The 111,155-nt window shown below is 63.1% G+C and carries 108 protein-coding genes (2 of these 108 running past the window's edge); 42 read left to right on the forward strand and 66 right to left on the reverse strand.

Annotation, left to right across the window (positions count from 1 at the left end; translation table 11 throughout):
• The 4 genes in view from AC5O5R_RS25515 to pilM are tightly spaced (at most 11 nt apart) and all read right to left on the reverse strand, a layout consistent with a single transcriptional unit that may run on beyond the window.
• On the reverse strand, positions 1-1,217 hold the 5' portion of the coding sequence (locus AC5O5R_RS25515) for a type IV pilus secretin PilQ (RefSeq protein ID WP_172228887.1). Its footprint begins 52 nt before the window's first position; only the first 1,217 of its 1,269 coding nucleotides appear in the window; the start codon lies at positions 1,215-1,217; its stop codon lies off the left edge, out of view.
• Entirely contained in the window at positions 1,147-2,142 is a 996-nt protein-coding gene (locus tag AC5O5R_RS25520) for a pilus assembly protein PilP (RefSeq protein WP_172228895.1), read from the reverse strand. The genes AC5O5R_RS25515 and AC5O5R_RS25520 overlap by 71 nt, the downstream gene beginning before the upstream one ends.
• 11 nt (positions 2,143-2,153) lie before the next feature.
• Positions 2,154-2,690, reverse strand: a complete 537-nt coding sequence (locus AC5O5R_RS25525; protein ID WP_172228885.1) for a PilN domain-containing protein — start codon at positions 2,688-2,690, stop codon at positions 2,154-2,156.
• Entirely contained in the window at positions 2,687-3,568 is an 882-nt protein-coding gene (gene pilM, locus AC5O5R_RS25530) for a type IV pilus biogenesis protein PilM (RefSeq protein ID WP_494514819.1), read from the reverse strand. The genes AC5O5R_RS25525 and pilM overlap by 4 nt, the downstream gene beginning before the upstream one ends.
• Positions 3,569-3,749: 181 nt before the next feature.
• Between pilM and AC5O5R_RS25535 the strand changes: the two genes are divergently transcribed.
• The gene (locus AC5O5R_RS25535) at positions 3,750-6,200 is read left to right on the forward strand and encodes a penicillin-binding protein 1A (protein ID WP_494512792.1); all 2,451 of its coding nucleotides are present in this window, start codon (positions 3,750-3,752) and stop codon (positions 6,198-6,200) included.
• Between the two features lie 195 nt (positions 6,201-6,395).
• On the opposite strand, the gene AC5O5R_RS25540 is transcribed toward AC5O5R_RS25535, so the two are convergent.
• From AC5O5R_RS25540 to rpmE, 3 genes are all read right to left on the reverse strand, one after another.
• Positions 6,396-7,664, reverse strand: a complete 1,269-nt coding sequence (locus AC5O5R_RS25540; protein ID WP_172226107.1) for a malic enzyme-like NAD(P)-binding protein — start codon at positions 7,662-7,664, stop codon at positions 6,396-6,398.
• 178 nt (positions 7,665-7,842) lie between these two features.
• Positions 7,843-8,664, reverse strand: a complete 822-nt coding sequence (locus tag AC5O5R_RS25545) for a thermonuclease family protein (RefSeq protein WP_494511795.1) — start codon at positions 8,662-8,664, stop codon at positions 7,843-7,845.
• Positions 8,665-8,666: 2 nt separating this feature from the next.
• The gene (gene rpmE / locus AC5O5R_RS25550) at positions 8,667-8,882 is read right to left on the reverse strand and encodes a 50S ribosomal protein L31 (protein WP_172226101.1); all 216 of its coding nucleotides are present in this window, start codon (positions 8,880-8,882) and stop codon (positions 8,667-8,669) included.
• 166 nt (positions 8,883-9,048) lie between these two features.
• Between rpmE and AC5O5R_RS25555 the strand changes: the two genes are divergently transcribed.
• From AC5O5R_RS25555 to AC5O5R_RS25565, 3 genes are all read left to right on the forward strand, one after another.
• Entirely contained in the window at positions 9,049-11,268 is a 2,220-nt protein-coding gene (locus AC5O5R_RS25555; RefSeq protein WP_172226098.1) for a primosomal protein N', read from the forward strand.
• 114 nt (positions 11,269-11,382) lie between these two features.
• On the forward strand, positions 11,383-13,119 hold the full coding sequence (gene argS, locus AC5O5R_RS25560) for an arginine--tRNA ligase (RefSeq protein WP_494511796.1): 1,737 nt from the start codon (positions 11,383-11,385) through the stop codon (positions 13,117-13,119).
• 1 nt (position 13,120) lies between these two features.
• Positions 13,121-13,819 carry an SPOR domain-containing protein gene (locus AC5O5R_RS25565; RefSeq protein WP_172226092.1) on the forward strand — a complete coding sequence of 233 codons (699 nt, stop codon included), beginning with the start codon at positions 13,121-13,123 and terminating at the stop codon, positions 13,817-13,819.
• Positions 13,820-13,866: 47 nt separating this feature from the next.
• Here AC5O5R_RS25565 and AC5O5R_RS25570 read toward each other — a convergent pair whose 3' ends face one another.
• A complete protein-coding gene (locus AC5O5R_RS25570) occupies positions 13,867-14,286 on the reverse strand; it encodes an NINE protein (RefSeq protein ID WP_172288272.1) in 420 nt (139 codons plus the stop codon).
• Positions 14,287-14,452: 166 nt separating this feature from the next.
• On the opposite strand from AC5O5R_RS25570, the gene AC5O5R_RS25575 reads away from it, so the two are divergent.
• Positions 14,453-15,082 (forward strand): C40 family peptidase, encoded by a 630-nt coding sequence (locus tag AC5O5R_RS25575; protein WP_172226039.1) that lies wholly within the window; start codon positions 14,453-14,455, stop codon positions 15,080-15,082.
• A gap of 49 nt (positions 15,083-15,131) precedes the next feature.
• Here the strand turns inward: AC5O5R_RS25575 and AC5O5R_RS25580 are convergent, their stop codons facing one another.
• Positions 15,132-16,130: a type IV pilus twitching motility protein PilT gene (locus AC5O5R_RS25580; RefSeq protein ID WP_494514820.1), complete on the reverse strand. Its 999-nt coding sequence runs from the start codon at positions 16,128-16,130 to the stop codon at positions 15,132-15,134.
• A gap of 65 nt (positions 16,131-16,195) precedes the next feature.
• Between AC5O5R_RS25580 and AC5O5R_RS25585 the strand changes: the two genes are divergently transcribed.
• The 9 genes from AC5O5R_RS25585 (at position 16,196) to AC5O5R_RS25625 (ending at position 22,767) form a co-directional block, all read left to right on the forward strand.
• Complete coding sequence (locus tag AC5O5R_RS25585) at positions 16,196-16,885, forward strand: YggS family pyridoxal phosphate-dependent enzyme (protein ID WP_494514821.1); 690 nt, start codon at positions 16,196-16,198, stop codon at positions 16,883-16,885.
• A gap of 38 nt (positions 16,886-16,923) precedes the next feature.
• Entirely contained in the window at positions 16,924-17,742 is an 819-nt protein-coding gene (gene proC / locus AC5O5R_RS25590; protein WP_172226030.1) for a pyrroline-5-carboxylate reductase, read from the forward strand.
• A gap of 10 nt (positions 17,743-17,752) precedes the next feature.
• Positions 17,753-18,343: a YggT family protein gene (locus AC5O5R_RS25595; protein WP_172226027.1), complete on the forward strand. Its 591-nt coding sequence runs from the start codon at positions 17,753-17,755 to the stop codon at positions 18,341-18,343.
• Between the two features lie 98 nt (positions 18,344-18,441).
• Positions 18,442-19,581, forward strand: coding sequence for a homoserine O-succinyltransferase MetX (gene metX / locus AC5O5R_RS25600; RefSeq protein ID WP_172226024.1), 1,140 nt, complete (start codon positions 18,442-18,444; stop codon positions 19,579-19,581).
• 7 nt (positions 19,582-19,588) lie between these two features.
• Positions 19,589-20,209 carry a methionine biosynthesis protein MetW gene (gene metW / locus AC5O5R_RS25605; protein ID WP_494511800.1) on the forward strand — a complete coding sequence of 207 codons (621 nt, stop codon included), beginning with the start codon at positions 19,589-19,591 and terminating at the stop codon, positions 20,207-20,209.
• Between the two features lie 22 nt (positions 20,210-20,231).
• On the forward strand, positions 20,232-20,666 hold the full coding sequence (locus AC5O5R_RS25610; protein ID WP_172228376.1) for a DUF4426 domain-containing protein: 435 nt from the start codon (positions 20,232-20,234) through the stop codon (positions 20,664-20,666).
• Positions 20,663-21,259, forward strand: a complete 597-nt coding sequence (gene rdgB, locus AC5O5R_RS25615) for an RdgB/HAM1 family non-canonical purine NTP pyrophosphatase (protein ID WP_172228374.1) — start codon at positions 20,663-20,665, stop codon at positions 21,257-21,259. Before AC5O5R_RS25610 ends, rdgB begins: the two co-directional genes overlap by 4 nt.
• On the forward strand, positions 21,256-22,431 hold the full coding sequence (gene hemW, locus AC5O5R_RS25620; RefSeq protein ID WP_494514822.1) for a radical SAM family heme chaperone HemW: 1,176 nt from the start codon (positions 21,256-21,258) through the stop codon (positions 22,429-22,431). The genes rdgB and hemW overlap by 4 nt, the downstream gene beginning before the upstream one ends.
• A 9-nt stretch (positions 22,432-22,440) precedes the next feature.
• A complete protein-coding gene (locus tag AC5O5R_RS25625) occupies positions 22,441-22,767 on the forward strand; it encodes a DUF3392 domain-containing protein (protein WP_172228370.1) in 327 nt (108 codons plus the stop codon).
• A gap of 243 nt (positions 22,768-23,010) precedes the next feature.
• Here AC5O5R_RS25625 and trmB read toward each other — a convergent pair whose 3' ends face one another.
• From trmB to AC5O5R_RS25645, 4 genes are all read right to left on the reverse strand, one after another.
• Positions 23,011-23,733 (reverse strand): tRNA (guanosine(46)-N7)-methyltransferase TrmB, encoded by a 723-nt coding sequence (gene trmB / locus AC5O5R_RS25630; protein ID WP_172287393.1) that lies wholly within the window; start codon positions 23,731-23,733, stop codon positions 23,011-23,013.
• A gap of 9 nt (positions 23,734-23,742) precedes the next feature.
• Positions 23,743-24,555, reverse strand: coding sequence for a thiazole synthase (locus tag AC5O5R_RS25635; protein ID WP_028698437.1), 813 nt, complete (start codon positions 24,553-24,555; stop codon positions 23,743-23,745).
• Positions 24,556-24,609: 54 nt separating this feature from the next.
• Entirely contained in the window at positions 24,610-24,810 is a 201-nt protein-coding gene (gene thiS / locus AC5O5R_RS25640; protein WP_172228366.1) for a sulfur carrier protein ThiS, read from the reverse strand.
• 102 nt (positions 24,811-24,912) lie between these two features.
• Positions 24,913-25,284, reverse strand: a complete 372-nt coding sequence (locus tag AC5O5R_RS25645; RefSeq protein ID WP_172228364.1) for a DUF423 domain-containing protein — start codon at positions 25,282-25,284, stop codon at positions 24,913-24,915.
• Between the two features lie 64 nt (positions 25,285-25,348).
• Here AC5O5R_RS25645 and mtgA point away from each other — a divergent pair, with 64 nt between their 5' ends.
• The gene (gene mtgA, locus AC5O5R_RS25650; RefSeq protein ID WP_172228362.1) at positions 25,349-26,059 is read left to right on the forward strand and encodes a monofunctional biosynthetic peptidoglycan transglycosylase; all 711 of its coding nucleotides are present in this window, start codon (positions 25,349-25,351) and stop codon (positions 26,057-26,059) included.
• A gap of 104 nt (positions 26,060-26,163) precedes the next feature.
• Here the strand turns inward: mtgA and rpoH are convergent, their stop codons facing one another.
• From rpoH to ftsY, 4 genes are all read right to left on the reverse strand, one after another.
• Entirely contained in the window at positions 26,164-27,018 is an 855-nt protein-coding gene (rpoH, locus tag AC5O5R_RS25655; protein WP_015272155.1) for an RNA polymerase sigma factor RpoH, read from the reverse strand.
• A gap of 111 nt (positions 27,019-27,129) precedes the next feature.
• On the reverse strand, positions 27,130-28,155 hold the full coding sequence (gene ftsX / locus AC5O5R_RS25660; RefSeq protein ID WP_172287394.1) for a permease-like cell division protein FtsX: 1,026 nt from the start codon (positions 28,153-28,155) through the stop codon (positions 27,130-27,132).
• Positions 28,152-28,823, reverse strand: coding sequence for a cell division ATP-binding protein FtsE (gene ftsE, locus AC5O5R_RS25665; RefSeq protein ID WP_172287395.1), 672 nt, complete (start codon positions 28,821-28,823; stop codon positions 28,152-28,154). Before ftsE ends, ftsX begins: the two co-directional genes overlap by 4 nt.
• A 2-nt stretch (positions 28,824-28,825) precedes the next feature.
• On the reverse strand, positions 28,826-30,343 hold the full coding sequence (gene ftsY / locus AC5O5R_RS25670; protein WP_172228356.1) for a signal recognition particle-docking protein FtsY: 1,518 nt from the start codon (positions 30,341-30,343) through the stop codon (positions 28,826-28,828).
• A gap of 231 nt (positions 30,344-30,574) precedes the next feature.
• Between ftsY and AC5O5R_RS25675 the strand changes: the two genes are divergently transcribed.
• The 6 genes from AC5O5R_RS25675 (at position 30,575) to AC5O5R_RS25700 (ending at position 37,874) form a co-directional block, all read left to right on the forward strand.
• Positions 30,575-31,930 (forward strand): M16 family metallopeptidase, encoded by a 1,356-nt coding sequence (locus AC5O5R_RS25675; protein WP_172233070.1) that lies wholly within the window; start codon positions 30,575-30,577, stop codon positions 31,928-31,930.
• Positions 31,923-33,413: a M16 family metallopeptidase gene (locus AC5O5R_RS25680; protein ID WP_494514823.1), complete on the forward strand. Its 1,491-nt coding sequence runs from the start codon at positions 31,923-31,925 to the stop codon at positions 33,411-33,413. The genes AC5O5R_RS25675 and AC5O5R_RS25680 overlap by 8 nt, the downstream gene beginning before the upstream one ends.
• The gene (rsmD, locus tag AC5O5R_RS25685) at positions 33,413-34,015 is read left to right on the forward strand and encodes a 16S rRNA (guanine(966)-N(2))-methyltransferase RsmD (RefSeq protein WP_172227235.1); all 603 of its coding nucleotides are present in this window, start codon (positions 33,413-33,415) and stop codon (positions 34,013-34,015) included. Before AC5O5R_RS25680 ends, rsmD begins: the two co-directional genes overlap by 1 nt.
• 71 nt (positions 34,016-34,086) lie before the next feature.
• Positions 34,087-35,424 (forward strand): M16 family metallopeptidase, encoded by a 1,338-nt coding sequence (locus tag AC5O5R_RS25690; protein ID WP_494514824.1) that lies wholly within the window; start codon positions 34,087-34,089, stop codon positions 35,422-35,424.
• Positions 35,421-36,821, forward strand: coding sequence for a M16 family metallopeptidase (locus AC5O5R_RS25695; RefSeq protein WP_494514825.1), 1,401 nt, complete (start codon positions 35,421-35,423; stop codon positions 36,819-36,821). Before AC5O5R_RS25690 ends, AC5O5R_RS25695 begins: the two co-directional genes overlap by 4 nt.
• Positions 36,822-36,881: 60 nt before the next feature.
• Entirely contained in the window at positions 36,882-37,874 is a 993-nt protein-coding gene (locus AC5O5R_RS25700; protein ID WP_172227229.1) for a hydrolase, read from the forward strand.
• Between the two features lie 83 nt (positions 37,875-37,957).
• On the opposite strand, the gene AC5O5R_RS25705 is transcribed toward AC5O5R_RS25700, so the two are convergent.
• Together AC5O5R_RS25705 and AC5O5R_RS25710 are read right to left on the reverse strand one after the other, a co-directional pair.
• Positions 37,958-38,812 carry a sulfurtransferase gene (locus tag AC5O5R_RS25705; RefSeq protein WP_494514826.1) on the reverse strand — a complete coding sequence of 285 codons (855 nt, stop codon included), beginning with the start codon at positions 38,810-38,812 and terminating at the stop codon, positions 37,958-37,960.
• A 35-nt stretch (positions 38,813-38,847) separates the two neighbouring features.
• Positions 38,848-39,513, reverse strand: coding sequence for a TetR/AcrR family transcriptional regulator (locus AC5O5R_RS25710; protein WP_172286543.1), 666 nt, complete (start codon positions 39,511-39,513; stop codon positions 38,848-38,850).
• Positions 39,514-39,664: 151 nt separating this feature from the next.
• Here AC5O5R_RS25710 and AC5O5R_RS25715 point away from each other — a divergent pair, with 151 nt between their 5' ends.
• The 3 genes from AC5O5R_RS25715 (at position 39,665) to AC5O5R_RS25725 (ending at position 42,161) form a co-directional block, all read left to right on the forward strand.
• Positions 39,665-41,095 carry a coniferyl aldehyde dehydrogenase gene (locus AC5O5R_RS25715; protein ID WP_494514827.1) on the forward strand — a complete coding sequence of 477 codons (1,431 nt, stop codon included), beginning with the start codon at positions 39,665-39,667 and terminating at the stop codon, positions 41,093-41,095.
• Between the two features lie 227 nt (positions 41,096-41,322).
• The gene (gene coaD / locus AC5O5R_RS25720; protein ID WP_172227222.1) at positions 41,323-41,808 is read left to right on the forward strand and encodes a pantetheine-phosphate adenylyltransferase; all 486 of its coding nucleotides are present in this window, start codon (positions 41,323-41,325) and stop codon (positions 41,806-41,808) included.
• A 101-nt stretch (positions 41,809-41,909) separates the two neighbouring features.
• Positions 41,910-42,161: a YfhL family 4Fe-4S dicluster ferredoxin gene (locus tag AC5O5R_RS25725; protein WP_172227220.1), complete on the forward strand. Its 252-nt coding sequence runs from the start codon at positions 41,910-41,912 to the stop codon at positions 42,159-42,161.
• 111 nt (positions 42,162-42,272) lie between these two features.
• Here AC5O5R_RS25725 and mutM read toward each other — a convergent pair whose 3' ends face one another.
• Entirely contained in the window at positions 42,273-43,085 is an 813-nt protein-coding gene (mutM, locus tag AC5O5R_RS25730) for a bifunctional DNA-formamidopyrimidine glycosylase/DNA-(apurinic or apyrimidinic site) lyase (RefSeq protein ID WP_172227218.1), read from the reverse strand.
• A gap of 3 nt (positions 43,086-43,088) precedes the next feature.
• Positions 43,089-43,907 carry an HDOD domain-containing protein gene (locus tag AC5O5R_RS25735; protein WP_172227239.1) on the reverse strand — a complete coding sequence of 273 codons (819 nt, stop codon included), beginning with the start codon at positions 43,905-43,907 and terminating at the stop codon, positions 43,089-43,091.
• A 194-nt stretch (positions 43,908-44,101) separates the two neighbouring features.
• Between AC5O5R_RS25735 and AC5O5R_RS25740 the strand changes: the two genes are divergently transcribed.
• The gene (locus AC5O5R_RS25740) at positions 44,102-45,298 is read left to right on the forward strand and encodes a class I SAM-dependent rRNA methyltransferase (protein ID WP_172227216.1); all 1,197 of its coding nucleotides are present in this window, start codon (positions 44,102-44,104) and stop codon (positions 45,296-45,298) included.
• A 44-nt stretch (positions 45,299-45,342) separates the two neighbouring features.
• Here AC5O5R_RS25740 and AC5O5R_RS25745 read toward each other — a convergent pair whose 3' ends face one another.
• Positions 45,343-45,603, reverse strand: a complete 261-nt coding sequence (locus AC5O5R_RS25745; RefSeq protein ID WP_256676330.1) for a hypothetical protein — start codon at positions 45,601-45,603, stop codon at positions 45,343-45,345.
• Between the two features lie 161 nt (positions 45,604-45,764).
• Here AC5O5R_RS25745 and ilvD point away from each other — a divergent pair, with 161 nt between their 5' ends.
• The gene (ilvD, locus tag AC5O5R_RS25750) at positions 45,765-47,606 is read left to right on the forward strand and encodes a dihydroxy-acid dehydratase (protein ID WP_172286541.1); all 1,842 of its coding nucleotides are present in this window, start codon (positions 45,765-45,767) and stop codon (positions 47,604-47,606) included.
• Between the two features lie 175 nt (positions 47,607-47,781).
• On the opposite strand, the gene AC5O5R_RS25755 is transcribed toward ilvD, so the two are convergent.
• Positions 47,782-48,837, reverse strand: coding sequence for an HAD family hydrolase (locus AC5O5R_RS25755; RefSeq protein WP_172286540.1), 1,056 nt, complete (start codon positions 48,835-48,837; stop codon positions 47,782-47,784).
• 244 nt (positions 48,838-49,081) lie between these two features.
• Here AC5O5R_RS25755 and AC5O5R_RS25760 point away from each other — a divergent pair, with 244 nt between their 5' ends.
• Positions 49,082-50,473 (forward strand): L-cystine transporter, encoded by a 1,392-nt coding sequence (locus tag AC5O5R_RS25760; RefSeq protein WP_172286539.1) that lies wholly within the window; start codon positions 49,082-49,084, stop codon positions 50,471-50,473.
• A 148-nt stretch (positions 50,474-50,621) separates the two neighbouring features.
• Positions 50,622-50,828, forward strand: a complete 207-nt coding sequence (locus AC5O5R_RS25765) for a hypothetical protein (protein WP_172286550.1) — start codon at positions 50,622-50,624, stop codon at positions 50,826-50,828.
• Positions 50,829-50,900: 72 nt separating this feature from the next.
• On the opposite strand, the gene AC5O5R_RS25770 is transcribed toward AC5O5R_RS25765, so the two are convergent.
• Positions 50,901-51,416: a dihydrofolate reductase gene (locus AC5O5R_RS25770; RefSeq protein WP_172230738.1), complete on the reverse strand. Its 516-nt coding sequence runs from the start codon at positions 51,414-51,416 to the stop codon at positions 50,901-50,903.
• Positions 51,417-51,470: 54 nt separating this feature from the next.
• On the opposite strand from AC5O5R_RS25770, the gene AC5O5R_RS25775 reads away from it, so the two are divergent.
• Together AC5O5R_RS25775 and AC5O5R_RS25780 are read left to right on the forward strand one after the other, a co-directional pair.
• Positions 51,471-52,862 (forward strand): DUF2868 domain-containing protein, encoded by a 1,392-nt coding sequence (locus AC5O5R_RS25775; RefSeq protein WP_494514828.1) that lies wholly within the window; start codon positions 51,471-51,473, stop codon positions 52,860-52,862.
• Positions 52,855-54,219 carry a GTPase/DUF3482 domain-containing protein gene (locus tag AC5O5R_RS25780; RefSeq protein ID WP_172230744.1) on the forward strand — a complete coding sequence of 455 codons (1,365 nt, stop codon included), beginning with the start codon at positions 52,855-52,857 and terminating at the stop codon, positions 54,217-54,219. The genes AC5O5R_RS25775 and AC5O5R_RS25780 overlap by 8 nt, the downstream gene beginning before the upstream one ends.
• 108 nt (positions 54,220-54,327) lie before the next feature.
• Here the strand turns inward: AC5O5R_RS25780 and AC5O5R_RS25785 are convergent, their stop codons facing one another.
• From AC5O5R_RS25785 to AC5O5R_RS25805, 5 genes are all read right to left on the reverse strand, one after another.
• A complete protein-coding gene (locus tag AC5O5R_RS25785) occupies positions 54,328-55,353 on the reverse strand; it encodes a putative 2-aminoethylphosphonate ABC transporter substrate-binding protein (protein ID WP_494514829.1) in 1,026 nt (341 codons plus the stop codon).
• 18 nt (positions 55,354-55,371) lie between these two features.
• Positions 55,372-57,096, reverse strand: a complete 1,725-nt coding sequence (locus AC5O5R_RS25790) for a putative 2-aminoethylphosphonate ABC transporter permease subunit (protein ID WP_494514830.1) — start codon at positions 57,094-57,096, stop codon at positions 55,372-55,374.
• 1 nt (position 57,097) lies between these two features.
• Complete coding sequence (locus AC5O5R_RS25795; protein ID WP_172287164.1) at positions 57,098-58,156, reverse strand: putative 2-aminoethylphosphonate ABC transporter ATP-binding protein; 1,059 nt, start codon at positions 58,154-58,156, stop codon at positions 57,098-57,100.
• 120 nt (positions 58,157-58,276) lie between these two features.
• Positions 58,277-59,146 carry a LysR family transcriptional regulator gene (locus tag AC5O5R_RS25800; RefSeq protein ID WP_494514831.1) on the reverse strand — a complete coding sequence of 290 codons (870 nt, stop codon included), beginning with the start codon at positions 59,144-59,146 and terminating at the stop codon, positions 58,277-58,279.
• Positions 59,147-59,155: 9 nt separating this feature from the next.
• Positions 59,156-61,369: a heavy metal translocating P-type ATPase gene (locus AC5O5R_RS25805; RefSeq protein ID WP_494514832.1), complete on the reverse strand. Its 2,214-nt coding sequence runs from the start codon at positions 61,367-61,369 to the stop codon at positions 59,156-59,158.
• An 83-nt stretch (positions 61,370-61,452) separates the two neighbouring features.
• Here AC5O5R_RS25805 and cadR point away from each other — a divergent pair, with 83 nt between their 5' ends.
• Positions 61,453-61,896, forward strand: coding sequence for a cadmium resistance transcriptional regulator CadR (gene cadR, locus AC5O5R_RS25810; RefSeq protein WP_172287150.1), 444 nt, complete (start codon positions 61,453-61,455; stop codon positions 61,894-61,896).
• A gap of 105 nt (positions 61,897-62,001) precedes the next feature.
• Here the strand turns inward: cadR and AC5O5R_RS25815 are convergent, their stop codons facing one another.
• Genes AC5O5R_RS25815 through AC5O5R_RS25825 form a run of 3 tightly spaced genes read right to left on the reverse strand, consistent with a single transcriptional unit; the run spans position 62,002 to position 64,630 of the window.
• On the reverse strand, positions 62,002-62,973 hold the full coding sequence (locus tag AC5O5R_RS25815) for a thymidylate synthase (RefSeq protein ID WP_494514833.1): 972 nt from the start codon (positions 62,971-62,973) through the stop codon (positions 62,002-62,004).
• Positions 62,974-63,021: 48 nt separating this feature from the next.
• Entirely contained in the window at positions 63,022-63,831 is an 810-nt protein-coding gene (gene lgt, locus AC5O5R_RS25820; protein ID WP_172230059.1) for a prolipoprotein diacylglyceryl transferase, read from the reverse strand.
• Positions 63,832-63,847: 16 nt separating this feature from the next.
• On the reverse strand, positions 63,848-64,630 hold the full coding sequence (locus tag AC5O5R_RS25825; protein WP_494511814.1) for a sulfite exporter TauE/SafE family protein: 783 nt from the start codon (positions 64,628-64,630) through the stop codon (positions 63,848-63,850).
• Positions 64,631-64,759: 129 nt separating this feature from the next.
• On the opposite strand from AC5O5R_RS25825, the gene AC5O5R_RS25830 reads away from it, so the two are divergent.
• On the forward strand, positions 64,760-65,506 hold the full coding sequence (locus tag AC5O5R_RS25830) for an NRDE family protein (protein ID WP_494514834.1): 747 nt from the start codon (positions 64,760-64,762) through the stop codon (positions 65,504-65,506).
• 134 nt (positions 65,507-65,640) lie between these two features.
• Here the strand turns inward: AC5O5R_RS25830 and ptsP are convergent, their stop codons facing one another.
• On the reverse strand, positions 65,641-67,920 hold the full coding sequence (gene ptsP, locus AC5O5R_RS25835; RefSeq protein WP_494514835.1) for a phosphoenolpyruvate--protein phosphotransferase: 2,280 nt from the start codon (positions 67,918-67,920) through the stop codon (positions 65,641-65,643).
• A 22-nt stretch (positions 67,921-67,942) separates the two neighbouring features.
• Positions 67,943-68,422 carry an RNA pyrophosphohydrolase gene (locus tag AC5O5R_RS25840; RefSeq protein WP_003249017.1) on the reverse strand — a complete coding sequence of 160 codons (480 nt, stop codon included), beginning with the start codon at positions 68,420-68,422 and terminating at the stop codon, positions 67,943-67,945.
• Positions 68,423-68,563: 141 nt separating this feature from the next.
• Between AC5O5R_RS25840 and AC5O5R_RS25845 the strand changes: the two genes are divergently transcribed.
• Entirely contained in the window at positions 68,564-69,220 is a 657-nt protein-coding gene (locus AC5O5R_RS25845) for a histidinol-phosphatase (RefSeq protein WP_172229472.1), read from the forward strand.
• Between the two features lie 129 nt (positions 69,221-69,349).
• Here AC5O5R_RS25845 and AC5O5R_RS25850 read toward each other — a convergent pair whose 3' ends face one another.
• Together AC5O5R_RS25850 and ilvA are read right to left on the reverse strand one after the other, a co-directional pair.
• Positions 69,350-69,775 (reverse strand): DUF2269 domain-containing protein, encoded by a 426-nt coding sequence (locus AC5O5R_RS25850; RefSeq protein ID WP_494514836.1) that lies wholly within the window; start codon positions 69,773-69,775, stop codon positions 69,350-69,352.
• A 148-nt stretch (positions 69,776-69,923) separates the two neighbouring features.
• Complete coding sequence (ilvA, locus tag AC5O5R_RS25855) at positions 69,924-71,438, reverse strand: threonine ammonia-lyase, biosynthetic (protein ID WP_172286935.1); 1,515 nt, start codon at positions 71,436-71,438, stop codon at positions 69,924-69,926.
• A 134-nt stretch (positions 71,439-71,572) separates the two neighbouring features.
• Between ilvA and rpiA the strand changes: the two genes are divergently transcribed.
• Positions 71,573-72,247 carry a ribose-5-phosphate isomerase RpiA gene (rpiA, locus tag AC5O5R_RS25860; RefSeq protein ID WP_172229478.1) on the forward strand — a complete coding sequence of 225 codons (675 nt, stop codon included), beginning with the start codon at positions 71,573-71,575 and terminating at the stop codon, positions 72,245-72,247.
• Positions 72,248-72,380: 133 nt separating this feature from the next.
• On the opposite strand, the gene AC5O5R_RS25865 is transcribed toward rpiA, so the two are convergent.
• From AC5O5R_RS25865 to AC5O5R_RS25880, 4 genes are all read right to left on the reverse strand, one after another.
• Positions 72,381-73,283, reverse strand: a complete 903-nt coding sequence (locus AC5O5R_RS25865) for an SdiA-regulated domain-containing protein (protein ID WP_494514837.1) — start codon at positions 73,281-73,283, stop codon at positions 72,381-72,383.
• 89 nt (positions 73,284-73,372) lie between these two features.
• Positions 73,373-74,293 (reverse strand): SdiA-regulated domain-containing protein, encoded by a 921-nt coding sequence (locus AC5O5R_RS25870; RefSeq protein WP_494514838.1) that lies wholly within the window; start codon positions 74,291-74,293, stop codon positions 73,373-73,375.
• Between the two features lie 174 nt (positions 74,294-74,467).
• Entirely contained in the window at positions 74,468-75,133 is a 666-nt protein-coding gene (locus tag AC5O5R_RS25875; protein WP_172231549.1) for a fumarylacetoacetate hydrolase family protein, read from the reverse strand.
• A gap of 26 nt (positions 75,134-75,159) precedes the next feature.
• On the reverse strand, positions 75,160-76,557 hold the full coding sequence (locus AC5O5R_RS25880) for an FAD-binding oxidoreductase (RefSeq protein WP_172286932.1): 1,398 nt from the start codon (positions 76,555-76,557) through the stop codon (positions 75,160-75,162).
• Between the two features lie 171 nt (positions 76,558-76,728).
• On the opposite strand from AC5O5R_RS25880, the gene serA reads away from it, so the two are divergent.
• Positions 76,729-77,958, forward strand: coding sequence for a phosphoglycerate dehydrogenase (gene serA, locus AC5O5R_RS25885; RefSeq protein ID WP_172286931.1), 1,230 nt, complete (start codon positions 76,729-76,731; stop codon positions 77,956-77,958).
• A 47-nt stretch (positions 77,959-78,005) separates the two neighbouring features.
• Here serA and AC5O5R_RS25890 read toward each other — a convergent pair whose 3' ends face one another.
• Positions 78,006-78,482, reverse strand: a complete 477-nt coding sequence (locus AC5O5R_RS25890; RefSeq protein WP_172233421.1) for a DUF4399 domain-containing protein — start codon at positions 78,480-78,482, stop codon at positions 78,006-78,008.
• Positions 78,483-78,680: 198 nt separating this feature from the next.
• Between AC5O5R_RS25890 and AC5O5R_RS25895 the strand changes: the two genes are divergently transcribed.
• On the forward strand, positions 78,681-79,166 hold the full coding sequence (locus AC5O5R_RS25895; RefSeq protein WP_494511816.1) for a transporter substrate-binding domain-containing protein: 486 nt from the start codon (positions 78,681-78,683) through the stop codon (positions 79,164-79,166).
• 121 nt (positions 79,167-79,287) lie between these two features.
• On the opposite strand, the gene AC5O5R_RS25900 is transcribed toward AC5O5R_RS25895, so the two are convergent.
• Complete coding sequence (locus tag AC5O5R_RS25900; protein ID WP_494514839.1) at positions 79,288-79,779, reverse strand: 2-thiouracil desulfurase family protein; 492 nt, start codon at positions 79,777-79,779, stop codon at positions 79,288-79,290.
• A complete protein-coding gene (locus tag AC5O5R_RS25905; protein WP_172231787.1) occupies positions 79,766-80,398 on the reverse strand; it encodes a 2OG-Fe(II) oxygenase in 633 nt (210 codons plus the stop codon). The genes AC5O5R_RS25900 and AC5O5R_RS25905 overlap by 14 nt, the downstream gene beginning before the upstream one ends.
• 113 nt (positions 80,399-80,511) lie before the next feature.
• Here AC5O5R_RS25905 and AC5O5R_RS25910 point away from each other — a divergent pair, with 113 nt between their 5' ends.
• Positions 80,512-81,264 carry a DUF2059 domain-containing protein gene (locus AC5O5R_RS25910; protein ID WP_172231775.1) on the forward strand — a complete coding sequence of 251 codons (753 nt, stop codon included), beginning with the start codon at positions 80,512-80,514 and terminating at the stop codon, positions 81,262-81,264.
• Here the strand turns inward: AC5O5R_RS25910 and bipL are convergent, their stop codons facing one another.
• Positions 81,265-82,191: a phospholipase BipL gene (gene bipL, locus AC5O5R_RS25915; protein WP_494514840.1), complete on the reverse strand. Its 927-nt coding sequence runs from the start codon at positions 82,189-82,191 to the stop codon at positions 81,265-81,267.
• Positions 82,192-82,409: 218 nt separating this feature from the next.
• Between bipL and AC5O5R_RS25920 the strand changes: the two genes are divergently transcribed.
• The 3 genes from AC5O5R_RS25920 to AC5O5R_RS25930 all read left to right on the forward strand — a co-directional run bounded on the left by AC5O5R_RS25920 (position 82,410) and on the right by AC5O5R_RS25930 (position 85,523).
• The gene (locus AC5O5R_RS25920) at positions 82,410-82,973 is read left to right on the forward strand and encodes a DUF6436 domain-containing protein (RefSeq protein WP_172231781.1); all 564 of its coding nucleotides are present in this window, start codon (positions 82,410-82,412) and stop codon (positions 82,971-82,973) included.
• Positions 82,974-83,058: 85 nt separating this feature from the next.
• Positions 83,059-85,251, forward strand: coding sequence for a pyocin-S2/colicin E7-DNase domain-containing protein (locus tag AC5O5R_RS25925; RefSeq protein ID WP_494514841.1), 2,193 nt, complete (start codon positions 83,059-83,061; stop codon positions 85,249-85,251).
• The gene (locus tag AC5O5R_RS25930) at positions 85,248-85,523 is read left to right on the forward strand and encodes a bacteriocin immunity protein (protein WP_494514842.1); all 276 of its coding nucleotides are present in this window, start codon (positions 85,248-85,250) and stop codon (positions 85,521-85,523) included. The genes AC5O5R_RS25925 and AC5O5R_RS25930 overlap by 4 nt, the downstream gene beginning before the upstream one ends.
• A gap of 39 nt (positions 85,524-85,562) precedes the next feature.
• Here AC5O5R_RS25930 and AC5O5R_RS25935 read toward each other — a convergent pair whose 3' ends face one another.
• Positions 85,563-86,114 carry a sugar O-acetyltransferase gene (locus AC5O5R_RS25935; protein ID WP_172285314.1) on the reverse strand — a complete coding sequence of 184 codons (552 nt, stop codon included), beginning with the start codon at positions 86,112-86,114 and terminating at the stop codon, positions 85,563-85,565.
• Positions 86,115-86,200: 86 nt separating this feature from the next.
• Here AC5O5R_RS25935 and AC5O5R_RS25940 point away from each other — a divergent pair, with 86 nt between their 5' ends.
• Positions 86,201-88,564 (forward strand): penicillin acylase family protein, encoded by a 2,364-nt coding sequence (locus AC5O5R_RS25940; protein ID WP_494514843.1) that lies wholly within the window; start codon positions 86,201-86,203, stop codon positions 88,562-88,564.
• A gap of 259 nt (positions 88,565-88,823) precedes the next feature.
• Here the strand turns inward: AC5O5R_RS25940 and AC5O5R_RS25945 are convergent, their stop codons facing one another.
• The 15 genes from AC5O5R_RS25945 to AC5O5R_RS26015 form a co-directional block, all read right to left on the reverse strand.
• Positions 88,824-89,609, reverse strand: coding sequence for a MetQ/NlpA family ABC transporter substrate-binding protein (locus AC5O5R_RS25945; RefSeq protein WP_172230256.1), 786 nt, complete (start codon positions 89,607-89,609; stop codon positions 88,824-88,826).
• A gap of 175 nt (positions 89,610-89,784) precedes the next feature.
• Positions 89,785-90,615 (reverse strand): sigma 54-interacting transcriptional regulator, encoded by an 831-nt coding sequence (locus AC5O5R_RS25950; protein WP_172285312.1) that lies wholly within the window; start codon positions 90,613-90,615, stop codon positions 89,785-89,787.
• Between the two features lie 64 nt (positions 90,616-90,679).
• A complete protein-coding gene (locus AC5O5R_RS25955) occupies positions 90,680-91,261 on the reverse strand; it encodes an alpha/beta hydrolase (RefSeq protein ID WP_172230262.1) in 582 nt (193 codons plus the stop codon).
• A 249-nt stretch (positions 91,262-91,510) separates the two neighbouring features.
• Complete coding sequence (locus AC5O5R_RS25960; protein WP_172230265.1) at positions 91,511-91,912, reverse strand: ExbD/TolR family protein; 402 nt, start codon at positions 91,910-91,912, stop codon at positions 91,511-91,513.
• 1 nt (position 91,913) lies between these two features.
• Positions 91,914-92,633, reverse strand: a complete 720-nt coding sequence (locus AC5O5R_RS25965; protein ID WP_494511818.1) for a MotA/TolQ/ExbB proton channel family protein — start codon at positions 92,631-92,633, stop codon at positions 91,914-91,916.
• Between the two features lie 27 nt (positions 92,634-92,660).
• Complete coding sequence (locus tag AC5O5R_RS25970; protein ID WP_172285309.1) at positions 92,661-93,458, reverse strand: energy transducer TonB; 798 nt, start codon at positions 93,456-93,458, stop codon at positions 92,661-92,663.
• A 382-nt stretch (positions 93,459-93,840) separates the two neighbouring features.
• The gene (locus AC5O5R_RS25975) at positions 93,841-94,830 is read right to left on the reverse strand and encodes a sulfate/molybdate ABC transporter ATP-binding protein (protein ID WP_172285308.1); all 990 of its coding nucleotides are present in this window, start codon (positions 94,828-94,830) and stop codon (positions 93,841-93,843) included.
• Between the two features lie 3 nt (positions 94,831-94,833).
• Entirely contained in the window at positions 94,834-95,706 is an 873-nt protein-coding gene (cysW, locus tag AC5O5R_RS25980) for a sulfate ABC transporter permease subunit CysW (protein ID WP_172285307.1), read from the reverse strand.
• Between the two features lie 11 nt (positions 95,707-95,717).
• Complete coding sequence (cysT, locus tag AC5O5R_RS25985; RefSeq protein WP_172230435.1) at positions 95,718-96,536, reverse strand: sulfate ABC transporter permease subunit CysT; 819 nt, start codon at positions 96,534-96,536, stop codon at positions 95,718-95,720.
• Between the two features lie 196 nt (positions 96,537-96,732).
• Positions 96,733-97,740, reverse strand: a complete 1,008-nt coding sequence (locus tag AC5O5R_RS25990; RefSeq protein WP_172285305.1) for a sulfate ABC transporter substrate-binding protein — start codon at positions 97,738-97,740, stop codon at positions 96,733-96,735.
• A gap of 49 nt (positions 97,741-97,789) precedes the next feature.
• A complete protein-coding gene (gene oscA / locus AC5O5R_RS25995; RefSeq protein WP_007975618.1) occupies positions 97,790-97,972 on the reverse strand; it encodes a sulfur starvation response protein OscA in 183 nt (60 codons plus the stop codon).
• Positions 97,973-98,219: 247 nt separating this feature from the next.
• Positions 98,220-101,273, reverse strand: a complete 3,054-nt coding sequence (locus tag AC5O5R_RS26000) for an efflux RND transporter permease subunit (protein ID WP_494514844.1) — start codon at positions 101,271-101,273, stop codon at positions 98,220-98,222.
• Positions 101,270-102,337, reverse strand: a complete 1,068-nt coding sequence (locus tag AC5O5R_RS26005; RefSeq protein ID WP_494511821.1) for an efflux RND transporter periplasmic adaptor subunit — start codon at positions 102,335-102,337, stop codon at positions 101,270-101,272. The genes AC5O5R_RS26000 and AC5O5R_RS26005 overlap by 4 nt, the downstream gene beginning before the upstream one ends.
• Positions 102,334-103,422, reverse strand: coding sequence for an efflux RND transporter periplasmic adaptor subunit (locus AC5O5R_RS26010; RefSeq protein ID WP_172219441.1), 1,089 nt, complete (start codon positions 103,420-103,422; stop codon positions 102,334-102,336). The genes AC5O5R_RS26005 and AC5O5R_RS26010 overlap by 4 nt, the downstream gene beginning before the upstream one ends.
• A 211-nt stretch (positions 103,423-103,633) precedes the next feature.
• Entirely contained in the window at positions 103,634-103,906 is a 273-nt protein-coding gene (locus AC5O5R_RS26015; protein ID WP_494514845.1) for a DUF3077 domain-containing protein, read from the reverse strand.
• Between the two features lie 523 nt (positions 103,907-104,429).
• On the opposite strand from AC5O5R_RS26015, the gene AC5O5R_RS26020 reads away from it, so the two are divergent.
• Positions 104,430-104,822 carry an REP-associated tyrosine transposase gene (locus tag AC5O5R_RS26020; protein ID WP_494515482.1) on the forward strand — a complete coding sequence of 131 codons (393 nt, stop codon included), beginning with the start codon at positions 104,430-104,432 and terminating at the stop codon, positions 104,820-104,822.
• A gap of 105 nt (positions 104,823-104,927) precedes the next feature.
• On the opposite strand, the gene AC5O5R_RS26025 is transcribed toward AC5O5R_RS26020, so the two are convergent.
• The 6 genes from AC5O5R_RS26025 to AC5O5R_RS26050 form a co-directional block, all read right to left on the reverse strand.
• Positions 104,928-105,821, reverse strand: coding sequence for an ABC transporter permease subunit (locus AC5O5R_RS26025; RefSeq protein ID WP_172219447.1), 894 nt, complete (start codon positions 105,819-105,821; stop codon positions 104,928-104,930).
• Positions 105,818-106,738: an ABC transporter permease subunit gene (locus AC5O5R_RS26030; protein WP_172219449.1), complete on the reverse strand. Its 921-nt coding sequence runs from the start codon at positions 106,736-106,738 to the stop codon at positions 105,818-105,820. The genes AC5O5R_RS26025 and AC5O5R_RS26030 overlap by 4 nt, the downstream gene beginning before the upstream one ends.
• Positions 106,735-107,877, reverse strand: a complete 1,143-nt coding sequence (gene potA, locus AC5O5R_RS26035) for a polyamine ABC transporter ATP-binding protein (protein WP_172219451.1) — start codon at positions 107,875-107,877, stop codon at positions 106,735-106,737. The genes AC5O5R_RS26030 and potA overlap by 4 nt, the downstream gene beginning before the upstream one ends.
• Before the next feature lie 71 nt (positions 107,878-107,948).
• Complete coding sequence (locus AC5O5R_RS26040) at positions 107,949-109,043, reverse strand: polyamine ABC transporter substrate-binding protein (protein WP_494514846.1); 1,095 nt, start codon at positions 109,041-109,043, stop codon at positions 107,949-107,951.
• Positions 109,044-109,201: 158 nt separating this feature from the next.
• A complete protein-coding gene (locus AC5O5R_RS26045; protein ID WP_172219455.1) occupies positions 109,202-110,299 on the reverse strand; it encodes a polyamine ABC transporter substrate-binding protein in 1,098 nt (365 codons plus the stop codon).
• A gap of 168 nt (positions 110,300-110,467) precedes the next feature.
• A protein-coding gene (locus AC5O5R_RS26050; protein ID WP_172285302.1) for an aspartate aminotransferase family protein crosses the window boundary here: on the reverse strand, positions 110,468-111,155 show its 3' portion. It continues 674 nt past the right edge of the window; 688 of the gene's 1,362 nt are visible here — the last part of the coding sequence; its start codon lies beyond the right edge, outside the window; its stop codon occupies positions 110,468-110,470.

Here is a 111,155-nt window from a genome sequence, read left to right on the forward strand (position 1 = left end):
ACCAGCAGCTCGGATTTTTTCTCTTGTAATGCATCGCGTCGAAACAGCCGCCCAACATACGGCAGATCACCGAAAAATGGCACCTTGTCGACCACATTGTTTTGCGAAGTCGAATACACCCCGCCAATAACGATCGTCTCGCCGTCGGCCACACGAACCTTGGCGTTGACCTCGTTCTTGCGGATCGGCGGAACGTTGTTCAAGGCATTGACGTAATCCGGCTCGTCCTTGGTCACCCTCACGGTCATGATCACCTTGTTGTCCGGGGTGATCTGCGGGGTGACCTCCAGCGACAGTGAAGCTTCGCGAAACGTCACCGACGTAGCGCCGCTATGGGTGGTCTCCTGGTACGGCACTTCGGTGCCCTTGATGATCCTGGCCGTTTCCTTGTCGGCCGTGACCACCTTGGGCTGCGAAATGATTTCGCCGTTGCCGCTTTTTTCCATGGCACTGAGCTCAAGGTCGAGCAGCACGCCCCCGCGCAGCAGGCCCAGGCCAATGCTGCTGCCGGCGCGTTCTACTCCGAGGTCGACGAACAGCTCCTTGCCCGGCCGGATATTTTCCCCGTACAACGGCCCGCCCCAGCGCACTCCCAGGCTCTTCTCATAATCGACGCTGGCCTCGACGATACGCGCCTCGATCGCCACCTGACGGACCGGCACGTCCAGCTGCTGCACCAACTGCCGTATCTCGGCAAGGCGGTCGGCTGGCTGGTGCGCAACCAGGGTATTGGTGCGCTCATCGACACTCAGGCTGCCACGCCCCGCAAGAATGCCGTCATCCGCAAGGCTCGCCATCAGCAAATCGGCCAGTTCAGCGGCCTTGGCGTGATAGATGGGCAGCAGTTCTCGGCGCAGCGGCTGCACTTGCGCATCCAATGACTGCCCCACACGGCTATCTGACGATTGGCCGGCAAACTCCCCCACAGGCGCGACCAACAGCACATTGCCGTCCTGGCGCCGGGCGAGGCCTTTGCTGCGCAGCACCAGGTCAAGGGCCTGGTCCCATGGCACATCCTGCAAACGCAGGGTGACACTGCCCTGCACCGAATCGCTGGCAACCAGGTTGACGCCGGCGTAGTCGGCCAGCACCTGCAGCACCGCACGCACTTCCACGTCCTGGAAGTTCAACGACATCGGCTCACCCTTATAAGGCGTCGCCGACACCAGCGGGATAGGCAGCAACGCCGCCAGTGCCCATTTCTTCACTATTTTCATCCTGATCCGGGGCCTCCTTGCCCAGGCGCCTTGCGAGGCTGACGAACGCTGTGCGCTCGTGCCACAGCCCTGCCAGGAACAGCCGTTCACGTACTTCGACATGACGCGGGTCGACCTGCGTCACCACCCCCAGGTCGCGCCCGAGGCGATCTCCCTGGCGCACGCGATAAAGCCTGCCAGCCGCCATCAGCAGCGCTTCGTGCGCGGCCCCACGTGACAGGCTGCCGACCATTTCCAGTTGCCCAAGGGGCACGCTGGCCAGCCCACTGCTAGCCATTTGCATAGCCTTGGGCGCAAATGGGTCAAGCGCAGGCGCTGGCGATGCGGCCACGGCAGGCAACTGCGCAAGTAGGCCAACAGCGGGCATAGGTGCCGATGCGTGATAGGCATCGACCTGTAACCGAAGCCGCAACAACCCAGGCTGATCATCGGCAGCCTCCAGGCGCATGTCACCGCTGCGCAGTATGCGCGTCTGGCTCAACCAGTCGTCCAGCCACACTCGCAAAGCGGCATAACGCCCCACCACCTGCAACTCCAGCGGCACTCTGCGAAAACCAGCCTGCTGCTGGTCTTCATGCACCTCAAGTCGCTCGATGAGCAAGCCCTGCGCACGGCCCGACGCCGCCAGGCGGTCCAGCAGATCGCTCATGCTCTCGCCTGCGGCCAAGTGCCAGTGCGCCTCACGCAGCCGCCGCTCGGCATCTGCCACAGCAGCCTGGAGGTGCTCCAGTTCCGCCAGCTGCGCGCTGCTGGCAGCCTGTTGCTGGTCCAGTGCGGCGTACCTGGCATGCTCCCGAGCCTGTTGCTGCAAAAGCGACGGCAGGCGGATCGCGCAACCCAGACTGAACAGCAGCACGGCCACCAGCACGGGTGCCAGCCGCCTGAGCCGGCGGGAGCCCTGTGCAACCGCCAGCCAGGCGAGCATCCGTGCTGCGGTCACGACCAGAACGCCGAAACACGCGCAGACAGCAGAAATTCATCGCCCCCCGCCAGGCTCTTGATGCGCTTGAGTTCCAGATCGATCAATACACTCGAGCGGCCAAGATCGCGCATGAACTGTGCGACAACGGCAGCGGACGGGGCCAGGCCGGTCATGTGCAGGCGGCCGTTTTCCAGGCTCAGATCGAGCAGTTGCACCCCCACTGGCAGCGCTCCCTCGAGGTCGACAAACACGCTGGCCAGGAGCCCCTGACCGCTGCGCAAGCCCTCCAGCTTGGCCACGCTGACGAGCAGCGCCGCATGTTGCGCACGGATATCGGCCAGCGGCTGCAACTGCTCGCCCAACATCCCGAGGCCTGCCTGGTGGTGTGTATTGACCAGCGCCTGTTGCTGCCCTCGCACACGGGCAAGCTGGTCGACCAGCATCACGGCGCACAAGCCCAATAGTGCAGCAGCGACCAGCTGCCTGCGAAAACGCCGCAACGCCGCCTGGCGTTGCCGCTCGCGCCAGGGCAGAAGGTTCAGCCGCATCATGGCTGCCACCCTCCAACCGAGAGGGCGCCAGCCAGCAGCATCGAGCCATCAACTTGCTCAAGACCCGCCAGACCGGGCAGCTGCCGACATGGCAGCTCAAGCTGCTCGCTCAGGCCCTGCAGCCAACCGGGATCGATCAGTGCGCTGCTGGCAACCCAAAGCCGCGCAGGCAGATACGCTTCGGCAAACAGTGCCTGCAAATGCTCTGGCAGCTGCCCGCTTGCGCGCAACTCATCCTGTGGCAATTCAACGCGCAGAAAGGCCTTGCCCGGCTGCCAGCCATAAAGGGTGACGCTACGCGTTTCGAGACGCAGCAGCGCCGATCCCTCCATACAGCCCTGTGGCAACATGCGAGAAAGGGCAATGTTGTCGACTTCAACGGCCGCCAACTCCAGGCCGGCCTCTTCAACCACCGTTGCGAGCGACGCCAACGCACTCTGCCGACAGGCCGCGACCATCACCTCGAGGCAACCTGGCTGCACGCGGGATGGCCCCAGCGCCTGAAAGTCCAGGGCCAGGTCTTCCAGCGGAAACGGAAACAGCCGTTCAGCGTCGGCCAGCAGCTGCACCTCCATCTCTGCCCCATCCCGCTCCCCGGGCAGATGACACAGCTTGCAGATGACCTGGTTGGCGGGCAGCGCCAGTGCTACCCGGCGCTGCCTGACACCGCTGCGCCGGTAGGCACGCTGCAATGCAGCGACCACCAGCCCGGACTCGCCCCGCCAATCATCGCCAAGCGGCGAATGGAGCGGCTCTTGTGCCGAACCCACTACCCGCCAGCGCCGGTTGCGCTGCTGCACTTGCAGTATCCGAACGGCGTCGGAGGCAATTTCCAACCCCACGAGTGAACCGGCATCCTTGCCAAAGCGTCCTAGCACTGCGGCCTCCTTGCTGTGCGGTGCGACCCCGCGGCAACACTGGGCCGAGGCTGCCCATCGAGGCGACGGGCAGCCTGGCCGGTAACCCGGAGAGGCGAAAAAATGCTTATAATGCCCAGCGTTTTCTGGTCCGCTGGACCTGCGTGCAATCCACTCCCAACCTGGACACCGAAAAGCCTTGATACGTCTGCTGAAGTTCTTCTGGTGGTCTTCCGTCGCAGTCATCTGCGCGCTCGTACTCGGTGTGAGCGGTGCGTTTCTGTATCTTAGCCCCAGCCTGCCCTCGGTCGAGTCCCTCAGAAGCATCCAGTTGCAGATCCCCCTCAGGGTGTACAGCAGCGATGGCAAACTGATCGCCGAATTTGGCGAAATGCGCCGCTCGCCGATCCGCTTCGCGGAAATCCCCCCACAATTCATTCAGGCACTGCTGTCAGCCGAGGACGACAATTTCCTCAACCACTATGGCGTAGACCCCAGCAGCCTGATGCGCGCCGCGACCCAGCTGGTAAAGACCGGGCACATCCAGACCGGCGGCAGCACCATCACCATGCAGGTGGCCAAGAACTTCTTCCTGACCAGCGAACGCAGCTTCTCGCGCAAGACCAACGAAATTCTGCTGGCCCTGCAGATCGAGCGCGAACTGACCAAGGACGAGATCCTTGAGCTGTATGTGAACAAGATCTACCTGGGCAACCGCGCCTACGGCATCGATGCCGCCGCGCAGGTGTACTACGGCAAGTCGATCCGCGACGTGAGCCTGGCGCAGATGGCGATGATCGCCGGCCTGCCCAAGGCACCGTCGCGTTTCAACCCGCTGGCCAACCCGGCGCGCGCCAAGGAGCGCCGCGACTGGATCCTCGGCCGCATGTACAAGCTGGGCAAGATCGACCAGGCCAGCTACCAGGCCGCACTGGCCGAACCGCTGAACGCCAGTTACCACGTGCCGACCCCGGAAGTGAACGCGCCTTACATTGCAGAAATGGCCCGCGCCGAAATGGTCGGCCGCTACGGCAGCGAGGCCTACACCGAAGGCTTCCGCGTCACCACCACAGTGCCCAGCGACATGCAGGAAATGGCCAACAAGGCCATCCTCGGCGGCCTCTCCGACTACGATGAGCGCCACGGCTATCGCGGCCCCGAAGCACGCTTCCCGGGCCGCACCCAGGCAGCCTGGCTGCAGGAACTGGGCAAGCAGCGCACCCTTGGCGGCCTGGAGCCGGCCATCGTCACCCAGGTAGAAAAAACCGGCCTCCGGGTTTTGACCCGTGACGGCCAGGAAGCCGAGGTCGCCTGGGACACCATGAAATGGGCGCGCCCGTTCATCAATACCAACTCCATGGGCCGCGCACCGCAGTCGCCGGCTGACGTGGCTCAGGTCGGTGACCTGGTGCGCCTGCAACGCCTTGAGGATGGCAAGCTCAAGTTCAGCCAGGTGCCAGGTGCACAAAGCGCCCTGGTTACCCTGGACCCTTACAATGGCGCCATCCGGGCACTGGTGGGCGGCTTCTCGTTCGAGCAAAGCAACTACAACCGTGCCATGCAGGCCAAGCGCCAGCCAGGTTCGAGTTTCAAGCCATTCATCTACAGCGCGGCCCTGGACAGCGGCTACACCGCGTCCAGCCTGGTCAACGATGCGCCGATCGTGTTCGTCGACGAGTCCGTGGATAAAGTGTGGCGGCCGAAGAACGACACCAACACCTTCCTCGGCCCGATCCGCATGCGCGAAGCGCTGTACAAGTCGCGTAACCTGGTATCGATCCGCCTGCTGCAGGCCATGGGCGTTGACCGCACCATCGACTACATCGCCAAGTTCGGCTTCAACAAGCAGGACCTGCCGCGCAACCTGTCGCTGGCCCTGGGTACCGCCACCCTTACGCCGATGGAGATCGCCACCGGCTGGAGCACCTTTGCCAATGGCGGCTACAAGATCACCCCGTACCTGATCGACCGCATCGAAAGCCGCAGCGGCGAGACTCTGTTCACCGCCAACCCGCCTCGCGTACCGCAAGGCAGCGAGGACCAGGCAGGCCTGGCTGCGCCCGAACAGCCGATCAGTACTGCTGCCCTGCCAGGCGAAGCGCCCTCGGCCTTCGGCCAGGTGGCGCCTGCACCGCAGGTGCCGGCCATCGCCGAACAGATCATCGACGGGCGCACCACCTACATTCTCACCAGCATGCTGCAGGACGTGATCAAGCGTGGTACCGGCCGCCGGGCGCTTGCCCTGGGCCGCACCGATCTGGCGGGCAAGACCGGTACCACCAACGAGTCGAAGGACGCCTGGTTCTCCGGTTACAACGCCGATTACGTGACAACCGTGTGGGTCGGTTTCGACCAGCCAGAAACCCTCGGCCGCCGCGAATACGGTGGCACCGCAGCGCTGCCGATCTGGATGAGCTTCATGGGTGCGGCGCTCAAGGACAAGCCTGCGCATGCGCCGGCAGAGCCGGAAGGCATCCTCAGCCTGCGCGTCGATCCGGTCAGCGGCCGCGCCGCCTCGCCGGGCACACCGAACGCCTACTTCGAGCTGTTCAAGGCCGAAGATTCACCGCCGTCGGTGGATGAACTGGGCAATGGTTCGGTACCGGGTAGCCCGCTGCCAGCGGATGAAGCGGCGCCGATGGATCTGTTCTAAGGCTGGATGCTGGCTAGGTGCCCGACTCTGGTTTTGCGTGGGCGCGTAAATCGAGCGCTGCGCGGGCGGCGCTCGATCTCACAGGCGCCAAAAATGCTGTGGCAAGCACCTGTTAGCCCTGACACATTCCCACCGCCCACAAAAAAGCCCCGACTCACAAGAGCCGGGGCTTCTTTATGACAGCTACAACGGCAATCAGCCGTTGAACACCTCATCCACGCTGGTCAGCGGGTAGTGCTTCGGATACGGCAGGGTAGCCACGCCGGATTCGATGGCGGCCTTGGCCACGGCGTCGGAAACGACGGTGATCAGGCGAGCGTCCAGCGGCTTCGGAATGATGTACTCACGGCCGAATTCCAGGCCGTCGACGCCGTAGGCTTCACAGACTTCTTTCGGCACCGGCAGCTTGGCCAGGTCTTTCAGGGCGATGGCGGCAGCGATCTTCATTTCTTCGTTGATGCGCTTGGCGCGAACGTCCAGGGCACCACGGAAGATGAACGGGAAGCCCAGTACGTTGTTGACCTGGTTCGGGTAGTCGGAACGACCGGTAGCCATGATCACGTCGTTGCGCGTGGCGTGGGCCAGCTCTGGCGAGATTTCCGGGTCCGGGTTCGAGCAGGCGAACACGATCGGGTTGGCAGCCATCGACTTCAGGCCTTCCGGGCTCAGCAGGTTCGGGCCGGACAGGCCTACGAACACGTCGGCGCCGTTGAGCGCGTCAGCCAGGGTACGCTTGTCGGTAGCGTGGGCGAACTGTGCCTTGTACTGGTTCAGGTCATCACGGCCAGCGTGGATCACGCCGCTGCGGTCGATCATGTAGATGTTTTCGACCTTGGCGCCCATGCTCACCAGCAGCTTCATGCAGGAGATGGCGGCAGCGCCGGCACCCAGGCAAACGATCTTCGCTTCTTCGAGCTTCTTGCCGGCGATTTCCAGGGCGTTGATCATGCCGGCCGCAGTGACGATGGCGGTGCCGTGCTGGTCATCGTGGAAGACCGGGATATCGCATTGTTCAATCAGCGTGCGCTCGATTTCAAAGCACTCAGGTGCCTTGATGTCTTCGAGGTTGATGCCACCGAAGGTGATCGAAATGCGGCGTACGGTGTCGATGAAGGCTTGCGGGCTTTCCGATTCGACTTCGATGTCGAACACATCGATACCTGCAAAACGCTTGAACAGAACACCCTTGCCTTCCATGACCGGCTTGGAAGCCAGTGGGCCGAGGTCGCCCAGACCGAGGATGGCGGTGCCATCGGAAATCACCGCAACCAGGTTGCCTTTGCCGGTGTATTTGTAAGCCAGCTCTGGATCACGGCCGATTTCACGCACAGGCTCTGCAACACCTGGGCTGTAGGCCAGGGCGAGGTCACGGGCGGTGGCGGTGGGCTTGGAAAGCTCGACGCTCAGTTTCCCCGGACGAGGTTGAGCGTGGTATTCGAGAGCGGCGGTTTTCAGGTCTGACATGGTGGGCATTCCGCTATTTACTGTTCTGACGGACCGCCGAGGATACGCAAAGAGCCGGGGAGTCACAAGACTGGTCGGTCACTTGTGTCAAGGCCTTTAGGCTACGACTTTACGCTATAACCCACGGGGGCATACGGCTCACAGTGTGTACAATCTCATAGCGAAATGTCTACATCTTTCAGCCTGAAGTTCGCTCCAACATGCTCGGATCGGTCAATGGCAACACCCAGCGCCGCTGCCCGGGCTTGAGGCCGCCCTTGCGGGAACGATCCAGCACCCAACCGCGCGCTTCGACCTGGCGTCCCTTGAGGTTATCGAAGAAGCTGGCGGGGAAGTTGCGCTGCAGACGAGCGGGAACCTGCAACACCACGCTATTGCCCAGGGTCAGCCAGACGCCGCCGCGATTGCGCTCGATGCCTTCGATACGGCCACCGATCAGGGCGAAACCTGATTGTCTGACATCACTCGCACGTACCACCGGCGAACGCCGCCACATCCCGGCCCCGGCCTTGCGCGCTGCCTGCTCGGCAAGCTGCAGGCAGCTGCTGAGGCGCACATTCGGCGCCACCGCCACGCGGTAGCCCAAGCCCTCGCTGAGCAACTGTGCTTGCAGATTGTCGCCATTGCGGCCGTAGATATGTGCCAGCGTGCGGCCGTATCTGTCTTTGCCTTCAGCACCCCGCACCAGCCCGACACGCCCGTCACTGGCCTTGACCAAGGCCTGGAGGCGACGCTTGGCAGCCTCGGCATAGGGTTCGCTGCTGCGCCCGTTACGGCCGAGTTCCGGGGCATTGATGCCGATCAGCCGGACGCTGCGGCCATCGACCAGGCGCACGGTATCGCCATCCACCACCTGGCGCACCGCCACCTGCTGCGGCCGCTCCGGCAGCGGGCAGAAGGCCAGGGCCGGGACATGCCAGATGACGCCCATAAAAAAAGCGCCCACAAGGGGCGCCTTTTTTTGCAGCAATGCGAAACCCGAGGGGTTCGCCATGCGCATGATTACTTCTTGGTACCGAACATACCGAAGCGATCGGCGAACTTCTGTACGCGACCACCGGTGTCCAGGACTTTCTGCTTACCGGTATAGAACGGGTGGCACAGGTTGCAAACGTCGATCGACAGGGTGCTGCCCAGGGTCGAACGGCTTTCGAACTTGTTGCCGCAGCTGCAGGTGACTGCAACTACTTCGTAGTTCGGGTGGATACCTTCTTTCATGGTCACTTCCTCGAGCTGCGTGCCGCCACCCAACACCAATTGTTGAATACCGCACGTAATTAGGCGGCAAATAATACCAGAGCACAGCGCCAGCGCAAGTTGTCGCTTGCACCGACCGTCGTCTGCTAGGCTCGCCAGTCCTGTAATACCCTCCGAGACTTTTCGCGTGTCCGACGTCATCCTGCGCCTTGCCCTGCCCTCCCCGTTGCGCCGCCTGTTCGACTACAAGGCGCCGGCGAGCATGGCGCGCCAGGCCCTGACCCCGGGCATGCGCATCCGCGTGCCATTCGGCCGCCGCGAAATGATCGGTGTGCTGGTGGAGGTCTGCGCACAAAGCGAAGTACCTGCCGACAAGCTGAAGCCAGCCAGCGCCCTGCTCGACCCGGTGTCGCCGATCCCACCGGCATTGTTCAAGCTTTGCCTGTGGACCGCCCAGTACTACCAGCACAGCCTGGGCGACACGCTGAGCTGGGCCTTGCCGACGTTGCTGCGCCAGGGCGAAGCCGCCGAGATGCGCCAGGAACGCTTCTGGCACATAGCACCCGGTGCCCGCCTGGAAGACCCGCGCATTGCCCGTGCGCCGCGCCAGCGCGATGCCCTGAAAACCCTGGGCCAACACCCGCATGGCGTGGCCCACAGCCTGCTGGCCAAGCTCAACCTGAACAAGGACAGCCTCGACCTGCTGCTGGCCAAGGAGCTGGTGCAGATAGAGGTCCGCCGCCACTTGCCAGCGCTACGCCATGAACACTGGCTGGCCCAGCCCGAGCTGCCGCTCAACGAAGAGCAGCAAGACGCCTTCGAGGCCGTGCGCGAAGGCTTCGGCGGCTTTGGCGCATTTCTGCTGGCCGGCGTCACCGGCAGCGGCAAGACCGAGGTGTACCTGCAACTGATCCGCGAAACCCTGGAAGCCGGCAAGCAGGCGCTGGTGCTGATCCCCGAAATCAACCTCGGCCCGCAGACCCTGGCGCGTTTCGAGCAGCGTTTCAATGCCCGCATCGCCCTGGTGCATTCAGCGGTGAGCGACCGCGAGCGCCTTGACGCCTGGCTGGCCGCACGGGACGGCGAGGCAGACATCATCATCGGCACCCGCTCGGCCCTGTTCACGCCAATGAAGAACCCTGGCCTGATCATCATCGACGAAGAGCACGACGGCTCCTATAAACAGCAGGAGGGCTTGCGCTACCACGCCCGCGACCTGGCGCTGGTACGCGCTCACCAGGAAAACATCCCGATTCTGCTCGGCTCCGCCACGCCGTCCCTGGAAACCCTGCACAACGCCCTTACTGGCCGCTACCGCCTGCTGCGCATGAACCAGCGCGCAGGCGGCGCCCGCCCGCCGCGCATGCTGCGCCTGGATGTGAAGAGCCTGCCACTGGACAGCGGCATCAGCGGCCCGCTGCAGCAGGCAATCCGCCAGACACTGGAAGCCGGCCAGCAAGTACTGGTGTTCCTCAACCGCCGCGGTTTTGCCCCCACCTTGCTGTGCCACGATTGCGGCTGGTTGTCCGAATGCCCGCGCTGCGACGCGCGCATGACCGTGCACCAGCGCTCTGCGGTGCTGCGCTGCCACCACTGCGGTTACGACGAACGCCTGCCGCACCAGTGCCCGAAATGCAACCACGTTGACCTGCGCCCGGTCGGCGCTGGCACCGAGCGGGCCGAGGAACGCCTGAAGGTGCTGTTCCCGGACTACCCGATCCTGCGGGTGGACCGCGACAGCACCTCGCGCAAGGACGCCATGCACAACCTGTTCAGCACCATCCAGCGCGGCCAGCCAAGCATCCTGGTTGGCACCCAGATGCTTGCCAAGGGCCACCACTTTCCGCGGGTAACCCTGGTGGCCATCCTCGATGCCGATGGCGGGCTGTTCTCCGGCGATTTTCGCGCCAGCGAACGCATGGCGCAGCTGATCGTGCAGGTGGCCGGACGTGCCGGGCGTGCCGAAGAGCCCGGCAAGGTCATCATCCAGACCCACCTGTCCGACCATCCGCTGCTGGTACAACTTACCGAACAAGGCTATTTCGCCTTTGCCGAGCAGGCCCTGGACGAACGCCGGGCAGCAGGGCTGCCGCCCTACTCCCACCTGGCTTTGCTACGTGCCGAAGCGCACAAGCCGGGGCAAGCCGAAGGCTTCCTCGACGAGGCTTGCGCCGCTGCCGAACGCCTGGTGGCCGAACAGCGCCTGCCGGGCGTCGAGCTGCTGGGGCCGGTGCCCGCCCCCATGGAACGGCGCGCCGGGCGCTTCCGCGCGCAACTATTGATACAGGCCAACACCCGGGCGCCTTTGCATCGACTGATCAGCGCGTGGTTGTTAGTGTTGGAGCAGTTGCCGAGCGGGCGGCAGGTACGTTGGTCGCTGGATGTCGACCCGGTCGACCTCTACTGAGCTTGCGGCTTGCAGCTCAAAGGTTGGCAACCCGCTCCCAGCCACGGATAATGCCCAGTTTTTCCACCTGCGCATCCAGGCGCTCACCGCGCTTGCGGTCGAAAAGAGATCCCCATGAAAGACACCATTCGCCAGCTGATCCAGCAAGCCCTCACCCAACTCGTCAACGACGGTGTGCTGCCTGACGGGCTGTCGCCGGCGATCCAGGTGGAAAACGCCCGGGACAAGACCCACGGCGATTTCGCCAGCAACATCGCCATGATGCTGGCCAAGCCGGCCGGCATGAAGCCACGCGACCTCGCCGAAAAACTGATCAACGCACTGCCGGCCAGCGCCGACATCAGCAAGGTGGAAATCGCCGGCCCCGGCTTCCTGAACTTCTTCCAGAACACCGACGCCCTGGCCAGCCGCCTGGATGCCGCCCTGGCCGATGCCCACCTGGGCGCGCGCAAGGCCGGCCCTGTGCAAAAGGTGGTGATCGACATGTCGGCACCCAACCTGGCCAAGGAAATGCACGTTGGCCACCTGCGCTCGACCATCATCGGTGACAGTGTGGCGCGGGTGCTCGAGTTTCTCGGCGACAACGTGATCCGCCAGAACCACGTGGGCGACTGGGGTACCCAGTTCGGCATGCTGATGGCCTACCTGCAGGAAAACCCGATCACCAGCGACGAGCTGTCGGACCTGGAAAACTTCTACCGCGCCGCCAAGAAGCGCTTCGACGAGTCCGAAGAGTTCGCCACCCGCGCGCGCGGCCTGGTGGTCAAGCTGCAAGCCGGCGACCCGGAGTGCCTGGCCCTGTGGACGCGTTTCAAGGACATCTCGCTGTCCCACTGCCAGAAGACCTACGAGCTGCTCAACGTCAAACTGACCATGGCCGACGTGATGGGCGAAAGCGCCTACAACGACGACCTGGCCAATGTGGTTGCCGACCTCAAGGCCAAAGGCCTGCTGGTCGAGGACCAAGGCGCCCAGTGCGTGTTCCTCGACGAGTTCAAGAACAGCGAAGGCGAGCCCCTGCCGGTGATCGTGCAGAAGGCCGACGGCGGCTACCTGTACGCCACCACCGACCTGGCAGCCGTACGCTACCGCAGCAACGTGCTCAAGGCTGACCGCGCCCTGTACTTCGTCGACCAGCGCCAGGCCCTGCACTTCAACCAGGTGTTCGAAGTGGCGCGCCGCGCAGGCTTTGTCGGCCACCCGATGCAGATGGAGCACATGGGCTTCGGCACCATGAACGGCGCCGACGGCCGCCCGTTCAAGACCCGTGACGGCGGCACCGTGAAGCTGATCGACCTGCTCACCGAGGCCAAGGAGCGCGCCTACGCGCTGGTCAAGGAAAAGAACCCGAGCCTGGCCGACGAAGACCTGCGCCACATCGGCGAAGTGGTGGGCATCGGCGCAGTGAAATACGCCGACCTGTCCAAGCACCGCACCAGCGACTACAGCTTCAACTTCGAGCTGATGCTCAACTTCGAAGGCAACACCGCCCCTTACCTGCTGTACGCCTACACCCGCGTAGCCGGTGTGTTCCGCAAGCTGGGCAAGGGCTTTGACGAAGTCGACGGCAGCATCGTGCTGCAGGCCCCGCACGAGCAGGACCTGGCCGCGCGCCTGGCGCAGTTCGGCGAGGTCCTGAACAGCGTCGCCGAAAAAGGCACCCCGCACGTCCTGTGCAGCTACCTGTACGACCTGGCCGGGCTGTTCTCCAGCTTCTACGAGAACTGCCCGATCCTCGCCGCCGAAACCCCGCAGCAGCAGCAGAGCCGCCTGCGCCTGGCGGCCCTGACTGGCCGCACCCTCAAACAAGGTCTGGAACTGCTCGGCCTGGAAACCCTGGAGCGCATGTAAGTTGGCTGCCAAGAAAAAACCTGCCCCAAAACGCGGCGCCAGCCGCCAGACGGCGCCGGCCAAACAGCCCATCCCAGGCTGGGTATGGCTGGCGGTCGGCCTGACCGTAGGCGCGTTCATCGTATTCCTGATGAAGCTCGAGCCCGGTGGCGACGACATCAAGCGCGCCAAGCCCGAGCAGCAGAAGCCGGAGAAAGTGGCCGAAGCCAGCAAGCCAGGGCAGGCCACCCCGCAACAGCCGGTGAAGCCGAAGTACGACTTCTATACCCTGCTGCCGGAGTCCGAGGTGATCGTACCGCCCGAGGCGGTGCCCGAGAAAACGCCACCCGTGCCAGCCCAGCCGGTAACCCCGGTGACACAGGCAGAAGCGGCGAAGATCGACACTGCAAGGGCGCAGGCGGCACTGCTGGGCCAAACCCCGCCACCGGCACCACCGGTGATCAAGCCGGCGGCGACTACCCAGTTCTTCCTGCAGGCCGGCTCGTTCCGCAAACAGGCGGACGCCGACAAAGTGCGCGCGCAGATCATTCTGCTTGGGCAGTCGGTGAAGGTGGAATCGGGTACGGTCAAGGATGAAACCTGGTACCGCGTGCTTGTCGGGCCGTTCAGCAACCGTGAACAGCTGACCGGCGCGCAGAAACAGCTGGCCGGAGCAGGCTTCAGCAACCTCTTGCTGCAACAGCGCCAAACCCGCCAGTAACCTGCACACAGGGGGCGCTTTGCGCCCCCTGTCACGTCACGAAGCCCTCATCCCCGCCCGGCGTTCCTTTCGGAAACCTGGCTGTTCAGCGTCCAGAAGTCATACAGCACGCCCACCAGGAACAGGCCGCCGGTGAAGAAGTAGATGATCGCGGTCACCCACTTCCCCTGATACAGCCGGTGCAGGCCAAAAATCCCGAGGAAGGTCAGCAGGATCCAGGCGATGTTGTAGTCGATGCGCCCGGACTGGAACCTCAGGTCAGCCTCACGGTCCATGGACGGGATCAGGAACAGGTCGATCAGCCAGCCGATACCCAGCAGGCCGAAGGTGAAGAACCAGATGGTCCCGGTTATCGGCTTGCCGTAGTAGAAGCGATGCGAGCCGGTGAAGCCGAAAATCCACAGCAGGTAGCCAATGACCTTGCTGTGCGTGTCGTGAAAGGGCGCCCCCTGTTGATAACTGTTCATTCATAGCCCCTTTGGGTTATCTGAAAATTTTCTAAGAAAAAATGTGACTTTTTGATCGCAGGCCGACGTATGGCAGCCGTTGAATCGACCAACGGATCAAAGATTGATCAAAAAGCTGTTATAAAGTTGCGCGCCTAACACATAACTATTCATAAGAGCTTCATCTATGCCGCCTTTACTCAAGACATGGCTGACCCTCTGCCTATTATTGCCCCTGGCAGCCCACGCCACCAATCGTGAGCAACGTCTTCCCAATGGTTTCACCGGCTACACCACCAATGCCTCGGTGAAACACGCACCGGTCAAGCAGACCGCGCTGCGCGCCCGGCCTGGCAACGCCGCCAGCAGCAGCCGCAGCATGCCGGTCGCCGCCATGTCGCCGAAGCAGAGCAGCGACGTGCTCAGCCGTGCGGTGAACGTACTCGGCACCCCCTACGTCTGGGGTGGCAGCAGCCCGAAAAAAGGCTTCGATTGCAGTGGCCTGGTGAAGTACGCCTTCAACGATGTCGCTGACGTCGACCTGCCGCGCACCTCCAACGCCATGGCCCAGGGCCACGGCGTCAAGGTAGCCAAAGGTGACCTGAAGCCCGGCGACCTGATTTTCTTCAACATCAAAAGCCGCCGGGTAAACCACGTTGCCATCTACCTGGGCAACGATCGCTTTATTCACGCCCCGCGGCGTGGCAAGCGGGTGAGCATCGACAACCTGAGCAAGCCTTACTGGCAGAAGCATTACGTAGTGGCCAAGCGGGTGCTGCCGAAAGAACAGCAGCAGCTGAGCCTGGCCAAGCGTTGACAGGTGCGGCCTCTTCGCGGGTAAACCCTTGAAGAGGCTGGCACAAACACTACCAGTCCCTGATCAACCCTTTCTCTTTCAGCCTCCGCAAAGCCCCCTCCATCGTCCGCATCCCCTGCGCCCCACCCGCCTGCATCACCGAACACAACTGCGCCATCCGCCCTTCCCTGACCAGGTTGCGCACCGCCGGTGTCGCCACCAGCACCTCCCGCGCGGCAACCAGCCCACCATCTGCACGCTTGACCAGCACCTGCGCCACCACCAAGCGCAACGACTCGGCCAGCATTGCCCGCACCAACGGCTTCTCCTCGGCAGCAAAGACCTCAACCAACCGGTCAATGCTGCTCATTGCTGACCGTGTGTGTACGGTCGCCAGCACCAGGTGCCCCGTCTCGGCGGCCCGCAGCGCCAGGCGAATGGTTTCCAGGTCTCGCAGCTCACCAATCATGATCACGTCCGGGTCCTGGCGCAGCGCACTGCGCAACCCCTGGGCAAAGCTGCTGCAATGGCGGCCGATCTCGCGCTGGTTGATCAGGCTACGCTGGCTGCTGTGGATAACCTCCACCGGGTCTTCCAGGGTGATGATATGCAGCGCCCGATCCCGGTTCAGCTGATCAATTACCGTCGCCAGGGTGCTGGACTTGCCGCTGCCAGTCGGCCCACCCACGAGAATCAAGCCATCACGGCATTGCGCAACAGCTTGAAACACATCAGCGAGGTCGAGCTCATCCACCGTGGCAATGCACCCCGGGATCAGGCGCCAGGTAACCCCAGCGCCGTTCAACTGGCGAAACAGGTTGAGCCGAAAGCGCCCGAGTCCGGGCAGTTCCAGCGCCAGGTCCAGTTCATCGCCGTGGCCCCACTGCCGGCTCTGGTCTTCATCCAGCACCGCGGCCATGGCGTCGATCAGCGCAGCCTGGCCCAAAGGTGGTAGCGCCATGCGCCGCAACTCGCCATCCAGGCGCAGCATCGGTATCTGGCCCGCTGCCAGGTGCAGGTCCGAAGCCCCTGCGTCCAGGGCCCGGGCCAATAGGTCGGTCACATCCATGAGACTCCCCAACGGCCTTCAAGTAGGTAGAATGCGGCAGACCCTACAGCTGCCGGCATCGATCCATGTCCACCCTAGCAGACAACCTTTCCGCGATTTCCGCCCGCATCGCCAGTGCTGCCCAGGCTGCCGGGCGTGAGCCGACCAGCGTCCAGTTGCTGGCCGTGAGCAAGACCAAGCCCGCCAGCGCCATCCGTGAGGTCCACGCCGCTGGCGTACGCGACTTCGGTGAAAACTACCTACAGGAAGCGCTGACAAAGCAGCAGGAACTCAGAGACCTACCCTTGATCTGGCACTTCATCGGCCCCATTCAGTCGAACAAGACCAAAGCCATTGCCGAGCATTTCGACTGGGTACATTCCGTGGACCGCCTGAAAATCGCCCAACGCCTGTCGGAGCAGCGCCCTGCCGGGCTGGCGCCGCTGAATATCTGCCTGCAGGTGAATGTCAGTGGCGAAGACAGCAAGTCCGGCTGCGCCCCCGCCGACCTGCCAGCCTTGGCCAAGGCGGTGGCTGCGCTGCCCAACCTGCATCTGCGCGGCCTGATGGCCATTCCCGAGCCCACCGTTGACCGTGCAGCTCAGGAGCGCGCCTTCGCCAGCCTGCGCCAACTGCAGGAAGAACTTGTGCTTGGCCTGGACACCCTGTCCATGGGCATGAGCCACGACCTGGAAGCCGCCATCGCACAGGGCGCAACCTGGGTACGGATCGGCACCGCCCTGTTCGGTGCCCGCGACTACAGCAACCATGCCTGACTCCATGCTTAACTCACTCTTTTCCAAAAGGACCTGACATGAGCAAGACCCGTATAGCCTTTATCGGCGCCGGCAACATGGCCGCCAGCCTGATCGGTGGTCTGCGTGCCCAGGGCCTGGACGCCTCGCATATCCGCGCCAGCGACCCGGGCGCCGACACCCGCACCCGCATCCAGGCCGAACACGGCATTGCAACCTTCGAGGACAACGCCCAGGCCATCGACGGTGCCGACGTGATCGTGCTCGCGGTCAAGCCGCAGGTCATGAAAGCCGTGTGCCAAGCCTTGCAACCCCACCTGCAGGACGGCCAGCTGATCGTTTCCATCGCCGCAGGCATCACCTGCGCCAGCCTGCAAAGCTGGGTGGGCGCTCGCCCGGTGGTGCGCTGCATGCCCAACACCCCGGCACTGCTGCGCCAGGGTGTCAGCGGCCTGTATGCCACCGCCGAAGTGTCCGAAGCACAACGCCAACAGGCCGAACAACTGCTGTCAGCCGTCGGCACTGCCCTGTGGTTACAGCAGGAACAGCAGCTGGACGCCGTGACCGCCGTCTCCGGCAGCGGCCCGGCGTACTTCTTCCTGTTGATCGAGGCCATGACGGCAGCGGGCGAAAAACTCGGCCTGCCGCGCGAAACCGCGTCCCAGCTGACCTTGCAGACGGCCCTGGGCGCCGCCCGTATGGCGGTAGCCAGCGACGTCGATGCCGCCGAACTGCGCCGCCGTGTGACCTCGCCTGCCGGCACCACCGAAGCGGCGATCAAGTCGTTCCAGGCCAGCGGCTTCGAAGCCATCGTCGAGCAGGCGCTGCAGGCTGCGGCCACACGTTCCGCCGAGCTGGCCGAGCAACTGGGCAAATAAGGAGCTTTAAATGAATGCACTGTCCGGCGCCGCGATCTTCGTGGTGCAAACCCTGGTCAGCCTGTACCTGGTGATCGTTCTGCTGCGCTTCGTCCTGCAACTGGTCAAGGCCAACTTCTACAACCCCCTGTGCCAGTTCGCCGTCCGCGCCACACAGCCTCTGCTCAAGCCGATCCGCCGTGTCATCCCGAGTGTCGCCGGTCTGGACACCTCGTCGCTGCTGCTGGCGATCATCATCCAGGCCCTGTTGATGGGCTTTGTGCTGATGGTTACCTACGGCACCTTCGGCGACGTGCTGCACCTGCTGATGTGGGCGATCATCGGCATCACCTCGCTGTTCCTGAAGATTTTCTGGGTAGCGATGATCGTCATGGTGATCGTTTCGTGGGTTGCCCCCAACAGCCACAACCCCGCGGCCGAGCTGGCCTACCAGATCAGCGAGCCGGTGCTGGCGCCGTTCCGCCGCATCGTGCCCAACCTGGGTGGCATGGATATTTCGCCGATTTTCGCCTTCCTGGCTATCCAGGTGATCCAGTCGTTCGTCATGCCCCCGCTGGCTGCCTACGCCGGCATGCCACAAGAACTGTGGCGCATGATCTGAGCCTCAACTGACCTTGGTTGCCCCCGGCGCAAGCCTTCGCTTGCCGCTGGGGGTAGCGCTCTTTAGACTTACGCCTCCGTCAAGCGTGAGCAGGGTCGATGTCCACTGTCTTTCCCGAAGATTCCGTCGGTCTGGTAGTACCGCAAACCGCCCGGTTCGATGAACCGCTGGCCCTGGCCTGTGGCCGTTCGCTGGCCAGTTATGAACTGGTCTACGAGACCTATGGCACCCTGAACGCCAGCGCGAGCAACGCCGTGCTGATCTGCCATGCCCTGTCCGGCCACCACCATGCCGCTGGCTATCACGCCGCCACCGACCGCAAGCCGGGCTGGTGGGACAGCTGCATCGGCCCCGGCAAGCCCATCGACACCAACCGGTTCTTCGTGGTCAGCCTGAACAACCTCGGCGGCTGCAATGGCAGTACCGGCCCCAGCAGCACCAACCCTGCCACCGGCAAACCGTATGGCGCCGACTTCCCGGTACTGACCGTGGAAGACTGGGTGCACAGCCAGGTACGCCTGGGCGAGCGCCTTGGCATCCAGCAATGGGCCGCCATCGTCGGCGGCAGCCTGGGCGGCATGCAGGCGCTGCAATGGACCATCAGCTACCCCGACCGCGTGCGCCACTGCATCGACATCGCTTCGGCGCCCAAGCTGTCGGCACAGAACATCGCCTTCAACGAAGTAGCGCGCCAGGCCATTCTTACCGACCCCGAATTCCACGGTGGTTCATTCCAGGACCAGGGTGTGATCCCCAAGCGCGGGCTGATGCTGGCGCGCATGGTCGGCCATATCACCTACCTGTCCGACGACTCGATGGGTGAAAAATTCGGCCGTGAGCTGAAGAGCGACAAGCTCAACTACGACTTCCACAGCGTCGAGTTCCAGGTCGAAAGCTATCTGCGCTACCAGGGCGAGGAGTTTTCCGGGCGTTTCGACGCCAACACCTACCTGCTGATGACCAAGGCGCTGGACTACTTCGACCCGGCAGCTGCCCAGGGCGGCGACCTGGCTGCCACGCTGGCCCACGTCAAGGCGGACTACTGCATCATGTCGTTCACCACCGACTGGCGCTTCTCCCCAGCGCGCTCACGCGAGATCGTCGACGCATTGATGGCCGCACGCAAGAACGTCTGCTACCTGGAGATCGACTCGCCCTACGGGCACGATGCCTTCCTGATCCCCACACCTCGCTACATGCAGGGTTTCTCGAACTACATGAACCGCATTGCCATCTGAGGACAGCATGAGAGCCGATCTGGAAATCATCCACGACTGGATCCCCGCCGGCAGCCGGGTACTCGACCTGGGCTGCGGCAGCGGCGAACTGCTGGCCTCGCTGCGTGACCGCAAGCAGGTCACCGGCTATGGCCTGGAGATCGACGCCGACAACATTGCCGCGTGCGTGGCCAAGGGTGTCAACGTCATCGAGCAGGACCTGGACAAAGGCCTGGGCAACTTCGCCAGCAACAGTTTCGACGTGGTGATCATGACCCAGGCCCTGCAGGCCGTGGAGTACCCTGACCGCATCCTCGACGAGATGCTGCGTGTGGGCCGTCAGTGCATCATCACTTTCCCCAACTTCGGCCACTGGCGCTGCCGTTGGTACCTGGCGACCAAAGGCCGCATGCCGGTGTCGGACTTCATGCCGTATACCTGGTACAACACGCCGAACATCCACTTCTGCACATTCGCCGACTTCGAGGAACTGGTGCACGAGCGCAGGGCCAAGGTGCTCGACCGCCTGGCAGTCGACCACTTGCATCGCAACGGGTGGGTCGGCCGGCTTTGGCCTAATCTTCTAGGTGAGATCGGCATCTATCGCGTCAGCAGCCCGGGCCTGCAACAGCACCAGGTCGCAGTCTGACGCCCCGCGGAGGAATCACCCCATGCGTCGCCTGACCCTGCTCCTGATCAGCCTGTGCCTGGCCCTGCCGGTGCTGGCTGCCGATGCCGCCCGCCCCGAGCGCAAGGAAGTGTTTGGCGATGTGACGGTGCACTACAGCGCCTTCACATCGAGCATGCTCACACCCGAGGTGGCCGCAGCCACCGGCCTGGTGCGCAGCAAGAACCAGGGTGTGCTCAACGTTGCAGTGCTCAAGGCCAACAAGCCTGCCACGGCGTTAGTCAGCGGCACGGTCAAGGACCTGACCGGGCGCAGCAGCCCGCTGTCGTTCAAACAGATTACCGAACCGGGCGCGGTGTACTACATCGCCCAGTTCAAGATCGAACAGCCCGAAACCGTCACCTTCGACCTGAATATCGAAACCGGCGGCATCAGCAACTCCCTCAGCTTCAACCAGGAAGTGTTCCCAGGCGAATGATGAATTTCCAGCAACTCGTATTGGCCAGCCACAACGCCGGCAAACTCAAGGAGCTCCAGGCCATGCTCGGCCAGTCTGTGCAACTGCGCTCGATCGGCGAGTTCAGCCAGGTCGAGCCGGAAGAGACCGGCCTGTCGTTCGTTGAAAACGCCATCCTCAAGGCACGCAATGCCGCACGCATTTCCGGCCTGCCGGCCCTGGCCGACGATTCGGGCCTGGCGGTGGACTTTCTCGGCGGCGCACCGGGCATCTACTCGGCGCGCTATGCCGATGGCAAGGGCGACGCGGCAAACAACGCCAAGCTGCTCGAAGCCCTGAAAGACGTGCCGGAAGCCGAACGCGGTGCCCAGTTCGTCTGCGTGCTGGCGCTGGTGCGGCATGCCGACGACCCGCTGCCGATCCTGTGCGAAGGCCTGTGGCACGGGCGCATTCTGCTCCAGGCCAGCGGCGAGCACGGTTTTGGCTACGACCCGCTGTTCTGGGTACCAGAGCGCAACTGCTCCAGCGCCGACCTGGCCCCGGTAGACAAGAACCAGCTCAGCCACCGCGCCCGCGCCATGGTCCTGCTGCGCCAACGTCTGGGCCTGGCATGATCGCGACGCTGTCCCATTCCGGCGTGGCCGGCTTTACCAGCCTGCCGCCGCTGGCGCTGTACATCCACATCCCGTGGTGCGTACGCAAATGCCCGTACTGCGACTTCAACTCCCACGCTGCCGGCCCTGAACTGCCGGAAGACGCCTACGTCGCCGCCCTGTTGACCGACCTCGACCAGGAGCTGGCCGCCGTACAGGGCCGCCCGATCAGCTCGATCTTTTTCGGCGGCGGCACCCCTAGCCTGTTCAGTGCCAATGCCCTTGGCCAGCTGCTGCGGGGCGTGAAGCAGCGCATCCCGTTCGCGCCCGACATCGAGATCACCCTGGAGGCCAACCCCGGCACGTTCGAGCAGGACAAGTTCAAGGCCTATCGGCAGACCGGCATCAACCGCCTTTCGATCGGCGTGCAGAGCTTCCAGCCGGCCAAGCTGCAGGCGTTGGGGCGCATCCACAATGGTGATGAAGCGATCCGCGCCGCCGGCATGGCACGCGCCGCCGGCTTCGACAACTTCAACATGGACCTGATGCACGGGCTGCCCGACCAGTCGCTGGACGACGCACTGGGCGATCTGCGCCAGGCCATCGACCTGGGGCCGACCCACTTGTCGTGGTATCAGTTGACCGTGGAGCCGAACACGGTGTTCTGGAACCAGCCACCCGAGCTGCCGGAGGACGACATTCTCTGGGACATCCAGGAAGCCGGCCAGGCGCTGATGGCCAGGCACGGTTTCCGGCAGTACGAGGTTTCGGCCTATGCCCAGCCAGACCGTGCTGCCCGGCACAACCTCAACTACTGGCGCTTTGGCGACTTCATCGGCATCGGCGCCGGCGCACACGGCAAGCTGACCTTTGCCGACGGGCGCATCCTGCGTACCTGGAAAACCCGCCTGCCCAAGGACTACCTGAACCTGGCCAAGCCGTTCAAGGCCGGCGAGAAGCTGCTGCCAGTGGACGAGCTGCCGTTCGAGTTCCTGATGAATGCGCTGCGCCTCACCGATGGCGTGGAGGCTGAACTGTTCACTCAGCGCACCGGATTGCCACTGGAGCAACTGCGCGAGGCACGCCGTGCTGCCGAACAAAAAGGCCTTTTGCAGGTCGAACCGGATCGACTGGCAGCCACGCCACGGGGCCAGTTGTTCCTCAATGACCTGCTGCAGTATTTCTTGACCTAAGGACGACCCATGGATCTGGTACTTGATCTGCTTGCGACGGTTTCCCGCTGGAGCCGCGGCAACCTGTCGGAGATTTCGCTGGCCTTGGTAGGCTGCCTGCTGGTGCTGTTTGGCAGCGATGTCAAAGGCTGGGCCGAACAACGCCTGGGCAGTCTGGCGGGTGCCCTGCGCGTGCCGTTCATGGCACTGATGGTGATGATCGGCAGCGGTGCGGCGCTGATCTATGCCACGCCTTGGGTGGTCAAGGGGCTGAGCCAGTTCAACAACTATGCGTTGGCGCCGGTATTATTGGTGGTGCTGGTGATCATTGGCGTGGTGGCTGACCGCCGCGGGTAAGCCTGCTAAAAGCTGCCCCGGAGAACCAGGGCAGCCCTACCACCCGACTACCCTTTAGCGGGCGTCATCGAAGTGATCGCGCATGAAATCCCGACATTTTCGTGTGGAGGGTTTTCAGTGACGCCCCGGAGCGAAAGGATACTCAGTCCTGTCGCTCACATAAAAAAACCGCCTTTCTCAAGGCGGTTTTTTTGCGCCTGCATTTCTGCAGGCAGCAGCGCACCGAAAGGCCGGATCAGCCGATCAATCCACCTTCTCGAACTTCAAGTCCCACACCCCATGCCCCAACCGCTCACCGCGACGTTCGAACTTGGTGATCGGGCGCTCTTCAGGGCGTGGCACGTAGCTGCCGTCGGCTGCAAGGTTGCGGTAGCCCGGGGCCGCGCTCATCACTTCAAGCATGTACTCGGCATACGGCTCCCAGTCAGTGGCCATGTGGAACACGCCACCGGGCTTGAGCTTGCGCCGTACCAGCTCGGCGAATTCCAGCTGGACGATGCGGCGCTTGTGATGGCGCGCCTTGTGCCATGGGTCGGGGAAGAACAGCATCAAGCGGTCGAGGCTGTTGTCCGCCACGCAGCGGTTCAGCACTTCGATCGCATCGCAGTCATACACCCGCAGGTTCTTCAGCCCCTGGGTCAGCACGCCGTTGAGCAGCGCGCCAACACCCGGGCGGTGCACTTCCACGCCGATGAAGTCCTGATCAGGCGCGGCAGCCGCCATTTCCAGCAGGGAATGGCCCATGCCGAAGCCGATCTCCAGGGTGCGCGGCGCCGAACGGCCGAATACCTGGTCGTAGTCCACCGGGCTGTCGGCCAGCGGCAGGATGTACAGCGGGCCGCCCTGGTCCAGGCCGCGCTGCTGGCCTTCGGTCATGCGCCCGGCGCGCATCACGAAACTCTTGATGCGGCGGTGCGGGCGGGCTTCGCCGTCAGGGGTGCTCGGCGTATCGTGCGATTCAGTCATCTGTGGCTCTTACTTGATCAGACCATCCAGCGGCGAAGAGGCGCTGGCGTAGAGTTTCTTCGGCATGCGGCCGGCCAGGTAGGCCAGGCGACCAGCGACGATGGCGTGCTTCATGGCTTCGGCCATCAGCACCGGCTGCTGGGCATGGGCGATGGCCGAGTTCATCAGCACGGCCTCGCAACCCATCTCCATGGCAATGGTGGCGTCGGAAGCGGTACCCACGCCGGCATCGACCAGCACCGGTACCTTGGATTCTTCCAGGATGATCTGCAGGTTGTAGGGGTTGCAGATCCCCAGGCCGGTACCGATCAGGCCAGCCAGGGGCATGACCGCGATGCAGCCGGCTTCGGCCAGCTGACGGGCGATGATCGGGTCATCGCTGGTGTACACCATCACGTCGAAACCGTCCTTGACCAGCACTTCGGCGGCCTTGAGGGTTTCGATCACGTTGGGGAACAGGGTCTTCTGGTCGGCCAGCACTTCCAGTTTCACCAGCGTCCGGGACTCATGCGATTTGCGCCCATCGAGCAGTTCGCGCGCCAGCCGGCAAGTGCGTACGGCTTCCACCGCATCGAAGCAGCCTGCGGTGTTCGGCAGGATGGTGTATTTGTCGGGAGACAGCACGTCGAGCAGGTTCGGCTCGCCCGCATTCTGGCCAAGGTTGGTGCGGCGCACGGCGACAGTGACGATTTCGGCACCCGAGGCCTCGGTGGCCAGGCGGGTTTCTTCCATGTCACGGTACTTGCCGGTGCCGACCAGCAGGCGCGACTGGAAAGTACGCCCGGCCAGGGTGAAGGGCTTGTCGCTACGAACGTTGCTCATCGTTGTTCCTCGGGAAAAGGTTGCAGGGCTTGCTTGTGAACCGCCGGGCTGCTGTCAGCCGCCACCGATGGCGTGGACCACTTCGACCTGGTCGCCGTCGTTCAGCAGCGTGCTGTCGTGCTGGCTACGCGGCACGATGTCCAGGTTCAGTTCCACTGCAACCCGGCGCCCGCCCAGCTCCAGACGCGTCAGCAGGGCTGCAACGCTCTCGCCGGCAGGCAGTTCGTAAGGTTCACCGTTCAGTTGAATGCGCATGCGCACGGCCACCATTGTTCTTTGGGGCCCGCATTCTAGCGCCGAACCACCCTGCAACCCAAGGGCGGTGCACGCCATTAGTCGCGATTGTGGACCACTTGGTCAGCCCAGCCGCCAGGCTGCCAGGCCCAGGCACAGCCAGCCGGCGAGGAAGCACAGGCCGCCGATTGGGGTGATGATGCCCAGCTTGCTCACGCCGCTGAGGGTCAGCAGGTACAGGCTGCCGGAGAACAGCACAATGCCCAGGGCGAACAGGCCGCCGGCCCAGCCGACCAGGCGCCCCGGCAGGTGCGCTGAAAGCACCGCAACGGCAAGGATCGCCAGGGTATGGACCAACTGGTAGGTCACACCGGTGTGGAAAATCGCCAGGTAGTCCGCCGTCAGCCGGTTCTTCAGGCCGTGGGCAGCGAAGGCACCCAGGGCGACCCCGGTAAAGCCGAAAAAGGCGGCAAGCATGAGGAAGCTGCGAAGCATGGGACGACTCCTAGGATCGGGTCTGTATAATGGCCCCTTCCACCCGTACGGCCAAGCCATCGACATGCTGCCAACCCTTCTTCGCCGCCTCACCCGTGCCCTGCTCTGGTTTGCTGCCGGCAGCATCGTGCTGGTGCTGGTGTTTCGCTGGGTGCCGCCGCCCGGCACTGCCCTGATGGTCGAGCGCAAGGTACAGTCCTGGGTGAATGGCGAGCCGATCGACCTGCAGCGCGACTGGCAGCCGTGGGAAAACATTTCCGACGAGCTCAAGGTCGCGGTCATCGCTGGCGAAGACCAGAAGTTCGCCAGCCACTGGGGTTTTGACATCCCGGCCATCCAGGCGGCACTGGCCTACAACGAGCGCGGTGGCAGCGTGCGTGGTGCCAGCACCCTCACTCAGCAGGTGGCCAAGAACCTGTTCCTGTGGTCGGGCCGCAGTTGGCTGCGCAAGGGCCTGGAGGCCTGGTTCACCGCGCTGATCGAATTGTTCTGGTCGAAAGAACGAATTCTCGAGGTTTATCTGAACAGTGCCGAGTGGGGCAAGGGTGTATTTGGCGCCCAGGCAGCGGCGCGCTATCACTTTGGCGTCGATGCCAGCCGGCTCAGCCGTCAGCAGGCCGCGCAGCTGGCGGCGGTGCTGCCGAGCCCGATCAAGTGGAGTGCCAGCCGGCCGAGTGCCTACGTGGCCAGCCGTGCCGGATGGATTCGCCGGCAGATGAGCCAGTTGGGTGGGCCCAGCTATCTGATGCAGCTCGACACTCCGCGGAAGCTTTAAGGGCCTTTTCGCGGGCACGCCCGCGAAGAGGCCCTTGAAGCCACAAACAAAAAAGCCGCTCACCCGATCAGGGCCAGCGGCTTTTCAGTGCAGCCAAGGCTGGATCAAACAGCGATCAACGCCTTGACCTTGTTCATCGCATTCTTCTCCAGCTGGCGAATGCGCTCAGCCGAAACGCTGTACTTGTCCGCCAGCTCATGCAACGTGGCTTTCTCTTCGGCCAACCAGCGCTGATACAGAATGTCGCGGCTACGCTCGTCCAGCCCTTGCAGCGCTTCATGCAGGTTGCTGGTGGAGTTATCGCTCCAGTCGGCATCCTCCAGCTGCACCGCCGGGTCGTACCGGTGGTCTTCCAGGTAATGCGCAGGCGACTGGAAGGCGCTGTCGTCGTCAGCTTCCGCTGCCGGGTCGAAGGCCATGTCCTGGCCGCTGAGGCGGCTTTCCATCTCGCGCACTTCACGCGGCTCGACGCCAAGGCTTTCCGCTACGCGATGCACTTCGTCGTTGTTCAGCCAGGCCAGGCGCTTTTTCTGGCTGCGCAGGTTGAAGAACAGCTTGCGCTGGGCCTTGGTGGTAGCCACCTTGACGATGCGCCAGTTGCGCAGGATGAACTCGTGGATCTCTGCCTTGATCCAGTGCACGGCGAAAGACACCAGGCGCACGCCCATTTCCGGGTTGAAGCGTTTGACGGCTTTCATCAGGCCGACGTTGCCCTCCTGGATCAGGTCGGCCTGGGCCAACCCGTAGCCGGCGTAGCTACGGGCAATGTGTACGACAAAACGCAGGTGGGCCATCACCATTTGACGAGCGGCCTCGACATCCTGCTCATAATAGAGACGCTCGCCCAGATCCCGCTCCTGCTCGACCGTCAGCAGCGGGATGCTGTTGACCGTGTGCACATAGGCTTCCAGGTTTGCACCGGGTACCAGGGCATAGGCAGGTTGCAACGATGTGGTCATTCAAGAACCTCCGACTTACCAGACTCGCACCTTGTGGGTGCTGCCAACATTGACCTGGAACGACGGTACAAGTTCCAAAGTGAAGAAAATGTCAATGCTGGCACGTAAAAACTATCGCGGCGCCAGCTCGTTCAGGTGGCGGGCGACTGCAATCCATGCACCGATATACCCCAACAGCACCGCTCCGATCAAGAGCGACAGACCATCGGACGCCGGCACCCCGCCCAAGGCGAAGTCACTGCCGTACAGCCCGGAAAGCCCTACTACGGCCTCGTTCAGCCAGTTCAGGCCAAACGCCAGGATGGCCCACGCCAACAGGCCCGCACCCAGGCCATACAGGGCGCCCATGTACAGGAAAGGCCGGCGTACATAGGCGTCGGTGCCACCTACCAGCTTGATCACTTCGATCTCGACACGGCGGTTTTCAATATGTAGACGAATTGTGTTACCGATTACTAACAGCAGGGCCGAAATCAGCATCACGGCCAGGCCGAAGACGAAACGGTCACCCAGCTTGAGAATCGCCGCCAGACGCTCGACCCACACCAGGTCAAGCTGTGCCACTTCAACCCGCGGCAGCTCCGAAAGCCGCTGACGCAGGGCTTCCAGCGCCGGTTTGTCGACCTCGGTCGGGGTCACCACCACCACACCAGGCAGCGGATTATCAGGCAGTTCACGCAAGGCCTCGCCCAGGCCGGATTGCTGCTGGAACTCCTCCAGCGCCTGCTCGCGGCTGACATACTGGGCGTCCGACACCCCCGGCATACCCTTGATCTCGTCGCGCAGCGCCTCGCCATCGCGGCTACCGGCATCGAGCTTGAGGTATAGCGAAATCTGCGCAGCGCGCTGCCACGAGCCACCCAACTGTTCGACGTTCTTCAGCAGCAACGACAAGCCCATGGGCATGCTCAGCGCCACCGCCATCACCAGGCAGGTAAAGAAGCTGCCGATAGGCTGCTTGCCAAGGCGGCGCAGGCTGTCGGCCATGCTGGCACGGTGGCTTTCCAGCCAGGCATGCAGCAGGGTGCGAAAATCCGGGCCGTCATCGTCTTCACCGCGCTTTTTCTTCGTCGGCTGCGGGTCGGCCGGCTTCGGCGCAACCCGCTCGGAAACTTTCGGCGTACGTGTAGTGCTCATTGCCCGGCCTCCCCATCGCCGATCAAGCGGCCGCGCTGCAAGGTCAGCATGCGGTGGCGCATGCGCGCAATCAGTGCCAGGTCGTGGCTGGCGATCAATACCGTGGTACCCAGGCGGTTGATGTCCTCGAACACGCCCATGATCTCTGCAGCCAGGCGCGGGTCGAGGTTACCGGTGGGTTCGTCGGCCAGCAGCAGGGCCGGCTGGTGAACGATGGCGCGGGCAATACCTACCCGTTGCTGCTGCCCGGTGGACAGATCGGCCGGAAACAGCTCGCCTTTGTCGGCCAGCGATACACGCTCCAGCGCCGAGTCCACCCGTTTGCTGATCTCTGCCTTGGACAGGCCCAGAATCTGCAGCGGCAGGGCAATGTTGTTGAACACCGTGCGGTCGAACAGCAGTTGGTGATTCTGGAACACCACGCCGATCTGCCGGCGCAGGAACGGGATCTGCGCATTGCTGATCTGGCCCAGGTCCTGGCCTGCCAGCAGCAGTTTGCCACTGGTCGGGCGTTCCATGGCCAGCAGCAGGCGCAGCAGGGTACTTTTGCCAGCACCCGAGTGGCCTGTGACGAACAGGAATTCGCCCCGGCGCGCCCGGAAACTCAGTTCATGCAAACCCACATGACCATTGGGATAGCGCTTGGCAACCTGTTCGAATCGGATCATGGTCAGTCTCGCTCGGCGAACAGAGCCTTGACGAACGGCTCGGCTTCAAAGGTGCGCAGGTCGTCGATGCCTTCACCGACACCGATGAAGCGGATGGGCAGCTTGAACTGCTTGGCCAGGGCGAAGATCACCCCGCCCTTGGCAGTACCGTCCAGCTTGGTCAGGGCCAGGCCGGTCAGTTCGACGCTCTGGTTGAAGTACTTGGCCTGGCTGATGGCGTTCTGGCCGGTGCCGGCATCGAGCACCAGCAGCACCTCGTGCGGCGCGTCGGCATCGAGCTTGCCGATGACCCGGCGAACCTTTTTCAGCTCCTCCATCAGGTTGTCCTTGGTGTGCAGGCGGCCGGCAGTGTCGGCGATCAGCACATCGGCGCCACGGGCCTTGGCGGCTTGCACCGCATCGAAGATCACCGAGGCGGAGTCGGCACCGGTGTGCTGAGCGATGACCGGGATCTGGTTGCGCTCGCCCCACACCTGTAACTGCTCGACCGCTGCAGCGCGGAAGGTATCGCCAGCGGCCAGCATCACCTTCTTGCCTTCAAGCTGCAGCTTCTTGGCCAGCTTGCCGATGGTGGTGGTTTTGCCGGCGCCGTTCACGCCAACAACCAGGATCACGTAGGGCTTGTTCTGCGCCTGCACCTTCAGCGGCTGCTCGACCGGGCGCAGCAGCGCGGCCAGCTCTTCCTGCAGCGACTTGTACAGGGCATCGGCATCGGCCAGCTGCTTGCGCGCGACCTTCTGGGTCAGGTTCTGGACGATGGCCGACGTGGCTTCCACGCCGACGTCGGCGGTCAGCAGGCGGGTTTCGATTTCGTCGAGCAGGTCGTCATCGATGACTTTCTTGCCCATGAACAGGCTGGCCATGCCCTCGCCGATGCTGGCGCTGGTCTTCGACAGGCCCTGCTTGAGGCGGGCGAAGAAGCCGGGTTTGGCCTGCTCGGCCACGGCGGGCGCGGCTTCAGCCTGTGGTTCGACGACGGTGGTCGCGACCGCGGCGGTGGCCACCGGCGCAGCAGGCGCTGGCTCAGGACGCTCAGGGATGACGGGCGGCGCTTTGGGCTCCAGATCTGGCACCAGGGCCACAGGCTCTTCGGCAACTGGCAATACCAGGTTGCTGACTGGCGCGGCCTGCTCGACGACCGGGCCAGGCTCCGCCGGCGCGGCCTGGACCGGCTGCACGGCTGGTGCATCCAGCGGCGGCACCGCGACCGGCTCCGGAGCCGGCAACGGCTGAACGGCAACCGGTTCAGCCTCGGAGGCTTCGACTACCGGGTACTGGACGGATTCCGCGACCTGCGTCGGCTCAACCAGCGGCGCAGCCGCAGGGGCCTTGACGGGCTCGGCGGCATGCGGTGTTTCGGCAGGCGATACCTCGACCGGAGCGGCTACTGGCGGCTCGACGGCGGGGGCTTCATTCGCGGGCAAGTCGGGTTGCTGCGGTTTCTTGCGAAACCAGCTGAACAGGCCTTTCTTTTCACCAGCCTCGGCCGGCGCTTTCTTGTCGTCGTTGGAACCAAACATGGAAGACGGCTATCTCAGGGTAGCGATGAGCCAGCAATGGCGCATCGGGAATTCTTTCTACGCAGAACAGACTATCTTGAAGCCGGCTGGTTCATGCGCAACGTTTTGTCGAAGTGTCCTGTGGGCCAGAACGGCGACAGGCATGGTCGCCAGGCAACCGGATCAGTATCCTAGCATCTCCTGGCCCGCCGACGCTAAACCCAGCAGGCCGCCGAACAGGTTAAACACCGTATGAATGCTCTAGCCCGCCGCGCCGCTGGCCTGTTGCTCGGCACGCTCTGCCTGCCGCTCGCGGCCTTGGCCGCCGATGTGCAACCCACCCACGAATTCATCCTCGACAATGGCCTGAAAGTGGTCGTGCGCGAGGACCACCGCGCCCCGGTGGTGGTCTCGCAGATCTGGTACAAGGTCGGCTCCAGCTATGAAACCCCGGGCCAGACCGGGCTTTCCCATGCGCTGGAACACATGATGTTCAAGGGCAGCGCCAAAGTCGGCCCCGGCGAAGCATCGCGCATCCTGCGCGACCTCGGCGCCGAAGAAAATGCCTTTACCAGCGACGATTACACCGCCTATTACCAGGTATTGGCCCGCGACCGCCTGCCGGTAGCCCTGGAGCTGGAAGCCGACCGCCTGGCCAGCCTGCGCCTGCCCGCCGACGAGTTCAGCCGCGAAATCGAGGTAATCAAGGAAGAACGCCGCCTGCGCACCGATGACCAGCCCAATTCCAAGGCGTTCGAGCTGTTCCGCGCCATGGCCTACCCGGCCAGCGGCTACCACACCCCGACCATCGGCTGGATGGCCGACCTGGAGCGCATGAAGGTCGAGGAGCTGCGCCACTGGTATGAATCCTGGTACGCGCCCAACAACGCCACCCTGGTGGTGGTCGGCGATGTCACCGCCGACGAGGTCAAGGGCCTGGCGCAGAAGTACTTCGGCGCCATCCCCAAGCGCCCGGTGCCGCCGGCCAAACTGCCCCTGGAGCTGGCCGAACCTGGCCAGCGCCAGCTGACCCTGCACGTACGCACCCAGCTGCCCAGCCTGATCTACGGCTTCAACGTCCCCGGCCTGCCCACCGCCAAGGAGCCGCGCACGGTGCATGCCCTGCGCCTGATCTCGGCCCTGCTCGACGGTGGCTACAGCGCCCGCATGCCGGCGCGCCTGGAGCGTGGCCAGGAGCTGGTAGCCGGCGCCTCATCCAGCTACAACGCCTTCACCCGCGGCGACAGCCTGTTCCTGATCTCGGCCACGCCGAACGTGCAAAAGCAGAAAACCCTCGCCGATGTCGAAAAGGGCGTGTGGCAGCTGCTTGACGAACTCAAGACCACACCGCCCAGCGCCGAGGAACTCGAACGCGTGCGCGCCCAGGTCATCGCTGGCCTGGTCTACGACCGCGACTCCATCAGCAGCCAGGCCACCACCATTGGCCAGCTGGAAACCGTCGGCCTGTCCTGGAAGCTTATCGACAGCGAGCTGGACGAGCTCAAGCGCGTGACCCCGCAGGACATCCAGAACGCCGCGCGCACCTACTTCACCCGCGAACGCCTGAGCGTTGCCCATGTACTGCCCGAGGAGTCCGCTCATGAGTGATCGCCGCGCATCACGCCCAACCTTGCTGGCCACGGGCATCCGCGCCCTGACGCTGACAGCAGTGCTGGTCACCCCGGCCATGGCGGATAACGCAGCAAAGGCCGACAGCAGCGCCGCGCGCCCGGCCAACACGTTGCAGTCGCTGGCCGAACTGGATGGCAAGGCACCCAGCCGGCGTGAGCTGAACATCCAGCACTGGACCACCGCCGAAGGCGCCCGGGTGCTGTTCGTCGAAGCCCGCGAACTGCCCATGTTCGACCTGCGCGTAACCTTCGCTGCCGGCAGCAGCCAGGACGGCGGCACACCTGGCCTGGCAGCCCTGACCAACGCCATGCTCAACGAGGGCGTGGCCGGCAAGGATGTGACCGCCATCGCCGAGGGCTTCGAAGGCCTGGGCGCGGATTTTGGCAACGGCTCCTACCGCGACATGGCCGTGGCCTCGCTACGCAGCCTCAGCGCCAAGGACAAGCGTGAGCCGGCGCTCAAGCTGTTCTCCGAGGTAGCCGGCAAACCGACTTTCCCGGAAGACGCCCTCAAGCGCATCAAGAACCAGATGCTGGCCGGTTTCGAATACGAGAAGCAGAACCCAGGCAAGATTGCCGGCAAGGCGCTGTTCGGCAAGCTCTACGGCGATCACCCGTACGCTCACCCGAGCGACGGCACTGCCGAAAGCGTCACCGGCATTACCCTCGACCAGCTGCGTGCGTTCCACGCCAAGGCCTACACCGGCAGCAACGCGGTCATAGCCCTGGTCGGCGACCTCAGCCGCGCCGAAGCCGAGGCCATTGCCGCACAGGTATCGGACGGCCTGCCAAAAGGCCCGGCGCTCGCCGCACCTGCCCAGCCTGCAGAAGCCAAGGCCGGTCTGACGCACATCGACTTCCCGTCCAAGCAGACCCACCTGATGCTGGCCGAGCTCGGCATCGACCGCCAGGACCCGGACTGGCCGGCCTTGTCGCTGGGCAACCAGATCCTCGGCGGCGGCGCATTCGGCACCCGCCTGATGAGCGAAGTACGTGAAAAGCGCGGCCTCACTTATGGCGTGTACTCGGTGTTCAGCCCGATGCAGGTGCGTGGTCCGTTCATGATCAACCTGCAAACCCGCGCCGAACTCAGCGAAGGCACGCTCAAGCTGGTGCAGGATATTCTTGCCGACTACCTCAAGACCGGCCCCACCCAGCAGGAGCTGGACGATGCCAAGCGCGAACTGGCCGACAGCTTCCCGCTGTCCAATGCCAGCAACGCCAGTATCGTCGGCCAACTGGGCGCCATTGGTTTCTACAACCTGCCGCTGACCTGGCTGGAGGACTTCATGCAGCAGTCCCAGGCCCTGACCGTCGAGCAGGTCAAGGCGGCCATGAACAAACACCTGTCAGCCGATAAACTGGTTATCGTCACCGCCGGCCCGAAAGTGCCGCAACAACCGCTGCCAGCACCTACTGACAAGCCCTCCGAGCAAGCGCTCGGGGTACCGGAGCACTAATGCCAAGATCCACCTCCCCCGCCCGCCCGCAGACGGGCCAAAGCAAGGGCCAGGGCCACCTGCGCATTATCGCCGGCGAGTGGCGCAGCCGCCGCCTGGCGGTGCCCGAGGGCGAGGGCCTGCGGCCAACGCCCGACCGCGTGCGCGAAACCGTGTTCAACTGGTTGGCCCCGTATATCGAGGGTGCCCAGGTACTGGATGCCTTCACCGGCAGCGGTGCCCTGGTGCTCGAAGCCCTGTCACGCGGGGCCGAAAATGCTGTGGCGCTGGACAGTAACGCGGCAGCCATCGCCAACCTGAAGAACAACCTCGAACTGCTGCGCTGCCCGCGCGGGCAAATCCTGCAGACCGACGCCCTGCGCTACCTGCAAGGCCCGGCCAAGCAGCAGTTCGACGTGGTGTTCCTCGACCCGCCGTTCCATCAGGACCTGCTGGCCAATACCTGCAACCTGCTGGAGCAAAATGGGTGGCTGCGCGAGCAAGCCTGGGTCTACACCGAAAGCGAGGCTGCGCCGTCTAGCCTGCAGATGCCCGGCAGCTGGCGCCTGCACCGCGAGAAAAAAACCGGCCAGGTGCATTACGCGCTGTGGCAGCGGGGCTAAACAAGTAGTGCAACCCGGCTGACCCTTTCACTGAAGCTGTTCCGGTTTACCGCAACCGGAGCACTTCAGCGATGACATCCACATCCCCTCTCGACATTGAAAAGGTCAACGACGGACTAGCATCTGTCGCGGCCGCTGCCCCCGTCCCTTTACAGCACTTCGCGCTGGACAATGGCTTGTCCGTCTACCTGCGCGAGGATCTCGGCACTTCGCTGGCTGCAGTCCAGCTGTGGGTGCACGTGGGGGTCAGCCATGAGCCTGTCGGCCATAGCAATCTGTCACACCTGTTGGAGCACTTGGTCTTCGAAGGCAGCAGCAAGCTTGCGGCCGGCCAGTTCAGCAGAGTGATCGCGCGACTTGGCGGCTCCAGCGACGCCGTCACCCTGGATGACGCTACTGCATACCAGATGATGCTGCCGGCCGCTCGCTTGCCGATCGCCCTGGAAATCATGGCAGACGCAATGAGCACCGCCACATTCGGTCAACCCGAGATGGGGCAGGGAGTCAAAGCGGTCGAGGACGAGTATCGGCTCAAGTTCGCAAGCAATGTGCGGGAGCAGGCATACAACCAACACGACATGCTCGCCCATGGCGAGAGTGCATATGCCACACCGAGTTTCGGCTACCCTGCAGATCTGAAAAACATCAAGCTTGAAACACTGCGAACCTGGTATCGCACGTGGTACCACCCCAACAACGCCACGCTGGTGGTGGTAGGTAATGTCGCCCTGTCTACGCTTCGGCTGCACGTATCCCGGTACTTCAGCAGCTTGCCCAGAGCCCCCCTGGCGAAACCACCCATCCCCCGCCATGGCTCCGTCCCTTATGAACGCAAACACACCGTAGCACTGCCGGCACTCAGCAATGGCGTGCGTATGTCGTTCAACGTCCCGAGCTGCGCGACGGCGCTTGACCCAACGTTAGCGCCAACACTGGAACTTATCTGCGACATGCTCGGCAAGGGCGACAGCTCACTGCTGTATAGCGACCTGGTGCGCGAAAGACGCCTGATTTCGAATGTGAGCGTCAATTACGATCCGTTGGTTCGCGGTGACACTCTGCTGACCATTACCGCTGCTGTGAACACCAGCAACGCCACACCCGAGCAAGCCGCAGAGGCGATCTACCAGATGATTGCCGAGCTGCGACTGGCGCCACTGTCATCTGAAGAGCTGGAACGTGCAAAGTTGCGAATGCTCACTCGACGGCTGTTCAGCCTCGATGACCTTGAAGGGCAGGCAACACGAATTGGCGCGGCCGCTGCTGCCGGCCTGTCCCCCTCAGTTCTGGATCAGGAAGCCCGCATTATCGGAAGTTTGGACAGTGCCACGGTGCAGAGCGTGGCGCTTGCCTACCTGGGACGCGAGCGGCTGACCATCACCTACTTTCAGCCAGGAGCAGCAGCATGACCCACGACCACACCCTCACCACGCCTCCATTGCTGTGCGATGGCCCGGCGACCGACACTGCTGTAGCAGCCATGACCAAACTGCAATCAGCCCATGACATCGAGCTTGGCAAAATACCGCCGTTGCAAGCCGAAGCGCAGCAATGGCAGACCCGCGAAGGAGCAAGGGTCAGCTTCATTGCGTCTCATGACCGCCCGATGTTCGATCTGTCGTTGCGCTTCCGGGCCGGCAGCGTGCTGGATGGCCCCGAACCGGGGCTCGCTGCCTTGGTGCTTTACAGCCTCGACCAAGGGACGGAGCAGCTGGAGGCGGCCGACTTTGCAGCACAAATCGAGGGGCTGGGAGCAGTACTGGAGACCCGACTGAAAACCAGCAGCGCCCTCATCACACTGCGCTGCCTTAGCTTGCCAAGCCTTCGCAACAGCGTCATGCAACTGCTCACGGACATGCTTGCACACCCGGCGTTCAGAACTGCTGATGTGGACAAGATCCGAGAACGGCTGGCTTTCCTGGGTTCTGCCCAGGCACGCGGCACGATTAACCGGCTGCTTGAAACGACCAACGCACATGTCTTCAAGGGTCATCCCTATGCGACAGCTTCGATTCCGGCAGACATCAGCAAATTCACCGGCGAGCAGTTGAGGGCTTTCCACCAGCGAGCCTATTCGGCCAGTAATCTCGATATAGGCCTGGTGGGGAACTTGACGCGCGAAGAGGCCGAAGACCTGGTCGGCAAACTCGTTCGCGCGCTCCCTCAGCAGTGGGTCGCGCAGGATTTGCCGCCGGTAGCCCCACACTCGCCCCTTGTCCGGCACATCGAACGCTCCAGTACCACAACCCGCGGTATGCTGACCATTTCATCGAATGTCACAGCGGGTGACATGGTATATCCCGCCCTGACGCTACTGGACGCAATCCTGGGCGGGGGTTATGAATCCCGTCTGATTCAGGAACTACGTGTCCGACGCGGTCTGACCTATGCCATCTATTCCTCGCTCACACCCCATGATGCCGGCAGCTTGTTGCACATACTCTGGGACGTCGCACCACAGTACCGAGACGGGGCAGCGGCGCTGATATCCAGCATTATGCGGTGCCTGGGCGACCGTGGCCCTAGCCAGGCCGAATGCGACATGGCCTTGAACCAGCTAGCGGGTCAACTGCATAAAGAACTTCTGGATAAAGCGAAACTGGCCAAAGCCCTTGCGACTTACAGTCACCATGGATTGCCGGGGAACCATCTTGCTACCTACCTCGACAAGCTAGGCACACTGACACCCGGAAACCTTCGTGAAGCCGCGCAAGTGTGGCTGCGCAACGCCCCGGAAGTATTCGTCTCCATAGGAGCGGACACCGAGCAACTGCCACTGCCGGAGCCTGCGTCGGTCGACCAATAGCGCAGGTACAGTCGCGCTGTTTCATGGCACTCTAGGCAGGCACATCACGAGTTGCCCAGTATGCCAAGCTACAGCGCCACATTTCGCCCGGCCATCGGCCTCTCCAACCCCCACCTGCAAACCTTGTGGGGGCCGCTGTGGCGCAAGCTGCCTGAACTGCATCGCACTCGCGAGCGGCTGTGGCTGGCCGATGGCGACTTCATCGACCTGGACTGGCACGGCCCGCACCAAGCTCAGGCGCCACTCGTGCTGGTACTGCACGGCCTCACCGGCTCATCTCATTCGCCCTACGTCAAAGGCCTGCAGCAATCCCTGCAGGCGCGCGGCTGGGCCAGCGTGGCGGTGAACTGGCGCGGCTGCTCGGGCGAGCCCAACCTGCTGCCACGCAGCTACCATTCGGGCGCCAGCGAAGACCTGGCCGAAATCATCAACCATCTGCGCGCTCAACGCCCGTTGGCACCGCTGTATGCGGTGGGTTACTCCCTGGGTGGCAATGTGTTGCTGAAATACCTGGGCGAAAGCGGCGTCGCCAGCCAGCTGGAGGCCGCGGTGGCAGTGTCGGTGCCGTTCCGCCTCGACCATTGCGCAGACCGCATCGGGCAGGGCTTTTCAAAGGTGTACCAGGCGCATTTCATGCGCGAAATGCTGGCTTATGTGCAGCTCAAGCAACACCACTTCCATGAAAAAGGCGAGCATGAACGACTCGCCAGCTTGCAACGACTTGGCCCGTTGACCAACCTGCGCACGTTCTGGGACTTCGACGGCAAGGTCACCGCACCGTTGAATGGCTTCGTTGACGTTCACGATTACTATCGCCGTTCATCGAGCCATTTCTACCTTGGCCAGAATCGCACGCCGACGCTGATCATCCATTCCAGCGATGACCCCTTCGTTGCCGGCCATAGCCTGCCCACCGCCCGCGAGCTGGCGGCACAGACTCGCTTCGAGCTGCACAGCAGGGGCGGCCATGTGGGGTTTGTCGATGGCAGCTTGCGTAATCCTGGGTATTACCTGGAGCGGCGTATTCCGCAGTGGCTGCTCGAGGGTAACTAGCCTCAACCCTCCTGAGCCTGCGCGATTTCTGTGGGAGCGGGTAAACCCGCTCCCACCTGGTCCCTGCTAAAACGTCGATCTTGTTACTCGCCAGTTGCCACGCCATGCGCGGGGTTGTTGATCCACTCGCTCCACGACCCGGCATACAGCTTGCCCAGCGGATACCCTGCCAGCGCCAACGCAAACAGGTTATGGCAAGCCGTCACCCCAGACCCGCAGTACGACACCAGCTGCTCCGGCGCCCGTCCGCCCAGCTTCTCGGCAAAGCGCTGCCTGAGCTGATCTGCCGGCAGAAAACACCCGTCGGCCCCCAGGTTGTCGCTAAACGCCGCGCACTGGGCCCCAGGAATATGCCCGGCCACCGGATCGATCGGCTCCACTTCACCGCGAAAACGCGGCAAGGCCCGGGCATCGATCAACGTCAGATCCGCAGCGCCCAGACGCTTGGCCAGATGCCCGGCATCGATCAGCAACGTGCTGTCCGGCTCACCGCTGAAAGTGCCATCGCGCTTGTGCGGCGGGTCCAGGCTCAGCGGCAAGTGCGCTGCATGCCAGGCTTTCAAGCCGCCATCGAGAATCGCCACGCCGCTGCGTTTGCCCAGCCAGGCCAGCAGCCACCACGCGCGGGCCGCGAAGGCCCCCGGTCCATCATCGTACAGCACCACCTCACTGTCATTGTCCAGGCCCCACTCACGCAGGCGCCCGACCAGCAGCTGCGCATCCGGCAACGGGTGCCGCCCGGTGCGCCCCTTGCTCACCGGCCCGCTCAGGTCGCGTTCCAGGTCGGCAAAGTGCGCCCCGGCAATATGCCCCTGGGCATAGCTGCGTTGCCCATAGTCCACATCCTCGAGGGCAAAGCGGCAGTCGAGGATCACCAACCCGGGCTCCTCCAGACGCTCGGCCAATTGCTGCGGGGTGATCAATTGCGCAAGGGGCATGACTATCTCCTGATCGATGGCACAAGAGCCCTGGGTTAGTGCTCCAGGGCCTGATTGAACGGTACGTGGAATTCCTGGCACAGGGCATCCACGGCAGTACGGGCGTTGTCGGTGACGAAGCCGAGTTCCAGCACCAGTACCTGATAGACACCGCGCTTGAAGGCTTCTTCACCCAGGTGCGCGGAATGTTCACGCGTGGTGCTGAGAAAACGAACCCAGGAGGTCAGCACGATCCAGGCGTTGATGGTAAGCGACTCGATTTGCGCAGGTGCCATGGCCAGGATGCCGGCCTCGACGAAACCGCGGTAAATCGCCTGGCCCTGGCGCAGGCAGCGCTCGGAAAAACGCCGGTAACGGGCCGCCAGCTCCGCGTCGCTGTCCAGCAGGTGCTCGAGGTCACGGTGCAGGAAGCGGTAGTTCCACATCGCCGCAAGCAAGGCCTTGAGGTAGAAGCGCTTGTCTTCGACAGTCGCCGCACGGCCCTGCGGCGGGCGCAGGAAGCTGTCCACCAGCGCTTCGTACTGGCTGAACAGGAGCGCGATGATCGCCTGCTTGTTGGGGAAGTGGTAATAGAGATTGCCGGGCGAAATTTCCATGTGCGCGGCAATGTGGTTGGTACTGACGCTGCGTTCGCCCTGCTGGTTGAACAGCTCCAGGCTGTTCTGCACGATGCGCTCTCGGGTCTTAATGCGCGGTGCCATGCTCGGCTCCCAGTCTGCGGGCCTTGGTAAAGGCTTATCTTACGGTGTATTAGCGGTCGAATGCACCGCTGGATCACCAGCAAAAAGTCGCACCACCGTGCAAGTTAGAGTATAGGCTCTAGAGGTTCCCTCGCCCGGATTCGACACCATCATGAACTCGCCCAGTGCCTTGCCCCCTGTGCAATTCGACCTCGACCTTGCAGCGATGTTTGCTGCCCAACGCCAGGCCTTTGCCGGTAACCCGTCGCCACCGGAGGCGCAGCGGCGCCAGTGGCTGAAAAGCCTGCGCGAAGCCCTGCTGAGTGGCCAGGCCGAATTGATCGCAGCCATCACACAGGACTTTGCCGGGCGTAGCGCCGATGAAACCCTGCTGGCCGAACTGCTACCGTCGGTGCAAGGCCTGCGCCACGCCGAAAGACACCTGCAGCGCTGGATGCGCGCCAGCCGGCGGCGAGCCGGCCTGGCCTTTCAGCCCGCCAGGGCACAGGTGCGCTATCAACCCTTGGGGGTGGTCGGCATCATCGTGCCTTGGAACTATCCGCTGTTCCTCGCCATCGGTCCGCTGACCTGCGCCCTGGCAGCCGGCAACCGGGTCATGCTCAAGCTCAGCGAAGCCACGCCCGCTACCGGCCTTGCGCTTCAGCAACTGCTGGCGCAGGTATTCCCCAGCGACCTGGTCAACGTGGTGTTGGGTGAAGTCGAGATAGGCCAGGCGTTCGCCCGCCTGCCATTCGACCACCTGCTGTTCACCGGAGCCACCAGCGTGGGCCGTCAGGTAATGCTGGCTGCTGCGCAGAACCTGACACCGGTCACCCTGGAACTGGGCGGCAAGTCACCTGCCATTGTTTCGGCCGATGTGCCGCTCGACGCTGCCGCCGAGCGCATCGCCTTCGGCAAGACCCTCAACGCCGGCCAGACCTGCGTGGCGCCCGACTACGTGCTGGTGCCGCGCGAACGCCTGGACGCCTTCAGCGACGCCTACCAGGGCGCCGTGCGCCGCCTGTACCCACACATCGACGACAACCCCGACTACACAGCCATCATCAACCCGCGCCAGTTGCAGCGCCTGCAGCACCTACTGGACGATGCCCGTGCCAAGGGTGCGCAGGTGATCGACCTGTACCCTGACGAAGCCCGCCAGGGCCGTCGCCTGCCGCCACATTTGCTGCTGCGGGTAGACGACAGCATGCAGGTGATGCAGGACGAGATTTTCGGCCCGCTGCTGCCACTGGTGCCCTACGACGGCCTCGATCAGGCGCTGGCGTACATCAACCAGCGCCCGCGCCCACTGGCGCTGTATTACTTCGGCTATGACCGCGCCGGCCAGGAGCATGTGCTGCAACATACCCATTCTGGCGGCGTGTGCCTGAACGACACCCTGCTGCATGTCGCTCAGGATGACCTGCCCTTCGGCGGCATCGGCCCTTCGGGTATGGGCCATTACCATGGCCATGACGGTTTCCTGACCTTCAGCAAGGCCAAGGCGGTGCTGGCCAAGCAACGCTTCAACGCCGCCCGGCTGATCTACCCACCTTATGGCAAGGCCTTGCAGCGCCTGGTCTACAAGCTGTTCATCCGCTGAGGGCCGGGCCATCCAACGCCGTGCCCTGCCGCGCTTCGACCTGCCCGTCTGTGATTTCCATGCCGGCGCCAGGCTCAGCGCGGCCCTGGTCGCCCGCCTGGCACACAGTGCATGACAAGCAACAACGCCCCTGTCTATAGTGCCATCAGCTGGCCGCATGACTTGGCCGGGGCGCCGTCGCTGCGCTACCATCCGACTCCCCAACGCACTCCAGCCAGGATGACGCGATGAACCGAGTGTTGTACCCGGGTACTTTCGACCCCATTACCAAAGGCCATGGCGACCTGGTCGAGCGCGCTTCGCGGCTGTTCGACCACGTGATCATCGCGGTGGCGGCCAGCCCCAAGAAAAACCCGCTGTTCCAGCTGGAACAACGGGTGGAGCTCGCCCGTGAGGTCACCAAGCACCTGCCCAATGTCGAAGTCATCGGCTTCTCTTCCCTGCTGGCACATTTTGCCAAGGAACAGGGCGCCAACGTCTTCCTGCGCGGCCTGCGTGCGGTGTCCGACTTCGAGTACGAATTCCAGCTGGCGAACATGAACCGGCAACTGGCACCCGATGTCGAGAGCCTGTTCCTGACGCCTTCGGAGCGGTATTCGTTCATTTCCTCGACCTTGGTCCGGGAAATCGCCGCATTGGGCGGTGACATCACCAAGTTCGTCCACCCGGTGGTGGCCGAGGCGCTGACCGAACGCTTCAAGAAGCAGGTCTGATGCCTGATTGTCGCGCCCGCGTGCACTGCGGGCGCGAATGCGGCACAATTGTGCCCATTGCGTTGAACATGCCCGGGCGCTGAGCCCCGGCCGGAGCCCCCATGTCCCTGATCATCACCGACGATTGCATCAACTGCGACGTCTGCGAACCCGAGTGCCCGAACGAGGCCATCTCCCAAGGCGAAGAGATCTACGTGATCGACCCTAACCTGTGCACCCAGTGCGTGGGCCATTACGACGAGCCGCAGTGCCAGCAGGTCTGCCCGGTCGACTGCATCCCGCTGGATGAAGCACACCCGGAAACCGAAGAACAGCTGATGGCCAAGTACCAGCGGATCACCGGCAAGGCCTGATATCAGGTCAGCCCTCATCGCCGGCAAGCCAGCTCCCACAGGGATATCACCGCTCTTGAGGGCTGTGCAGTATCTGTGGGAGCTGGCTTGCCGGCGATAGGGCCCTGAGCCTTAGCGCTGGCAGCGCGGGCAGAATACGCTGGCCCGCTGCCCCAGCTTGACCTCGCGCAACTCCGTGCCACACACCTTGCACGGCTGCCCGCCACGCCCGTACACAAACAGCTCCTGCTGGAAATACCCCGGCTGCCCGTCGCCCCCGATGAAGTCGCGCAGGGTGGTACCCCCTCGCTCGATCGCCGCCGCCAGCACCCGTTTGATCTCGATAGCCAGCTTCAGGTAGCGCGCCCGGGAAATCCCGCCCGCGGCCCGCCGTGGGTCGATACCTGCGGCAAACAGCGCCTCGGTGGCGTAGATGTTGCCCACCCCCACCACCACCGCGTTGTCCATGATGAACGGCTTCACCGCCATCGACCGCCCGCGCGACAGCTGGAACAGCCGCTCACCGTCGAACAGGTCGGTCAGTGGCTCCGGCCCCAGCCGCAACAGCAGTTCGTGATTCAGCGGGTCGGGGCTCCAGAGCATCGCGCCGAAGCGGCGCGGGTCGGTGTAGCGCAGCATCAGCCCCGACTCCAGCTCGATGTCGACGTGCTCATGCTTGGCCGCCGGTAGCCCCAGCTCGACCAGACGCAAGTTGCCCGACATGCCCAGATGGCTGATCAGGGTGCCGACCTCGGCATTGATCAGCAGGTATTTGGCGCGCCGCTCGACGCTGACGATGCGCTGGCCTGACAGGCGCACGTCCAGGTCTTCCGGGATCGGCCAGCGCAAGCGCCGGTCACGCACTACCACGCGGCTGACCCGCTGGCCCTCCAGATGTGGCGCGATACCGCGCCGGGTGGTTTCTACTTCGGGTAATTCCGGCATGTGTCAGTGCCCGCCCAGCTCGCGAATGTTCTGCTTGAGGTTTTCGAAATCGTATTCCGACAGGCCAATGTAATCGAGCACCAGCGGGCCGACCACATTCCATTCATGGTCCACGGCCTGGTTGCCCAGCACCCGATAGGATGCACAGATATGCTCGGCCATCTTCAGCACCGCGAGCAGGTTTTTCAGCTGGCTTTGGGTATTGCGCGAGGTATCGTCGCGGAACACCGCCAAGGCGTTGTGGTGGTTGGCGATAGCCGCAGTCAGGTGCTCGGGCAGGCGCCACGATTTGGCAGTGAAATAGCCGACCACCGAATGGTTGGTGTTGAACGCGCGGTTTTCGGTGTCGACCACCCGCGTGTCCCCATCGGCATTGGCGTAGGCTTGTTCCAGCACCTCCATGTAGTTGGGGAAGCGCTTGAGCATCAGCGGCACGCCGCAGTCGTGGAACAACCCCATCGTGTAAGCCTCGTCTGCTGCCTGGATGCCCGTGCGCTTGGCCAGGGTCAGGCAGGTCATCGCCACGTCCTGGGCGGTGTCCCAGAAACGGTTGAGGGTAACGATGGTTTCATCGCTCATCTCGCCCTTGATCGACTGGGCGTTGATCAGGTTGATGATGGAGCGGCTGCCCAGCAGATTCACCGCGCGCTGGATCGAACCGATCTTGTTGGAAAGGCCGAAATGCGCAGAGTTGACCAGCTTGAGCAAGGCGCCCGAGAGGCCCGGGTCCTGGGAAATCAGCTTGGCGATGGTTTCCAGGTCCGGGTCAGGCATGTACTGCTCGAACTGCAGGTCGACCATGATCTGCGGTTGCGGCGGGATGGTAATGCCTTGCAAGGCTTGCTGGATCTGTTCGGCGCTGAGTTCTTGGGACATGCGTGCACACTCGTTTAGGACGGGGGATTCTAACCCGGCAGCAGCAGCCGTGGCGCATGCCTTGTTCCCTTTGTCGAGGCCCTGCACCGATCAATGGGCAGACAGGCTATACTCCCGCTCTTTTTTCCCGGAGCGACGTCATGTCCCTGCCCAGCCTTCGCCTCAAAGCCAATGCCGACCGCCGCCTGCGCGCCGGACACCTGTGGGTCTACAGCAACGAAATCGACGTCAGCGCGACCCCGCTGCAAGGCTTTCAGGCCGGCCAGCAGGCCGTGCTCGAAGCGGCCAATGGCAAGCCGCTGGGCATCGTCGCACTGAGCCCGAACAACCTGATCTGCGCCCGGCTGCTGTCGCGCGATATCAAGCTGCCGCTGGACAAGTCGCTGCTGGTACACCGCCTGAACGTCGCCCTGTCCCTGCGCGAGCGCCTTTTCGACAAGCCGTGCTACCGCCTCGTCTACGGTGACTCCGACCTGTTGCCAGGCCTGGTGGTCGACCGTTTCTTCGACATCCTCGTGGTGCAACTGGCCTCGGCCACCATGGAAGCGCACAAGGATGACGTGATCGCGGCCCTGATCCAGGTGCTCAAGCCCAGCGGCATCCTGTTCAAGAACGATTCCGCAGCGCGCGACGCCGAAGGCCTGCAACGCTATGTCGAAACGGTCTACGGCGAAGTCCCGGACTGGGTCCCGCTGGAAGAAAACGGCGTCAGGTTCGAAGCCCCGGTACGCGAAGGCCAGAAGACCGGCTGGTTCTACGACCACCGCATGAACCGTGCGCGCCTGGCACCTTATGTGAAGGGCAAGCGCGTGCTCGACCTGTTCAGCTACATCGGTGGCTGGGGCGTGCAGGCCGGTGCGTTTGGCGCCAGCGAAGTGTTCTGCGTCGATGCCTCGGGCTTCGCCCTGGATGGCGTGGAGCGTAACGCGGCACTGAACGGCATCAGCGAGAAGCTGACCTGCATCGAAGGCGATGTGTTCGAAGCCCTGCGCGAGCTCAAGGCTGCCGAAGAGCGCTTCGACGTGATCATTGCCGACCCACCCGCCTTCATCAAGCGCAAGAAAGACCTGAAAAACGGTGAAGCCGCCTACCGCCGCCTGAACGAGCAAGCCATGCGCATGCTCAACAAGGACGGCATCCTGGTCAGTGCTTCTTGCTCGATGCACCTGCCGGAAGATGACCTGAACAACATCCTGCTGACCAGCGCCCGCCACCTGGACCGCAACCTGCAGCTGCTCGAGCGCGGCGGCCAGGGCCCGGACCACCCGGTGCACCCGGCCATTGCCGAAACCCGCTACATCAAGAGCATCACCTGCCGCCTGCTGCCGAACAGCTGATACACACTGACGCCACTGGGGCCGCATTGCGGCCCAGTGGTCGCTCAGATATCCAGCACGCAGGACGCAATCCCGAAGTGCACCAGCACATATGCGCGGTAATGGTTTCCTCGAATGCGGCGATACCCGCGCCCGAGAAAAGATTGCCAGATACCAGCAGCATCAGCCACCGCACCCGCTTGCGGTACAGCAGGCTGACGCGTCTCAGAAGCATCCTGCAAACCGCCGCTCATTTGACCAAAGCCACCGCCCAGACACATCGCCATTCCCTCGCCGCGCCAGCGGTGTAGAATCGGCCTATTCATCGCCAGTCATCCCCGGCGGGTTTATGAGCTCTGGCCAAGCACGCGGCGATCCCGTGGTGTCTTCGGCCCCATCCGTGCCAGTGGCAACCGGCCTGCGGCGCAAAGGAAAAGAGAAGCTCACTCCCCTTTATGTGACCTGATTAAGCCGCCAGGAGTGTTTCATGCCTGATTATCGTTCCAAGACTTCCACCCACGGCCGCAACATGGCCGGCGCCCGTGCCCTGTGGCGCGCCACCGGCATGAAGGACGACGATTTCAAGAAACCGATCATCGCCATCGCCAACTCGTTCACCCAGTTCGTCCCGGGCCACGTGCACCTGAAGGACCTGGGCCAGCTGGTCGCCCGTGAAATCGAACGCGCCGGTGGCGTGGCCAAGGAATTCAACACCATCGCGGTGGACGACGGCATCGCCATGGGCCACGACGGCATGCTGTACTCGCTGCCAAGCCGCGAGATCATTGCCGACGCCGTGGAATACATGGTCAATGCGCACTGCGCCGACGCCATCGTGTGCATTTCCAACTGCGACAAGATCACCCCCGGCATGCTGATGGCCGCCCTGCGCCTGAACATCCCGGTCATCTTCGTCTCCGGTGGCCCGATGGAGGCCGGCAAGACCAAGCTGGCCAGCCACGGCCTGGACCTGGTCGATGCCATGGTCATCGCTGCGGACTCCTCGGCTTCCGACGAAAAAGTCGCCGAGTACGAGCGTAGCGCCTGCCCGACCTGCGGTTCGTGCTCGGGTATGTTCACCGCCAACTCGATGAACTGCCTGACCGAAGCCCTGGGTCTGGCCTTGCCAGGCAACGGTTCGACCCTGGCCACCCACTCCGACCGCGAGCAGCTGTTCCTCACTGCCGGCCGCACCATCGTCGAGCTGTGCAAGCGCTACTACGGCGAAAACGACGCCTCCGTGCTGCCGCGCAGCATCGCCAACTTCAAGGCGTTCGAAAACGCCATGATGCTCGACATCGCCATGGGCGGTTCGACCAATACCATCCTGCACTTGCTGGCAGCAGCCCAGGAAGGCGAGGTCGAGTTCGACCTGCGCGACATCGACCGCCTGTCGCGCACGGTGCCGCAGCTGTGCAAGGTTGCGCCAAACATCCAGAAGTACCACATGGAAGACGTGCATCGCGCCGGCGGCATCTTCAGCATCCTCGGCTCGCTGGCCCGTGGCGGCCTGCTGCACACCGACCTGCCGACCGTGCACAGCAACAGCATGGAAGAAGCCATCGCCAAGTGGGACATCACCCAGACCGATGACGAAGCAGTGCACACCTTCTTCAAGGCAGGCCCTGCCGGCATCCCGACCCAGACTGCGTTCAGCCAGTCGACCCGTTGGGAAACCCTCGACGACGACCGTGAAAACGGCTGCATCCGCAGCTTTGAACACGCCTACTCGCAAGAGGGCGGCCTGGCCGTGCTGTACGGCAACATCGCCCTCGACGGGTGCGTGGTAAAAACCGCCGGTGTCGACGAGTCGATCCACGTGTTCGAAGGCAACGCGAAGATCTTCGAAAGCCAGGACAGCGCCGTACGCGGCATCCTTGCCGACGAAGTGCAGGCGGGCGACATCGTGATCATTCGCTACGAAGGCCCGAAAGGCGGCCCGGGCATGCAAGAAATGCTCTACCCGACCTCGTACCTGAAGTCCAAAGGCCTGGGCAAGGCGTGCGCGCTGCTCACCGACGGTCGCTTCTCGGGCGGTACCTCGGGCCTGTCGATCGGCCACGCCTCGCCGGAAGCTGCCGCAGGCGGTGCCATCGGCCTGGTGCGCGACGGCGACAAGGTGCTGATCGACATCCCCAACCGTTCGATCAACTTGCTGGTCAGTGACGAAGAGCTGGCTCAGCGTCGTATCGAGCAGGACAAGAAGGGCTGGAAACCGGTTGAAGTTCGCCCACGCAAGGTGACTACCGCGCTGAAGGCTTATGCCCTGCTGGCGACCAGTGCCGACAAGGGTGCTGTGCGTAACAAGGCGATGCTCGAAGGGCTCTGAAGCTCTCTCTGGCGGAAATGAGAAACCGGCGCCTTGAGCGCCGGTTTTTTTATGCCTGTGCCGGCCTCTTCGCGGGTAAACCCGCTCCCACAGGTACTGCACAGATTTCAGATGCTGTGGAGTACCTGTGGGAGCTGGCTTGCCGGCGATAGGGCCAGTACAGGCAACACAACAATTACTGAATCTGCTCCGGCGTCACGATCACCCAGTTCTTGTCCGCCGTCACCGGCAATCCTTCCCTGGCCTGCGCCGCCGCGTTCCTGGCAATCATCCCGTTCAGCTGGTCCATGTACTTGGCCTTGCGGTTTATCCACAAGTGGATGCCACCCTTGCTCACGTCCACGCCATGAAACTGCATGTAGCCGTCACTGGTCGGCGTATCACCGCCCACCAGCACCGGCTTCTTCCACTCATCGATATAGGTCAGGATCGCTGCCTGCTTGCCCGCCATCCAGGTGGCCGGGGTCCACAGGTACGGGGTCAGCTCCAGCCCCTGATTGGCCTTGGCATCGTATTGCCCGGCGCTGATCTGCTTGCGCGCGGTGGTCAGCTGGCCGCTGGCCCTGTCCTTGAGCAGCAGGCTTACGCCAATCACGTTCTGCGGCTTCACGTTGTAGCCGTACTTAGGGTCCGAGGCGACCATGCGCACCAGCTCCTCGGAGGCGGCAGAAACCACATAGACCTCGATACCGTTCTCCATCAGCTTGTTGTACAACTCGGCCTGGCCCTTGAAGACCTTGGGCGGCTGTACCTCGATGGCCTTGACCTGATCCCCTTCGTAATAGGTACTGGGGATCGGCTGGGCGGTGGCCATCAGCTCATCTACCTGCACCTTCAGCTCCTGCAGGGTAAAGCCGGAGAACACCTGGGCCACCCACGGGTAGCAGACCATGTCGTCCACTTCGCACAGCCGGTAGTAGTAGCTGAAAAGGCTTTCCTTGTGCTCGGCGGTATCCTTGAATGGCATCAGTTTCAGCGAAGGGTCGAGTTTCTCACGGCTTAGCAGGCCCTTGTTTTCCATGAAAGGCAGCAACGCCTCTTCAAGGTCGTAGCGGTAACTGGTGTTGTCCATGTCGAACACCGCGTAATTGCCTTGGTTGGCATTGGCAGCAATCATGCTGTCGAGCTGCCTGGCAGCCTCGGCGGGCCAATGCTTGAGCTCGGTGGCATAGGTTTCGAGGCTGAACAGCACGGACAGACTGAGAGCGACAGCTTTCGCAGCGAACTTCATGGCCGAATCTCCTGAAATGACCCAGAAACGCTAGTGCAACAATCCCTGCCAACAACCTTCGTTAGCGACCCCTATGCAGCTGTAAACGCCGCGTTCATTGCAATCCGCGACAGGCCGTTATTCCATAAACGACTATGCAAATTCCATTTGGGTATAAATTCGTTTGTTTTCAGCCTGTTAGCATTTCCGTTCGCAATCGCTCACAGAGGCGATGCCTCATCTGCTTTTTTCTGCTGGAGCTTCAATGAACCTGCCGCTGTCTCTTAACCTGCTGGCGTTCCTGGCCCTGCTGCTGGGCCTGGCACAAACCCGCCGCACCGACTGGAGCCTGGCCAAGAAGGTACTGCTGGGCCTGGTGCTGGGTGTGGTCTTCGGCCTGGCCCTGCATACGGTCTATGGTGCTGGCCACCCGGTGCTCAAAGCCACCATCGCCTGGCTTGACCTGGTGGGCAACGGCTATGTCGGCCTGTTGCAGATGATCGTCATGCCACTGATCTTCGCCTCGATCCTCAGTGCCGTTGCCCGCCTGCACAACGCGTCGTCGCTGGGCCGCATCAGCGTGCTGAGCATCGGCACCCTGCTGCTGACCACCGCCATTGCCGCACTGATCGGCATCGTCCTCACCAACCTGTTCGGCCTCAGTGCCGAAGGCCTGGTGGCCGGCGTGCAGGAAAGCGCGCGCATGCAGGTCATCCACAGCGACTACGCGGGCAAGGTCGCCGACCTCAACATCCCGCAGCTGCTGCTGTCGTTCATCCCCAGCAACCCGGTGGGTGACCTGGCACGGGCCAAGCCGACCTCGATCATCAGCGTGGTGATCTTCGCCGTGTTCGTCGGCCTGGCCGCATTGCAGCTGATCAAGGATGACGCCGAGAAAGGCGCACGCGCCTTGTCGGCCATCGACACCCTGCAGGCCTGGGTAATGCGCCTGGTACGGGTGGTGATGAAGCTGACCCCGTATGGCGTACTGGCCCTGATGACCAAGGTCGTGGCCAGCTCCAACATGGAAGACATCCTCAAGCTGGGCAGCTTCGTGGTGGTTTCGTACCTGGGCCTTGGGCTGATGTTCGTGGTGCATGCCGTCATCCTGGCTGCGACCGGGGTGAGCCCGCTGCGCTTCTTCCGCAAGGTGTGGCCAGTGCTGACCTTCGCCTTCACCAGCCGCTCCAGCGCCGCCAGCATTCCGCTGAATATCGAAGCGCAGACTCGCCGCCTGGGCGTGCCACAGTCCATCGCCAGCTTCAGCGCCTCGTTCGGCACCACCATCGGCCAGAACGGCTGCGCCGGGCTCTATCCCGCCATGTTGGCGGTGATGGTGGCGCCGGCGGTTGGCATCGACACCTTCGACCCGCTGTGGATCGCCACGCTGGTGGCCATCGTCACCCTGAGTTCGGCCGGGGTTGCCGGGGTAGGCGGCGGCGCCACGTTCGCCGCGCTGATCGTGCTGCCGGCCATGGGCTTGCCGGTTGAACTGGTGGCGTTGCTGATTTCCGTGGAACCGCTGATCGACATGGGCCGCACGGCACTGAACGTGAACGGTTCGATGACTGCGGGCGTGGTAACCAGCCAGTTGCTGAAAGAAACCGACAAGGACGTGCTGGCAGGCGATGAGCATGCCGAGCTGAGTCATTCCTGACGGGTGGCCGGGGCTGCTTTGCAGCCCCAATATCCAGTAACGCAATGACATGGGAAGCGAGCAACAGCTGGCTACGGGCGCCGCTATACTTCAGCCTGGGCTTTGCGAATACTCCAAGGAGAAGGACCTGCCCATGCACTCGCAAGACATGACCCAGGCCGAAGCCGAAGAGATTCGGGTTGAAGTCGCCAAGATCCGCGTCGAGGTGGACAAACTGATCGCCGAGACGCGCAAGCTGAATGCTGAAGCCGTCAAAATGACCCGCGAAACCTTCTGGTATCCGGTTGCCATTGCTGTCGGATTCGTCACCACGGTCGCTACTGTCACCGCAGTAATCATCAAGCTGCTCACCTGAGCGCCCCCGGTAAGAGCGGCGGTACGGCGATCCGATTTGCCCGCGAAGGGCTGCAAAGCAGCCCCGGCACCATCAAACCTTGTCCCAGACCTCGAAGTGATACCCAGGCTTCCCTTCTTCAGCCTGTGCCGCGCTCGAAGTCAGCTGCCACTGGCCCTGGTCAAACTCAGGGAACCAGGCATCTCCTGCCGGCGACAGTTCCACCCGCGTCAGGTACATGCGGCTGACCAGCCCCTTCTCCAGCGCCTGCCCATACAGCTGCGCCCCGCCAATCAGCATCAACTCATCGACTCCGTGCTCCCGCGCCCACTGCTCGGCCCGCACCAGCGCCTGCTCCAGCGAGCCAAACACTTCGGCCCCCGCCAGTTCCAGCCCCGGCTGGCGGCTGACGACGATATTCAACCGCCCGGGCAGCGGCCGGCCCAGCGAGTCCCAGGTCTTGCGACCCATGATGATCGGCTTGCCCAGGGTGGTGGCCTTGAAGTACTTGAAATCCCCTGGCAAGTGCCAGGGCATGGAGTTGTCGATGCCGATCACGCGGTTCTCGGCGTGAGCCGCGATCAGGCTGAGGGGGAGTGATGTATTCATGCGGGCGAGGATAGCACCGGGCGTGTGGGTTATGCTTCTGCCCTGACCTGTGCAATGGAAGACCTTGTGACTGCACCCACTCCACTGGACAAGCGCTGGCTCACCGAAGCGGTACGCCTGCGCGAGGAACATGCCGGCCCCCTGGAGGACCAGGAAGCCAACCGCCGCGCCCGCCAGGCAGGCGGCGACCTGGCGAGCCGCATCGAAACCCGGGCGCTGTTCCTGGCCGAACGCGACGGCATCACTACAGCCCTGCGTCACTGGAAACAGGGCGCGCGCCTGGCGCTACTGGCCTTGCTACTGATGGCGATACTCAGCGGCGCCGGGCTGGCGCTGGCTGCGTTGGGTGACGGGCAGCGCCCGGTAAATGTGTTCTGGGCGCTGGGCAGCCTGCTCGGGCTGAACCTGCTTATGCTGCTGGGCTGGGCAATCGGCTTTGCCCTCAGCGGCGAGCATGGCGCAGGGCTGGGGCGCCTGTGGCTGTGGCTGAGCGAACGCTTTGCCCGCGACGCCAAGGCCGCGCACCTGGCGCCGGCGCTGCTGGTGCTGCTGCAGCGCCAGCGGCTCACCCGCTGGCTGCTTGGCCTGCTGGTACATGGCCTGTGGCTGCTGGCGATGCTCACGGCACTCGGCATGCTGCTGGCCTTGCTGGCCACCCGCCGCTACGGTTTTGTCTGGGAAACCACCCTGCTCGCGGCCGACCCGTTTATCCACCTGACGCAGGCCTTGGGCGCCCTGCCCTCGTTGCTGGGTTTTGCCGTGCCCGACGAGGCCATGATCCGCGCCAGCGGCGACACCCTGCCAGCCCTGGACCTGGCCCGCCAGGCCTGGGCCAGCTGGCTGCTAGGTGTGGTACTGGTGTATGGCCTGCTGCCGCGCCTGCTGTTGGCCGGGCTGTGCCTGTGGCGCTGGCGCCAAGGCAGCGAGCGCCTGACGCTGGACCTGAGCCTGCCGGGCTATGCGCAACTGCGTGAAGCGCTGATGCCCCGCAGTGAACGCATCGGCGTGCAGGATGCCGCGCCCGAAGCATTGCCTGAATTCGCCGCCGGCCAGCTGGAAAGCGGCAGCAGCGGTGCCCTGCTGGTCGGGCTGGAACTGGACGACCAACGCCCCTGGCCGCCTGCTCTGCCAAAAAGCGTGATCAACGCCGGTGTGCTCGACAGCCGCGAGTCGCGCAATCGCCTGCTCGAGCAGTTGAGCCGTTTCCCCCCGGCACGCCTGGCCATCGCCTGCGACCCACAGCGCTCGCCCGACCGTGGCAGCCTGGCGCTGCTCGCCGAACTGGCGCGCAACGCCGGCGCCACCCGTGTCTGGCTACTCCAGGCCGCACCCGGCCAGCCACTCGATGCCCAGCGCCTGGGCGACTGGCACGCAGCCCTCGACCGGCTTGGCCTGCCGCATGCCGATACTTCACCGCTGACCTGGCTGGAGCATGGCCATGACTGAGCCGCTGAAACTGGCCGTGGTCGGCCACACCAATGTGGGCAAGACCTCGCTGCTGCGCACGCTGACCCGCGACGTCGGCTTTGGCGAGGTATCGCACCGCCCCAGCACCACCCGCCATGTGGAGGGTGCGCGCCTGTCGGTGGATGGCGAACCCTTGCTGGAGCTGTACGACACTCCGGGCCTGGAAGACGCCATCGCCCTGCTCGACTACCTTGAACGCCTGGAGCGCCCGGGCGAGCGCCTGGACGGCCCGGCGCGCCTGGAGCGTTTTCTGCAGGGCAGCGAAGCGCGCCAGCGTTTCGAGCAGGAGGCCAAGGTACTGCGCCAGCTGCTGGCCAGCGATGCCGGCCTGTATGTGATCGATGCCCGGGAGCCGGTGCTGGCCAAATACCGCGACGAACTGCAAGTGCTGGCCAGCTGCGGCAAGCCGTTGCTGCCGGTGCTCAATTTCGTCGCCAGCCACCAGCACCGCGAGCCGCAATGGCGTGAAGCCCTTGCCCGGCTTGGGCTTCACGCGTTGGTACGGTTTGACAGCGTGGCTCCGCCAGAGGATGGCGAGCGCCGTTTGTACGAGAGCCTGGCCCTGCTGCTGGAAGACGCCCGCCCGGCGCTGCAGCGGCTGATAGACGACCAGCAGGCGCAGCGCCTGGCGCGCCAGCACAGTGGCAAGCGCCTGATTGCCGAGCTGCTGCTGGACTGCGCAGCCTGCCGGCGTAGCGTTGACGCCGAGCCGGCAGCCGAGGCCAGGGCAATCGAGGCATTGCGCCAGGATGTGCGTCAGCGCGAACAGCGTTGCGTCGAGGCATTGCTCAAGCTGTATGCCTTCCGCCCCGAGGATGCCCATGCCAGCGATCTGCCTCTGCTGGATGGCCGCTGGGGCGATGACCTGTTCAATCCCGAAACCTTGAAGCTGCTGGGCGTACGCCTGGGTAGCGGTGTGGCGGCCGGTGCCGCTGCGGGGGCCGGGGTCGATCTGCTGGTCGGCGGTTTGACCCTGGGCGCCGCCGCGCTGGCCGGGGCGATAGCCGGGGGAGCACTGCAGACTGCGCGCAACTATGGGTCGCGGTTGATGGGCAAGCTCAAGGGCAAGCGCGAGCTGACCGTGGACGACACGGTATTGCGCCTGCTGGCCTTGCGTCAGCAACAGCTGATGGTGGCGCTGGATAACCGCGGGCATGCCGCGCAGAGCAGCATTCACCTGGGTGAGCTGGATGAAAAAGCCTGGCGCGAGGGCAAGTTGCCAGAGGCGCTGGTCAGGGCGCGGGCGCATCCGCAGTGGTCCACCCTCAATCCCGGGGCGAAGCTGAACCAGGCTGAGCGGCAGGAGCAGCTGGAGGCGTTGGTTTCACAATTTTGATCAACCAGTTCTGGCCCCTTCGCGGGTGAACCCGCTCCCGCAGCACTAATGCACATCCCTGTGGGAGCGGGTTCACCCGCGAACAGGCCAGACCTGCAAGGTGCAGGCTTACTGCTGGGCCACCTTCTCCGACTTGCCATCATAGCGCTTGCGCCATTCGGCAAGGATCTGGTCACGGTTCTTCGAGGCCCAGGCGAAGTCGTTCTTGATCAGGCGCTGCTCATAGTCTGCCGGCAACTCGGTCTGCGGCTTGGCAATCCCCGGCGCGGCCAGCACGGCGAAGTTGTCCTTGTACAGCTCCATGGCTGCCGGGCTGGCCGAGAAGTCGGCCAGGCGCCTGGCCGCATCAGCCTTGGGCGAACCCTTGATCACGGCAGTCGCCTCGATCTCCCAGCCCAGGCCTTCCTTGGGCAGCACGATGTCCAGCGGTGCGCCCTGGCGTTTGAGCTGCACGGCCGGGTACTCGAACGAAATACCGATCGGGAACTCGCCCGCCGCTGCCAGCTTGCAAGGCTTGGAGCCGGAGTGGACGTACTGACCGATGTTCTGGTGCAGCGCATCCATGTAGGCCCAGCCCTGCGGCTCGCCGAAAGTCTGCAGCCAGGCGCTCACATCCAGAAAGCCGGTGCCGGACGAGGCCGGGTTCGGCATCACGATCTTGCCTTTGTACTCGGGCTTGGTCAGGTCCTGCCAGCTCACCGGTTTGCTCAGCCCCTGCTTCTCGGCCTCGATGGCATTGAAGCAGATTGTCGCGGCCCACACGTCCATGCCCACCCAGGCCGGCGGGTTGGCGGCGTCGCGGTAGTTGGGGGCAATCTTGCCCAGGTCCTTCGGCGCATAGGCTTCCAGCATGCCATTCTGGTCGAGGATGGCCAGGCTGGACGCCGCCAGGCCCCACACCGCATCGGCTTGCGGGCGGCCCTTCTCGGCCAGCAGCTTGGCGGTGATGATGCCGGTGGAATCGCGCACCCACTTGATCTCGATGTCGGGGTTGGCTTTCTCGAAGGCCTGCTTGTAGCTCTTCAGTTGTTCGGCTTCCAGCGCGGTGTAGACGGTCAACTGGGTGTCGGCGGCCGCTGCCTGCAGGCTGAACACGGCGGAAACGGCAGCGGCAAGTGCAAGGTGCTGGTACATGGGTAGGTTCCTTACAGGTCAGACGGTCGCGGCGCGTTGGCGCCAGGCTTGGGAGCGGCGCAGCAGGCCGCGCGAGGCTGCGGCCAGCAGCAGTGAAGCGCCGGCACTGGTCAGCAGGATCAGGGTGGACATGGCGGCAGCACCGCCGACGTTGCCCGCGTCGTCCATGTTCAGCACGGCGACGGCGGCCAGGATGGTGTCGGGGCTGTACAGGAAGATCGCTGCCGACACGGTGGTCATCGCCGAGACGAACAGGTAGCGGATGATGTCGAGCAACGCTGGCAGGCAGATCGGTACTGTTACCCGCAAAAAATGCTTGTACAGCGGCGCTTTCAGCGACAGCGCCGCAGCCTCGAACTCGCCGTCGAGCTGGCGCAGGGCAGTGGCAGCGGTCATCTGCGCGGTGGTCAGGTAATGGGCGATGGTGCACACCACCAACAGCCCCATGCCGCCATACAGCACATGCAGCGGGTTGCCGTTGAGGTTGAAGAAGAAAACATAACCCAGGCCAAGCACCAGGCCCGGCACAGCCATGGGGATAAAGCTGAGCAGGCGCAGCGCCAGGTTGAGCAGGCGTTGACCCTGGGTTTTCTCCATCAGGTAGGCACCGGTGAAGATCAGGATGCTGCCGATCAATGCAGTACCGATGGCCATGGTCACGCTGTTGCGGTAAGCCAGCCAGCCGCCCCCGGCGGTGTCTTCGAACATGTAATGACGCAGCGACAACGACAGGTTGTAAGGCCAGAAGGTGACCAGCGACGAGTACACCGCCATGCCGACCACCAACAGCAAGACCGCGCATACCAGCAGCACAATGGCCAGGAAGCAGGCATCACGGCCGGGCGACGGCTTGGGCTCGAACACTTGGGCGCGGCCGCTCATGGCCTCGCCCTGGCGCCGGCGCAGCCAGGCGTCAACGCTGAAGCTGAACAGGGCTGGCACCAGCAACACCATGCCGATCAGCGCGCCGCGGCCGAACTGTTGCTGGCCGACTACGGCTTTGTAGGCCTCCAGGGCAAGCACCTGATAGTCACCACCCACTACCACCGGGACACCGAAGTCGGTGATGGTCAGCGTGAACACCAGGCAGAACGCCGCAAACACTGCCTGGCGCGTGGCCGGCCAGGTGATGCTGCTGAACGCCCGCCATGAACCGGCGCCCATGCTGGAAGCCGCGTCGAACAAGCGAGCATCGGCCAGCGACAGCGCCGACAGCATGATCATCAGCGCCTGCGGGAAGGTGTAGATAGCCTCGCCCAGCACGATGCCCCAGAAGCCGTAGATGTTGTCGCTGAGCAACCCGCGCAGCAGCCCCTGGTTGCCGAACAGGTAGACCAGGGCTATGGCCGGCAGCATCGATGGCGCCAGCAGCGGCAACAGCGAGATCCCACGCCACAGGCCCTTGGCCGGAATCAGCGTGCGTTGCAGGGCGTAGGCGAACAGGTAGGCCAGCGGCACCACGATGGCCGCAACGGTGACCGCCACCGACAGGCTGTTGCCCAGCAACCAGCGGAAGTTGTCACTGGCGAACAGCTCCCGCGCCGCCAGCAGGCCACCGCCCTGGCCAGCTTCACCACTGAAGCCTTTCCAGAAAATGGCCAGCAGCGGCATCACCACTGCCAGCAGCAGAAGAACCAGCAGAACGCTCTTGCCACCGACGACGAACAGCCGGTCACCCAGTGCGACTTCGCTGCGCTGCGCACGCCTGGCCTGGGTATGCGGCAGGGACATTGGCGCGGCCATCTCAGGCAAACACCTGCAGGCTCTGCGGTGGCAACGCCACCCAGATATCCTGCGAGCCCAGCCGCGGCATGGCCTCCGGGGCCAGCTCGGCCAGCAAGGCATGGCCTGGCAGGGCCTTGAGCTCGAAGCTCATGCGGCAGCGGTTACCGAGAAAGGTAATTTCGCGGACCATGGCCGGAAACAGGTTTTCTTCGTGCACTAACGGGTTCACCGTGATGGCCTCCGGGCGGCAGAACAACCGGCCACTGCTGGCCTGGGCCGAACCCGGCGCCAGGCGCATGTTCATGCCGCCCACCTGCGCATGGCTGTCGCCGCTACGCTGGAATGGCAGCCAGTTGCCCTGGCCGACGAACTCGGCAACGAACGGCGTGGCGGGCTGGTCGTAGATTGCCTGCGGGGTGGCGTACTGCTCGACCTGGCCGTTGTTCATCACCGCAATGCGGTCGGCCATCAGCATGGCCTCGTCCTGATTGTGGGTAACCATCAAGGTGGTGATGCCCAGCTGGCGTTGCAGTTGGCGCAGTTCGGTACACAGGTGCTCACGCACACGGGCGTCCAGCGCCGACATTGGCTCGTCGAGCAACAGCAGCGACGGCGACGGCGCCAAGGCACGGGCCAGGGCAACACGCTGTTGCTGGCCACCGGAGAGCTGGCCAGGGTACTTCTTCTCGCTGCCGGCCAGGCCAACCAGTGCGAGCATGTCGGCGACCCGCTGGCGAGCCTGTTCGCGGCTGCTGCCGGTCAGGCCGTAGGCGATGTTGGCTTCGACGGTGAGGTTGGGGAACAGCGCGTAGGACTGGAACAGAATGCCGTAGTCGCGGGCCTGGGGCGGCAGCTCGGAAATATCACGCTCGCCGATGTACAGGGTACCGCGGTCCTGGCGCTCCAGCCCGGCAATGCATCGCAGCAGTGTGGTCTTGCCGCAGCCGGACGGGCCAAGCAGGCACACCAGTTCGCCAGCGGCGATGTCCAGCGAGACATCGTTGAGCGCCGTGAAGGCACCGAAGCGCTTGTGGATATTGCGCACTTTCATCTGTGCGCCGGGGGTGGTGCGGTTCATGGCATGGCCTCATCGAAGAGATGGGGCCATGCTAGGAAGCCTGTGCGAAGGTTCTGTGGCGTTGAGGCAAAAGCGGGTGATAGTGCTATAGGCAGATTTTGTAGTGGCCTTGGAGGGCTGTCAGAAGTGGGAACCGGCCACTTCCTGCGCAACGCCCAGGAACGCGGCCGGCAACCTGGCCTGGCGCCGTTCCTTCAGGCAGTACAGGTACTCATGCATCACCGGTGCGTTTTCCAGCGCCAGTACCCGCAGTTCGGGGTTGTGCGGCACCTCGTGCCGGGCAATCACGCTGATGCCGATATTGCGCAGCACCGCCTCACGGATCGACTCGCGGCTGCCGATCTCCAGCAAAGCCCCGGCCTTCACCCCAGCCTCCTGCATCATCTGCTCGGTCAGCTTGCGCGTGGTCGAGCCCTTCTCGCGCATCAGCAGGCAATGCCCGGCCACCACCTCGATCGACACCGTCTGGCGATGGGCCAGCGGGTGGTTGCGGTGCACCGCCACCACCAACGGGTCAGTTCCCAGCACCCGCCGCACCAGCCGGGCGTCTTCCAGCAGTTGCGACGAAGCGGCGATGTCCACCCGGTAGTCCTCGAGCATTTCCAGCACCTGCTGCGAGTTGCCGATTTCCACTGCCACGTCCACCTGCGGCAGGCGCTCACGGTAGATCTTCACCAGGTCGAGGATGTAGTAAGGCGCGGTCGCGGCGATCCGCAAGCTGCCCTGGGCCTGGCCACTGTTGCGCAGCTCGAACTCGATGTCCGCCTCCTGCTGCAACAGCGCCTTCACCATCGGCAGCAGGCGCACGCCCTCCTCGCTCAGTACCAGGCGCCGACCGCCTCGATAGAAAAGCTCTACCGCGTACTGGCTTTCGAGGTTGCGAATCTGCGTGGTCACCGTGGGCTGGCTGAGCCCGAGCTTTTTCGCCGCCAGGGTGATACTGCCCAGGCGGGCCACCATGTAGAAGGCTTTCAGCTCGGAACTCAACATGCCCGTCCTCTATTTGCGCAACAGGCGCAAACCGTTGAACACCACCAGCAGGCTCACGCCCATGTCGGCAAACACCGCCATCCACATGGTGGCCATGCCGGCAAAGGTGATCGCCAGGAATATCGCCTTGATGCTCAACGCCAGAACGATGTTCTGCATGAGGATCGCCGCACTTTGGCGCGACAGCCTGATGAAGGCCGGGATTTTTCGCAAGTCGTCGTCCATCAGCGCCACATCGGCAGTTTCGATGGCGGTGTCGGTACCGGCAGCAGCCATGGCAAAGCCGATTTCGGCGCGGGCCAGGGCCGGGGCATCGTTGATGCCGTCCCCGACCATGCCCACCCGGTGGCCCTGGGCATAGAGGGCCTCGATGCTCTTGAGCTTGTCCGCCGGCAGCAGGTTGCCTTCGGCACGGTCGATCCCGACCACAGCGGCAATGGCCTGGGCGGTATGCGGATTGTCACCGGTCAGCATGACAGTCTTGATGCCCAATTCGTGCAGCTCGGCGATCGCCTGGCGGCTGCTGTCCTTGACCGTGTCGGCCACGGCAAACAGCGCCAGCGGGCCAGAACGGTCCAGCAGCAGGACCACGGTCTTGCCCTGACGCTCCAGCGCGTCCAGCTGCGCCTCCAGCTCGGGCGAGCACAGCCCCAGCTCCTCGACCAGGCGGTGGTTGCCCAGGTGGTAGACCTCACCCGCAATGCTGCCTCGCACGCCACGGCCGGCCAGGGCAGCGAAGTCATCGACTTCGCTCAAGGCAAGCCCTTGCGCCTTGCCGAACTGGGCGATGGCGCGGGAAACCGGGTGGTCCGAACGTTCTCCCAGGCTGGCGGCCAGGGCCTGCGCGCGGCCTTCGAACAACGGGTCGAGCACCCTGGCGTCGGTCTGCACCGGCTTGCCGTGGGTGATAGTGCCGGTCTTGTCCAGGGCCAGGAAGTCCAGGTGGCGGCCACCTTCCAGGTATACGCCGCCCTTGATCAGGATGCCCTTGCGCGCGGCAGCGGCCAGGCCGCTGACGATGGTCACCGGGGTCGAGATCACCAGGGCGCACGGGCAGGCGACCACCAGCAGCACCAGGGCGCGGTAGATCCAGTCGAACCAGGCAGCGGCCATGAACAGCGGCGGGATTACCGCAACGGCCAGGGCGATGGCGAACACCACGGGGGTGTAGATGCGCGAGAAACGGTCGACGAAGCGCTGGGTAGGCGCCCGCGCGCCCTGCGCTTGCTCGACGGCCTTGATGATCCGCGCCAGGGTCGATTGCCCGGCGCCGGCAGTAACGCGAAACTCGAGTGCCCCAGCCTGGTTGATAGTGCCGGCAAACAGTTTATCGCCCACAGCCTTCTCGACAGGCAGGCTTTCGCCGGTGATCGGCGCCTGATCGACGCTGGACTGCCCACCGGTGACTTCGCCGTCAAGGCCGATACGCTCCCCGGGGCGCACCCGCACCAAGGCGTCGATAGCGACCTCGCGCACATCCACTTCACGCCACTGGCCGTCGGCCTGGCGCACGGTGGCCATGTCCGGGGTAAGTTGCATCAGGCCGCCAATGGCATTGCGTGCACGGTCCAGCGAGCGGGCTTCGATCAGCTCGGCGACGGTGAACAGCACCATCACCATGGCCGCTTCCGGCCACTGCCCGATCAGCACCGCGCCGGTCACGGCAATGCTCATCAGTGCGTTGATGTTGAGGTTGCGGTTTTTCAGGGCGATCCAGCCCTTCTTGTAGGTGCCCAGGCCGCAGCCGAGGATGGCCGCCAGCGCCAGTGCGGCCACCAGCCACTGCGGAGCGAGCGCCCCAAAGTGCACGATTTCGGCGGCGATCGCGGCAATACCGGACAACGCCAGCGGCCACCAGCGGGTCTTGGCGGCCGGTGGGGCGCTGGAGGTGTCACCGCCTTCAGCGCCCAGCGGCTCGGCTTTCATGCCCAGGCTGTCGATGGCCCGTTCGATTTCCGCGGTGCCACCCAGGGTGTGGCGCACGCCAAGCACGCGGTTGATCAGGTTGAACTCCAGCTGTTCAATGCCCGCCAGCTTGCCCAGCTTGTCCTGGATCAGGGTCTGCTCGGTGGGGCAATCCATGGCCTCGATGCGGAAGCGGCTTAGCCGGGCATCGCTGCTGGGCATGTCGCTGAGTCGTACCTTGGCGGGTGCAGCAGCAGTGCCACAGCAACTGTGGGCGTGGTGGTCGTGCTTGTGTTCGTGGCTGACAGGCTGGTTCATGGGGTCATCCTTAAATTGAGCCTGTTGCCAAGTGAACACCCTGTAGCCACTATAGGGTCAAGCCACTTGTTGGAGATTTCGTGATGAAGATCGGGGAACTGTCCAAAGCCACCGACTGCGCAGTGGAAACCATCCGCTACTACGAGCGCGAACAGTTGCTACCGGAGCCGGCGCGTACGGATGGAAATTACCGGCTGTATACCCAGGCGCACGTGGAACGGCTGACGTTTATCCGCAACTGCCGCACCTTGGACATGACCTTGGACGAGATCCGCAGCCTGCTGCGGCTGCGCGATAGCCCGGATGATTCATGCGGCAGCGTCAATGCGCTGATCGATGAGCACATCGAGCATGTACAAGCGCGAATCGATGGGTTGGTGGCGCTGCAGGAACAGCTGGTGGAGCTGCGGCGGCGCTGCAATACGCAGGGGGCAGAGTGCGCCATCTTGCAGCAACTGGAGACGAACGGAGCGGTATCGGTGCCGGAAACCGAGCACTCACATGTGGGGAGAAGCCACGGCCATTGAAACCCGCTCCCACAGGCACCGCGCAGGATTGAGCCTTGTGCAGCACGCTGTGGGAGCTGGCTTGCCGGCGAATGGGCTGCAAAGCAGCCCCGGCACTCCAGAGGCTTACACGGCCATCGGCGCGGTCATCGGCGCATGGTGCTCATAACCTTGCAGGCTGAAATCACTCGGCTCGATTTTCTCCAGCCACTCTGGCTCGTACTTGCCCGTCTCGGCAAACGCCGGCACGCGGTCGCTGATCACCAGCTTCGGCGCTTCCAGCGGCTCGCGCTTGAGCTGCTCGTTGAGCATGTCCAGGTGGTTTTCATACACATGGGCATCGCCGATGAAGTAGGTGAACCAGCGCGGGGTGTAGCCGGTCAGGCGGCCGAACAACGACAGCAGCGCTGCGCCTTCGGTCAGGTTGAACGGCGTGCCCAGGCCCAGGTCGTTGGAGCGGATGTACAGCGTAAGGGAAATCTCCCTGGTCTCGACATTCGGGTGGAACTGGTACAGCAGGTGGCACGGCGGCAATGCCATTTCATCCAGCTGCGCGCAGTTCCAGCCGTGGAACAGGATACGGCGGCTGCCCGGGTCGTTGGCGATGGTGTCCAGGCACTGGCGCACCTGGTCGATGGCCTTGTACAAGACTACGAACGCGACGCCGTCCTCTTCGTCCTGGGCAATGCGGCGAAAGCCCGCCTTCTCGGCCATTTCGATGGCTGCCGGGTTGCTCAGCGGGATGCGCTTGTAACCCGGCCATTGTCGCCACTGAACGCCGTAGATCTCGCCGAGGTCGTCATGCCCCTGGCGGAACGGGTTGGCCAGCCACTGGGCGTTTTCGTTGGCGTTCTGGTCCCAGACCTTGCAGCCCAGGTCGCGGAATTCGCCAGCGTTTTTCACGCCACGCAGGAAACCGACCATTTCGCCGATCGCCGATTTGAACGCCAGCTTGCGCGTAGTGATGGCCGGAAAGCCCTTCTGCAGGTCGAAACGCAGCATGGCGCCCGGCAGGCTGATGGTGCGGATGCCGGTGCGATTTTCCTGCAGCGTGCCGTTTTCAATGACCTCACGGACCAGGTCTAGATACTGTTTCATGGCTTACCTGTAACAAGAACGGCAGGGGGAACGCCCCTGCCGCAAGAATCAAACTGCGGCCTTGGCCGTCGGTTTACGGTTGTACGCCCACCAGATCAGGAAGAGGCCGCCGACGATCATCGGCAGACACAGCAACTGACCCATGGTCAACCAGCCGAAGGCAATGTAGCCGAGCTGGGCATCGGGCACTCGCACGAACTCCACGATGAAGCGGAAAATGCCGTAGAACAGCGCGAACATGCCGGAAACGGCCATGGTCGGGCGCGGCTTGCGCGAGTACAGCCAAAGGATCAGGAATAATGCCACACCTTCAAGCGCAAATTGGTACAGCTGCGACGGGTGACGCGGCAACTGCGCAGGGTCGCTGAACGGCGGGAACACCATCGCCCACGGCACATCGGTGGCCTTGCCCCACAACTCGGCATTGATGAAGTTGCCGATGCGCCCGGCGCCCAGGCCAATCGGCACCAACGGTGCGACGAAGTCCATCAGCTCGAAGAACGACTTGTTGTTGCGCTTGCCGAACCACAAGGCCGCCAGCATCACGCCAATGAAGCCGCCGTGGAACGACATGCCGCCCTTCCACACTTCGAAGATCAGCGTCGGGTTGGCCAGGTAGGCGTGCAGGTCGTAGAACAGCACATAACCCAGCCGGCCTCCGACAATCACCCCCATCGACAGCCAGAACACCAGGTCGGACAGCTTTTCACGGGACCAGGTGGGGTCGAAGCGGTTGAGCCGGCGCGAAGCCAGCAGCCAGGCGCCGCCGATGCCGATCAGGTACATCAGGCCGTACCAGTGGATTTTCAGCGGCCCGAGGGCCACGGCCACGGGGTCTATCTGCGGGTAAGGCAGCATGGAACTTCCTCTCGATTCAAATCAAAAAGCTCAGGCCGACACTGAACAGCAGTGCCGCGAACAGGCGTTTCAACAAACGTGGCGACAGCTTGTGCGCCAGGCGCGCGCCGTAGCGGGCGAAAAACATGCTGGTCACGGCAATGCCGACCAAAGCCGGCAGGTACACGTAACCCACGCTATGGGCCGGCAGATGCTGCTCATGCCAGCCCAGCAGCATGAAACTAAGAGCACTGGCCACGGCGATGGGCAGGCCGCAGGCCGAAGACGTGGCCACCGCCTGCTGCATGGGCAGGCTGCGCCAGGTCAGGAACGGCACAGTCAGCGAACCACCGCCAATGCCGAAAATGGCCGAAGCCCAGCCGATCACTCCCCCGGCGCCGATCAATGCGGGTTTGCCGGGGATGCCACGGCTGGCCTTGGGCTTGAGGTCCAGGGCCATCTGTGCGGCGATGACCAGGGCGAACACGCCGATGATCTTCTGCAGCAGCGGGCCCTGGATCAGCGACGCGGTCTTGGCGCCAACACCGGCCCCCAGCAGGATGCCGAGGGTCATCCAGCCGAAGATCGGCCACTGCACCGCGCCCCTGCGGTGGTGTTCGAGCACGGCATTGATCGAGGTGAAGACGATGGTTGCCAGCGACGTGCCGACTGCCAGGTGGGTCAGCACCGAGGTATCGAAGCCCTGCAGGGTAAAGCTGAACACCAGCACCGGCACGATGATGATGCCGCCGCCCACGCCGAACAGCCCGGCCAGCACGCCCGCGCAGGCGCCCAACAGCAGATAGAGCACGAATTCCATTCGACGTCCCCGAGAAATCAATCCGGCATGGTAACGGAAGCCAGCCTCGGGGCTCTAGTGAAGTCTGTGTCAGGATGGATCCGCCCAGCCAGTGTGGGTACATTGGCAAAAAACCCAGAGGCCCGACCGATGTGCCTGATCGTATTTGCCTGGCGGCCGGGGCACGCCCTGCCGCTGATCGTCGCAGCCAACCGCGACGAGTTTCATGCTCGCCCCACCCAAGCCCTGGCGGCTTGGGAGGATGCCCCTGGCGTGTATGCCGGGCGCGACCTGGAGGCCGGCGGTACCTGGCTTGGCGTGGGGCCGCAAGGGCGGTTTGCGGCGCTGACCAATATTCGCGACCCGGGCCAGGTGCTGGGGCCACGCTCGCGTGGTGAGCTGGTGGCGGCGTATCTGCGGGGTGAGCTGGGCGTTGAGGCTTACCTGGACCAGGTGGCCGACCGCCGCGGCCAGTACTCGGGGTTCAACCTGCTAGTGGGTGATGAGCGGCAACTGGGGTACTTGAATGCCCGGCAAGCTACGCCACGCCTGTTGGAGGCTGGGGTTTACGGGCTTTCCAATGCCGGGCTGGACACACCGTGGCCGAAGCTGGTCAAGGCACGTAGCGGGCTGGAGGGGATGCTTGAGACGGCAGATCCGCAGCAGTTGCTGGCATTGCTGGCTGATGGTGAACCCGCGGCTGACGGCGATCTGCCGGACACAGGCGTGGGCCCGGGGACCGAGAAGCTGCTTTCAAGCGTGTTTATTGCCAGCCAGAACTATGGTACCCGGGCGAGTACCGTGCTGATTGTGGATGATCAGGGCAAAAGGCGGCTGATCGAGCGCAGTTTCGGGCCGTTTGGCGGGCATTTGGGGGAAGTTGAGCTGGTGGTCTGAACCTTCGGTGTTGCCTGGGCGGGCCTCTTCGCGGGTGAATCCGCTACCACAGGTTCAGCACAGGCCTCAGGCTTGTAGTAGTCCCTGTGGGAGCGGATTTGACCGCGAAGAGGTCAGCACAGGCAACATCACATTCACAGGGTCTTATTGGCCCCAGGCCCGATCATCCGCGCCAGCCCAAGGTTCTTCAGGGCCAATTGCAGCGAACTGTGGATAACTTGCGGGTTGTCATGGCTCAAGGCGTCAGCCAGCAACTCCTTGGCCTTGCTCATGTTCACCTGGCGCAGCATCCATTTCACCTTGGGCAGGTTGGTGGCGTTCATCGACAGGCTGTCAAAGCCCATGGCCATCAACAGGATCGCCGCAGCCGGGTCACCGGCCATTTCGCCACAGATGCTGACCGGCTTGCCTTCACCATGGGCATCGCGCACCACCGTGTTCAGTGCCTGCAGCACCGCCGGGTGCAGGTAGTCGTAAAGGTCGGCTACCCGCGGGTTGTTGCGGTCCACCGCCAGCAGGTACTGGGTCAGGTCGTTGGACCCTACCGACAGGAAGTCCACCTGCCGCGCCAATTCCTTGGTCTGGTACACCGCTGCAGGAATCTCCACCATCACGCCCACTGGCGGCATGGGCACATCAGTGCCCTCGTCGCGTACTTCGCCCCAGGCGCGGTGGATCAGGTGCAGGGCCTCTTCCAGCTCGTGAATCCCGGAAATCATCGGCAGCAGGATGCGCAGGTTGTTCAGGCCCTCGCTGGCCTTGAGCATGGCGCGGGTCTGCACCAGGAAGATTTCCGGGTGGTCGAGGGTGACGCGGATGCCACGCCAGCCCAGGAACGGGTTTTCTTCCTTGATCGGGAAGTACGACAGCGCCTTGTCGCCGCCGATGTCCAGGGTACGCATGGTCACCGGCAGCGGGTGGAACGACGCCAGTTGCTCACGGTAGATCGCCAGCTGCTCCTTCTCGCTGGGGAAGCGCTGCTGGATCATGAACGGCACTTCGGTGCGGTACAGCCCTACCCCTTCAGCGCCGCGCTGCTGGGCGCGGGCAACATCAGCGAGCAGGCCGGTGTTGACCCACAGCGGCATGCGATGGCCGTCGGGGGTGACGCATGGCAGTTCGCGCAGGGCGTCCAGGCCTTGAGCCAGCTGGCGCTCCTCCTCCACCACTTCGCTGTACTGCTTGCGCAGCACTTCGCTGGGGTTGGTGAACACCTCGCCCTTGTAGCCATCGACGATCAGCTCGATGCCATCGACCTTGGAATAAGGCAGGTCGACCAGGCCCATCACGGTAGGGATGCCCATGGCGCGAGCCAGGATGGCGACGTGGGAGTTGCCCGAGCCGAGTACCGAAACCAGGCCAACCAGCTTGCCTTCCGGCACTTCGCCGAGCATTGCCGGGGTCAGTTCTTCACTGACCAGGATGGTGTTGTCGGCGTACACCAGCGACTGCGAGCGGGCTTCCTGGAGGTAGGCCAGCAGGCGCCGCCCCAGGTCTTTGACGTCCGAGGCACGCTCGCGCAGGTAGTCATCGTCCATCAGTTCGAAGCGGTTGACGTGCTCGCCGACCACCTGGCGCAGGGCGCCCTGGGCCCATTGGCCGGTCTTGATGACCTCGGTCACCTCGCCGCCCAGGGCTGCGTCTTCAAGCATCATCAGGTACACGTCGAACAACGCGCGCTCTTCCGGGCGCAGCTGGGTGGCCAGCTTGGCCGACAGCTTGCGCATGTCGTCGCGCACGCCTTCGAGGGCGTTCTGGAACAGCTTCAGTTCGGCGTCGATGTCATCGACGGACTTGTCCGGCACCACCTCCAGGTCGGCCGGCGGCAGCATCACCACCGCACGCCCCACAGCGGCGCCTGGCGAGCCCGGCACACCGACGAAGCGCGCTTCCTGAATACCCTTGCCCTGGCGGCCCAGGCCACGGATCGAACCGGTGGCTTCGGCGTGGGCGATAACCCCGGCGAGCTGGGCGCTCATGGTGACCAGGAAGGCTTCTTCGCCCTCGTCGAACTGGCGGCGCTCCTTTTGCTGGATAACCAATACCCCGACCACTCGGCGGTGGTGGATGATCGGCGCACCCAGGAAGGAGGCGAATTTTTCTTCGCCGGTTTCGGCAAAGTAGCGATAACGCGGGTGGTCGGCGGCGTTTTCCAGGTTCAGCGGCTCTTCGCGGGTACCGACCAGGCCGACCAGGCCCTCGTTCGGGGCCATGCTGACCTTGCCGATGGAACGCTTGTTCAGGCCTTCGCTGGCCATCAGCACGAAGCGGTTGGTTTCCGGGTCGAGCAGGTAGACCGAGCAGACCTGACTGCCCATGGCCTCCTTGACGCGCAAGACAATGATCCCCAACGCCGACTTGAGATCTTTGGCGGAGTTTACTTCCTGGACGATCTTGCGCAGCGTATTGAGCATGGCTCGGGGTCGAACTCCGTCGTCAGTCGCGCGTCAGCAGACGCGGTGCTAGCTCTTTCAGTGCGCGTCGATACACCTCGCGCTTGAATGTCACAACCTGGCCCAACGGATACCAATAGCTGACCCAGCGCCAGCCGTCGAATTCCGGCTTGCCGGTCAGGTCCATCCGCACCCGTTGTTCATTGCTGACCAGACGCAGCAGAAACCACTTCTGCTTCTGGCCGATGCACAGCGGCTGGCTGTGGGTACGGACCAGGCGCTGGGGTAAACGATAACGCAACCAGCCACGGGTGCAGGCAAGAATTTCCACATCATCGCGTTCAAGGCCAACTTCTTCGTTCAGCTCACGGTACAGGGCGTCTTCCGGCGTCTCGTCAGGGTTGATACCACCCTGGGGAAATTGCCAGGCATCCTGGTTGATCCGTCGAGCCCATAGCACCTGCCCGGCATCATTCGTGAGAATGATCCCGACATTGGGGCGAAAACCATCCGGGTCGATCACGGCAGCAACCTCGCAAACGCATGTCACCGCATTGTTCCACAAAGCCTGCGAGCGCAGCAACGCGCCCGCCAAGCTTATGTGCAGCAGCGTGAAAACTCCGTATTCTGCGGGCCTACCTTGTGGCTGATGCGAGTGACCGCGATGCGCCTGGCTTTATTCGACCTGGACAATACCCTCCTCGGTGGCGACAGCGACCATGCCTGGGGTGACTACCTTTGCCAGCGTGGCATCCTCGACCCGGTTGCCTACAAGCAACGCAACGATGGTTTCTACCAGGACTACCTCGACGGCACCCTGGACCTGCCGGCCTACCTGGCCTTTTCCATGGAAGTCCTGGCGGCAACGCCTGCGTCCCGGCTCGACGAATGGCACCGCGACTTCATGCGCGACTGCATCGAGCCGATCATCCTGCCCAAGGCCCTGGCCTTGCTGCAGCAGCACCGTGAGGCTGGCGACCAGCTGCTGATCATCACTGCCACCAACCGCTTCGTCACCGCACCGATCGCCCGCCGCCTTGGAGTTCGCGTGCTGCTGGCGACCGAATGCGAGATGCGCGACGGCCGCTATACCGGGCGTAGTACCGATATACCGTGTTTTCGTGAAGGCAAGGTGACGCGGCTGGAGCGCTGGATGCTGGAGAACGGCTTTGATCTTGAGGACAGCTACTTCTATAGCGACTCGATGAATGATTTGCCGTTGCTGCAGCGGGTGACGCATGCGGTGGCGGTGGACCCGGACCCGCTGTTGCGGGCCGAGGCCGGAAAGCGTGGGTGGCCGGTGGTTTCGTTGCGCGATTGAAGTTTTCCTGGGCTGGCCTCTTCGCGGGTAAACCCGCTCCCACAGGTATCGCGCTGCCCTCAGGCATTGTGCAGTCCCCGTGGGAGCGGGTTTACCCGCGAAAGGGCCGGCACAGGCAACCCTGAACTGTCAGACTGGCTTGGCGCCCATCAACCCGGCGATGGACAAGAAACAGACCCCGCTGAACACCGCCAGCGCCAAGGTAAGCCGCAACCCCACAACTTCAGCCTTGCGCAACCGGTTCAGCCGCACCAGCAGCCACCAGACGGCAAACGCGCCCACGGTGTAGATGACACTGGAGGCCAGCACCCAGGTCTGCCCCAGCGGCCAGCCCACCAGGTGTACCAGCCACCAGCCGGTGAACGGCATGCTTGCCAGGCACAGGCCCATCACCAGCCAGACAAACACCAGAGGCCGGCGCAGCAGCTTGGCGTAGGCCTCGGTATCGCCCTGACGGCGGGCGCGCACGGTCCAGATCGCCAGGCCCAGGGCGCCCAGCAGCAGCACTGCAGTGGCGATGATATGCAGGGTTTTCAGGGTGGTCAGGTGTTCCATGCTTCTGTTGTCCTTGAGCAGGCCATTTAGCGGTGGCGACTTCGCGGGCTTGCCCGCTCCCACAGGGATATCACAAGGCCTGCTGCCTGCGCAGTACCTGTGGGAGCTGGCTTGCCGGCGATAGGGCCATCAGCCCCAGCTTAGCTGCTCAACCAAGGAAGAGCTTGTACGCCGGGTTCTCGGTCTCATCCCAGTACGGGTAACCGATCTTGGCCAGCGCCGCCGGCACCAGGTGGCGCTCTTCCTCCGGCACCTGCAACCCCGCCACCACGCGCCCGTCCGCCGCACCGTGGTTGCGATAGTGGAACATCGAAATATTCCAGCGCCCGCCCAGCTTGTTGAGGAAGTTGAATAGCGCGCCTGGCCGCTCGGGGAATTCGAAGCGCAGCACCATCTCGTCACTGGCCCCGGCCGAATGCCCACCCACCATATGGCGAATATGCAGCTTGGCCAGCTCGTTATCGGTCAGGTCGGTAACCGGGAACCCCTGCTCGGTCAATTGCTGCACCAGGGCTGCACGGGGATCGTTTTCCGGATGAGTCTGAATGCCGACGAAGATGTGGGCTTCGTCAGAGGTGTGCTTGCGGTAGTTGAACTCGGTGATCTGGCGCTTGCCGATGGCTTCGCAGAAGGCCTTGAAGCTGCCAGGGCGCTCCGGAATGGTGACGGCGATGATCGCTTCGCGCTTTTCACCCAGTTCGGCGCGCTCGGCCACATGCCGCAGGCGGTCGAAATTGACGTTGGCACCGGAATCGATGGCCACCAAGGTCTGCCCGGTCACACCGTACAGCTCGACGTAGCGCTTGATGCCCGCCACACCCAAGGCGCCAGCAGGCTCGGTGATCGAGCGGGTATCGTCGTAGATATCCTTGATTGCTGCACATATCTCATCGGTGCTGACCGTGACCACTTCATCCACATACTGGCGGCAGATATCAAAGGTGTGCTGCCCGATCTGCGCCACCGCCACGCCGTCGGCGAACAGCCCTACCTGCGGCAATACCACGCGCTCACCGGCCGCCATGGCCGCCTGCAGGCAGTTGGAATCGTCCGGTTCGACGCCGATCACCTTTATTTCCGGGCGCAGGTACTTCACGTAGGCCGCAATGCCGGCGATCAGGCCGCCACCGCCCACCGGGACGAAAATCGCGTCCAGCCGGCCAGGGTGCTGACGCAGGATTTCCATGGCCACGGTGCCCTGCCCGGCGATGGTGTGCGGGTCGTCGTAGGGGTGGATGTAGACAAAGCCCTTTTCATCCACCAGCTTCAGCGAATAAGCCAGCGCCTCGGGGAAGGAGTCGCCATGCAGCACCACCTTGCCACCGCGCGAGCGCACGCCTTCGATCTTGATCTCCGGGGTGGTCTTTGGCATCACGATGGTGGCCTTGATGCCCATCTCGCGCGCGGCCAGGGCCAGGCCCTGCGCGTGGTTGCCGGCCGAAGCGGTGACCACGCCACGGGCCAGTTCTTCCGCCGTCAGTTGCGCCAGCTTGTTGTAGGCCCCGCGAATCTTGAACGAGAACACCGGCTGCAAGTCTTCGCGCTTGAGCAGAATCTGGTTGCCCAGGCGCTTGCTCAGCTGCCCGGCGCTGTGCAGCGGGGTTTCGACGGCAACGTCATAGACGCGCGAGGTGAGGATCTTCTTGACGTACTGTTCGAGCATCGGGAAAGCATCACTGGGCCGCGGGACAAGGGCTGGGAGTCTACCCCAGCGCTACGTCGGGCGACCACAGCAAAGCCGTGCGAGCCGTTATACTAGGCAACTTTGAAACCGCCCCTGCCCCTCCCGGAGCCCGCATGACCCAGGACCAACTCAAACAGGCCGTCGCCCAGGCCGCTGTCGACTTCATTCTGCCCAAGCTGGATGACAAGAGCGTTGTCGGCGTCGGTACCGGTTCGACCGCCAACTTCTTCATCGACGCCCTGGCTCAGCACAAGACCGCTTTCGACGGCGCAGTGGCCAGTTCCGAGGCCACTGCCCAGCGCCTGAAGGGCCATGGCATCCCGGTCTACGAGCTGAACAGCGTCAGCGAGCTGGAGTTCTATGTGGACGGCGCCGACGAGAGCGACGCGCACCTGAACCTGATCAAGGGCGGCGGCGCAGCCCTCACCCGCGAGAAGATCGTCGCGGCCGTGGCCAGAACCTTCATCTGCATCGCCGACGGCAGCAAGCTGGTACCGGTTCTGGGCGCCTTCCCGCTGCCGGTCGAAGTGATCCCGATGGCGCGCAGCCACGTGGCACGTCAACTGGTCAAGCTGGGCGGCGACCCGGTGTATCGTGAAGGGGTATTGACCGACAACGGCAACGTCATCCTCGATGTGTACAACCTGCAGATCACCAACCCGGTGGAACTGGAAGCGCAGATCAACGCCATCGTTGGCGTGGTGACCAACGGCCTGTTCGCGGCGCGGCCGGCAGATGTACTGCTGCTGGGTACCGGCGAAGGCGTCAAGACCCTGAAGGTCGAGTAGTCCCCGGCGAGGGCTTTGCCCTCGATTCGCAGCACAAGGCTTCTCCTACAGAAGGCCGCAGGCACTGGATCTGATGCGGTCCTTGTAGGAGCAGCCTTGTGCTGCGAATGGGCCGCAACGCGGCCCCAACAGCTTAATTTGGCGGCTGCTTGAACACATAGAACAGGTTCGGCTCACTGACCAGATAGATGGTCCCCGCCTCATCCATCGCAATCCCCTCCGCCTGCGGCACAGTCGCCTGCAAACCCTGAAAACCCTTGCGCAACGACAGGGTACTCAGCGGCCTGCCTTGCACATCCAGCTCCAGCACCAGCCGCGACTCATCCGACAACGCCAGCAGGTGCCCGCTGCGCTCATCGAACTGCAGACTCGACAGGTCGCGCACGAACAACCGCGAATCGCGTTTGTGGTCCTGCACCACATGCACTGCGTAGGGCTTCTCCGGGTTTTCATGAGGAAACCCATGCACCTCATAGATCAGCATCGGGTCACGTTCCTTGGCCACGAACAGGCGCTTGCCTGCCGAATCGTAGGCCAGGCCCTCGAAGCCCTTGTTGCCGTTCAGGCCAATGCCCAAGGTCAGCTGTTCGGCGTCACCGGCGTCGAGGAACATCGTGTCGTCCTCCAGGCGCACGCGAATCAGCCGCTGCTGGCGCTCGTCGGTGATCACATAACTGTTGGGCCCGATGTACTCCACGGCTTCCGGGTCACCAAAGCCGGTCAGCGGCACCCGGCGCAGAATGCGGCCTTCAAGCGACAGCTCGATCAGCTCCGAGCGGGCATTGGTGACAGTGAACAGGGTCTTGCGGTCGGGGTCGTAGGTCAGCGCCGAAAGGTCGTCATCCAAGCCGTCGACCGGCTGCGCCTCTACCACTACCCGGTAGCGGTCAAGGCCGATGCTCTGCTCGGCGGGCTGCCACCACGCCTTCAGGTTGAACCAGCCGCGCTCGAACAAGCGAAACTCCTGCCCGGCCCAGCCAAGCAGGAACACGCCGATAACGGCCACAACAAGGAACAGGCGAACAAAACGGCGCATAAGGCAGACTCGGCACAAGGGTGGCGAATCTAACCATTAATGGCTGAAACATAGCTTAATGCCAGCGTCAGAAAAGCCTGAAGATGCTGTCAGTGCTTCTTGAAGCGATAAAACAGTGCCGGCTCGCTGACCATGTAGAGGTTGCCTTTGTCGTCCATGGTCACCCCTTCGGCACGCGGAATGGTGTCCTGCAGGCCATTGAAACCACCGAGCAAAGTCATGAAGCTGACCTGCTGGCCCTGCTCGTCCAGCTCCAGCAGCATGTTGGAATCGGCGGACAATACCAGCAGGTGGCCGGTGCGCGGGTCCACGCCCAGGGCGGACAGGTTGCGCAGGTCGAGCTCGTCACTGGGCAGTGGCTGCTTTTCACCCTTGAGCGGGCTGCGGCCATCGGTGTTCCAGGTGTACAGCTTGGGTGGGCGCTCTTCGCCGATGACCAGGCGCTGGCGCAGCGGGTCCCAGGCCACTGCTTCGAAGCCCTTGTTGCTCTTCACCGACGGGCCCAGGTCGTGGCTCTGGAAGTCGGCGTGGTTCAACACCGTGGTCCGGGCATCGACCTTGACCACCGTCAGGTCATGCAGGCGCTCGTCGGTGATCGCCAGGTAGTCGTCTTCCAGGACGGCGACGCCTTCCGGGTTGTTCCAGCCGTTGAGCGGGATCTTGCGCAGTATATCGCCGTCCAGGCTCAGCTCGACAAGGATGGGGTTCTTGCCCATGACCGCGAACAGGGTACGTGTACGCGGGTTGAAGGCCACGTCCGAAGCTTCGTCATCGTCCATGCCCGGCAGCGGTTTGGCGTCGATGTCGACCTGGTAGTCCGGCAGCCACACGCTTTCGCTGCGCTCGGCGGTGGTTTCCAGGCTTTCCTTGAGCCACAGTGCGCCGCGGTCATCCCAGTGCATGGCCACTGACACGCCATAGCCGATCACCGCTGCCACGGCCAGGCCGAAGGGCCAGCGCAGGTAGAAACGGCGCTTGGAGGTTGCCGGGGCGCTGGAAGGTGATGGCATGCGGAGGTCCTGAGTGAATGGGGGGAGGTCCGCGCATTATCCGCATAAGGTGTGAAAAATCGGTAAACAGGACCGGCCTCTTCGCGGGTAAACCCGCTCCCACAGGAATGTCACAGGCCTGTGGAGAGCCCTGTGGAGCGGCCGTGCCCGCGAAGAAGCCAACCCGGTCTGGAATCAGAGCACCCGGCTTTCGAAGCGGCTCACACCCGGCAGCTCCAGCACCAGCTCATCACCGACATTGAACGGCCCCACGCCCGCCGGCGTACCGGTAAGGATCACATCCCCCGCCTGCAGCGAGAAATGCGCCGCCATGTACTGGATCATCGGCACGATCGGGTTGAGCATCATTGCGCTGTTGCCGTCCTGGCGCACTTCGCCATTGACGGTCAGGCGTACCGGGATGTCGGTCACATCCTCGAAACTGGCGGCAGACACGAACGGCGGCAGCACGCAGGCGCCATCGAAGCATTTGGCCAGCTCCCAGGGCAGGCCTTTCTCTTTCAGCTTGGCCTGCACGTCACGCAAGGTCAGGTCCAGTGCCGGGGCATAACCGGAAATCGCGTCCAGCACCTCCTCTTCGGTCGGGTGGGTGGAAAGCGGTTTGCCCAGCAGCACGGCAATTTCGGCCTCATAGTGCACGGAACCGCGCTCGGCCGGGATCTTGAAACCACCTTCGGCCGGCACCACGCAGCTGCCCGGCTTGATGAACAGCAGTGGCTCGCTGGGGATCGGGTTGTCCAGTTCCTTGGCATGCTCGGCATAGTTACGGCCGATGCACACCACCTTGCCCAGCGGGAAGTGAATGCGTGTGCCGTCTACGTACTGGTGCTGGTAACTCATTGGCCGACTCCTGTGGATACTGCTTTTTATTCAGGTGCGAAGATCTTACCCGGATTCATGATGCCGTTAGGGTCGAACACGGCCTTTATTGCCTTCATGCAGGCGATTTCTTCGGCCGAGCGGCTGTAGCCCAGGTAGTCGCGCTTGGTCATGCCCACGCCATGCTCGGCGGAAATCGAACCGTTGTAGCGCTGGACGATCTCGAACACCCATTTGTTGACCTTGGCGCACGAGGCGAAGAACTCGTCCTTGCCCATGTGCTCGGGCTTGAGAATGTTCAGGTGCAGGTTGCCATCGCCGATGTGGCCGTACCACACCACTTCGTAATCCGGGTAGTGCTCGGCGACAATGGCGTCGATATCACGCAGGAACGCCGGCACTTTCGAGACCGTGACAGAAATGTCGTTCTTGTACGGGGTCCAGTGCGAGATGGTTTCAGACAGGTATTCGCGCAACTTCCACAGGTTTTTCAGCTGGGTTTCGCTCTGGCTCATCACCCCGTCCAGCACCCAGCCCTGCTCCACGCAGTGCTCGAAGGTGGCCAAGGCCTGGTTGGCAACCTCTTCGGTACTGGCCTCGAACTCCAGCAGCGCATAGAACGGGCAAGCGGTCTCGAACGGCGCCGGCACATCGCCCCGCCCCATGATCTTGGCCAGGCCTTTGTCGGAAAAGAACTCGAAAGCCGTAAGGTCCAACTTGCCCTGGAAGGCGTGCAGCACCGGCATGATCGAGTCGAAGTCCGGCGTACCCAGCACCATGGCGGTGAGATTGCGCGGTGTACGGTCCAGGCGCATGGTGGCCTCCACCACAAAGCCCAGGGTGCCTTCGGCCCCAATGAACAGCTGACGCAGGTCATAGCCGGTGGCGTTCTTGATCAGGTCTTTGTTGAGTTCCAGCAGCTCACCCTTGCCGGTGACCACTTTCAGGCCGGCCACCCAGTTGCGGGTCATGCCGTAGCGAATCACCTTGATACCACCGGCATTGGTGCCAATGTTGCCGCCAATCTGGCTGGAGCCGCTGGAAGCGAAGTCTACCGGGTAATAAAGGCCCTGCTCTTCAGCAAAGGCTTGGAGCTGGCGGGTGATCACCCCTGGCTGGCAGATCACGGTGCGGTCGAAGTTGTTGAAGCCGAGAATCTGGTTCATGTAGTCGAAGGCCACCACCACTTCGCCATTGGCCGCCACCGCCCCGGCGGAAAGCCCGGTGCGCCCGCCAGAGGGCACCAGCGCCACCTTGTTCGCATTGGCCCAGCGCACGATCGCCTGCACCTGTTCTATCGTCTTCGGCAGCACGATTGCACTGGGTGCCGGCGGGAAATGCTTGGTCCAGTCCTTGCCATACGCTTCAAGCGAAGCCGCGTCAGTCAGGACCTTGCCAGGGTCGACAAGGGTCATCAGTTCATCAATAACAGCGGGGTGGGTCATCGCTGGAACTCTCGACTTATTCATAGTCACCCTGAGCACTCTTCACCTGTCGGGATAGGCTCAGATTGTGTCGCGTATGCTAGCATAGCCCTCCCGCTGTTCATGCTAAGGCTGCCGTGGCGCCTGGCATCACCCTCGCCATTTTTATCTCCGGGATACAGGTTTACGCAGATGAGCAAGACTTCTCTCGACAAGAGCAAGATCCGGTTCCTTCTTCTTGAAGGTGTGCACCAGAACGCGGTCGATACCCTCAAGGCCGCCGGCTACACCAACATCGAATACCTCACTGGTTCGTTGCCGGAAGCCGAGCTGAAGGAAAAGATCGCCGATGCCCACTTCATCGGCATTCGTTCGCGCACCCAGCTGACCGAAGAGATCTTCGACTGTGCCAAGAAACTGGTCGCCGTCGGCTGCTTCTGCATCGGCACCAACCAGGTCGACCTGGAAGCTGCCCGCCAGCGCGGTATCGCCGTGTTCAACGCGCCGTACTCCAACACCCGTTCGGTCGCCGAACTGGTACTGGCCGAAGCCATTCTGCTGCTGCGCGGCATCCCTGAGAAAAACGCCTCCTGCCACCGTGGCGGCTGGATCAAGAGCGCGGCCAACTCGTTCGAGATTCGTGGCAAGAAGCTGGGCATCGTCGGCTACGGCTCGATCGGCACCCAGCTGTCGGTACTGGCCGAAAACCTGGGCATGCAGGTGTACTTCTACGACCCGCTGACCAAACTGCCGCTGGGCAACGCCGTACAGGTCACCAGCCTGAACGAGCTGCTGGGCATGGCCGACATTGTCTCGCTGCACGTGCCTGAGCTGCCATCCACCCAGTGGATGATTGGCGAGAAAGAAATCCGCGCGATGAAAAAGGGCTCGATCCTGATCAACGCCGCCCGTGGCACCGTGGTCGAGCTGGACCACCTGGCCGCCGCGATCAAGGACAAGCACCTGATCGGCGCCGCCATCGACGTGTTCCCGGTCGAGCCGCGCTCCAACGACGAAGAGTTCGAAAGCCCGCTGCGTGGCCTGGACAACGTGATCCTGACCCCGCACATCGGTGGCTCCACTGCCGAAGCCCAGGCCAACATCGGCCTGGAAGTTGCCGAGAAGCTGGTCAAGTACAGCGACAACGGTACCTCGGTATCTTCGGTCAACTTCCCGGAAGTTGCCCTGCCGGCGCACCCAGGCAAACACCGCCTGCTGCACATCCACGAAAACATCCCGGGCGTGCTCAGCGAGATCAACAAGGTGTTCGCCGAAAACGGTATCAACATCTCCGGTCAGTTCCTGCAGACCAACGAGAAAGTGGGTTACGTGGTGATCGACGTTGACGCCGAGTACTCCGACCTGGCGCAAGAGAAGCTGCAACAGGTCAAGGGCACCATCCGTTCCCGCGTCCTGTTCTAAGTTTGCGGGCGGTATGAAAAAGGGAGGCCCTTGTGGCCTCCCTTTTTTCATTTCACTTCGACAGTCACTTTCTGCGACTCGACACTTGGCTTGAACGGTACGTGATACTGGTCACCCAGTACCAGCTGCAGCGTGTGCTTGCCCGGGGTCAGGGTAATGCTGGTTTCGGTCTGTGCCTTGCCGAAATGCAAAACCTGCGGCCCCGCCGGCAGCGCGGTGCCTGCCTCAGGCATCAGGCTGGTCGGCAGGGGCATGTCGGCAACGGGTTCTTTGTCCACATCCACCAGCAAGTGGTGGTGCCCGGTGTGCGGGGTCTGGTCACCGGCTGGTTTGAGTCCCATGCCTTCGATGCCGAACTTGACGGTGAAGGTCTTGTCGACCGTGGCACCATCGGCGGGGGAAACGATGAAGACCTTGGCATCCTTGGGCGGCTCCTGGCTCTTCAGGGCATCCGCGGCACTGGCGAACACCGATGCTCCCATCAGCAGACCGGCAACGGCAGCACGCGAAAATAGGCTGTTCATTCACTTCTCCTGTGATTCACTTATTGACCGCCACCAGCATGTCGAACGGCAGCGGTAGTTCACCATAGCCCACAAAGAGAAATATTTCAGTTAGGGTTAAACCTCGCCAAGGCTTCAAGGTCATAGGCTGCGCTCGATCACGGCGAGGAAGAAAGCCGTGGCGAAAGTTATTCAACTGCTAAAAGAAAAGGGGCATTCATGCGTTCGACCATAGGGGTACTGCTGGCAGTACTGATCAGTCCATTGGCCCAGGCGGAGCTGATCGACGAAATCGCCGACCGGGGCGAACTGCGCATAGCCGTACAGGCCGACAACTCGCCGTACGCGTTCAAGCAAGATGATCGCCTGACCGGTTTCGACATCGAGTTCGGGCAAGATCTCGCCAAGGAGCTGGACTTGCGTGCCGAGTTTGTCGAAGCGTCGGCTGCAGAGGTATTGCCCGGCGTCGAAAGTGGCAAGTACGACATTGCACTTACGCCGTCCGCTGATGCGCCCACGGGTGGCTCGCTGGATGTCAGCCAGCCCTTTGGCGCTAACAGGCTGTTGATCCCGTTCCAGAAGGACAACCCGGCGTTTGAAAGTGCGGTGAACAATGCGCTGCAACGGCTGAAAGACAGCGGGCGCACTGCCGAACTTGAGCAGAAGTGGTTCAAGGGTGTGCAGGAGACTGCGGCCGGGCAATAAGTTTCGAGCTGTCTGTGCCGCCCTCATCGCCGGCAAGCCAGCTCCACAGGAAGATCACCGCCCTCAAGAACTGTGGTGTACCTGTGGGAGCTGGCTTGCCGGCGATAGGGCCGGCGCCGGACTACCCCAAAGCCCGCTGCGCCTCGTCCAGTTCCAGCTCACTGAACACCTGCACCCCTGCCCGCCGCAGCAACGCCGTGGTAACCCCTTCCCCCAGCACCTTCACGCCACTGAACGTGCCGTCATAGGTCAGCCGGTTGCCACACGAAGGGCTGCCCGCCTTCAGCACCGCCACGCGGATGCCATGCCGTTGCACCAGCGCCAGCGCCAGCTGCGCACCGGCCAGGAACTCGGCACTGACATCCTCGCCCGTCACCGTAATCACCTGTGCGTCGCCATCAAGCACTTGGCCACCCTGCCCGCCGGGGATCTCCGCCGGCGGGCGCGGGGTCGGTAAACCTCCGGCTACTTCCGGGCACAATGGCACCACACGCCCTGCGGCCTGCCACTGCTGCAACAAGTCGGGGTGGCCGCTGGCGCGGCCGTCATAGCGCACCGGCTGGCCCAGCAGGCAGGCGCTGACCAGCACTTTGGGCACGTCAGAACGGGTCATTGCCACGCCGCCTGAACCAGCCCGTCAACGACAAACGCTCGCGCCCCGCCGGCAGCACCTCATGGGGCACTTCGCCGGACAGGAACACCACCAGGCAACCCGCCACCGGCTGCACATCGTGCTCGACACCGTCGCCCAAAAACATGCGCAATTGCCCGCCATCATCCGGCTGCCAGTCTTCGTTGAGATACAGCACCGACGAGACCATGCGCCGATCATCGTCGCGGAAGCGGTCCAGATGCCGGCGATAGAAAGCACCGCGTGGATACAGGGCGAAATGGCACTCGAAATCTTCCAGGCCCAGGAACAGGCCCTGGTTGATGGCCAGCCGCAACTGGTCCATGGCCGCCAGGTACTCGTCGCAAGCCTCGGCCTGCCCAGGGTCGATCCACTGGATCTGGTCACCACGGATGGCTTCGCGCACCTCCTGAGTAGCCCCGCGCCCAACCCCCGCAGGGTTGAGTTCGCCTTCGGCATCGCGGCGCCGGCACTCGGCTGCCAGCGCACGCACCAGGTCGGCAGGCAGAAAGAGTGCCTGCTGGGACCAGCCATGGGTGGCCAGATCGTCGACGACGGCCGCAAGCATCGGGTGTTCAGGGGAGATGTGCATGGCGCGCATCATATCCATTAGCCCTGCCGGCGCACAGCGCCACTTGGCCGAGAAACACGCGCATATCTCGACAAACCGACGCCGGGCCAAGGACAATAGCCATCTGCCGACAGGAGTCCTGAATGCGCCGTCTGTTTTCCCTGATTCTGCTGATGATCTGCACCATGCCTGTCTGGGCAGACAACCTGGATCAACTGTACAAGGCCGCCGGCTGGCCCGACCAGCGCGCCCACTTCAACGATGCCCTGAGCGCCGCCCAGGAACGCTACCGCAACAGTTTGCCCCCCGCCGTGTACCAGGCGCTGGTCAACAACAGCAATCAGCGTTTCCAGGCCCAGGCGGTGGATCGGCGCGCCCAGGCGAAGCTGCGCACAAGCCTGCCCAACCCGGCGCCGGCGCTGGCCTTTTTTCAGTCGCCGCTGGGGCGCAAAGTGGTGGCGGCCGAGCTCAAGGCTACGCGCAAGGACGAACTGGCGAAAAACGCCAAAGGCTTGCCGAAGATTCAAGCCAGCGACAACCGCCTGCTGGTCATCGGTCATCTGGCCCAGGCCCTGCCGGCCCGTGAAGCCGGTGCCGAAGTCAGCCTGGCTATCGCCGGGGTAGCGGCCGACAGCCTCAGTTCGATGATCCCCGGCCTGTTCGGCGGCGGCCAGGCCCAGGGCCTGCTCGACGGCCAGCGGCAACGCCTGATGGGCCAGATCGGCGAAGACCTCAACAACACCCTGCTCTACGTCTATCGCGACTTGTCTGACGCCGAACTTGAAGAGTTCGCCACCTTTGCCGAGTCGCCAGAAGGCAAGGCTTACTACCAGGCCGCCCTGGCCGCTGTGCGTGCAGGCCTGGCGGTTGGCCAGAACGCCAACGACCTGAAGTGATCAGCCCAGGCGCTGGTCGATGAAGTCGAAATAGCGCTGGCGAATGCCCGGCAGCTCGTTGGCCAGGTGATGACGGGCCTCAGGCAGCATCAGGATCTGCGGTTCGGCGAACTTGGCCTTGAGCACTTCGAGGTTATAGGGCCAGTCCACCGTAGCGTCGGCCTCCCCCTGCACGATCAATGGTTGCCGCGTACTGCGCGGCGCGGCTTCGATGCGTTTGACCCAGGCAATCAGTGCGCCCACCCAGGCGGTTGGCAGGCGGCGCGGTTGCAGCGGGTCGGCCTCGAGGAACGCCAGGAAGGCCGGGTCATTGGTGTTTGCGCTGAAGCGCCGTTCAATGCCATTGACGAAGTGCCGCAGCACCCGGTAACTGAACTTCGACCAGCGCCAGGAACAAGGCCGCACCAGCGGGGCCAGCAGGATTACCTGGCCATCGATGGGGCTGCGGGCGCCCTGGGTCAGCAGGTGGTCAACGGCGATGGCGCCACCGGTGCTCTGCCCACACAAGTGCCAGGGGCGCGGCAGTGGTAGCGTGCGCGCCTGTTCGAACAAGGCATCCAGCACTTGCTGGTACACCGCGAAATCACTGATGCTGGCGCGCTCGCCGCTGGACAGGCCATGACCGGGCAAGTCGCAGCTGATGACTGCGTAACCCTGCTGCAACGCCCACTCGATCACGTGCCTATAGAGGCCCATGTGGTCGTAGTAGCCGTGCAACAGGAACAGCGTCGCGCTCGGCTGGTCGGGTAGCCAGGCCTGCCCGACCACATCGAAGCCCGCCGCCTGAAAGCCGCCCAGCCAACTTTGCGCCGGCATGTCCAGGCCATAGAAACGCTGGTAGTCCCGGGCTTGCGCCGACAGCGGCTGACGGGCAGTCAACGGCGCCAGGCTGGTGCGCAGGTGGTCAGGGTCAAAGGCGGTGGGCATAGGGTACATCCACAGTGAAGCAAGTATTGATCTGGGATATTCAGCTCTGGCCCGCGTCATGGCAAGCTTGGGCTATGTGTCACCTGTACGGGTCCTGTCGCCGGCAAGCCAGCTCCCACAGGGATATCACCGGGTTTCAGGCCTGTTGGTAACCTGTGGGAGCTGGCTTGCCGGCGACAGGACCAGTGAGCCCACCACAAAATTACCCGCGGATATCCATGCAGACCCGCCTTGTAAAACCCGCCCTGATCACCGTTACCCTGCTGCTCTGCGCCGCCCTGCTGTGGCAAGCCTACACCAGCTTCCAGGCCAGCTACCTGCGCCCGTTCGACAACCAGGCCACGCTGTTCGAGGGCAGTCAGTTGCAGCTGCCCGCAGAGCTGGCCGGCCCAGGGCCGGTCCGTGTGGTGCACTTCTGGGACCCGGCCTGCCCCTGCAACGTCGGCAACCAGCAACACCTGGGCGACCTGGTCAGCCAGTTCGGCGACCTGGGTGTGAGCTTCCATGTGCTGCAAAAGCCCGGTAGCCACGGCCAGCTACCCGCCAACCTCACTGCGCTGAAGCCGCTTGCCAGCCTGCCGGGCAGCGAACACCTGCCCGCCTCCCCGGCAGTGGCCATCTGGGACCGGCAAGGCAACCTCGCCTACTTCGGCCCCTACAGCGAGGGCGCCGTGTGCAACGCCAGCAACAGCTTCGTGGAGCCCATCATCAAGGCCTTGCTAGAGGGCCGGCCCGTGCAGGCCAGCAATACCTTGGCCATAGGGTGTTACTGCCCCTGGTAGATAGCGAGTACCCGATAGATATCTACAGCTTCAGACCGAGGGAGAATTTTTACCGTAGCGACATACAGATCACTGGAGAAACTGTATGTCACAAGGTCCCACCGAGCTTCCCAATAGCTATGTAAACAGCACCCGCCTTCCCGTCGGCCCCCATCTTTGGGGCACCCATCCCGGCGCATCGTTTCAACTGGTATCCGTTTTCGAGCCTGGGCGTCTGGATATCGACCTGATCGTACAGACCGAAAACGACAAGGCAGGTGTGCACAAGGCGCATGAGCAGCGCCTGGCCACGCTACAACAAGACCTCGACCAGGCCATACGTGATCAAGCGGGCTCGCTGGATGGCCTTGGCGAAGTCCAGGCGAGCGAGCGAACCATCGCTGCCGTCAACGAGCTTCAGGCATTGTTCGCCGCACGCTTGCAAGCAACCCGTGACCAGGCCTACAGCTTCTTCGGCGGTGACCCGGTAGATCGCAACCTTCATGAATTCCTGGCCGTAGCCCGCAAACCGAACGCTCCGGCAGACCCTCAGCAAGCCTGGCTCGAATCCTACCGGGCGGCGTTCGACGTGAAGTACCTGGAGCAGGTGAACGGCGAGTTGGCCCAGCGCCAACAACAGCTGCAGAGCACCTTGTCCGCACTCAGGGTGAGGGAAGGTCATGATCAGGACATTGACCGGACGCTTCAACAGTACCATCAGGCGCTTGCGCAACTGGGCACAGCCAGCCAAGCGTTCCTGCAAGCCAGCAGCGCGCTGCAAGCAATGCTGACGGCCTTCGAGCGCCATCAACAAGAAAGCATTACCCCGACAACAGCACTCGAACATAGCCACGAGCTGGAGCGGGAAACGTCGGACCTGCTCAAGGCGCGCGGGCAACTGGCAGTGTCCTACACCGGCGTCCAACGGGGTCGAGACCACTTGGCAGCGCAAGCTGCCTGGATCGATACCGCCATGCAGTACAGCGCGCCAGGTGCCTCCGAAGGCCGCAGGGCAGCATTGTTCGAAGTGCAGGCTCAGCTACAAGCCCAAGTTGCCGCTTATACCCAATCATCACCCACTGATACTGCAGCGGCGATGCAGCTGCTGGCACAAGCCGATAACACGACCGCCAGCGCTTTCGATGAGCAGACTTCACTGTCCGCCTTATCAGGCCATACCCCTGGCAACACACCCGTAACGTTCAACGCCTGGGTAGCCAGCATCCACCACCCGCTGATTCTGGCGACCTCACGCGGTGGCATGGCCCATTTCGAGCCGGTCTGGGTCAACTTTGCCGAGGCACTCGGCAAAGCCGCCCAACGCTTGCTCACCAGGGGGCTCCTGGCTGTCGCCAGTTATGCTCCTCTGATGCTGTACTCAGCTCGTCTGGGCGATGGCGAGCGCATGGGGGTGACCGTCCCGCTCGCCCTGATGAGTCCCGGCGCGGACCTTACCCTCGAAGCAAACCGCAAAGCTGGCCAGACGCTCGAGTTGCCGTTGCGGATGGATGCTGTCCCTCAGGGTACGCAGACCGAAGTGTACCTGGCGGCCACCGATGGCAGCGGCCTGCTGCGCGACGTGCGCGTACGCCAGGCGCAGTGGGATGCCGCCCAAGGCGGGTACAGATTTACCGCCGAAGGCTCGGGTGGCGCGACGCTACTGTGGCACCCGGCGACGCCGCCCTCGACGCTGTCCGTCACCGGCGAGAACGGCACCATCATCCCCGGCGCCCCTATCGTCGAGGACCTGCAAAAGCACCTTCCGGGCCCTATCATCGTCCCGCCGGAACCTGATATCCGTACGTTCCCCGAACTGCCCGACCTGCAGATCGACGACTACGTCATCATCTTCCCGGCAGACTCGGGGCTGGCGCCGATCTATGTGATGCTGCGCAACCCGCGGAATTTGCCGGGGGTTGCCAGTGGCAATGGCGTTATCACACCTGACAGGGTTCTGGATGCAGCCGCTACGGCTGCAGGTTCGCCAATCCCTGCAAGAATTGCGGAAAGGCTGAGGGGGCGGAGGTTTGCCAGGTTCGATAAGCTGAAGGAGGCAATCTGGATGGAGATTGCGGCAGATGAGGACTTTAGTCGGCACATCATGCCCGCAACCCTCGACGACATGCGAAAAGGGCTGGCGCCATTTGCCAAGCGCGACCAACGAGTAGGAAAACGAGTCAAGCTAGAGATTCACCACAAGCACGAAATCGCGAAAGGTGGCGCAGTGTATGACTTCGACAATCTCGTTTTCATGACTCCTCAAGTCCACATAAACCACCACAGAGGAAGCAAACAATGACGATGAAACAGAGTTTGGCAGAATACACAGAGCCCGAGTTTCTCGCATTGATATCGGACTTATATGAAGACAGGACGGGTCTCAGTGGTGCTGCGCTAGAGAAACACCGGATAGATATTGTCTTTCTTTTTGAGATGTTGACCGAGCATCCTGATGGGTCAGACGTGATCTATTACCCTCCAGAAGGGGCAGACACCAGCCCCCAAGGCGTCGTCAACCGAGTCAAAGAATGGCGCGCCGCCAACGGCAAACCCGGCTTCAAAACCGCCTGATCCAAAGCCCTGCGGCCAACACCGCAGGGCTTCTTCATATCAACCACGCACCCGCGCCGGGTTACCCACAACCGTCACCCCCGCCGGCACATCCCGGGTCACCACACTGCCAGCACCCACCACTGCGTTGTCGCCAATGGTCACCCCCGGCAGGATGATCGCCGCGCCGCCGATCCACACGTTGTTGCCAATGGTCACCGCCCGCCCGCTTTCCAGCCCGCTGCGCCGCAGGTCAGCGTCCAGCGGGTGGTCGGCGGTGTAGATCTGCACATTCGGGCCGATCTGGCAGTCGTCACCGATACGCACCGGCATCACGTCGAGAATCACGCAGTTGAAGTTCATGAAGGTATTGCGGCCAACGCTGATGTTGTAGCCGTAGTCACAATAGAACGGCGGGCGGATCACCGTGCCTTCGCCAACCTGGCCAAAGTGCTCCAGCAATAGCCCATGGCGTGCGTCGTTGAGCAGTTCCACGCTGCTGTTGTAGCGGTGCATCCAATGTTTGTTGGCGATCTGCTCGGCCTGCAGCTCAGGGCAACCAGCATGGTAGAGCTGGCCTGTAAGCATCTTCTGTTTTTCGCTGAGTGACATGGAATCTCCTCCCCGGGGCTATGCTCTGTTCGCGAATCCGCCGATGATCGGACCACATTTTCTGCTTTGATGCACAAGGAGTCTGCATGAAACGCAGCCTGACCCTGTTAGCCGTGGTGGTTGCCGTGGCCGTCGGCGCCGGATACTGGTACGTGCAGGGCAAACTGCCGCAACGCGCGGGCGAGGTGGCCATCGCCGGCCTGCAAGCACCGGTCAGCGTGCGCTACGACGCCCGCGGCGTGCCGCACCTGCAGGCGCAGAGCGAGCCGGACCTGTACCGCGCCCTCGGCTACGTGCATGCCCAGGACCGATTGTTCCAGATGGAGATCCTGCGCCGCCTGGCCCGCGGCGAGCTGGCCGAGGTGCTGGGCGACAAACTGCTGCCCACCGACACCCTGTTTCGCAGCCTGCGCATTCGCGACCAGGCAGCACTGATGGCCCAGCGTCATGACCAGCAGTCACCCGCCTGGCAGGCCCTGCAAGCCTACCTCGATGGGGTCAACAGCTGGCAGGCCAGTCACCCCAAGCCCATGGAATTCGACCTGCTCGGCATCATACCGCGACCCTTCACCGCCGAAGACACCCTGAGCATCGCCGGCTACCTCGCCTACAGTTTTGCCGCCGCCTTCCGCACCGAGCCCGCACTGACCTACATCCGCGACCAGCTGGGCCCCGACTACCTGAAGATCTTCGACCTCGGCTGGCAAGCCGACGGTGCGCTGGCCAGGCCGTTGGCCGCCGCCGACTGGCAGAGCCTGGAGGCACTTGCCCGCCTTGGCAACGATGCGCTGGCCGACGCCGGCATCGCGCAGTTCGAAGGCAGCAATGCCTGGGCCATCGCTGGCAGCCGCACCCGCAGTGGCAAGCCGCTACTGGCCGGCGACCCGCACATCGGCTTCGCCGTACCGGCGGTGTGGTACGAAGCCGAGCTGTCGGCGCCCGGTTTCAACCTTTACGGCTACTTCCAGGCGCTCAACCCGTTCGCCCTGCTCGGACACAACCGCGATTTCGGCTGGAGCCTGACCATGTTCCAGAATGACGATGTCGACCTGATCGCGGAAAAGACCAACCCCGCCAACCCCGATCAGGTGATGATCGATGGCCAGTGGCAAACCCTGGAAAAGACCGAGCAGACGATTGTCGTCAAAGGCGAACAGCCGGTCACCCTCAACCTGCGCCGTTCGCCCCATGGCCCGATCGTCAACGACGTGCTCGGTGCTACCGCCGGGCCCACGCCCATCGCCATGTGGTGGGCCTTCCTGGAAACCGAAAACCCGATCCTCGAGGGTTTCTACCAGCTCAACCGGGCCGACACGCTGGCCAGGATGCGCGCAGCTGCGGCCAAGGTGCATGCGCCTGGGCTGAATTTCGTGTGGGCCAATGCCCGGGGTGATATCGGCTGGTGGGCTGCCGCGCAGCTGCCGATCCGCCCTGAAGGCGTGGACCCCGCGTTCATCCTTGACGGTGCCAGTACGCAGGCCAGCAAGCTGGGCTTCTACCCCTTCAGCGCCAACCCGCAGCAGGAAAACCCCGCAAGCGGCTATATCGTCTCGGCCAACTACCAGCCGCCGTCGGCGGTACCGATACCGGGCTACTACAACCTGCCCGACCGTGGTCGCCAGCTCGACCGCCACCTGGCCAACCCCGAGGTGAAATGGGACCTGCAGAACAGTCAGGCATTGCAGCTGGACACCGCCAGCGATCACGGCCCGCGCACCCTTGCACCGCTGCTGGCGACACTGCGCACGGTGGCCGAAGGCGACGAGGAAAAGGAGCTGGTCGAGCAGCTGGCCGCCTGGCGCGGTGACTATCCACTGGACTCGACCAGTGCCACGCTGTTCAACCAGTTTCTCTTTGAGCTGAGCTACGCGGCCCTGCATGACGAACTCGGTGACACCTGGTTCCCGGTGCTCATCAGCACCCGCGCCATCGACGCTGCACTGCCGCGCCTGGCGGCGGACGCCAATTCGCCCTGGTGGAACACCCGTGGCGGCAATCTGCGCACCGACCGTACCACCATCGTGCGCATCGCCTGGCAGAAAAGCCTCAAACATCTGCGCGACAACTTGGGCAGCGACCCGGCCAGCTGGCAATGGGGCAAGGCCCATACACTCACCCACAACCATCCGCTGGGGGTGAAAAAGCCGCTGAACCTGCTGTTCAACGTCGGGCCCTTCGCTGCGCCAGGCACCCATGAAGTGCCGAACAACCTCTCGGCGAAGATCGGCCCGGCGCCATGGCCAGTGACATATGGGCCGTCGACGCGGCGGCTGATCGATTTTGCCGATGCCGGGCAGGCCCTGACCAGCAACCCGATCGGGCAAAGCGGCGTACCGTTCGACCGGCACTATGCGGACCAGGCCAAGGGGTACATCGAAGGGCAGTACCAGAAAGCGCAGCTGGGGGTGATCCCCGCGCAGAGCACCCTCAGGCTTGTGCCTGACATATGAACAAACACTGCCTTTAGCCGCACTCGGCTCACTCTCGCTACCCTGAAGTACCTCCATCGCCGGCAAGCCAGCTCCCACATTTATCGGCGTATGCCAAACCCTGTGGGAGCGGGCGTGCCCGCGAAGCTGTCGACGTGGTGGATGGCACCGGCTACGCCGGTGTTCGCGGGCACGCCCGCTCCCACAGGTAACTGCGCCCAGAAATGAAAACGCCGACACAAAGGTATCGGCGTTGGGTCATGCCGGTATTGCAAGCGGATCAGAACGCTGGCAGCACGGCACCTTGGTACTTCTTGGCAATGAATGCCTTCACTTCCGGGCTGGTCAGGGCCTTGGCCAGTTTCTGGATGGCTTCGCTGTCCTTGTTGTCCGGGCGGGCGACGAGGAAGTTCACGTACGGCGAGTCGCTGCCTTCGATTACCAGCGCATCCTTGGCCGGGTTCAGGCCAGCTTCCAGTGCGTAATTGGTGTTGATCATGTCCAGGTCGACCTGGTCCAGCACACGCGGCAGCATGGCGGACTCAAGCTCGCGGAACTTCAGCTTCTTCGGGTTCTCGGCGATGTCCTTGGGGGTGGCCAGGGCATTCTTCGGGTCTTTCAGGGTGATCAGGCCAGCCTTCTGCAGCAGGATCAACGCACGGCCGCTGTTGCTGCCCTCGTTAGGGATGGCGACGGTCGCGCCCTCTTTCAGCTCGCTCAGGCTTTTGACCTTTTTCGAGTAACCACCGAACGGCTCGACGTGCACGCCGACCACGGTTTCCAGGTGGGTGCCTTTACCTTCGTTGAAGCTTTGCAGGTACGGCAGGGTCTGGAAGTAGTTGGCGTCCAGGCGCTTCTGGTCAACCTGTACGTTGGGCTGCACATAATCGGTGAAGACCTTGATCTGCAGGTCGATACCTTCTTTGGCCAGGGTCGGCTTGATCAGCTCGAGGATCTCGGCGTGCGGTACCGGGGTAGCGGCAACCACCAGCTTCTCGGCAGCAGCAGCCAGGCCGGAGAACGACAGGGCAGCGGCCAGGGCGGTGGTCAGCAGGGTCTTCTTCATGGTGGTCCTTGTTCTGGATCTGGGCCATCGAGGATGGCGAATCGGGTGCCCAGCCGCATCAGCAGTGGGCTTGAGTCGGACAATACCGAGATTTTTTATTCCGCAACAATATCTTTTATTTAGCTGCTTATTCCAAAAACAAATTGCCACCAGCCTGTTTGCTTATGAGCCATGTCTAGCGCGCGATATTGGGCAGGTCGAGGTCTTCCGGCACGATCTCTTCGCTGTCATTCACCAGCAAGGCAAAGTGGATGACGTTCTCCAGTTCGCGGGTGTTGCCAGGCCACGCGTGCGCTTCCAGTACCTGCTGCGCGGCCTCGCTCACCAACGGCACAGGCCGCTGCAGGCGCACGCTGTAGATGCCCACGAAGTACTCGGCCAACGGCAGAATATCGCCCGGCCGCTCACGCAGCGGCGGCAGTGCCAGCGCGCCCTCGCGCAGGTATTGGTAAAGGCGCTCGTTGAAGCGACCCGCGCGCACCACCCGCGCCAGGTCGATGCTGGTGGCGGCCACCAGGCGCACATCCACTGGCTGTGGCTGCTGCGCACCGACGCGGGTGACTTCGCGGTTTTCCAGGGCGGCCAGCAGCTTGGCCTGGATGGCCAGCGGCAAGTCGGCGATCTCGTCCAGGTACAGTGTTCCGCCGTTGGCCGAGCCAAACCAGCCGGCGCGGCTACTGGCCGTGCCGCCGTGGCTGCCGGCGCTGTAGCCGAACAACTCGGCATCGGCGTAAGTGGGGCTGATGGCCGCGCAGTTGACCGAGACGAACAATCCGCCGCGGTCACTGGCCCGGTGGATGTGCCGGGCCAGCAGCTCCTTGCCGGTGCCGGTTTCGCCACCGATCAGCACCGGCAAGGGCTGCGGCGCCAGGCGCTCGAGGTCCTGGCGCAGCTGTTGCGATCGAGGGTCGATGAACACCAGGGCCTTGGCGCGAATGCTCAGTGGGCTCTTGTCCAGCTCGGGGAAGGTCAGCAACGGCTGGCCAAAGGTGTTTTGCAAAGTCATGACAAACTCCCGCCCCAGGCCTGCATTGGCCGGGCGTCAGGCAAACGGAAAACAGCAAGGGCGATCAGGCGCGGCGCAGGGCCCGCTGCTCAACCCGGCTCTGCAAGCGATACAGGTAGGCGAAGCCTTGTTCCCAGCGCTCATGGCCGGACTTGACGTTGATATGGCCAGCGTTGCTCAGCAGCCCCGCTTCAGCACCCCACACCTGCGCCAGGTACAGTGCCCGCGGCACGCTCACGGCCGGGTCGTTATCCGAGCTGACCACCTGGCTGGGGAACGGCAGCGCCTCGCTCGGGATTGGCGCGAAGTTGCGCAGGGCTGGCGCGCAGGTCGACCGCTCGACGTCCGCCGGGGCCACCAGCAGCGCGCCACGCACCCGACGCAGCAGGGCCGGGCTGGCCTGGGCGGCCCAATGGGCGACGGTGATGCAGCCCAGGCTGTGGGCAATCAGGATCACCGGCGAGTGCTCGGCAGCAATCGCCTGCTCCAGCGCCTGCACCCAGTCCTGCCGCTGCGGGGTCAGCCAGTCGAGCTGCTCGACCCGCGCGCTGTTGGGCAGGTTGCGCTGCCAGTGACTTTGCCAATGGTTGTCTGGCGATCCTTGCCAGCCCGGCACAATCAGGTAACGAATCGACTCATTGCGCATGGGGACGCCTCCGGTAACTTTGCGTGCTTGGAGACAAGTATAGGGATCGATCTATACCAGTAAAGGAATAAGAAGCTATTTGTTAATAACCTAAATGTTGACCTTGAGAAATTGTCGCCTGTGAGATCGAGCGCCGCGCGGGCGGCGCTCGATCTCACAGGCGCTGAACCTGTCACGGCAAAAAAAAGGGCCAACCCCCTGCCAGGAGATATGGCCCATAAGCACTTGCCTGAAGAAGATTGATCGGGTTCAGCGCGCGGTAATCACCGCCAGTTTGCTGATCCCCGCCCGTTCGATGGCCGCCATGGCCCGCGCCACTTCGCCGTAGTTCACGCCGTCATCCGCCTGCAGCTGCACGCGCACATCCGCGTCCTTGGCCTTGGCTACCTTGAGGCGGGTTTCCAGCAGGTCGGGCTGAATCTGGTCTTTGTTGATGAACAGCTTGCCTTCGCCATCGATGCTGACCACCAATGGGTCCTTCTGCTCCACCGGGGCCACGGCCTCGGTCTTGGGCAGGTTGATGGGAATGGCGTTGGTCAGCAGCGGCGCGGTGACAATGAACACCACCAGCAGCACCAGCATTACGTCCACCAATGGCGTTACGTTGATTTCACTGAGGACTTCGTCGCTGTCCTGGGTCGAAAACGCCATGTCAGGACGCCTCCTTCACCGGCTGGGTGAACCCGGCCTGGGGCTTGTGCACAGCGGGGTGCACCAGCACGCGGAAGGCACTCTTCTGCGCCAGGCTGTAGAAGTCGTGGGCAAAGTCATCCAGGTCGGCGGCGGTCAGTTTGAGGCGGCGCAGGAAGTAGTTGTAGACCAGCACCGCGGGCACGGCGACAGCGATACCCACGCCAGTGGCCACCAGCGCCGCGCCGATTGGCCCGGCCACGGTTTCCAGGCTGGCGGAGCCTGCCGCGCTGATACCCTTTAGCGCCTCCATGATGCCCCACACGGTGCCGAACAGGCCGATGAAAGGTGAAGTGCTGCCGATACTGGCAACCACTGCCAGGCCGGTTTCCAGCGAGCGGCGCTCGCGCACGATCTGCTGCCGCAGGGCGCGCTCCAGGCGGTCTTGATGATTGATGGCGTGGCTCAGGTCGTTGGCCTGGGTGTCACCGACGGCGATCGCGGCGTAGCCGGCCTGGGCAACGCGAGCAGCAGGCCCAGGCTGTTCGTGGCTGATCTGCGCCGCCGAGTCCAGGCTCGAAGCTGCCCAGAACTGCTGGTGGAAGCGCTTGTCCTGGCGCCTCAACCGTACGAACTGCGCAACCTTGACCAAGGCCAGGCCCCAGGTGACGACAGAAAAACCGACCAGCAGCCAGATGACTGCGCTTTCAACAGATTCGAGGGGGGATGCCAGCAGGCTCATGATGATGTTTTCCTGTGTTCTGAAACGTTAGCGAAGCTTGAAATCGATCGGCACACTGACCCAGCCGGTCTGGGCCACGTCGCCCTGCTTGGCGGGCACGAAACTCCAGCGCTTCACCGCAGCCAGCGCGGCGGCATCGAGGGCATCGCGGCCGCTGCTTTTCTGGACCTGGATCTGCCCGGGCTTGCCACTGGGCAGCACCTCGACGCGCAGCAGCACGGTGCCTTCCCAGCCACGGCGCTGAGCCATTTGCGGGTATTCCGGCGCAGGGTTCTTCAGGTAGGCGGCGTTGGCCGATGCTGGCGTTACCGGGGCCGGCGCGGGTGTTGCTGGCGCAGTCGGTGCCGGGGCCGCTACCGGGGCTGGCGGCGGCGCTTCAACCGGCTTGGGCTGCGGTTTCGACTGCTGCTTGACCACCGGCTTGGGCACAGGCCTCGGCTTGGGTTTGGGTTTGGCGGCCAGTTCGTCGACCACTGGCGGCGGTGGCGGCTCGACCACAGTAGGAGCAGGCGCAGGCGGTGGAGGCTTGAGCACCGGAGGGGTCGGCGCGGCAAACTCGATGGTCATGGGTGGCACCTGTGGCGGTACTACCGGCAGCTCGGGGGTTGGCGCCTGACTCAGCCAGTACGCGGCCGCGCCATGCAGGGCCAGCACCAGCAAGCCCAACAGCAGCTTGTGGCGGCGCTTGATCCCACTGACCGGCGTGCGCTGCAGGCGCAGCTGGCCGAGTGGCAAGCGAAGCGTGCGCCCAAGCTCGACCAGGTCGCCCGGGGCTGGCCGCCATGGCTGGTCGTAGGCCCTGACGGCCGACTGCACATTACCCATTGATCAAACTCCTGGGGTCTCGATTCAGGTGTGTGGCTGAATCATCGGGGCCAGGGGCTTATCTCTTAAAGTAATGTTTAAAATTATGTTTAGAACTTATGGGAATATTTATTTGCCCTCTTCGTGGGAAGGCCTTGGAATTCGCGGGCTGTGGCTTGAGCGCCTCAAGTCGATGCACTGCGGGCATGCAAAATATTCGCTCAAGGCATGAGATTGCCGCGAGGGCTGCGCCCTCGATCGCCGGCAAGCCAGCTCCCACAAGGACCGCATCATAGCTCGCAGTCAATGCGATCGATGTGAGGGCTGGCTGCGCAGCCCCGGCAATCTCACAGGCAGAAAAAAGCCCAGGACCAACCCCGGGCTTTTCTTCATCAACGGTGACTCAGATATCCGCCACCTTCTGCCACACCTTGGGCCGGAAGAATAGCGTTTCCCCCCGCGCCAACCCGGTCAGGCTGTCATGGTCCTTGACCACCTCGGCCTCGATCAGCTCGCTCTGTCCTTCCACCTTCAAGGTAACCCGCGTGGTCGCGCCCAGCGGCCGGATATCCCGCACCTCGGCCGCATGGTGCCCTTCGGTCTCATGCCGCGACAGCGAAACCTCATGCGGGCGGAACAGCACATGGTGCCCTTCGCTCAGCGCCAGGCGGTTGGAATCGCCCAGGAAGTGGTAGACGAAATCGTTGGCCGGCTGCTCGTACACCTCGCCCGGCGAGCCGATCTGCTCGATCACGCCCTTGTTCATCACCACGATGCGGTCGGCCACTTCCATGGCTTCTTCCTGGTCGTGGGTGACAAACACCGAGGTCAGGTTGATATCTTCGTGCAAGCGCGCCAGCCAGCGGCGCAGCTCTTTGCGCACCTTGGCATCCAGCGCGCCGAACGGCTCGTCCAGCAGCAACACCTTGGGCTCCACCGCCAGGGCGCGGGCCAGGGCGATACGCTGGCGCTGGCCACCGGACAACTGCTCGGGGTAGCGGTCGGCCAGCCAGTCCAGCTGCACCATGTTCAACAGCTCATGCACCTTCTCGGCAATTCTGCTCTCGCTCGGGCGCTCGCCCTTGGGCTTCATGCGCAGGCCGAAGGCGACGTTGTCGAACACGCTCATGTGGCGGAACAGCGCATAGTGCTGGAACACGAAACCGACGTTGCGGTCACGCACGTCGTGGCCGGACACGTCCTCGCCATGAAACACGATGCTGCCCTGATCGGGTGTTTCCAGGCCGGCAATGATGCGCAGCAAGGTGGTCTTGCCGCAGCCGGACGGGCCGAGCAGGGCCACCAGCTCGCCGCTGTTGATGTCCAGGTTGATGTTGTCCAGGGCCTGGAAGCTGTTGAAGCGCTTGCTGACGTTACGAACTTCGATCGACATGAATCATTCCTCCGCGGCGCTGTGGCGCAGGCGGTTAATACGGTTCTCGCTCCACTGCTTGAGCAGCAGGATGAAGAGCGCCAGGATCAGCAACAGGCTGGCCACGCTGAAGGCCGCCACGTGGTTGTACTCGTTGTAGAGGATCTCCACGTGCAACGGCAAGGTGTTGGTCACGCCGCGAATGTGGCCGGAAACCACCGACACCGCGCCAAACTCGCCCATGGCCCGGGCGGTGCACAGCACCACGCCGTAGATCAGGCCCCACTTGATGTTCGGCAGGGTCACGTGCCAGAACATCTGCCAGCCATTGGCACCGAGCAGGCGTGCAGCCTCCTCTTCCTGGGTACCCTGCTCCTGCATCAGCGGGATCAGCTCGCGGGCCACGAACGGCACGGTAACGAAGATGGTCGCGAGGACGATGCCCGGCAAGGCGAACACGATCTGGATGTCGTGGTCCTGCAGCCACGGACCGAACAGACCTTGCGCACCGAACATCAGCACGTAGACCAGGCCGGCGATGACCGGCGACACCGAGAACGGCAGGTCGATCAGGGTGACCAAAATGCTCTTGCCACGGAAGCTGTACTTGCTCACGCACCAGGCAGCGCTGACGCCGAACACCAGGTTCAACGGCACGGAGATGACCACGGCGAGCAGGGTCAGCTTCAGGGCGGACAAGGCATCAGGCTCGAAGATCGCCTCGAAGAAGGTGCCAAAGCCGTTTTTCAGCGCCTGCGATACCACGATCACCAGCGGCAGCAGCAAGAACAGCGCGAAGACCAGCCAGCCAAGGCCGATCAGGATGCGCCGCGACGTGGCGCTGCCCCTGCGGGCGGCGTTGGCGGCGGCGTTTGCACTCAGGGATGAACTGGACATGCCGGCCTCCTTCAAGGGGTTTCGATGCGGCGCTGCAGCAAGTTGATCAGCAGCAGCAGGATGAAGGAAACCACCAGCATCAGCACGCCGATGGCGGTCGCGCCGGTGTAGTCGTACTGGTCGAGCTTGACCATGATCAGCAGCGGCAGAATCTCGGTCTTCATCGGCATGTTGCCGGCAATGAAGATCACCGAACCGTACTCGCCAACGCCCCGGGCGAAGGCCAGGGCAAAGCCGGTGAGCCAGGCCGGCAACAGCGCCGGCGCCAGCACATGGCGGAACACCTGCAGCGGCTTGGCCCCCAGGCAGGCGGCGGCCTCTTCCACTTCACGCGGGATATCGGCCAGTACCGGCTGCACCGTGCGCACCACGAACGGCAGGGTGACGAAGGTCAGCGCCAGGGTGATGCCCAGCGGGGTGTAGGCGATCTTGAAGCCCAGGTCGGTGGCGAACTGGCCGACCCAGCCTTGGGGGGCGTACAGGGCGGTCAGGGCGATACCGGCAACGGCGGTAGGCAGGGCGAACGGCAGGTCGATCATCGCATCGATGATCTTGCGCCCGGGGAACGTGTAGCGCACCAGCACCCACGCCAGCAGGGTGCCGATCACACCGTTGATGATGGCGGCGAACAGCGCGGTGCCGAAGCTCAGCTTGAGTGCAGCGATCACCCGTGGCGCACTGATGATGGTCCAGAACTGCTCGAAGGTCAGCTGCGAGGCATGAATGAACATGGCCGCCAGCGGTATCAGCACAATCAGGCTGAGGTACACCAAGGTGTAGCCCAGCGTCAGCCCGAAGCCGGGTATGACGGGGGAAATGCGACGTGACATAAATATCCCTGGTTGAACGCACCAAGCCCCGGCTCAGGCCGGGGCGGTGCAGGATCCTGAATCCTGGGGCTGCTGCGCAGCCCATCGCCGGCAAGCCAGCTCCCACAGGATTAACACAGGCCTGAGAGCTGCGCGATTCCTGGGGAGCTGGCTGGCCGGCGATAGGCCGCAAAGCGGCCCCGCTTTTCCGTGGCCTTTACTGTGCCTGATAGATCTGGTCGAACACACCGCCATCATTGAAGAATTTCGGCTGTGCAGTCTTCCAGCCACCGAAGTCTTTGTCGATGGTCACCAGGTCGAGTTTCGGGAACTGCTTGCCGAACTCGGCAGCCACCTTCTCGTCACGCGGGCGATAGAAGTTCTCCGCAGCAATCTTCTGCCCCGCCGGGCTGTAAAGGTGCTTGAGGTACTCGGTGGCGATCTCGGTGTTGCCCTTCTTCTCGGCGTTCTTGTCGACCACGGCCACCGGCGGTTCGGCGAGGATCGACAGCGACGGCACGACGATCTCGAACTTGTCGGCACCACCGTCTTCCTTCAGCGCCAGGAAGGCTTCGTTTTCCCAGGCCAGCAACACGTCGCCCTGGCCGTTGTTGACGAAGGTGATGGTCGAGCCGCGGGCACCGGTATCCAGTACCGGCACGTGCTTGAACAGCTCTTGCACATAGGCCTTGGCCTTGTTCTCGCTACCGCCGGCCTTCAGCCCGTAGGCCCAGGCGGCGAGGAAGTTCCAGCGTGCGCCACCGGAGGTTTTCGGGTTGGGGGTGATGACCGACACGTCCTTCTTGATCAGGTCGCCCCAGTCCTTGATGCCTTTCGGGTTGCCCTTGCGCACTAGGAACACGATGGTCGAAGTGTACGGGGTGCTGGCATCCGGCAGCCGGGTCTGCCAGTCGTCCGGCAGGGTCTTGCCGAGCTTGGCGATTTCGTCGATATCGCCGGCCAGGGCCAGGGTCACCACGTCGGCGCGCAGGCCGTCGATCACCGCACGGCCCTGCTTGCCCGAGCCACCATGGGATTGCTGGATCTTCACCTTGTCGTCCGGGTGGGCCTGCTGCCAGTGTTTGATGAACTCGGCGTTGTACTGCTGGTACAGCTCACGGGTCGGGTCGTAGGACACGTTCAGCAGTTCGTAGTCCTTGGCGATGGCGGAACCGGCAAAAACAGCACTGGCCAGGGCGGCGAGCGCATAACGGCGGATGGACATGGTGAAGCTCCCGATTGGCATTTTTCTAATTTTGAATGGTGTGGTGCGATCAGCCGGGCTTGTTGCCTGGCTGTTGCAGGCGGAACTTCTCCTTGCGTTCGATCTGCACCACCTGGGCGTTGTGCACGGTGATCTCCACCGCACCAAAGCGCAGATCGCGCAGGGCGCTCTGGATTTCACGCAGAATGGTGGCTTCGTCCTGACCGTCGACGCTACGCAGCGATGCACTCATGCTCGTTCTCCTTGGAGTGAGGTGCCGGGCAGGGGTTTGAAGGGGGGTTATTGCCTGGCTTGAGGGCAATAGTAGTGAGGCGGGATTATTCTTAAAAATACTGTTTAAGAATTTTTATATAACCAAATAAAAGACCATCTTGACGGGAATGCAAGCCCCTGTGGGAGCGGGTTCACCCGCGAATGCGGCGGTGGTTTCACCATCGTATTCGCGGGTGAACCCGCTCCCACAGGGTCCGTACAAGGCTTCAGTTGTGTTTTTCAGGCTCGCGGATCTTGTACCAGGCCACATACAAGGCCGGCAGGAACAGCAACGTCAGCAGGGTCGCGACGATGATCCCGCCGATCATGGCGTACGCCATCGGCCCCCAGAACACCTCACGGGCAATCGGGATCATGCCCAGGCTGGCGGCCGCTGCGGTCAGCAGAATAGGTCGCCGCCGGTGGTTGGTGGCCTCCACCACTGCATCCCAGGGCGAGTAGCCCTGCGCTTCGAACTCGTCGATCTGGGTCACCAGGATGACCGAGTTGCGAATGATAATGCCCGCCAGCGCGAGGATGCCGAGAATCGCCACGAAGCCCATCGGCGTGCCCGTCGGTACGAGCGCCAGCACCACGCCAATCAGCCCCAGCGGCGCCACACTGACCACCAGGAACAGCTTCTGCACGCTGTGCAGCTGAATCATCAGGAATGTCGCCATCAGGAACAGCATCAGCGGGATCACCGCCGCAATCGGCCCTTGGGCCTTGCTGCTTTCTTCCACAGTACCGCCCGTGGCCACTTCGTAGCCCACCGGCAGCTTGCTGGCGAACTCATCGATTTTCGGCTTCAGCTGGGCTACCAGGTCGGTCGGCTGGATTTCGCCGCTCACCGAGGCCTTGATGGTAATGGTCGGTTTGCGATCACGTCGCCATACCAAGGGCTGCTCCAGCTCGTAGCGCACGGTGGCAAAAGACAGCAGCGGAATCGAGGTACCGTTGGGGGTCAGGATCTGCAGGTTCTGCAAGGTATCAGGCGAGCCGCGCTCGCTGTCTTCGGCGCGGGCAACCACATCGATCAGATAGATGTTGTCGTTGACCTGGGTAATCGGCACGCCACTGACGATGCTGTTCATCACGTTGGCCACGTCCTCGGACGAAAGCCCTAGCTGGCGTGCCTTGTCCTGGGCGATTTCAATGCGCAGGACCTTACCGGGCTCGTTCCAGTCGTAGATCATTTCACCAATGTGCGGGTCCTGGTCGAGCAAGGTCGCCAGCTCGATGGCGTGCTTGCGCACCTGGTCGATGTCCTTGCCGCTGACCCGGTACTGGATCGGCCGCCCCACAGGCGGGCCCATCTCCAGCGACTGCACGTTGGTGCCGATGCCGACAAAGTCTTCGTGCAGGCGCTTCTGCAGGCGTGCCATCAACTCGCCGCGCTCTTCCAGGCCTTTGCTGACGATGACGAACTGCGCGTAGTACGGGTTCTGCAGTTGCTGGTCGAGCGGCAGGTAGAAGCGGATCGCGCCCTGGCCGATGTAGGTGCTCCAGCTGACGATTTCCGGGTCATCCTTGAAGGTGGCTTCAAAGCGATCGACCACTTTGCGGGTTTCTTCGATGGAGGCGTTCTGCGGCAGGTTCAGATCGACGAGGATTTCCGGGCGGTCCGAAGACGGGAAAAACTGGTTCTGCACGAAGCGCATGCAGAACACCGAGAGCACGAACAGCACGATGGTGCCGACGATGGTCAACCAGCGATGGCGCATGCACCACAGCAGGCCATGTTCGAACCCTCGGCCGACACGGCCAGGTTCGCTGTCATGGGCCTTCATTTTCTTGCTGTTGAGGATATGCACGCCGAGCACCGGTGCAAAGAACACCGCCACCACCCACGACACAATCAAGGCCACGGCGATTACCGCGAACAAGGTGAAGGTGTATTCGCCTGCCGAGCTGGCATTGAGCCCGATCGGCACAAAGCCGGCCACCGTCACCAGGGTGCCGGTAAGCATCGGGAACGCCGTGGAGGTGTAGGCGAACGTCGCCGCCTGCTCCTTGCTCTCACCCATCTCCAGGCGCGTGACCATGACCTCGACGGTGATCATGGCGTCATCCACCAGCAGGCCCAGCGCGATGATCAGCGCGCCAAGGGAAATCCGCTGCATGGTGATGCCGCTGTATTCCATGAATACAAAGACCATGGCCAGCACCAACGGGATCGAACAGGCTACCACCAGCCCGGCGCGGACCCCCAGGCTGACGAAGCTCACCGCCAGCACGATGATCACGGCCTCGAACAGCGCACTGGTGAAACCGCCGACCGCCTTCTTCACCACCACTGCCTGGTCGGAAACGGTATGCACGCCGATCCCCACCGGCAAGTCGTTGGTGATGCGGTCCATCTTCTTCTTCAACGCCTCGCCGAACACCTGGATATTGCCACCGGCTTTCATGCCGATGGCCAGGCCGATGGCGGTCTGGCCGTTGTAGCGGAACATGGGTGAAGGTGGGTCGGTGTACCCGCGTTCGATGTCGGCGATATCGGCCAGGCGGAAGAAACGGTCGTTGATGCGCAGGTTGACTGATTGCAGGTCTTTTTCCGACGCGAACTGCCCGGTGGTGCGCACTGAAATACGCTCCGGCCCGGCCTCGATCACGCCGGCGGGGGTAACCGCGTTCTGCGACTGCAGGGCCTGCATCACCTGGCGCTGGTCAATGCCCAGAGCGGCCAGCTTGCGGGTGGAGAAGTTGAGGTAGAGCACTTCGTCCTGGGTGCCGACCATCTCGATCTTGCCGATATTGGGGACTTCTCGCACTTCGGCGCGGGCCTGCTCCACGTAATCGCGCAACTGGCGCAGGGTCAGGCCATCGGCCGTGAACGCATAGATCGAGCCGTACACGTCACCGAATTCATCGTTGAAACCCGGCCCCTGGATGCCCGAGGGGAATTCCCCGCGGATGTCCTGGATCTTCTTGCGCACCTGGTACCAGATGTCGGGGATGTTCCTGGCCTTGGTGGTATCGCGCAGGTAAACGTAGACCGTGGACTCGCCCGGCCGAGTGTAGCTCTTCACGTAATCGAGGGAATCCAGCTCCTCCAGCTTCTTCTCGATACGGTCGGTGACCTGATACAGGGTTTCGTCCTGGGTGGCGCCGGGCCAGCGGGTCTGAATGACCATGGTCTTGATGGTGAACGACGGGTCTTCCTCGCGGCCCAGGTTGAAGTACGAGAAAATCCCCATCAGCAAACCGACGAACATCAGGTACCAGACGAACGACTGATGCTTGAGCGCCCATTCGGACAGGTTGAAGCTTCCTTTCATTGCGCATCCTCGTCGAAGGCGACCTTCTGGCCAGGCTTGAGGCTGTTCACCCCCGCAGTCACCACCCGCTCCCCGGGCTGCACGCCGGAGGTAAGGATAATGCTGTCTGCGGTGCGCTCGAGCAGGGCTACATCACGGGTGGCCACGGTTTTCTGCTGGGTATCGATCACCCATACCTGGGTCTTGCCGTCCCGTTCCAGCAGGGCGCTCAAGGGCAACTCGCTGCGCGGTGTCACCTGCGAGCTCAAGGTCACGCTGATGGCGGTGCCCAGGTGGAACGCGGCGGGGGTACTGGCCAGCGTCAGGCGGGCGCGCCTTGTGCGCGTGGTGGCGTCGGCCTGGGGTTCAAGCTCGCGCAGGGTGGCAGTGGTGTTGATGGTCGGGTCCAGCTGCGAGGCGACGGTAAAGGCAAGGTTCTTGTCCAGCTGCTCGGCCAGGCCGATTGGCAGGTCGATCACGGCCTCCTTCACATCCGGGCGGGCCAGGGTGACGACAGCCTGACCTGCAGTGACGGTCTGCCCGGCCTCGGCCTGCCAGGCGGTGATAACAGCGGCGTGGTCGCTGCGCAGGGTGCTGTAGTCGAGCTGGTCGCGGGCCTGGCTGACCGCTGAGCGCGCCTGCTCCAGCGACGCGCCGGTGGTTTTCAGGTTGGTCTGGGCAATATCCAGCTGGGCCTGGGCGCCGACGCCACGGTCGTACAGCTGCTGTTGGCGGCGGGCATCGGCCTGGGCGTTTATCCACTGCGCCTGCACCCTGGCCAGGTCGCCTTCGGCGGCGCGCAACTGGTTCTGTTGATCGGTCGGGTCGAGGGTGGCCAGGGTGTCGCCCGGCTTTACCTGGGCGCCAACGTCGAGCCAGCGGCGGGCGATACGCCCACCCACGCGAAAGCCCAGGGTGCTTTCGAAGCGCGCCTGAATGTTGCCGGCAAAGCGCCCCAACTGGGCCTGGACCTGCGGCTCGACCTTTACCGACAACACCGGGCGAACAGGCTCGGGGGCTTTTTCTTCACTGCCGCAGGCTGCCAGCAGCAAGCTGGCAGCAAGCATCCACAGGGGCTTTTTCATGGTGCAGCTCCCCCGGCCTTGGCATCGACTTTTTCCACCTTCATGTCGGGGTGCAACAGCTGCCCACCGCTTACCACCACGGTCTCACCGCCCTTGATGCCACTGGCAATCACCACTTTGCCGGTAAGATAACGCGACACCTCTACCTTGCGCAGTTCAGCCTTGTCGCCCTCGCCCACCACCCATACCGCGGGTTCATGCAAGGCCTTGGTCAGTGCCGACCATGGCAGCTCGATGCTCGGGCGGCCCTGGGCATTGGTGGTGGCAGTCACCGGGGCGCCCAGCTGCATGCCCGGTGGCACATCTTTCAATGCCACCTTGACCTGCACCGTGCCACTTTGCGCGGACACGGTAGGGGTGATTTCGCGGACGAAGCCCTGGGCCTTGACCTTCGGGTCGTCCAGCAGGCTGACGATTACCCCGGCATCGCTCGGCGGCGCCACCAGCAGTGACTCATAGACGTTGAACACCGCGTCCCGGTCGCCATCGCGGGCGAGGCTGAAGATCGGCATGGTCGCCTGCACCACCTGACCCACCTCGGCCTGGCGTTCGGTAATCACCCCATCGGCCTCGGACACCAGTGCGGTGTAGCTCAACTGCTCGTTGGCGTTGGCCAGCTGTGCCTGCGCCGCCTTGAGGGCACTCTGGTTGCTCAGCAACGCGGCCTGGGCGGAATCGTATTCGCTCTGGCTGGTGTAGCCCTTGGGCAGCAGTTTTTGCTGGCGCACGAAAGCGGCAGCGGTTTGCGTCACACGCGCCTGGGCTGCGAATACCTCGGCCTTGGCTGAATTGACGTTGTTCTGCAGGTCTTTCGGGTCCAGCCGCGCCAGCACCTGGTTGGCCTTGACGTGGTCGCCCACGTCGACGCTGCGCGAAATGATCTTGCCGCCCACGCGGAACGACAGGTCGGTCTGCACCCGCGCCTGAACATCGCCGGTCAGGGTGACCCTGGCAGCGAAATCAGTGGGTTCGACCCGCAGGACCCCGACCCGCGGCAACACCTCGGGCGCTTCCTCTTTGCTACAGCCCGCGAGCAGAACAACCAGCCCCAGACCAACGACCAACAGCGGACGCGTGAGCGACATGCAGGCTCCTAGCTTGCGCGCAAATGATTCGTGTAATGCGACTGTTAGCGTAGTTCAGGGTTCGATAAACATCACTGGTGGGGCTCAGTTCGGCATTGTCGGCGTCTGCCCGGGCCTCTTCGCGGGTGAACCCGCTCCCACAGACACTACCCACTCGAAGGCTGTGATTTCCCTGTGGGAGCGGGTTTACCCGCAAAGAGGCCGGTACAGGTCAAACCTGTACTGAAGCCTTGTTCAGCCCCAGCTCGATGTCATCGATCAAAGCTTTGGCAAAGCCACTGAGAATTCTTGCTGCACTACCAGCAAGCCGGTCATTTTCCATCTCGGCTTCGGTTGTCAGGTGAGTGATGCAGCCGAGCATAACGGAGAGTTCGGAGAAAGCATGATTGAAGGGGATGTTGGCCGGGACACGGAACAGGTCCATGCAGGTTGCCTGGCCGACGGTGCTGCTGTTTTCTGGGTGATCTGGAGCGTGCTTTGTCATGGTTGGAATCCAATGTCGTTAATTGGACCACCAACTCGTCTTTCTCACGGACAAGGGGTGGCAGCCGAACGTGGGGTGAGAAACCGAGGACATTGAACCCGGCCAGACCGAAGCCTGCCCACGTAAGGCCGCCATGACAGGAAGCCCGTTCAACATCGAGCGGGTTCTCACACCCGGTCGCCTTGCTTGGCGACCTAACGACGTTATCCCTGGGGCATTTCCCCTACAACAGAGCAGCTTCCACGCGGCTCGTAGGATAATTCCCAAGCTGACCCGAATGAAGCTTTGGGTTTGAGTTGATGAAAAGTCGTACGCCGTGAGGGCCTCTTCGCGGGTTTACCCGCGAAGAGGCCGGTATTGCCACCAAAGCGTCTGCCACATCCAGAAACCATCCTCTACACAGTATCTGTCTCCCAACCACTACCTTTGAAAGCTCACCTGCTTTTCAAGGAAGAAACCAATGCCTCGGGCCCAGTCTCACCTGCTTCGCCGTGGTCGCTAATCCGAGCTTGGCAGGCTCTATCTGCTAACCACCGTCACCCACCAGCGCAAGCCACTGTTCCAGGACTTCCACCATGCTCGACTGGTCATACACCAACTGCGGCAGTCGGATGAGGAACATTCCTGCCGATCATTGGCTTGGGTGCTGATGCCGGACCATCTGCATTGGCTGATTGAGTTGAAAGGTACGACGCTGGGGACCTTGATGCGAAGATTCAAATCCAGGTCCAGTCTGGTGTTGCATCGGGCAGGGGTTGAGCATGATCCGGTTTGGCAACCCGGGTATCAGGACCGGGCACTCAGAAGGGAAGAAAACATGGTGGATTTCGCCAGGTACATCGTTGCCAATCCGTTGCGAGCTGGCCTGGTCAGCAGTGTCAGGGACTATCCACATTGGGATGCAGTCTGGCTTTGAACATGTGCTGGGGCATTCGCGGGTGAACCCGCTCCCACAGGAATATCACAGGCCTCAAGGCAGTGTTGTCCCTGTGGGAGCGGGTTCACCCGCGAAGGGGCCGGATCAGGCCGAAGCAGCCACCTGCGTCGGGCGCCGGACCTGCGGCTGCGAAGCATTGGCCGCAGCACCCTCCTCGATCGCCTGCTGAATCGCCTTGCGGCGACGCTCTTCGGCGCGGCGGCTAAAGAACCAGACAAAGAAGGTCACCAGCGATACCGACAGCAGAATCAGACTGGCTACGGCGTTGATCTCCGGCTTCACGCCCAAGCGCACCGCCGAGAACACTTCCATCGGCAAGGTGGTCGAACCCGGGCCGGACACGAAGCTGGCCAGAACCAGATCATCCAGCGACAGGGCAAACGACATCATGCCGCCCGCCGCCAGCGATGGCGCGATCATCGGAATGGTGATCAGGAAGAACACCTTCCACGGCTTGGCACCCAGGTCCATTGCCGCTTCCTCGATCGACAGGTCCAGCTCGCGCAAACGTGCCGACACCACCACCGCCACATATGCCGCACAGAACGTGGTGTGGGCGATCCAGATGGTGACGATGCCGCGCTCCTGCGGCCAACCGATCATCTGTGCCATGGCCACGAACAGCAGCAACAGCGACAGACCGGTGATCACCTCGGGCATCACCAGCGGCGCGGTGACCAGGCCACCGAACAGCGTGCGGCCCTTGAAGCGGGTGACCCGGGTCAGCACGAACGCCGCCAGGGTACCCAGCGCCACCGCTGCCACCGCCGTGTAGCAGGCGATTTCCAGCGAGCGCATCACCGAGCCCATCAACTGGGTGTTGTCGAGCAGGCCGACGTACCACTTCACCGACCAGCCGCCCCACACCGTCACCAGCTTGGAGGCGTTGAACGAGTAGATCACCAGGATCAGCATCGGCAGGTAGATGAACAGCAAGCCGAGCACCAGCATCAGCTTGGAGAAACTGAAGCGCTTCATGCCCTGCCCTCCATCTCTTTGGCCTGGCTGCGGTTGAACAGCAGGATCGGTACGATCAGGATCGCCAGCATCACTACTGCCAGCGCGGATGCCACCGGCCAGTCACGGTTGTTGAAGAACTCCTGCCACAGTACCTTGCCGATCATCAGGGTTTCCGGGCCGCCGAGCAGTTCAGGGATCACGAACTCGCCCACCACCGGGATGAATACCAGCATGCAGCCGGCGATGATGCCGTTCTTGGACAGCGGAACGGTGATCTTCCAGAAGCTGTTGAAGGTGCTCGAACCCAGGTCCGAAGCAGCCTCCAGCAAGCTCTGGTCGTGTTTCACCAGGTTGGCGAACAGCGGCAGGATCATGAACGGCAGGTACGAATAGACCACACCGATGTACACCGCCAGGTTGGTGTTGAGGATCTGCAGCGGCTGGTCGATCAACCCGGTCCACAGCAGGAAGCCGTTGAGCAGGCCGTTGTTGCTGAGGATGCCCATCCAGGCATAGACGCGGATCAGGATCGCGGTCCAGGTCGGCATCATGATCAGCAGCAGCAGGACCGTCTGGGTCTCCTTTTTGGCATTGGCGATGGAGTAGGCCATCGGGTAGCCGATCAGCAGGCACAGCAGCGTGCTGAAGAACGCCATCTTCAGCGAGCCCAGGTAGGCTGAGAGGTACAGCTCATCCTCGGTCAGCAGGCCGTAGTTGGCCAGGTTGAGCACCAGCTGGATCTTGTCTTCGACGTAGCTGTAGATTTCGGTGTACGGCGGGATCGCCACGTCGGCTTCGGCAAAGCTGATCTTCAGCACGATGAAGAACGGCAGCATGAAGAACAGGAACAGCCAGATGAACGGCACGCCGATCACCAGGTGCCGCCCCTCCGGGGTGAGGCGCTGGAAGGCTCGCTTGAGCTTGCGCAGTTTCATGACCGCAGTACCACGCCGCTGTCGTCTTCCCACCACACGTACACTTCATCGCCCCAGGTCGGGCGGGTGCCCTGGCGCTCGGCGTTGGCGACGAATGACTGAACCACCTTGCCACTCGGCAGCTCCACGTAGAACACCGAATGGCCACCCAGGTAGGCGATGTCGTGGACCTTGCCGCGCGACCAGTTGTGCTCGAAATCCGGCTGGGTAGTGGTGACCAGCAGTTTTTCCGGGCGCAGGGCGTAGGTGATGTGCTTGTCTTCCACCGACGTGGTGATGCCGTGGCCGACGTAGATCTTGCGCTCCAGTTCCGGGCTGGCAATGATCGCGTGGCCTTCGGCGTCGTCGACCACGTCGCCCTCGAACAGGTTGACGTTGCCGATGAACTCGCACACCAGGCGGCTGGTCGGCGTCTCGTAGATATCCACAGGCGAGCCAATCTGGGCGATCCAGCCCAGGTGCATGATGGCGATGCGCTGGGCCATGGTCATGGCCTCTTCCTGGTCGTGGGTCACCATCACGCAGGTCACGCCTACGCGCTCGATGATCTCCACCAGTTCCAGCTGCATCTGCGAACGCAGCTTCTTGTCCAGTGCACCCATCGGCTCATCGAGCAGCAGCAGCTTGGGGCGCTTGGCCAGGGAGCGGGCCAGGGCCACGCGCTGGCGCTGGCCACCGGACAGCTGGTGCGGCTTGCGTTTGGCGTACTGGGACATGTGCACCAGCTTGAGCATCTCGGCCACGCGGGCATCGATCTCGGCCTTGGCCATCTTGTCCTGCTGCAGGCCGAAGGCGATGTTCTGCGCCACGGTCATGTGCGGGAACAGCGCATAGGACTGGAACATCATGTTGATCGGCCGCTCGTAAGGCGGCATATCGGTGATGTCGACGCCATCGAGGAAAATCCGCCCTTCGGTCGGGCGCTCGAAGCCCGCCAGCATGCGCAGCAAGGTGGACTTGCCAGAGCCGGAGCCTCCCAGCAGGGCGAAGATCTCGCCTTTGCGGATTTCCAGGGACACATCGTCCACGGCTATCGTTTCGTCGAACTTCTTCGTGACCCGGTCGATCTTGACCAGCACCTGCTTGGGTTGCTGGCCACCCTCGAGGGCTTTCTTATAGGCACCGGAGGCAACTGCCATGAGTGAAACTCCCAACAAGATTTTTGTGCCCGCGCGGCCTGTTCTGCAGGAGCCGCGGCGGGCCTGGATTTTTACTTGCCCGACTTGACCTTGGTCCAGCTACGGGTCATCAGCCGTTGCACCTTGGGTGGCAACTCTGAGTTCACGAACATCTTGTCCAGCACTTCCTGCGGTGGGTAAACCGCGGCGTCAGTCCTCACGGCCTGGTCCATCAGGTCGCCAGCCTTGGGGTTCGGGTTGGCGTAACCGACGTAATCACTGACCTGGGCGATAACCTCAGGCTTCAGCAAATAGTTGATGAAGGCGTGCGCCTCCTTGACGTTCCTGGCGTCCTTGGGGATCGCCAGTACGTCGAACCAGAGGTTGCCGCCTTCCTTGGGAATGGCGTAGGCCAGGTTCACGCCCTTCTTCGCTTCTTCGGCGCGGGCCTTGGCCTGGAAGATGTCACCCGAGAAGCCTGCCGCGACGCAGATGTCGCCGTTGGCCAGGTCGGTGATGTATTTGGACGAGTGGAAGTAGGTCACGTACGGGCGCACGGCCAGCAGCTTCTGTTCGGCCTTGGCGTAGTCCTTGGGGTCGGTGCTGTTGGGGTTGAGCCCCATATAGTTGAGCACCGCCGGCAGCATTTCGTCCGCCGAGTCGAGGAACGCAACACCGCACTTGGAGAGCTTCTTCATGTTCTCGGGTTCGAACAACACGGCCCAGGAGTCGATGGTGTCCACGCCCAGCGCAGCCTTCACCTTCTCGACGTTGTAGCCGATGCCGTTGGTGCCCCACAGGTAAGGCACGGCGTACTGGTTGCCGGGATCGTTCTTTTCCAGGCGCTTCATCAGCGCCGGGTCGAGGTTGGCAAAATTGGGCAGCAGGTGCTTGTCGAGCTGCTGGAACGCGCCCGCCTTGATCTGCTTGCCGAGGAAATGGTTGGACGGCACGACCACGTCATAGCCGGTGTTGCCGGCCAGCAGTTTGCCTTCCAGGGTTTCGTTGGAGTCGAAGACGTCCTGCACGGGCTTGATGCCCGTGTCTTTCTCGAAGTCCGCGAGTGTGGTCGGGCCGATGTAGTCGGACCAGTTGTAGAAGTGCACCGTAGGCGCCGCTTGGACGCTGCATGCCAGCGTCAGGCCCGCGCCAGCCATAAGGGCCTTGCGGAATACAGAAATAGACAAGTGGGTGGTCCTCACAATCAGTGCCTGGGTAGCGACAGTGCTGCCGCACACGCAAAACCGGCGCGCAACTTACCTTCGCAGCTTCGATGCCGCAATCATCAATTGCCTTTCACTGGCTCTGGGCCGGAAAACCCCGGCCCAGAGGCGCTGCATCGGGCTTATTTACCCGACTTGATCCTGGTCCAGCTGCGGGTGATCAAACGCTGCACCGAGGCGTCTGGCGCGGCAATCGCATACAGCTGCTTCTTCACGTCTGCTGGCGGGTAGATGCTCGGGTCGCCGGAAATATCCTTATCCACCATCGGGGTGGCTGCCTTGTTGCCATTCGGGAAGCGCACGGCATTGGTGATTTCAGCCATGATTTCCGGCTGCATCAGGAAGTTCATGAACTGGTAGGCGGCGTCTTTGTGCTCGGCATCCTTGGGGATGGCGACCATGTCGTAGAAGGTACCGGCACCTTCTTTCGGAATGACGTAGTCCACTTTGACCTTGTCGCCGGCTTCATGGGCGCGGGCCTTGGACTGCTCCAGGTCACCCGAGTAACCCACGGCTACGCAGATGTTGCCGTTGGCCATGTCGCCAATGTACTTGGACGAGTGGAAGTAGGTGATCGAAGGACGAATCTTCAGGAACAGGTCTTCAGCGGCCTTCAGGTCTTCTTTCTTGGTGCTGTTGCTCGGCAGGCCCAGGTAGTGCAGCGCGGCCGGGATCATCTCGGTTGGTGCATCGAGGAAGCTCACGCCACAGCTCTTGAGCTTGGCGATGTTCTCGGGCTTGAACACCACGTCCCACGAGTCGATCTTGTCCACGCCCAGCGCAGCCTTGACCTTCTCCGGGTTGTAGCCGATACCGATGGAGCCCCACATGTACGGGAAGGCGTGCTTGTTGTCCTTGTCGCTGGCATCACCGACGGCCTTGAGCAGGTCTTCGTCGAGGTTTTTCCAGTTTGGCAGCTTGGAACGGTCCAGTTCCTCGTACACCCCAGCCTTGATCTGCTTGGCCAGGAAGTTGTTGGACGGTACGACAACGTCGTAGCCCGACTTGCCGGCCAGCAGCTTGGCTTCGAGGGTTTCGTTGCTGTCGAAGACGTCGTACTTGACCTTGATACCAGACTGCTTCTCGAACTTGGCGATGGTGTCCGGAGCGATGTAGTCCGACCAGTTGTAGACGTTCAACACTTTGTCTTCAGCCTGAACAGCAGTAGCCATGGCACCCATCAGGGCTGCGGCCAGCAACGTCTTACCCATTTTATTCATGCGTAATGCTCCAGATTTTTTATTTGGCAACTGTCCAGCAGCCAGGACCCACGGTGCAGAGCGCGCGGCGACTGGATCAGTCGCTAGTCTGGCAAGTTACAAGGCACTGTTTCAAGGAAACCAGAGCCCTGTAACGACTTAATGTCACATCGCTAGCCTAGCAGTTGATCAGTTGATCGCCTGCAGGGTCAGATCGAGGCATTTGCGCGCTTTTTCCACCAGCTCGTCGATCTCCGCATGGCTGATCACCAACGGCGGCGCGATGATCATGGTGTCACCTACCGCACGCATGATCAGGCCGTTGTCGAAGCAGAAGTTACGGCAGATCATGCCGACGCCCTTGCCTTCGTAACGGCTGCGGGTGGTCTTGTCCTTGACCAGCTCGATCGCGCCGAGCATGCCCAGGCCGCGTACCTCGCCTACCAACGGGTGGTCCTGCAGCTCACGCAAACGCTTTTGCAAATACGGTGCCGCTTCGCTGCGCGCCTTCTCGACAATTTTCTCGTCGCGCAGGATGCGCAGGTTTTCCAGGCCTACGGCGGCCGCCACCGGGTGCCCGGAGTAGGTGAAGCCGTGGTTGAAGTCGCCGCCTTCGCTGACCACCTTGGCCACGGTGTCACGCACGATCACACCGCCCATGGGGATGTAACCGGAGGTCAGGCCCTTGGCGATGGTCATCAGGTCAGGCTTGAGGTCGTAGTAGTCGGAGCCGAACCACTCGCCGGTGCGGCCGAAACCGCAGATGACTTCGTCGGCGACGAACAGGATGTCGTACCTGGCCAGGATCTCCTTCACCTTCGGCCAGTAGGTCTGCGGCGGGATGATCACGCCACCGGCGCCCTGAATCGGCTCGGCG

The organism is Pseudomonas sp. 8_5_2, from assembly GCF_059295255.1.

Excerpts from the sequence above, each read along its gene's own strand:
- AC5O5R_RS25520 (WP_172228895.1), bottom strand. The coding sequence starts at position 2,142 with ATGCTCGCCTGGCTGGCGGTTGCACAGGGCTCCCGCCGGCTCAGGCGG.
- AC5O5R_RS25525 (WP_172228885.1), bottom strand. The coding sequence starts at position 2,690 with ATGATGCGGCTGAACCTTCTGCCCTGGCGCGAGCGGCAACGCCAGGCG.
- AC5O5R_RS25540 (WP_172226107.1), bottom strand. The coding sequence starts at position 7,664 with ATGTCAGACCTGAAAACCGCCGCTCTCGAATACCACGCTCAACCTCGT.
- AC5O5R_RS25545 (WP_494511795.1), bottom strand. The coding sequence starts at position 8,664 with ATGCGCATGGCGAACCCCTCGGGTTTCGCATTGCTGCAAAAAAAGGCG.
- rpmE (WP_172226101.1), bottom strand. The coding sequence starts at position 8,882 with ATGAAAGAAGGTATCCACCCGAACTACGAAGTAGTTGCAGTCACCTGC.
- argS (WP_494511796.1), top strand. The coding sequence starts at position 11,383 with ATGAAAGACACCATTCGCCAGCTGATCCAGCAAGCCCTCACCCAACTC.
- AC5O5R_RS25570 (WP_172288272.1), bottom strand. The coding sequence starts at position 14,286 with ATGAACAGTTATCAACAGGGGGCGCCCTTTCACGACACGCACAGCAAG.
- AC5O5R_RS25575 (WP_172226039.1), top strand. The coding sequence starts at position 14,453 with ATGCCGCCTTTACTCAAGACATGGCTGACCCTCTGCCTATTATTGCCC.
- AC5O5R_RS25580 (WP_494514820.1), bottom strand. The coding sequence starts at position 16,130 with ATGGATGTGACCGACCTATTGGCCCGGGCCCTGGACGCAGGGGCTTCG.
- AC5O5R_RS25585 (WP_494514821.1), top strand. The coding sequence starts at position 16,196 with ATGTCCACCCTAGCAGACAACCTTTCCGCGATTTCCGCCCGCATCGCC.
- proC (WP_172226030.1), top strand. The coding sequence starts at position 16,924 with ATGAGCAAGACCCGTATAGCCTTTATCGGCGCCGGCAACATGGCCGCC.
- AC5O5R_RS25595 (WP_172226027.1), top strand. The coding sequence starts at position 17,753 with ATGAATGCACTGTCCGGCGCCGCGATCTTCGTGGTGCAAACCCTGGTC.
- metX (WP_172226024.1), top strand. The coding sequence starts at position 18,442 with ATGTCCACTGTCTTTCCCGAAGATTCCGTCGGTCTGGTAGTACCGCAA.
- metW (WP_494511800.1), top strand. The coding sequence starts at position 19,589 with ATGAGAGCCGATCTGGAAATCATCCACGACTGGATCCCCGCCGGCAGC.
- AC5O5R_RS25610 (WP_172228376.1), top strand. The coding sequence starts at position 20,232 with ATGCGTCGCCTGACCCTGCTCCTGATCAGCCTGTGCCTGGCCCTGCCG.
- rdgB (WP_172228374.1), top strand. The coding sequence starts at position 20,663 with ATGATGAATTTCCAGCAACTCGTATTGGCCAGCCACAACGCCGGCAAA.
- hemW (WP_494514822.1), top strand. The coding sequence starts at position 21,256 with ATGATCGCGACGCTGTCCCATTCCGGCGTGGCCGGCTTTACCAGCCTG.
- AC5O5R_RS25625 (WP_172228370.1), top strand. The coding sequence starts at position 22,441 with ATGGATCTGGTACTTGATCTGCTTGCGACGGTTTCCCGCTGGAGCCGC.
- trmB (WP_172287393.1), bottom strand. The coding sequence starts at position 23,733 with ATGACTGAATCGCACGATACGCCGAGCACCCCTGACGGCGAAGCCCGC.
- AC5O5R_RS25635 (WP_028698437.1), bottom strand. The coding sequence starts at position 24,555 with ATGAGCAACGTTCGTAGCGACAAGCCCTTCACCCTGGCCGGGCGTACT.
- thiS (WP_172228366.1), bottom strand. The coding sequence starts at position 24,810 with ATGCGCATTCAACTGAACGGTGAACCTTACGAACTGCCTGCCGGCGAG.
- AC5O5R_RS25645 (WP_172228364.1), bottom strand. The coding sequence starts at position 25,284 with ATGCTTCGCAGCTTCCTCATGCTTGCCGCCTTTTTCGGCTTTACCGGG.
- mtgA (WP_172228362.1), top strand. The coding sequence starts at position 25,349 with ATGCTGCCAACCCTTCTTCGCCGCCTCACCCGTGCCCTGCTCTGGTTT.
- rpoH (WP_015272155.1), bottom strand. The coding sequence starts at position 27,018 with ATGACCACATCGTTGCAACCTGCCTATGCCCTGGTACCCGGTGCAAAC.
- ftsX (WP_172287394.1), bottom strand. The coding sequence starts at position 28,155 with ATGAGCACTACACGTACGCCGAAAGTTTCCGAGCGGGTTGCGCCGAAG.
- ftsE (WP_172287395.1), bottom strand. The coding sequence starts at position 28,823 with ATGATCCGATTCGAACAGGTTGCCAAGCGCTATCCCAATGGTCATGTG.
- ftsY (WP_172228356.1), bottom strand. The coding sequence starts at position 30,343 with ATGTTTGGTTCCAACGACGACAAGAAAGCGCCGGCCGAGGCTGGTGAA.
- AC5O5R_RS25675 (WP_172233070.1), top strand. The coding sequence starts at position 30,575 with ATGAATGCTCTAGCCCGCCGCGCCGCTGGCCTGTTGCTCGGCACGCTC.
- AC5O5R_RS25680 (WP_494514823.1), top strand. The coding sequence starts at position 31,923 with ATGAGTGATCGCCGCGCATCACGCCCAACCTTGCTGGCCACGGGCATC.
- rsmD (WP_172227235.1), top strand. The coding sequence starts at position 33,413 with ATGCCAAGATCCACCTCCCCCGCCCGCCCGCAGACGGGCCAAAGCAAG.
- AC5O5R_RS25690 (WP_494514824.1), top strand. The coding sequence starts at position 34,087 with ATGACATCCACATCCCCTCTCGACATTGAAAAGGTCAACGACGGACTA.
- AC5O5R_RS25695 (WP_494514825.1), top strand. The coding sequence starts at position 35,421 with ATGACCCACGACCACACCCTCACCACGCCTCCATTGCTGTGCGATGGC.
- AC5O5R_RS25700 (WP_172227229.1), top strand. The coding sequence starts at position 36,882 with ATGCCAAGCTACAGCGCCACATTTCGCCCGGCCATCGGCCTCTCCAAC.
- AC5O5R_RS25705 (WP_494514826.1), bottom strand. The coding sequence starts at position 38,812 with ATGCCCCTTGCGCAATTGATCACCCCGCAGCAATTGGCCGAGCGTCTG.
- AC5O5R_RS25710 (WP_172286543.1), bottom strand. The coding sequence starts at position 39,513 with ATGGCACCGCGCATTAAGACCCGAGAGCGCATCGTGCAGAACAGCCTG.
- AC5O5R_RS25715 (WP_494514827.1), top strand. The coding sequence starts at position 39,665 with ATGAACTCGCCCAGTGCCTTGCCCCCTGTGCAATTCGACCTCGACCTT.
- coaD (WP_172227222.1), top strand. The coding sequence starts at position 41,323 with ATGAACCGAGTGTTGTACCCGGGTACTTTCGACCCCATTACCAAAGGC.
- AC5O5R_RS25725 (WP_172227220.1), top strand. The coding sequence starts at position 41,910 with ATGTCCCTGATCATCACCGACGATTGCATCAACTGCGACGTCTGCGAA.
- mutM (WP_172227218.1), bottom strand. The coding sequence starts at position 43,085 with ATGCCGGAATTACCCGAAGTAGAAACCACCCGGCGCGGTATCGCGCCA.
- AC5O5R_RS25740 (WP_172227216.1), top strand. The coding sequence starts at position 44,102 with ATGTCCCTGCCCAGCCTTCGCCTCAAAGCCAATGCCGACCGCCGCCTG.
- AC5O5R_RS25745 (WP_256676330.1), bottom strand. The coding sequence starts at position 45,603 with ATGAATAGGCCGATTCTACACCGCTGGCGCGGCGAGGGAATGGCGATG.
- ilvD (WP_172286541.1), top strand. The coding sequence starts at position 45,765 with ATGCCTGATTATCGTTCCAAGACTTCCACCCACGGCCGCAACATGGCC.
- AC5O5R_RS25755 (WP_172286540.1), bottom strand. The coding sequence starts at position 48,837 with ATGAAGTTCGCTGCGAAAGCTGTCGCTCTCAGTCTGTCCGTGCTGTTC.
- AC5O5R_RS25760 (WP_172286539.1), top strand. The coding sequence starts at position 49,082 with ATGAACCTGCCGCTGTCTCTTAACCTGCTGGCGTTCCTGGCCCTGCTG.
- AC5O5R_RS25765 (WP_172286550.1), top strand. The coding sequence starts at position 50,622 with ATGACCCAGGCCGAAGCCGAAGAGATTCGGGTTGAAGTCGCCAAGATC.
- AC5O5R_RS25770 (WP_172230738.1), bottom strand. The coding sequence starts at position 51,416 with ATGAATACATCACTCCCCCTCAGCCTGATCGCGGCTCACGCCGAGAAC.
- AC5O5R_RS25775 (WP_494514828.1), top strand. The coding sequence starts at position 51,471 with ATGGAAGACCTTGTGACTGCACCCACTCCACTGGACAAGCGCTGGCTC.
- AC5O5R_RS25780 (WP_172230744.1), top strand. The coding sequence starts at position 52,855 with ATGACTGAGCCGCTGAAACTGGCCGTGGTCGGCCACACCAATGTGGGC.
- AC5O5R_RS25785 (WP_494514829.1), bottom strand. The coding sequence starts at position 55,353 with ATGTACCAGCACCTTGCACTTGCCGCTGCCGTTTCCGCCGTGTTCAGC.
- AC5O5R_RS25790 (WP_494514830.1), bottom strand. The coding sequence starts at position 57,096 with ATGGCCGCGCCAATGTCCCTGCCGCATACCCAGGCCAGGCGTGCGCAG.
- AC5O5R_RS25795 (WP_172287164.1), bottom strand. The coding sequence starts at position 58,156 with ATGAACCGCACCACCCCCGGCGCACAGATGAAAGTGCGCAATATCCAC.
- AC5O5R_RS25800 (WP_494514831.1), bottom strand. The coding sequence starts at position 59,146 with ATGTTGAGTTCCGAGCTGAAAGCCTTCTACATGGTGGCCCGCCTGGGC.
- AC5O5R_RS25805 (WP_494514832.1), bottom strand. The coding sequence starts at position 61,369 with ATGAACCAGCCTGTCAGCCACGAACACAAGCACGACCACCACGCCCAC.
- cadR (WP_172287150.1), top strand. The coding sequence starts at position 61,453 with ATGAAGATCGGGGAACTGTCCAAAGCCACCGACTGCGCAGTGGAAACC.
- AC5O5R_RS25815 (WP_494514833.1), bottom strand. The coding sequence starts at position 62,973 with ATGAAACAGTATCTAGACCTGGTCCGTGAGGTCATTGAAAACGGCACG.
- lgt (WP_172230059.1), bottom strand. The coding sequence starts at position 63,831 with ATGCTGCCTTACCCGCAGATAGACCCCGTGGCCGTGGCCCTCGGGCCG.
- AC5O5R_RS25825 (WP_494511814.1), bottom strand. The coding sequence starts at position 64,630 with ATGGAATTCGTGCTCTATCTGCTGTTGGGCGCCTGCGCGGGCGTGCTG.
- AC5O5R_RS25830 (WP_494514834.1), top strand. The coding sequence starts at position 64,760 with ATGTGCCTGATCGTATTTGCCTGGCGGCCGGGGCACGCCCTGCCGCTG.
- ptsP (WP_494514835.1), bottom strand. The coding sequence starts at position 67,920 with ATGCTCAATACGCTGCGCAAGATCGTCCAGGAAGTAAACTCCGCCAAA.
- AC5O5R_RS25845 (WP_172229472.1), top strand. The coding sequence starts at position 68,564 with ATGCGCCTGGCTTTATTCGACCTGGACAATACCCTCCTCGGTGGCGAC.
- AC5O5R_RS25850 (WP_494514836.1), bottom strand. The coding sequence starts at position 69,775 with ATGGAACACCTGACCACCCTGAAAACCCTGCATATCATCGCCACTGCA.
- ilvA (WP_172286935.1), bottom strand. The coding sequence starts at position 71,438 with ATGCTCGAACAGTACGTCAAGAAGATCCTCACCTCGCGCGTCTATGAC.
- rpiA (WP_172229478.1), top strand. The coding sequence starts at position 71,573 with ATGACCCAGGACCAACTCAAACAGGCCGTCGCCCAGGCCGCTGTCGAC.
- AC5O5R_RS25865 (WP_494514837.1), bottom strand. The coding sequence starts at position 73,283 with ATGCGCCGTTTTGTTCGCCTGTTCCTTGTTGTGGCCGTTATCGGCGTG.
- AC5O5R_RS25870 (WP_494514838.1), bottom strand. The coding sequence starts at position 74,293 with ATGCCATCACCTTCCAGCGCCCCGGCAACCTCCAAGCGCCGTTTCTAC.
- AC5O5R_RS25875 (WP_172231549.1), bottom strand. The coding sequence starts at position 75,133 with ATGAGTTACCAGCACCAGTACGTAGACGGCACACGCATTCACTTCCCG.
- AC5O5R_RS25880 (WP_172286932.1), bottom strand. The coding sequence starts at position 76,557 with ATGACCCACCCCGCTGTTATTGATGAACTGATGACCCTTGTCGACCCT.
- serA (WP_172286931.1), top strand. The coding sequence starts at position 76,729 with ATGAGCAAGACTTCTCTCGACAAGAGCAAGATCCGGTTCCTTCTTCTT.
- AC5O5R_RS25890 (WP_172233421.1), bottom strand. The coding sequence starts at position 78,482 with ATGAACAGCCTATTTTCGCGTGCTGCCGTTGCCGGTCTGCTGATGGGA.
- AC5O5R_RS25895 (WP_494511816.1), top strand. The coding sequence starts at position 78,681 with ATGCGTTCGACCATAGGGGTACTGCTGGCAGTACTGATCAGTCCATTG.
- AC5O5R_RS25900 (WP_494514839.1), bottom strand. The coding sequence starts at position 79,779 with ATGACCCGTTCTGACGTGCCCAAAGTGCTGGTCAGCGCCTGCCTGCTG.
- AC5O5R_RS25905 (WP_172231787.1), bottom strand. The coding sequence starts at position 80,398 with ATGCGCGCCATGCACATCTCCCCTGAACACCCGATGCTTGCGGCCGTC.
- AC5O5R_RS25910 (WP_172231775.1), top strand. The coding sequence starts at position 80,512 with ATGCGCCGTCTGTTTTCCCTGATTCTGCTGATGATCTGCACCATGCCT.
- bipL (WP_494514840.1), bottom strand. The coding sequence starts at position 82,191 with ATGCCCACCGCCTTTGACCCTGACCACCTGCGCACCAGCCTGGCGCCG.
- AC5O5R_RS25920 (WP_172231781.1), top strand. The coding sequence starts at position 82,410 with ATGCAGACCCGCCTTGTAAAACCCGCCCTGATCACCGTTACCCTGCTG.
- AC5O5R_RS25925 (WP_494514841.1), top strand. The coding sequence starts at position 83,059 with ATGTCACAAGGTCCCACCGAGCTTCCCAATAGCTATGTAAACAGCACC.
- AC5O5R_RS25930 (WP_494514842.1), top strand. The coding sequence starts at position 85,248 with ATGACGATGAAACAGAGTTTGGCAGAATACACAGAGCCCGAGTTTCTC.
- AC5O5R_RS25935 (WP_172285314.1), bottom strand. The coding sequence starts at position 86,114 with ATGTCACTCAGCGAAAAACAGAAGATGCTTACAGGCCAGCTCTACCAT.
- AC5O5R_RS25940 (WP_494514843.1), top strand. The coding sequence starts at position 86,201 with ATGAAACGCAGCCTGACCCTGTTAGCCGTGGTGGTTGCCGTGGCCGTC.
- AC5O5R_RS25945 (WP_172230256.1), bottom strand. The coding sequence starts at position 89,609 with ATGAAGAAGACCCTGCTGACCACCGCCCTGGCCGCTGCCCTGTCGTTC.
- AC5O5R_RS25950 (WP_172285312.1), bottom strand. The coding sequence starts at position 90,615 with ATGACTTTGCAAAACACCTTTGGCCAGCCGTTGCTGACCTTCCCCGAG.
- AC5O5R_RS25955 (WP_172230262.1), bottom strand. The coding sequence starts at position 91,261 with ATGCGCAATGAGTCGATTCGTTACCTGATTGTGCCGGGCTGGCAAGGA.
- AC5O5R_RS25960 (WP_172230265.1), bottom strand. The coding sequence starts at position 91,912 with ATGGCGTTTTCGACCCAGGACAGCGACGAAGTCCTCAGTGAAATCAAC.
- AC5O5R_RS25965 (WP_494511818.1), bottom strand. The coding sequence starts at position 92,633 with ATGAGCCTGCTGGCATCCCCCCTCGAATCTGTTGAAAGCGCAGTCATC.
- AC5O5R_RS25970 (WP_172285309.1), bottom strand. The coding sequence starts at position 93,458 with ATGGGTAATGTGCAGTCGGCCGTCAGGGCCTACGACCAGCCATGGCGG.
- AC5O5R_RS25975 (WP_172285308.1), bottom strand. The coding sequence starts at position 94,830 with ATGTCGATCGAAGTTCGTAACGTCAGCAAGCGCTTCAACAGCTTCCAG.
- cysW (WP_172285307.1), bottom strand. The coding sequence starts at position 95,706 with ATGTCCAGTTCATCCCTGAGTGCAAACGCCGCCGCCAACGCCGCCCGC.
- cysT (WP_172230435.1), bottom strand. The coding sequence starts at position 96,536 with ATGTCACGTCGCATTTCCCCCGTCATACCCGGCTTCGGGCTGACGCTG.
- AC5O5R_RS25990 (WP_172285305.1), bottom strand. The coding sequence starts at position 97,740 with ATGTCCATCCGCCGTTATGCGCTCGCCGCCCTGGCCAGTGCTGTTTTT.
- oscA (WP_007975618.1), bottom strand. The coding sequence starts at position 97,972 with ATGAGTGCATCGCTGCGTAGCGTCGACGGTCAGGACGAAGCCACCATT.
- AC5O5R_RS26000 (WP_494514844.1), bottom strand. The coding sequence starts at position 101,273 with ATGAAAGGAAGCTTCAACCTGTCCGAATGGGCGCTCAAGCATCAGTCG.
- AC5O5R_RS26005 (WP_494511821.1), bottom strand. The coding sequence starts at position 102,337 with ATGAAAAAGCCCCTGTGGATGCTTGCTGCCAGCTTGCTGCTGGCAGCC.
- AC5O5R_RS26010 (WP_172219441.1), bottom strand. The coding sequence starts at position 103,422 with ATGTCGCTCACGCGTCCGCTGTTGGTCGTTGGTCTGGGGCTGGTTGTT.
- AC5O5R_RS26015 (WP_494514845.1), bottom strand. The coding sequence starts at position 103,906 with ATGACAAAGCACGCTCCAGATCACCCAGAAAACAGCAGCACCGTCGGC.
- AC5O5R_RS26025 (WP_172219447.1), bottom strand. The coding sequence starts at position 105,821 with ATGAAGCGCTTCAGTTTCTCCAAGCTGATGCTGGTGCTCGGCTTGCTG.
- AC5O5R_RS26030 (WP_172219449.1), bottom strand. The coding sequence starts at position 106,738 with ATGAAACTGCGCAAGCTCAAGCGAGCCTTCCAGCGCCTCACCCCGGAG.
- potA (WP_172219451.1), bottom strand. The coding sequence starts at position 107,877 with ATGGCAGTTGCCTCCGGTGCCTATAAGAAAGCCCTCGAGGGTGGCCAG.
- AC5O5R_RS26045 (WP_172219455.1), bottom strand. The coding sequence starts at position 110,299 with ATGAATAAAATGGGTAAGACGTTGCTGGCCGCAGCCCTGATGGGTGCC.